This window comes from Flavobacterium rakeshii, from assembly GCF_009741375.1.
In the GTDB taxonomy this organism is placed as follows: Bacteria; Bacteroidota; Bacteroidia; order Flavobacteriales; family Flavobacteriaceae; genus Flavobacterium; species Flavobacterium rakeshii.
The window spans coordinates 1-114130 of sequence record NZ_WOWP01000016.1 but is presented as its reverse complement, the minus strand read 5'-3'; the positions used below and the strand labels follow the sequence as shown (position 1 = coordinate 114130).

Genomic DNA, 114130 nt, shown 5'->3' with positions numbered 1-114130 from the left:
CGACTCGGTTAACCAAGCGGTAAATACTGTACTTGGTGAATTCAAAACTATAGATATTCTTATAAACAATGCAGGTATAGGCAAATTTGGTAAATTCCTTGACCTGGCTCCTCAGGATTTTGAGAATATCATTAAAGTAAATCTTTTCGGTATTTATTATGCTACAAGAGCAGTACTACCGGGCATGATTGAACAACAGGGCGGAGACATTATTAACATCTCCTCTACCGCAGGGCTTAAAGGTGCTGCAATAACAAGTGCCTATAGCGCTTCTAAGTTTGCTGTAATGGGATTAACCGAATCCCTTATGCAGGAAGTACGCAAACACAACATTAGAGTAACTGCACTTACACCAAGTACAGTTGCTACTGACATGGCAATTAACCTGAACCTTACAGACGGTAATCCTGAAAAAGTAATGCAGGCTGAAGATATAGCCGAGGTTATTGTTGCTCAGCTTAAACTAAACCGCAGGGTATTTATCAAGGAAAGCGGAATTTGGTCTACTAATCCTTAACAATATATGGAAAGCCTTTACTGCCCGTTATGCAACGGTACATCTAAAAGCTTTTATACACATGGGCAAAGGGAGTTTTTACAATGCTCCCTTTGCCTTTCTGTTTTTCTGCACCCAAAGAACTATTTAACTACAGAGCAGGAAGAAGCACACTATAAACACCACAATAACAACCCGGAAGATACAGGTTACCAAAACTTTGTTAGCCCTGCTACCAATGCTGTACTAAGGGATTTTACTCCCCAACACAGCGGACTCGATTTTGGATCGGGTACCGGGTCGCCCATAGTTAAGGTTTTACAGGATAACAAATATAGCATTGAACAATACGACCTGTTTTTCCACAACAACCCTGCACTACTCCAAAAACAATATGACTATATAACCTGTACCGAAGTAGCCGAGCATTTTAAAAAACCGCTCAAAGAGTTTGAACTCCTTAATAGCCTCCTACTCCCTAACGGAAAACTCTACCTTATGACCGACCTGTTTGATGAGGCAAGGGATTTTGGCAACTGGTATTATAAAAACGATCATACTCATGTTTTTATATACCATCGCAATGCCTTAGAATGGATTAGAGAAAAACTGCAGTTCAAAAAGTTAACCATAGAAAAAAGACTCATAACACTGGAGTTATAACTAATTGTTACTTTTGCAGTAAATAACACATAGACACTTATGAAATTTGATAAAATAATTGTTTCCGAAAGCGCTTTTAACAGCGAGGACACTAACGCCATATTAAACTCTAACATTGCCGTAATCAACCTGCTTCGTGAAGAAGGTGTTTCTGACGAGGATATACACCCTGATTCCCTTATAAGCTATTATCTGGATTACTATACTTCAAACGTAAACACTGATGGTTTTGCTAAGTTTGTTTACCACTCGCAGTGGACAGATGATCTTAACGAAGTACTGGAAGAAGGCTTTGAGAAAGTAGGTTCGCAGGCACACCTGGATTACTTCAGGATGCAAACCGAAAAAATAGACTCCCTTACCCGTAAGGAGTTTGACGGTTTTATGAATCAGGAGTTTGGTAAAAGCCCTGTGAAACAAAAAATAGACGACGATACTTATTTTGAAATACCCGAAGCCCTTGTAGCACTTAATGCGCAATGGTTAAGAAACCACCCCGACCTGAAAGTACTTTCTATAGAAGATATGTATGCAGAACTGGAGAAGTTTATCGGTAGAAAAATAGAGCGATAATATAAAAAGCCCTGCTCGTAAGCAGGGCTTTTTATTTATATAGATATTGAATTTTATAATTCTCCTGAAATGGAAATACTTTCCACAGGCTGGTTTACAAACTCCATTCTTACAATTCCGTCCTCATCAATTTTGGTAAGGTTTATTTCGTGTAGTGTATTAACCAGTTCTGGATTCCAAGGTGTTTTAACCTTTACATAGTTCTCGGTAAATCCGTGAATATACCCTTCCTTGTTCTCCCCTTCAAAAAGCACGGTTCTGGTGGTACCAATCTGGCTTTCATAAAACGCACGACGCTTTTTAACCGAAAGCCCCCTTAGCATTTTGCTTCGTTTACTTCTCACATTCATTGGCACTACCCCATCCATTTCGGCTGCAGGAGTATTATCCCTTTCAGAATACGTGAATACGTGCAGATATGAAATATCCAGCTCGTTAAGAAAGTTATAGGTTTCAAGGAAATGTTCATCGGTCTCACCGGGGAAACCTACAATAACATCTACCCCAATACAGGCATGAGGCATTACTTCCCTAATTTTAGCAACACGCTCTGTATACACATGGCGCAGGTAACGCCTTCTCATCAGTTTAAGAATATCATCACTACCCGACTGTAAAGGTATATGGAAGTGCGGCACAAACGTACGGCTTTGTGATACAAACTCAATCGTTTCGTTTTTAAGCAGGTTAGGCTCAATAGACGAAATTCGTAAACGTTCAATTCCCTCTACATTATCTAAAGCCTTTACTAGTTCGTAAAAAGTATGTTCGTGTTTTTTATTACCAAATTCCCCTTTACCATAGTCACCTATATTTACACCGGTAAGTACGATTTCCTTAATATTCTGTTGGGATATTTCTTTAGCATTTTTAAGTACGTTTTCAAGAGTGTCACTACGTGAAATCCCCCTTGCTAACGGAATGGTACAGTAAGTACACTTATAATCACAACCATCCTGTACCTTTAAAAAAGCACGGGTACGATCGCCTATAGAATAACTACCCACATAAAAATCGGCTTCTGATATTTCGCAGGAGTGTACCTCACCCATATCATTTTTAGAAAGGTCGTTTATATAGTCGGTAATTTTAAACTTCTCTGTTGCTCCAAGTACAAGGTCAACTCCGTCTACCGAAGCAAGCTCTTCAGGTTTAAGTTGTGCATAACAGCCTACAGCTGCCACAAAAGCCTTCTCATTCTTCTTTATCGCCTTCTTTACTATCTGTTTGAACTGCTTATCGGCATTTTCGGTAACCGAGCAGGTATTGATAACATATATATCTGCCACATCCTCAAACTCAACACGATCAAATCCTTCATCCTGAAAGTTACGGGCAATAGTAGATGTTTCTGAAAAATTCAGCTTACATCCTAAAGTATAAAAAGCGACTTTTTTCCTGTTTTCCATTGTATAAGCTCCTTGTAAAGCAGTAACTTTAATTATATTTACCTCTACAAAAAAGAGGTTGCAAATTTACATACAAAAATCGACTTGATGAAATCAATAATAACCTATATATCAATTTGTTGCTTATTTCTCCTTTTTACATCCTGCTCCGGCGACAAAAGCCAAAACCGTGACCATCTTGTTTTTAGGTATAACGAAAATGCTGCCGTAAACTCGCTCGATCCGGCTTTTTCACGCATAAGGCCATCCATTTGGGTTTGTAACCAGATGTTTACCGGACTGGTACAGCTTGACGACAGCCTGAACATTAAACCGGACATTGCTAAAAAATGGGAAATATCACCAGACGGAAAGAACTATACCTTTACCCTGCGAAATGATGTATACTTTCATAAAAGTGGTTTGTTTGGCAGTGACAGTACCCGTACTGTAACAGCAGCCGACTTTACCTACAGCCTTAACCGATTGTTAGACGAAAATGTAGCCGCACCAGGCAGATGGATACTGCAAAATGTAGAAACATTCCATGCCGTAAACGATTCGGTTTTCCAGATACAACTCAACAAAACCTTCCCTGCCTTTTTAGGATTACTAACCATGAAATACGCATCGGTAGTACCTCATGAAGCTTTTGAAAAACAAGGCTATGATTTCAGGGCAAACCCTATAGGCACAGGACCTTTTCAGTTTAAAATATGGGAAGAGAATGTAAAACTGGTACTCCGCAAAAACCCGTTATACTATGAAAAGGACGAACAGGGTAACTCCCTACCCTATCTTGAAGCAGTAGCCATTACCTTTTTACCCGATAAACAAAGTGGCTTCCTGCAATTTGCACAGGGAAAACTGGATTTTGTATCGGGGCTTGACCCATCCTATAAAGATGAGATACTTACACCAAAGGGGCAACTACAACCAAAATATACCGACAGGGTAAACATGATTACCGGCCCTTACCTTAATACCGAGTACATGGGCTTCAGGTTGGACGGACCCGATGATGCTGTAAAAGATAAAAGAATAAGACAGGCGCTTAATTATGGTTTTGACCGTGCCAAAATGATAATGTATCTTAGAAATGGTATGGGCACCCCTGCCGTAAACGGAATGATACCAACCGGGCTGGGCGGTTACGGTTGTGAAGGGTATGATTATGACCCTGTAAAAGCTAAAGAGCTCGTAGCTTCCTACAAAGCTGATACGGGCGATAACAATCCTAAAATACAAATTAGCACCAGCGCCTCATACCTTGATATAACCGAATACCTGCAACGTGAATGGCAAAAAATTGGACTAAATGTGGAAGTAGATGTGAATCCGCCATCAACCTTAACACAGGCTATTTCCACCGGAAAGACATCGTTTTTTAAAGCCAGTTGGATTGCCGATTATCCGGATGCCGAAAACTACCTTTCCCTGTTTTATAGTAAAAACTTCTCTCCGGGCGGACCAAACTATACCCATTTTAAAAATGAGGAATTCGACAGACTGTATGAGCAAACATTCCTGATTACCGATGATAAGGAACGTCAGGAAATTTATAAACAACTGGATGCAATTGTTATGGAAGAAGCTCCTGTAATAGCGTTGTTTTATGACAAGGCGTCCCGTTTTACAGGAAAAGATGTAAGCGGACTTGGCATTAACCCGTTAAACCTGCTTACGCTAAAAACAACCAAAAAGGCTAAAAAAAATAATTAAATATGAAAACCTTCATTATGTCTTATCACTCTAAATGTATTTAAATCAAGTTTTTCAAAACTTATTTTTTCAACTGATCTTAATAATTTATTACTTTTCTCTATTTCACCACACATATATAGTCTGTCATTAAAATTCTCGTATATATAATTTACAAAAGATAACATGGGAACATCTTTAACATTTTCCTTTATTTCTAAAATAAGCCCATCACTGATTTTACTACAGCTTAAAGGTGAAAAAACATCTTTACCGAGAGTTATAGAAGAAATTGCTTCTTTTGAGTAAAATATTTTTCTATTTTCTTTATTAGGTAAATCAGGAGTATCAATATAAATTTTAGACATTGGGACCCCCATGTTTCGCTTATAAATTGACAATCTCCATTCCTGTTCATATTCCCATTCTATTCTCTTAACGTTAGATATATAAAGAAAAGGAACATCAGGAGTATTAAAATCATACCCAAAAACATCTATCATATCCAATTCTTTGACATATTGAATTGGACGTAAACAATAATTATTTAAATCAGCATTCTCTAGAAAAATGTTCTGAATTAGCTTCTCTCTATCTAATTGAACTAGAAAACCATTTTCAGACGAATAATGTGACCACATCAAAATATTAATAGGACTTGATGCTAAAGAGATTAAACCTGTAGTATTTGTTGCAAAAAACCAAAAATCACCTTTAATAGAACTATACCCTTGATTTTTATCTTTTTCATAATGTTCTTCTAAGTCAAAATTTGGATCACGAGTAAAACCATAATGCTCATAAAATTTATAATAAATCTCCTTTGTTATATTTGAAAAATCCCAAAGTAATGAAGAACAATCAATAGAATCATTAAACTCCCAAGGATGGCTTGCATATAAGTAACTATTCATTAAAGCATCAACACTATATGTATTTAAATAATAGTATTTATTAAAGATCTCTGGTCTAGCTATTTTAGACTCTACTACATGTTTTCCGTTTTCTAACTTATAAGTAAAGTCTTTATATACAAATTTTTGATTTCTTGTAGACATAGGTAAGGTGCTAAAGTTATATATAGCAATATAAATAAAAATTCCCAATTCTTTCCAAATTTGGAATTATGTTGGGATTCCAAATGCGTATATTTGATATACCTAATTGAATGACAGAATGAAGATTCTAATAATAGAAGACGAAGCCAATCTTAGGGACACCATAACCCAATCGCTCGAAAAAGAAAAATATATTGTAGAAACTGCCTATGACTATATTTCCGGAATGGAAAAAATAGGCGGATACGATTACGACTGCATACTGGTAGATATAATGCTCCCTAACGGAAGTGGCCTTAGCCTGGTTAAAGAACTAAAAGATATGAAACGCCGTGATGCCGTGATAATCATTTCGGCAAAAGATGCTGTTGATGATAAAGTTAAAGGCCTTGACCTTGGTGCCGACGATTATCTTGCAAAACCTTTCCACCTTGCCGAACTGCATGCCAGAATCAAATCGGCAGTGAGGCGAAAAAGTCATAACGGCAATAATGCCATTGAGTGGAGCAATATTAAAATAGAGCCCGAACACCGCGAGGTATTTATAAACGGTAATTCCATTACACTTAACCGAAAGGAATATGACGTGCTTTACTATTTTATGATAAACCCTAACCGACTTATCAATAAAACAGCATTAGCCGAATCGGTTTGGGGCGATTATACCGATCAGGCCGATAATCTTGACTTTGTGTATTCCCAAATAAAAAACCTCCGCAAAAAACTAAAGGACAACAATGCCGAAGCCGATATACAGTCGGTTTACGGGATAGGTTATAAAATGACATAAATGAAGCTCCGTTATTATACATTACGCTACCTTATTATCGCCCTACTGGCTGTTATAGCACTATGGGCCAGCCTCTACTATGTGGTTATACTGGACGAAGTGTATGACAATATTGATGACGGACTCAAAAACTCAAAAATCCTTATAGTAAGAGAATCATACGCTAACGATGACATACTAAATATAAGGGAATATGGTATTAATCAGTTTAAGGTAGAACCGTTGCCTAAAGGTCCGCTTTATGATTTTTCAGATAAGTTCTCCTCTGATTTTGAGTATATGGAGTATGACGATGACGAAGAGCCTGTCCGCCTTTTAAAAACCGTTTTTAACGACAGGCACGGCAATCCGTACAAGTTAACCATACGTGCCTCAATGGTAGAGGAAGACGAACTGCTTGAGGATTTAATGACAGCATTGATTGCGCTATACATTATGCTGGTAGTAAGTATCGCATTACTTAATCATTTTATCCTGAGAAAAGTATGGAAGTCCTTCTATGTAATGCTTGACAGGCTTAAAGGTTTCAAACTGGGATCGGGCGTTAAATTTGAAGCACCTACCTCCCCTGTTTCCGAATTTAAAGTACTGGGGCAGGAACTGGAAAAGGTACTACAACAAAACGAAACAGTATACAGTAGTCAGAAACAGTTTATAGAAAACGCCTCTCACGAACTGCAAACTCCGCTTGCCATAAGCCTAAACAAGCTCGAACTATTAGTAGAAAACAATAACCTGAATGAAGAACAGCTTATTGAAATCTCTAAAATAAACGATACCTTAAACCGACTGGTACGCCTTAACAAATCGTTACTCATGCTCTCTAAAATTGAGAACAGGCAGTTTGAGGAAGAAGAAAACATTGACTTTAACGCTTTGATAAATGAGCTTACCGAAGAGTTTAAAGACTTTGCCGATTATAAGGAAGTAACAGTGAATGCCATCAATGTTGCCCAACTTAACTTTACCATGAATAAGGGACTGGCAGTAACACTGGTAAACAACTTGCTTAAAAACGCCATTACACACACCAAAGCAAGTGGCAGTTTGGAAATCATTGTAGATAAAAACAGGCTAACCTTCCTAAATACAGGAGAAACATCACTTGATAAAAATAAAATTTTTGACCGTTTCTTCCGTAGTACATTAAATGAACAATCTACCGGGCTGGGACTTGCCATTGTGCAGTCTATCGCATCAAACTACAACCTTAAGGTGGAGTATGAATACAACCAAAAACATATTTTCAGGATTATTTTCCCTTAAAAGTTTAGTTTCCCAATTGTTTCCAGATTCGGGTTATAAACTTGTACTATAAAATAAAACATATAGTTATGGAAACACTTTTGAGACTTTCGACATTATTAATTATTCTTTTCACTGTTACTGCTTTTGGACAGGAACGAAAAATAACCCTTAACGACCTGCCACCTGCAGCAAAAACCTTTATTTCCCAAAATTTCCCTAATCAGGCTCCGTCTTATGTAATAGAAGATAAAGATATAAGGGAAACCGAATATGAAGTGGTAATGACAGGCGGTGTAGAAATGGAATTTGACGCAAAGGGCAACTGCAAGGAAATTGACGGAAATGGCTTTGCATTACCCGACACCGTTTTACCAAAAGTAATTATGGAATATATTCGCAAAAACTACAAAGGACAGGGAGTTGAAAAAGCTGAGAAAAAACGCTGGGGTTACGAAGTAGAACTTTTAAACGACTTGGAACTGGAGTTTGACAACAACGGTAAATTTTTAAGACTGGACGACTAAAAACAAATCGGGCTTGAGTACCTCGATTATTCTTGATACTTCTTTTTACAAAAAAGGCTGCCAACGGGCAGCCTTTTTTATTTCCTGTTATGGAGTTTTCTCCACTCCCACGGATCAACAGGATCCTTTTGAATCCACAACCCTTTATATTCTATACGAGCCTGATTTTCCAGCTCCTTAATTTCCTCGTTATCCGAATACTTGTATCGCCAGGCTAAGCCTTCCTTTACTAAAAGGGCATTTACATTAATGGTATCATCAACATATACATAGCCTAATATACGACCATACTGATCCTTACCTCCTATTGGATTAACAGTAACCATTTTGCCATAACACAAGTCGTTAGCAAAATCTTTTGCATCACTGCCAAAAATCTGTTTGGTCTCTGGGCAGTCAATATCCAGCAGGCGAACCTTTACTTTTTTACCGTTATACAATACCTTAAAAGTATCACCATCGCTTACACCAACAACCTTACCTGTAAATTGAGATAACGGCGCTTCCTTTTCTGTTTTAGGTTTTGACTCTAAATCAGGTAAACTACCGTTTTTTACAAATACAAAATAAAAAAAGAAAGCCAGCAGTAACAGCAGGCTTCCTATACTATATTTTGATTTTTTATTACGTTTATTCAAATCAGTACAATTATTCTTTTCTCCACTTTTTGGTCTCCTCAAAAACATGCTCCAATATTGCAGCATCTTCCGGAGTAAACTCCACATGGCGTCTTGACATTACTATACGGGCCGTTTCAAAAGCCTTTTTAGTGATGTAAGTAGTAAAACCTGATGCACCGCCCCATGAGAAACTCGGCACAAAATTACGAGGGAATCCACTACCGAAAATATTAGCACTCACCCCTACTACCGTACCGGTATTAAACATAGTATTGATTCCGCATTTGCTGTGGTCACCCATCATAAGTCCGCAAAACTGAAGCCCGGTTTTTACAAAACCTTCCTTTTCATAGCTCCACAGTTTTACTTCCTCATAATTATTTTTAAGGTTGGAGTTATTAGTATCTGCACCAATGTTACACCATTCTCCAAGAACCGAGTTCCCTAAGAAACCATCATGCCCTTTGTTAGAGTAACCAAACAGTACCGAATTACTTACCTCACCACCAATTCTGGAATGAGGTCCAACCGTTGTAGCACCATATACTTTAGTAGCCAGTTTTACCTGTGCTCCTTCGCAAAGCGCAAACGGCCCACGGATTACAGAGTTCTCCATAATCTCAGTATCCTTACCTATGTATATAGGACCTGTTGAGGCATTAAGGGTTACAAATTCCAGTTTGGCACCTTCCTCAATAAATATATTTTCAGCAGCAATAACATTAACGCTCGATGGTATAGGCTGAGAAACCCTATCGGCAGTAAGAAGCTCAAAATCTTCCCTTATGGCTGCATCATTATTTTTAAATATATCCCACGGATTTTCAACACGCAGGCAATCTTCGGTATACTCAATAGCCTCATAGCTGTCAAAGTCTACTTCTTCCTGAGTATCTTTAGTATAAAAGGCAATTATCTCATCACCATAAAATATTGCCTGGTTTTCCTCAAGGCTCTGTACCATTTCGGCAAGCACCTCATTTGGCAGGAATGACGCATTAATCATTATATTCTCCTCCATCTCTACCATAGGATATTTATCCATAAGGTATTCTTCGGTAAGCGTAGTTGTGGTATAGCCCAGATATTTTTCCCATTTTTCACGTATGGTAAGTATCCCCACACGGATATCGGCCACCGGCCTGGTAAAGGTAAAAGGTAACAGGGCGTTGCGCACCGTTCCGTCAAATAATATATAATTCATTACTGTGGTGTTTAGCATTAAAAAGCAACAGCACGAATTTACATTAAATCTTTTCAATAAAAAAGTTTCTTAACGGGCAGGCTATAGTAATTGTAATACCTACAAATAAAAAAGCCTCCCGTAAACGGAAGGCTTTTTTGTATGATAGATAAATCCAAAAATTATTTTTTGAATTTAGCGTATTTAGTTTTGAATTTATCAATACGTCCTGCAGTATCGATAAGTTTAGATTTACCAGTGTAGAAAGGGTGTGAAGTTCTAGAGATCTCCATTTTCACTACCGGATATTCAACTCCGTCCACTTCAATTGTTTCTTTTGTATCTGCTGTAGATTTAGTGATAAAAATATCGTCGTTAGACATATCTTTGAATGCTACTAATCTGTAATTCTCTGGGTGAATACCTTTTTTCATCTTTGTAAATTTTGTATTGTTCTGGCTGCAAAACTATTTCGCGGCTTCCCTTCTTTCAGGAAAGGTGTAAACGCCTCACAGCTTTTTAGTTTTTAATTCTTTTCAATTCAGAGCGCAAAATTACAATTATTTTTTAAAAAACAAATTATTACAATTATTTTTTTTGACTGTAACACTTTTTGTTTTTCGCTACTCATTATACAGTAATTAGTATATTTGTAGATTAAATAAACCAAATCAAAAAATGGAACAAAAAACCTCTCTTGCAAAATCGACACTACCATACGGAATAATATTTGGAATAATTATGATTCTTGAATATGTTGTTTCATACACTATGGGCCTAACAGCACAAAACAGCCCAAGTATGGGAACCATTATGTTTTTTGCAAACAATATCATAATGCCTTTTATCTTCATTTTATTAGCCTGTAATAATTTCAAAAAAAACCTGAACGAAGGATACATTTCTTTTGGTCAGTGTATTAAAGGTGGGGTAGCAGTATGTGTTGTTGCCGGTCTTTTATTTGCAGTTTTCAACTCTGTATTTTATTTAATAATCCCTGAAGCCAAAGATGAAATGCTTGAGCAAACAAAAATAGCTTTGGCGCAAAACCCAAATATGACTGCTGAATTAATGAAACAGAGTATTGAAATGACTAAATTATTTATGAAACCATACGTATCTATACCTTTCAGTATTTTAATGTTTTCTTTCGTTGGCTTAATAATTTCTTTGATTGTTGGCGCATTTGTTAAAAAAGATAACCCGGGAGCAATAAATTAATGAATATATCCATAGTTATACCACTCCTTAATGAAGAGGAGTCCTTACAGGAATTACACCAGTGGATTGTTAACGTAATGACGGCTAACAGTTACAGCTATGAAGTCATTTTTATTGACGATGGCAGTACCGATGGTTCCTGGAACAGCATACAACAACTGGCACAACAAAACCCTAACATAAAAGGTATACGTTTTTTGCGTAATTACGGTAAGTCTCAGGCACTGCATGCCGGGTTTGCTAAAGCGCAGGGAGACGTAATTATTACTATGGATGCCGATTTACAGGATAGCCCTGACGAAATACCGGAACTGTATAATATGATTACAGATCAGAATTATGATTTGGTTTCGGGGTGGAAAAAAAAGCGTTACGATTCGGTAATCGCAAAAAACCTGCCTTCCAAACTGTTTAACTGGGCTGCCAGAAAAACATCGGGGGTACAACTTAACGATTTCAACTGCGGACTAAAAGCTTACAAAAACGTAGTTGTAAAAAATGTAGAGGTATCAGGCGAAATGCACCGCTATATACCGGTACTGGCAAAAAATGCAGGGTTTGGTAACATAGGCGAAAAAGTAGTAATACACCAAGCCAGAAAATACGGAACATCAAAATTCGGGATCAGCCGCTTTATAAACGGTTTCCTTGATTTGATTACCATTTGGTTCCTTTCCCGTTTCGGTAAAAGACCAATGCACCTTTTTGGCGCCATGGGAGTACTTATGTTTATTATAGGTTTCCTTTCTGCCTTATATATAGGTGTAATTAAACTTTATAAACTATACAATAACGAACCAACTATACTGGTAACCAGCAATCCGTGGTTTTACATAGCATTAGCCACTATGGTTATAGGTACTCAGCTTTTCCTTGCCGGATTTTTAGGTGAAATAATACTGAGAACAAAAAACAACGAAGAACGCTACAAAATAAGCGAAGTATTATAAAAAAGACATATTACACAAATATGTCTTTTTCCAAATAATATAAAATTATGGACATCAAAAAAGAGATACTGGATAAGGTAAATGTTTGGCTATCGCCACTTTTTGACAACCAAACACAGGAAGCTGTAAAAGAAATGATGACATCGTCACCAAAGGAACTGGAAGACAGCTTTTACAAAAACCTTGAGTTTGGAACCGGAGGGATGCGCGGTATAATGGGACCGGGAACTAACCGCATCAATAAATATACACTGGGCAAAGCAACACAGGGACTAAGCAATTACCTAAAAAAGGTTTTTACAGGTAAAGAGATTAAAGTAGCTATTGCTTACGACTGCCGTAACAACAGTAACACACTTGCCAAAGTGGTTGCCGATGTTTTTTCGGCTAACGGTATTAAGGTATTTTTATTTACCGACCTGAGACCAACCCCTGAACTTTCTTTTGCCGTAAGACACCTTAGCTGCCATGCAGGTATTGTACTTACAGCATCACACAACCCACCGGAATATAACGGATACAAAGTATACTGGCAGGATGGCGGACAGCTTGTACCACCACAGGACGGTGAAATTATCAGCGTGATTGAAGCTTTAGAGTACAACCAGATAAACTTTAACGCTAACGAAAACCTGATTGAATATATTGACAACGATGTAGACAAGGCTTTCCTTGGTGCTTCATTAGGAGCTGCTACATTCAATACACCGCAGGAAGCAAAAGATGCGCTTAAAGTGGTTTTCACTCCGCTTCACGGCACATCGGTTAAGCTTATCCCTGATTTACTTGAAGATGCCGGATACAGCAACGTACACATTGTAAACGAACAGGCTGTACCGGATGGAAATTTCCCAACGGTAAAATCACCAAACCCGGAAGAGCCTGAAGCCCTTGCAATGGCTATTGAACTGGCTAACCAAACTAATGCCGATATTGTTGTGGGTACTGATCCAGACAGTGATCGTCTTGGTGTGGCTGTAAGAAATAGCGAAGGTGTTATGACACTGCTTAACGGTAACCAAACCATGATGCTGATGACAAACTTCCTTTTGGAAGAATGGAAAAAGCAGGGCAAACTTACCGGAAACCAGTTTATAGGTTCGACCATAGTATCTACGCCTATGCTTATGGAACTGGCTACTGATTATGGCGTACAGTGTAAAGTGGGTCTAACCGGCTTTAAATGGATTGCCAAAATGATTGTTGACTTCCCTGAACTACAGTTTGTAGGTGGCGGTGAAGAAAGTTTCGGTTATATGGTAGGCGACTTTGTACGCGATAAAGACGCCGTTACCTCTACCCTTTTATTATGTGAAATAGCAGCACAGGCAAAAGCCAATGCGAGTTCGCTGTATCAGGAATTACTAAAACTATACACCAAATACGGTTTCTATAAAGAGTACCTTATATCACTTACCAAAAAAGGTATGGATGGTGCTCAGGAAATAAAACAGATGATGATTGACCTGCGTGAGAGTCCGTTAAAAGAAATAAATGGCGAGCGTGTGGTTATGGTTGAAGATTATCAGGCATCTACAGCAAAAAACCTGTTTACAGGTGAAGAAGAAGCACTAACTTTGCCAAAATCTAACGTGTTGATATATTACCTTGAAGACGGCACAAAAATTTGTGCAAGACCAAGCGGAACCGAACCTAAAATTAAATTTTACTTCAGTGTAAACGATACGCTTGACAAGGTAGAAAATGCACGTGAGGTGGAAACAATTCTTGATCATAAAATCAGGAATATTATTGAAGAGATGAATTTGATATAAATGGATTACTTTAAAAAAATATTTCGCTTCGCGAAACCCTACAAAAGGTATGCTTACCTAAATATATTTTTCAATATATTATATGCTTTATTTAGCGCCCTTTCTTTCGTAGCATTTATACCTATGATTACCGTACTCTTTGACGAAGAGAAACAAGCGGTAGTTAAGCAACCTACATATGAAGGGATAACTAAATTAATCAGTTATCTTGAGGACTATATGGCATTTTACATAAAAAATGCTTCTGATGAATACGGACCACAGTACACATTATCTGTAATGATTGCGCTTATTATCGTACTGTTCCTGCTTAAAAACTTCTGTAACTACTGGGCTATGTACTTCATTACCTTTTTAAGAAATGGCGTACTTAAAGACCTGCGTAATGAAATCTATCACAAAACTGTCGCACTTCCTATTTCATTTTTCTCAGAGAAAAGAAAAGGAGATATTATGTCAAGAATCTCTTCAGACGTATTGGAAATCCAACACTCCTTCCTTTCCATACTGGAACTGATAGTACGCGAACCGTTAACCATACTTTTCACAATTATCACAATGTTTGCGATAAGCGTAAACCTTACACTATTTGTATTTGTTTTCATACCAATTTCAGGATGGTTAATTTCTATCCTTGGTAAATCATTAAAAAAACAATCAGATAAAGCACAAATAGAGCAGGGATATTTCATATCAATACTTGAAGAAACACTGGGTGGATTAAAAGTAATTAAAGGCTTTAACGCCGAAAAGCATTTTGACGATAAGTTTAGTAAATCAACAACACGCTTTTTTGAGTTATCCAACAAAATTTTGAACAGACAAAGCTTAGCATCTCCTGCCAGTGAATTTTTAGGTATTGTGGTAATCGCCATAATATTATGGTACGGGGGGCATATGGTACTTGTAGAAGAAACACTTTCCGGAGCTAAATTCCTGGCATATATAGGTCTTGCATACAACATCCTTACTCCTGCAAAAGCCATATCAAGAGCTTCTTATAACGTTAAAAAAGGTAATGCAGCTGCCGAACGTGTTATTGAAATACTGGAACAGGAAAACCCTATTGTAAGTAAACAGGGAGCTATTGAAAAAAACACTTTTGAAAAAGAAATTACTATAGAGAACATCAACTTTAGGTATGAAGATGAGAATGTACTAAAGGAGTTCTCTTTAACCGTACCAAAAGGAAAAACAGTTGCCCTTGTAGGGCAGTCTGGTAGCGGTAAAAGTACTATTGCCAACCTGCTTACCCGTTTTTATGATGTACAGGAAGGTAGTGTAAAAATAGATGGTATTGATGTAAAAGATTTCAGCCTTCATTCCCTTCGCGGATTAATGGGACTTGTTACACAAGACAGCATTCTTTTTAACGACACTATACGTAATAATATAATGTTAGGAAAACCTGATGCTACAGAAGAAGAAGTAATTGCTGCCCTTAAAATAGCCAATGCCTACGAGTTTGTAAAAGATTTACCAAAAGGTATAGACACCAACATAGGTGACAGTGGTAATAAACTTTCCGGCGGACAAAAGCAGCGTTTAAGTATTGCCCGTGCTGTACTTAAAAACCCTCCTATCATGATTCTGGATGAGGCTACTTCTGCTCTGGATACCGAAAGCGAAAGACTGGTACAGCAAGCTCTCGAAAACATGATGAAAAACCGCACATCAGTAGTTATTGCCCACAGACTTTCAACTATCCAAAAGGCAGACAACATTGTGGTTATGAAAAAAGGTCGCATTGTTGAACAGGGTACTCATGACGAACTTATGGATAAAGACGGTACTTACAAAAAACTGGTAGCAATGCAGTCGTTTGAGTAACACTAAAACGATATATGATAATAATACGTTAAGAAGAGCTGCAGGATTGCAGCTCTTCTTATTATGAGATAATTTTACATAAAAATCACCATGCCCAAAAAAGCTATAATTTACGATCTTGACAATACTTTATACCCTGTTCACGCTATAGGAGAAAAACTATTCGGTCCTCTTTTTGACCTTATTCTTGAAACAGGAAAGCACAATGAGGATATAGAAGCTATAAAAAAGGAAACCATGCGTACTCCTTTCAGGCTTGTAGCAAAAGAGTTCGGGCTAAGTGAAGAACTTACCACCCAAGCTATAAACCTACAGGAGAATTTAGGTTACGACGAACCTATAGCGCCTTTTGATGATTATCCTGAAATCAAAACCATTGATGCCGAACGCTTTTTAGTCACTACCGGTTTTCAAAAAATGCAAAGAGCCAAAATCACTCAAATGGGTGTAGAGAATGACTTTAAGGAAATCCATGTGGTTAACCCTGTACTTACAAGTAAAAAAGAGGTTTTTGCCGACATTTTAAAACGCTATAGCTATAAACCGGAAGAAGTACTTGTAGTTGGCGATGATCCAAACTCAGAAATACAGGCAGCAAAAGATCTCGGCATAGATACTGTTTTATACAACAGGTTCAACTGGCATCCGCTGGACTCGGCAACTTATGCCATATCACACTTTAAAGAACTGAAACCTATTTTCCTGAAAGGTTAAAAAACTAATAACGGTATTTTAACCGGTGTAACAGAAACATTCGTAACTTTAAGTTCAAATAACATCTCCCCTATGTATGTTTCTAACGAACAGATAACGCTACCGGAAACAGATACCATTGTATGGAAATACCTTGATCTTTCTAAGTTTCTGGATTTATTATTATGTAGACAGTTGTTTATGTCGCGATCAGATAAGTTTGAAGACCAGTATGAGGGTACGTTTAGCGAACCTACTTATGAGGAACTTAAAAAGATATCTGAAAACAATCCGGAATTTATGGATTACTACAAAAGCCACCGCAAAAATGTAGTGATAAGCAGTTGGCATATTAACGAATATGAATCGTATGCCATGTGGCAGATTTTTACCCAAAATAGTGAAGGTCTTGCTATACAATCTACCGTAAAAAGATTACAGGAAGCCCTAATCCCTGAAGGACGTTATGAACAACATATTGGCGAAGTAAAATACATCGACTACAAAAAGGAGCATATTCCTTTTGACAACAACTTTTTCCCCTTCCTCTTTAAAAGAAAGAGCTTTCAGTATGAAAAGGAGGTAAGAATAATATCAAATCTTGCAAAGCATAATCTGAATATCAATGAAGGGGTAAAAATCAATATTGACATCAATAAACTTATTGAAAAAATATACATCCACCCAAAATCAGAAAACTGGTACAAAAACCTTGTTTTCCAGTTAATGGAACAGTTAGGATTTAATTTCCAAATCGAAAAGTCTGACTTGGAAAGCGATATTCTTATTTAATTTACAGGCTCGTAAGACTCCACTACCCATTCATCTGCAATCAGATTACAAAACTGGTAGTGTACCATATCGTTTTTGTCAAAGGCTCCGTTTTTATTGATATCTTCAATAGTACGGAAGTATATCCTGTTTTGAACCTCTACAATATTCCAGTCAATAAGCTCCTGCATATCCTGTGAAAGCTTTGTAAAGTTCATTCCGCTTATATCGCTTATATATAGCGACCTGATGTCGTTTGCATCAATTTTACCATCCTGATTAGTATCACTGTCTACCAATGTATAAACCAGTAATTGTTTTTTAGTCCTTTCGGCAATGATATTAAGGTAAGTAGCGGTTTGTATCTGCACTTGTTTATCGGTAAGCGGATAAAGCGATGTAGAGTCTATATGCTGAAACTTCAGGTTTTCAAAATAGCCTGTAAGCTCAAAACGGTTATAGTTGGAAATAGCATAACTTACGTTATCATTCATCCTGCTACCATAGGTTTTATAGGCACTGTTATCGTAAATACGCATGTCTCCCACCGGATGTATAAGGTATTTTGTTCCTTCCATGTGTACAGGCAAATCGGCAACCTTAATTTGGGAAGAATCTTTCTTTTCCGGCTTTTTCACCTCTGCAGGTGCTACATATTTTACTTTTGGCTTCTCTTCTTCCTGCTTACAGCTATAAGCCGCAATAAGAGATGAAAGAGCCAATATAACAGTTACAGCTTTTTTCATTCGTCACAACATATTAGGTACCCGGTATTGAATACTCTATCAAAAATAAAGAAAATGTTTCAAAAAATTAAATTCTCGCAGTAAGCTTAAGGCTAAATACACGAGATGTTAAATAATTAGGGATTCCATACTGGTTTTTAGTATACACATCCCTTACCCATGTATTGGTAATCGCATTTTGGTTATTGAAAAGGTTAAATATTTCAAGACCTAATGACAACTCCTTAAATACAGATAGCCAGTGTCCGTCTTCAAACTTCTCACTACCATCTGTAAACACATAAGCAAAACCTGCATCGGCACGGCGGTAATCGTTAAGTCGTGACTGATACACATAAGAATCAGCATATGATGGTGAACCTCCCGGTAAACCTGTATTATAAACAAGGTTAAGATACATTTTCAGGTTCGGGATTGTAGGCACATAATCCTGGAAAAGAATACCAAACTTAAGGCGTTGGTCTGTAGGACGGGCAATATACCCCCTGTCGTTAATATTCTCTTCGGTTCTCATATATCCAAAACTTAACCACGATTCAGTTCCCGGTACGAGTTCCCCGTTAAGCCTCATATCAAGTCCGTAAGCATAAGCTACTGCATCATTATTGGCACGGTAACGAATCCTAACGTTTTCAATAGTATATGTATTTACATCGTCCAGCTTTTTATAATAAGCTTCCGAAACAAATTTAAATTTCTTTCCCTTTTTCGTTTTAAAACTATAATCATTACCCACTACAAAATGTATGGAACGCTGTGCTTTCACATCAGGATTTACCACTCCATCACTTCCCCTCAGCTCCCTGTAAAACGGTGGCTGATAATAAAAACCTCCCGAAACACGGAAAAGCATATCCATTTCCCAGTTAGGCTTTAAAGTAAACTGTGCACGCGGACTAATCACTATTTGGCTATCGCCGTCTTCGGCATCTCTTTGGGTAACCTGCCACTGATGTGCCCTTACTCCGGCATTCATCCATACTTCGCTTTCGCCTATTTTAGCTCTTCTGCTCCATTGTGCATAACCCGAAATCCTGTTAATTTGAGTAAAGTTTAGTGCCCTTACACTGTTATAAGGCACAAGTGGACCTGTGTAAGGGTTATACGGCTGATCGTTAACAGGCAGATCTATTATCGGCGGATTAAGCGAGAATCCGGCAGAATCGATAACCTCCCACTCCAATAAACGGTCACGTATGTCTTCTCGGGTATATTTAACACCCCATTCTATTTTATTCTTTTTAATATCATGATACCCTTTAACCTCAAGGTTAGCAATTAGTGCATCAAGATTATTACGGGCATGGTTTAACTGCGAACCTACAGCCCTGGCAAAACGTACATCACCAAAGGTTTCCGACCCTATATTGGTATCTACCTCACCTAGGGCATACTGTGCCAAAATATCAAAATGTTCCTGCTCCTGTGTATGGTATAGGGAACCTATAACTTTAAGCGTAAAATCTTCAGACACTTTGTAAGTTGACTTTATAGCTCCAAAATACGTTTTGTACTCGTCTTTTTCCTGTCCGTCATAAAAAATCTGAAGTGCAATAGGCTCATCAATAGTACCAAAGTTGGTTTGCCTGTATAGTGGCTGATAATGGTATTTATTTTCAGAAATATTACCAAGGAAACTTATCTCCCATTTTTCATTAGGCTTAAAGTTAACCATAGCCTGCACATCGGCAAAAGTTGGCTTATAGTTTGTTTCTGTTTGCTGACTGTTAACCAAAAGGCTGTTATCCCTGTAGCGTCCGCCTATAATACCACTCCATTTTTTATTTTTAGAAGCACTCTCCAGTGTAAGGCTACCGCCAAGGAAACTTGCTTCAAGCTGAGCACCAAATTCTTTAGGTCTTCTATAGGATATATCAAGTACTGAAGATAGTTTGTCACCATATTTCGCCTGAAAACCACCTGCCGAGAAACTCAGGTCTTCTACCATACTGGAGTTGGTAAAACTTAATCCTTCCTGTTGTCCTGAACGGATTAGGAATGGGCGGTATATCTCAATATCCTCCACATACACTAGGTTTTCGTCGTAGTTACCCCCCCTAACAGCATATTGTGTACTGAGTTCGTTATTAGAATTACCGCTTACAATTTTTATAAACTCCTCTACCCCTCCGGACGCCGAAGGTAATTTTCGTATGGTTTCCGGAGATACTTTTATAATCCCTTCAATACGGTCTTCTTCAGTATTTTTATCAATAACAACATTATCCAGCTCAGTATGACCTGTAAGCAGTATAAAATTCATTTCAGCAGTATCATTTTCTGCCATTTCAACATCAAGCGAAGATAGCTTAAAGCTGGTATGTTCAAACCAAACTACAACTTCCCTGTCAATAGGAATTGAAATTTTGTAAACACCGTTAGCGTCAGATACTGTTCTTACCGTACCTTCAATATCGGCATAATAAACATTAACTCCTTCAATAGGCTGCCTGTTTTCGTCTAAGAGAATTCCGTATAGTATCGGCTTTTGTTGGGCAAAAGCCACAGCACTGAGCATAAAAAGCATCAGTGTAAATAACTTATTTATCTTTTTCAACAGATGTTGTTTTTTGTGTTCTGAAAAAATGCGTCTCAAAGGTAGTAGAATTTCCTACATTATCTGTAACCGTAACTTTCAAATCGTTACGTCCTTCGTCTACAATTCCGTCGCTAAAATTATGAAATATTATTCGGGTCTTGTAATCATAATGCATTAATATCCACTTACCGTTTAGCCATGCATCAAATGTGGCTATACCTGCAAGGTCGTCACTTATTTTAACGCTAAAGCTATCTTTACTGCTCAACCATTTCCCTTCGGCAAAGCTTGCACTGTAAATTTTAGGAGCTGTATCGTCCTGTGCCAGCTTAAACTGCCCCAGGTATCTTACCTTAGCCGTAAGCCTGCCATTCTCCATGTAACTACTATTATACAACAGCCTTTTACCGTCTACTCCTGCTATGAATGTTTTTTGCAGCATCTCCGGAGACAAATGGCTAACGTCAAACGAAACTATTATATTGCCATGCACAGGCACCGAATCATCATGCAGGTACAATATGGAATCTTTCACATCAAAATCCATGTAAAAATCTTCGTACAGTGCATGTGCCGGTATAAATACCGAAACACCATCTTTCGTATAACTGTTATCATTTGCTGCCTTTACAAAATAAGGCGTAACTTTTTTAGACTGGGTTATAGTCGCCGGTTTGTCGCTATACTCTATACTTCCGTTTACTATACGTTTGTTTCCGTGAAAATCAGAAACCTCAATGCGGTAGTTTATTGTTTCACCTTCCTTAATATCAATTTTACCATTAGTGGTATTATCCCTAATAACCCCAAGGGTATAAGGTGTATTGATAAATAGTTTTTGGTAACGTTGCTTGGTAGCATTGTATTTTTGGTAATCAATAAAATTATTAATATACCTGCTTTCATCAAAAGCAAACTGATCGAAAACAACCTTAAACTCACGGTTTCCGTTTATAAAGGTCTCTATTTTAAACACTCCGTTATTACCAAGGCTCCCAGTACTCTTATCGGTAGCATTGATAGAGAAGCCCATCGCACCACGAGCATAAATTTTATCTGCCAGGTAAGTCCCGTCCTTTAATAATTTTAGATTCAGGGTAACCGGTTTTTCCGATTCGTTCACTACTGCCTTATCTCCTAAAGCATAAGCCATAACACCATAAACCGTAGGCTTCTGGCTGTCTTTCATTATTTTATTCAGACCGAAAAATAACGGATTAATAATCTCTTCGGTTTTGGTATCTCTGTACTCAAAATGCAGGTGAGGTCCGCCCGACCCTCCTGTGTTCCCAGAAAGAGCAACCAGTTCCCCTTTTGTAACAGGTAGCTCACCCGGTTGAGGGAACAATTCTATATCAAAACTTTTCTTTTCATACTGCTTTGCTCTAACGTATGCTTCAATTTCAGGAGCATATTTACTAAGATGCCCATAGAGCGTTGTATATCCGTTTGGGTGATCTATATACAAAGCCGTACCATACCCGTAACTGGATACTTTTATGCGTGATACATAACCATCGGCAGCGGCATACACAGGCAGTCCTTCCCTCTGTTCGGTACGGTAGTCTATACCGGCATGAAAGTGGTTACGCCTTAACTCTCCAAAAGTCCCCGAAGGGTGCAACGGTAAATCCATTGGGGAACGGAAATAATTTTCCGGATAATTTTCCTGGGCAAACAGCGCTGTAGTTGAAAGTAGTAGTAAAAAGAAAATTCTCATAAGGCTAAAATATAAAAAAAGCGTCTTAAAAAAAGCCTAACGCCCCGTGTTTGTTATAACTGTTTACATAGCAAATTATTACATACAATCTTAACACAATTCAACATTTTTTATAACAAACTATTGTTTCTAATTAAAGTAATATTAACTTTGTAGAATAATGTAATGAAAATTGACTGTAATGAACGGACTATCCGAAATAGTTGATTCTCTTGAAAATAAGCTAAATAAGCTAGTCCAAAAACAGGCAGTGCTTGAGCAGCAAAATCAGGAGTTAAGGGACAAAATAGCCCAATCGGCTTCGGTAATCCACAGTCAGGCTGAACAGATTGCCTCATTGGAAAAACACATTGAGACCTTAAAAACAGCTAATTCATTACTGGGCAGTGACGATAACAAACGAGAAACAAAACTCAAAATAAATTCATTAATCCGCGAGATTGATTATTGCATAGCTCAACTTTCTGACTAGCATGAAATGGATGATAAACTTAAAATAAAGATATCAATTGCCGACAGGGTGTACCCGTTAACAGTAACACCTTCGCAGGAAGAGGGACTGAGAAGCGCCTCTAAAAAAATTGATGCCATGATCAAGCAGTTTGAAGAGAGTTATGCCGTGAGAGATAAGCAGGATGTACTGGCAATGTGCGCCTTACAATTTGCCGCACAAATAGAACAAAAGCAAATAGACAAGTTTACCGATGTCAAAGATGCTTTTGAAAAACTCCAGTTAATGGATGAAAAATTGGGGAAATTTCTCGATGATAAATAAAATACGTTCTTAAAAATACGTCAAAAATACTGCCTACATTAGCACATATTTGATAAACTCAACACTAACAAATTAAAATGGGTGAATCATCGTTACTAAAGCATGCTGCCCCGAGCAGATCCTTGAACAGCGAGTTAGCTCAAAACTTGTCATTCACGAGTTTATACAATCTTCCTGATGTAGGCTTTTTTTATATATATATCTTACATAAAAACAAACTATGGACTCGACACTATTTATAATTATTGGCAGTTTCGCCGGTTTAGGGATCGGATTCGGGATCGCGAAGATTCTTGAGAAGAAAAACGTATCCACCCTAATCAAGAATGCGAAGAAGGAGGCGGCATCAATATTGAAGGATGCCAAGACAGATGCCGAAGCCATTAAAAAGGATAAATTACTTCAGGCTAAGGAAAAATTCCTTGAGCTTAAAGCTGAACACGAACAGGTAATACTTGGCAAAGACAAAAAAATTGCCGAGGCAGAGAAAAGAACACGTGATAAAGAATCTCAGGTTTCAAATGAGCTTGCTAAAAACAAAAAGCTTAACGACGAACTTGATAAAAAAGTTACAGATTACGACAACCGTATAGATTTCCTTGATAAGAAACAACAGGAAATAGACAAGCTACACAAAAGCCAGGTAGAGCAACTTGAGGTTATCTCAGGCCTATCTGCTGAAGAAGCTAAAAACCAACTTGTGGAAAGCCTAAAAGCTGAAGCCAAAACTACTGCTATGTCCCACATTCAGGACACTATCGAGGAAGCTAAGCTTACAGCGCATCAGGAAGCTAAAAAGATTATCATTAACACTATTCAGCGTGTAGGTACAGAAGAGGCAGTAGAAAACTGTGTATCTGTATTCAACATTGAATCTGACGATGTGAAAGGTAGAATCATTGGTCGTGAGGGTAGAAATATCCGTGCCCTTGAAGCTGCTACAGGAGTTGAAATTATTGTAGATGATACACCAGAGGCTATCATCCTTTCATGCTTTGATCCTGTTAGAAGAGAAGTTGCACGTTTAGCACTACACAAACTGGTTACAGACGGTAGGATTCACCCTGCACGTATTGAAGAGGTTGTGGCTAAAACGGCTAAACAAATTGAAGACGAAATTATTGAAGTAGGTAAACGTACTGTTATCGACCTTGGTATTCACGGGTTACACCCAGAGCTTATCAAAATTGTTGGTAGAATGAAGTACCGTTCTTCTTACGGACAAAACTTATTACAACACTCGCGTGAGGTGGCTAAACTTTGTGGTCTTATGGCTGCTGAACTTGGCCTTAACGTTAAGCTTGCAAAAAGAGCAGGTTTACTTCACGACATAGGTAAAGTGCCGGATACAGAAAGTGATCTTCCGCACGCATTACTTGGTATGCAATGGGCAGAGAAGTATGGTGAGAAAGAAGAGGTTTGCAACGCTATTGGTGCTCACCACGACGAAATCGAAATGAAATCGTTACTTTCTCCTATCGTACAGGTTTGTGATGCTATATCTGGGGCAAGACCGGGTGCAAGAAGACAGGTTCTTGACTCTTACATTCAGCGTCTTAAAGACCTTGAGGATATCGCTTACGGATTTGGTGGTGTTAAGAGTGCTTACGCTATCCAGGCAGGTAGAGAGCTTCGTGTAATTGTAGAAAGTGAAAAAGTAAGCGATGAAATGGCTGCTAACTTATCTTTTGAGATTTCACACAAAATCCAAACAGAAATGACTTACCCGGGTCAGGTAAAAATTACGGTTATCCGTGAAACAAGGGCGGTTAATATCGCTAAATAATTTACCCGAACCATATAAATAAACAACAAAAAAGCTGCCTTTCGGCAGCTTTTTCTTTTTAAATAAAACAAACAATAAACACCATCATTTCCAGCCGCCTCCCAGTGCACGGTACAAATCGGTCACGGCATTAAGCTGGTCTCTCTTCAGGGTTGCAAGATCAAGCTCACTTTGAAGCACATTACTTTGTGCGGTAATCACTTCTAAATAAGTGGCCATCCCTCTATTAAACAGTTTATCAGCATTCGTAGTTGCTTTTTGCAGACTTTCCACACGTTGTTGTGCAAAATCCTGCTCATCTTTAAGCTTTTCAATCTGTACCAGTGCGTCAGACACTTCACCAACAGCAACCAGTACACCCTGCCTAAAGGACAGAACCGCTTTTTCGCGTTCTATTTTTGCCACTTCATATTCAGTCCTCAGCTTTCTGCTGTTAAGTAATGGCTGGACTAATCCGCCCGCTACCATACCAAATAATGACGACGGCATATTAAACCAATTATCAGATTTGAAAGAGTTTAATCCGCCTGTAGCTGTTATATTAATAGCCGGATACATTTGAGCTTTAGTAACCCCTACCCTAGCATTGGCAGCTGCAAGATCGTACTCATACATTCTCACATCAGGTCTTCTGCTTACAATAGCAACAGGAAGTCCCGTACTTATATTTTCATAAACAGGCTCCAGGTCTAAAGAAGTTATCCTTGCAATCTCTCCCGGAAGCTCACCTGTAAGTATGCTTAGTGCATTTTCCTGAATAGCTATCTGTTTTTCAAGCATAGGTACAATTCTGGCGGCTGTAAGCTTTTGTGCATTGGCCTGCTCTACAGCAAGCGATGTTACCTGACCTGCATCAAACTGCATGCTAACCATACGTAACGTATTCTCACTCAACTCAAAATTCTTTTTGGCAACACTTAACTGTGCATCCAGCATTAGCAGGTTATAATAACCTTTTGCCACACCGGTAACCAGTTCGGTTTGCACTGCTTTTTTAGCTTCTTCAGTTTTCAGGTATTGAGCCAGTGCCTCTTTTTTCCTGCTGTTAATTTTCCTCCAGATGTCAGCCTCCCACGAAAGGTTTATCCTCGCGTTATAATCTTCAACATGACTGGTACCCAAAAAGTTTTTGGCACTAAGTCCGTTTAAACTGTTTTCAGACGGGATTGTTGTATTAGCATTCACATACAGGTTAGCCTGAGGTACATTACCCCATTTAGCCTGTTTTAGTAACTGATGTGAGGCTTCAATATTTTTAATGGCAATCTGTAAATCATAATTCCCAGATATAGCCTTACCTATTAAATCCTGCAATGCAGCATCCGGGAAAAACGTTTTCCATTCAACATCGGCAATCGTTAAGGTATCTGCAGTTACAACGGCGTTTCTATAAGCTTCGGGCAACTCAGGCTGCACCTCCACATCTTTAGAAACCTTACAACCTGTAAGTACCAAAAAGGCCGTGAATACTATATATATATTTAAATTTTTCATTGTTATCGATTAGAATGGCTCTCCTTTCGGAGAGCCTTAAAAATTTAATTCATCAGTTCAAGTTCAGCCGTTGCCGGATGCTCATGTTTAACCGGTTTAAGGTGTGGTTTACCTGATATTTTTTCCTGTAGGTACTGGAACACTATAAAGAGAACAGGAATGATAAACAGACCCAGTATTACTCCCGAAAGCATACCTCCGGCAGCACCTATACTAATAGAGTGGTTACCCTGCGCAGATGGCCCTACGGCAAACATCATAGGTATAAGCCCTACAATAAATGCGAATGAGGTCATGATAATAGGTCTTAACCTTAGTTTAGCCGCTTCTATCGAAGCCGACAGTAATGATTTCCCTGCTCTTCTTCGCTGCACGGCAAACTCTACAATAAGGATGGCATTTTTAGCCAAAAGACCTATAAGCATTACCAGTGCTACCTGAACATAAATGTTATTTGAAATCCCTGTAAGACCTATCGCAGCAAATACTCCGAATATACCTGTAGGGATAGATAATATAACCGCTAACGGAAGGATGTAACTTTCATACTGTGCTGCAAGCAGGAAGTAAATGAATAATAAACTCAGCATAAATATTACTGTTGATTGCCCTCCTGATATAATTTCCTCTCTTGTCATACCCGAGAATTCGTATGAATATCCCTGTGGCAGGTACTGTGCAGCTACTTCTTCCACAGCTTTAATGGCATCCCCCGAACTTACGCCAGGTGCAGGTATAGCATTTACACCAATAGAGTTGAACAGGTTGTATCTTGAAGCATTTTCAGGGCCATAAACTCTTTCCAGTTTTACAAGTGTATTAACCGGAACCATTTCGCCGTTTCTGTTTTTCACAAACACAGCATCAAGAGACTGTGCTGTGGCACGGCTATCCTTATCTGCCTGTACCATTACACGGTAGTATTTACCAAATCGGTTAAAGTCAGACACCTGTGCACTACCATAATAAGCCTGTACGGTTTGCAGTAAATCCTTAACACTTACACCAAGCTGTTCGGCCTTAACATCATCCACTTCCATTTCATATTGCGGATAATCGGCCCTAAACGGTGTAAATGCTACAGCAATTTCAGGACGCTTCATTAGCTCACCAATAAACTGGTTACCAACCTGGCTAAACTTATCCAGTTTGCCACCGCTACGATCCTGAAGTACGAAATCAAGTCCGTCAATATTACTGAATCCCGGTACGGTTGGGAAAGTAAATACAAAGAAGTTAGCTCCTTTTATAGCAGAAAGTTTCCCTCTTACCTCATTCATAATATCATTAATATCACTAATCGCTCCCCTTTCTTTTAAAGGTTTAAGGTTAAGGAACAGCACACCAAATGATGGGCTTGATGACTGCGTAAGCATATTAAAACCTGAAAGTCCGTCGATTTCCCTGTTAGCTTCCACAGTGCGAATTATGCTCTCTGCCTCTTCAAGTGTTTTAACTGTACGTTCCAGCGATGTACCTGCCGGCATTGATACCGATACCGCTATGAATCCCTGATCTTCCGACGGGATAAACCCTGAAGGAGTAGTATTTACCATCCATACGGTAGCCAGTATTACAACTCCAAGTCCGCCAAGGCTTAACCATTTATGACGCACAAGAAAACGTAAACTACCTAAGTAACGGTTGGTCACTTTCTCAAAACCATTATTAAATCCGGTAAAGAAACGTTGCTTGAAGCTGGTTTTCTCATGGCCATTTTGATTATGACTGTGATTGTCTTTTAAGAAAAGTGCCGCCAGTGCCGGGCTCAGCGTAAGTGCATTTACAGCCGATATTACAATTGCAATAGCCAATGTAAAGGCAAACTGCCTGTAGAATACCCCAGTAGATCCTTCCATAAATCCAACCGGAAGGAACACTGCCGACATTACCAATGTAATCGAAATAATAGCACCTGTAATTTCACTCATGGCAGATGTGGTAGCCCTTTTAGGGTCCATACCCTGCTCCATCTTGGAGTGCACTGCCTCGACGACCACAATGGCGTCATCCACCACAATACCAATAGCCAGAACCAACGCAAACAGTGTTAACAGGTTTATGGAGAATCCAAACAGGTTCATAAAGAAAAAGGTACCCATAATCGCTACCGGTACAGCAATTGCCGGAATTAATGTTGACCTGAAATCCTGAAGGAAAATATACACTACAATAAACACCAGTAAGAATGCCTCTATAAGGGTCGATTTTACCTGAGATATAGAAGCATCAAGCATAACCTTAGTATTATAAATACCTACCCTTTTAATACCTTTAGGAAAGCTTTTTTCGGCTTTAACCAACAGGTCGTTAATCGCTATCTGAATATCATTAGCATTAGATCCCGGTAACTGGATAACCATAATGTTAGTACCCGGTTTACCGTTAATCCTTGTAAAGTTACCATAGGTATAAGAACCGAACTCTACCTTAGCCACATCTTTTAATCGAAGTATGGATCCGTCAGGATTTGTACGGATTATTATATCCTGATAATCTTCCGGTTTGTTAAGCTTTCCTTTATACTTAATTACATATTCGAACGATTCGGCACTGTTTTCACCAAATTTACCCGGAGCCGCCTCAAGGTTTTTATCCTGAATAGCAGCCATTACCTCCTGTGGAGTAATGTTATAAGATGTCATTTGGGACGGATTAAGCCATACCCTCATCGAATAATCTTTATTACCACCAAAAATCGCTGCCTGACCTACACCCGGTATCCTTTTTATCTCAGGGATAATATTGATTTGGGCATAGTTAGTAAGGAATGTCTGGTCGTATGTTTTTTCGTCTTCAGAATATAGTGCAGCCACCATAATAAGGCTGTTTTGCTGCTTGGCTGTAGTAACCCCTGCCTGTATAACCTCGGCAGGCAACTGGCTGGTAGCCTGAGCCACCCTGTTTTGTACGTTTACAGCAGCCTGATCGGGATCTGTACCCAGTTTAAAGTATACTGTAATTACAAGTGAACCATCGTTACTGGCTGTAGAGCTCATATAAATCATGTTCTCCACACCATTAATAGACTCTTCCAGTGACGGGGCTACCGAACGAAGTACCGTTTCGGCATTTGCCCCTGGGTACAGCGCCGTAACCTGAACCGCCGGTGGCGCAATATCAGGAAACTGCTGTAATGGTAATTTAAAGAGTCCCAATACCCCTACAATTACCAATAGGATGGATATGACCGTAGCCAGAACCGGCCGGTCTATAAATTTTTTAAACATTATGTTCTAAAATTAAATTGTTGGTTATAAATTATTTAGAAGCAACTTCGGTTTCTGCTTTTTGCGGAGTCACAACTGCACCCTCCTGAAGGTTTTCAAAGCCTTTATACACAATTCTGTCGCCCGACTGAAGTCCTTCACTTACCAAGTAATCGGTACCGCTTTTACCTAATATCGTAATAGGTTTTTTAGCCACTTTATTGTCTTTGTCTACAGTGAATACAAATATCCTGTCCTGTACCTCAACAGTAGTAGCCTGTGGTATAAGTATAACATCACTATGATCTATACCTAAACGTACCCTACCTGTGTTACCCGAACGAAGTAAACCTTTAGCATTAGCAAAACTGGCTCTTAACGTGATAGCACCTGTTGTGTTATCAAACTGCCCGTCTACCATATCGATTTTACCCTGTGTTTCATAAACCGTATTATTAGCTAAAACCAATGATACCGGAGGAAGATTTTTAATTTTTTCATTAAGGGTGTTTCCTTCATACCTGTTTCTAAAGCTTAAGAACTCTGATTCTCCAAGCGAGAAATAAGCATGAACCACAGCAATGTCTGACAGGGTTGTTAATGGTTGTGGGTCGGCTGCCGAAACAAGACTTCCCTGTTTTTTAGGTAATCTGGTAATATAACCGTCTACCGGAGCAGTGATAAGCGTATAACCTAAGTTTATTTGTGCAGATGCCACTGCTGCTTCAGCTTGTTTTTTATTAGCTTCTGCCATTTTAAGCGAAGCTTTGGCTGTTTTTAACTGATAGTCTGAAACTACCTTTTCATTTACAAGAGGTGTTAACTTCTCTACCTCAAGCTGTGCATTTAAAAGTGCAGCATCGGCAGCATTTAAGTTACCTACAGCACTATTAAGCTGTTCCCTGTAACGATGGTCGTCTATTTTAAAAATAGGTTGTCCTGCCTTAACAAAAGCGCCTTCATCTACATAAAGTTTCTCCAGATATCCGTCTACCTGCGGGCGTATCTCGACATTTACGCGCCCTTCAACTTTTACCGGATATTCCTGATATGTAGTGGCTTGCCCTTTGCTTACAGCTAAAACAGGTACCGCAATCTCCTGTGCTGCAGGAGCTGTGGCTGTGTTGCCGGAGCAGCCGTATAAAAATAAAGCTGCTGCAAGAACTAAGAGTAATGAAATTCTTTTCATAATAGCATTAAATTATTTAATGATGTTAAATTGTTAGATAAAAAAATTGATGATTGAACGAATGATTACTGTTTGTCTACATTAGTTAAATTATTTAATGGTGTTAAGTAAATGATTAAAAAAAGTGTAAGGCTTATTATTTTTACGGTTTTAAACTATTTAACAGCGTTAAGTAAGTGATCAAAAAAAAGGATTACTCCTCTTCTATATAACGGATGATACCTGTAATAGCATCTTTTAAAATTTGCTTATTGATGTCATCAGAAAGACCGTTACCTACTATATTAATGGATATTAACCCATGAATAACCGAGAAAAAGGTAAAATACTTTTGCTTTATAACATGAGGATCGGGTTTTTCAACCTTCATCAGTTTTGCAATACAACCACTTATTAACTGGTAAGGCGTATCTGATTCGGTAGTTCGCTGTGCACAACAGGTCATCTCTACCCCATACATAAGCTGATACATTTCTTTGTTCTTAAGAGCAAAGTTCCAGTAGGCCAGCCACATGCCTTCTAACTGAATTGCCGGATCATCTGAATCTGCTTTGGCAGCCTCTAAATCCTTAATCAATATGGTAAAACCTTTACAGGTTAACTCCTGCAGTATAGCTTCTTTATTTGCAAAGTACTCATAAATAATGGGCGCAGTATACTCAATTTTGTCAGCAATTTTTCGCATACTCAGCCCCTGCCACCCTTCATCTTTCACAATCTCTCTGGCAGCTGTAAGTATGTTAGCACGGGTCTCCTCCTTCTGTCTCAATATGCGTTCTTTGCTCCCCATTTTTAAAGCTTTTAAATTACTTAACAGTGTTAGGCAAAAGTATGACGATTATAAATTATAGCAATACTTTTGATTATTGTTTTTTCTTATAGTTGTAATAAACAAAATTGATTTATAGCTTAAATAAAGATTTTATCTAAGTCTTCCTTACAAATTGGTTTTAAAAAATAATCTTTTACGACCCCTGTAAATTCTCTTGCCTTATTAATATCGACCTCATTATTGGATGAGCTTATCATATAAATAGCCTTTGGGAGTTTATCAAAGTTATCTTTAACCTTAATATATTCTTCCAAAAACTGCCATCCGTTCATAATTGGCATATTAACGTCCAGCAATATTAAATCAGGTAAATCGTCAACATCGGTACGGGAGCTCATAAAATCTATGGCATCCTGTCCGTTTTGAAAAAAAGAAGACTTAACATCAATCTTATTCTGCTTAAGAAGGTTCTTGAGCAAAAAATGATAAATTTTATCGTCATCTATAACATATAAACTCCTAATCTTCATCTTTAAAATAAATTTTAAACGTAGTTCCTTTATTCACTTCACTGTAAACCTCTACGCTTCCGCCCATGGCTTCTATCTGGTTTTTTGTAATAAACAGTCCAATACCCCTGGAGTTTTGGTTTTTATGAAATGTTTTATACATACCAAATAAAGAATTTTTGTGTTTTTTAAGATCAATACCCAAACCGTTATCAGTTATGGAAAGTATTTTTTTACCGTCTTTTATTTCAAAGTCATACATAATAATAGGAGACCTTTCCGGACTCGAATACTTTATGGCATTTGTAGTAAAATTAAGCAATATACTTTCAAGATACGCCGGATTATAAGTAACCATTACATCTAGTGGGATATTAACCTCAACATTTACACCATGTTTTTTTATTTCGTTATGCAATATGTTCAATATATTCTTTAGGTAATGACGCAGGTTTAACCTTTCCTTTACGTTTTTTACCTCAAATTGTATTTCTACAAGTTCTTTTAAGTGCCCTATGGTAACATAAAGTCCGTTTGAAATAGCCTCAAGGTGTTCAAGCATTTCTTCCCTTTCTTCCTGATCGGCATTCTTAAACACATCTATAAGCATTTTAAGATTACCGGCATGCGACCTAAGGTTATGTGACACTATATGTGCAAAGTTAACAAGTCTGTTGTTTTGTTCACCAACAATATCAATAGTATTTCCAAGCTCTATCTCCTTTTCTTTTAGTTGGGTGATATCTTTATGAGTACCTATAGACCGTATTGGTGTTCCTTCATTATCAAACTGTACTATCCTACCACGGCTCAATACCCATTTGTATTTACCTTCATCAGTTTTTATACGGTAAATATTTTCAAACGATGGTGTTTCACCTACAAGATGTCTCTCTTTTGCAAGGGCATGCTCTCTTATGTCTTCAACATGCATACGTTCCTGCCAGTCTCTTAAAGGTATTATAGCTTCTTTTTCTTCTTTCCCGATAATTTTCATAGACTGTGCAGAAAAATACACCATATTGGTTTGCATATCCCAATCCCAAATCCCTTCAGATGCTGCCTTAAGTGCAAACTTATAACGTTCTTCTGAAACCTGTAACTGATGTTCCTGCTCTTTCTGTTCAGTAATATCACCTACTCTTCCGTAAAAGTGAATACTACCGTCTTCCTGTTTCTCTGGTTTTGCATTAAGCCTCATCCAACGCAAACCACGTTTTGGTAACTGAATCCGAAAGTCTAGGTTCCAGTTTATCATATTTATGCGGGAATAATCCAGACCTTCTACAAATACATCCCTGTCCTGTTCCAATATTCTGTCATCATAAAACATTCGGGGATTTGCCATCAGTTCGTCAACAGTGTATTCAAAAACATCGTTAACCGCCTCACTTAAAAAAAGTACCGTATAACCATTCACCTCATCCCATGAGATGTAGAAAATCATATCAGGTAGTTGATTCAGGAGTTTTTTATAAAGGCCGTCTATTTTTTGGCTATGTTGGGAAACAGTCATATATCTTTTCTGAAAATTGCACATTGCGCTACGAAAGCAAGCACAATTAATCCGAATGAAACTTAGTAAAATTTTAAGAATTATGCAATTTTTTATTTTCTTGGGTGGTAAGTATTTAAAATCTTGTTCAGGAATTTCCTGTCTAAATGCATATAGACTTCGGTTGTAGTAATAGATTCATGCCCCATCATGAGTTGTATAGAACGCAAATCTGCGCCATTTTCCAAAAGGTGTGTAGCAAACGAATGCCTAAACGTATGGGGGCTTATGCTTTTATTTAGCCCAATAGCCTCTGCCAGTCTTTTTATAATGGTAAACACCATGGCACGGGTTAATCCGCTCCCTCTCCTGTTAAGAAAAAGAGTATCCTCATGTCCTTTTTTAACCTCCAATTTATTTCTCATACTATCCCTGTACAGGCTAATATATTTTTGAGTACTGTTACCAATAGGTACAAAACGCTGCTTATTACCTTTACCTGTAATTTTTATAAACCCTTCATCAAAAAACAAATCTGAAATTTTAAGACCTACTAATTCTGAAACCCTTAAACCACAACTGTAAAGCGTTTCAAGCATTGCCCTGTTACGCTCTCCTTCATTACTACTTAAATCTATAGCTCTAATTAAGTCATCAATTTCTTCAGTAGAAAGTGTATCGGGCAACTTTCTTCCTACTTTAGGCACTTCAATAAGCTCCATAGGGCTATCTTTCCTGTAGTCTTCAAAAACAAGATAGTTAAAAAAGCTTTTGAGTCCGGAAATAAGCCTGGCTCTTGATCTCGGGTTAAGTTCTTCAGCCATTTTATAGATAAAATCCTGTATAGTTTCTTCGGTAATTTTTAATGGTGAAATATCCTGCCCCGTACCCTCTAAATACCTCACTAACCTGTTGATATCTAAGGAATAATTCTCAACCGAATTTACAGATAAACCACGCTCTATTTTGAGATATGATTTATAGTCTGTTATAAATTTAGTCCAACTTTTCATACAGGTTAAAGTTATGTGAATTAAGAAATCCTTGATAATTAGCCCAAGATTAATAATATAATTTTGAGATGCAAAACAAAAATTATGAAAAAGATGAAAAGACTAATTAAATTATTTTCGGCAGGGATTTTAATGATTGGAACGATTACAACGGCAAATGCACAAAGCAGCGATGCACTTACACCTAGTTTTGGTATAAAGGGTGGTGTTAACTTTGCCAGTATTACCGGAGATGATTTTAACAGTCCCGACTCAAGAACCAGTTTTCACGTAGGTTTACTGGCAGAATTCCCTTTAACCGAAATGTTCTCTTTACAAGCCGAGGCACTTTATTCCGGACAGGGATTTGAGAGCGATATGGATGGCGAAATTTTTGGTGGTGAAGGCAAGGTTGAATACCAACTTGACTACATTAATGTACCGGTACTGGCTAAAGTGTATATTTTAGACGGACTGAGTATTGAAGCAGGACCTCAGTTTGGTTTTAAAGTAAATGAAGAAATTGATGCCAATGCTAATGCAGATGACGGAGACTTAAACCTTGATGAAGCAGAAGATTTTGATTTTGGTGTAGCCGCCGGTGTAACTTTTGAAACCCCTATGGGCCTATTTGCAACAGGCAGATACACACAGGGTTTTACTGACATTGTGAACAACAGAGATATTAAAAACTCTGTATTCCAAATTGGTGTAGGATATAAATTCTAAACCTTACTCCCACAATATAAAAACAAAAACGCCACCTGTAGCTACAGGTGGCGTTTTTTATTACATAACTAAAACAATTAGAATTTGTAAACAATACCAAAGTTGATGTTATCTAAATTAACACCAAAATCAAAATTGTCTGTAGATTCTGCGTTATCATAATCAGGTTTTGTTGTTGAGTAACTAAGGATACCAAAAGTAGCCTCAAGTGCAAAATGCTTAGATACAAAGTAGTTGATACCAGGTGCTACACCTACATTAAAACCATCTACTTTCACTTCAGTAGGACCTTGTTCATATTTACCGTTTTGATAACCAACACCTAACTGACCAAATAAAGAGAATTTGTTAGCCGGAGTAAAATAATATCTACCAAAAGCACCTATTTCAAATTCATTGTATTTTACATCTTCAGCGTTAGGAGCCTCATCTTTAGTAGATGTATAACCTAATGAAAGCCCTACAGCAATGTTTTCACTAACAAAATAACCTGCGCTCGGAGCAATGTTAAATCCGTTTGTTTTAACATCACCTGTAGACTCAGAAGAAAAACCTACAGCACCCGAAAGGAAAAGATCTCCTTTAGCAAAACCATTATTTTCTGTTTCCTGAGCATTAGCTAAACCAAAAGCAAAAACTGCTGCTAATGATAATAATACTTTTTTCATCGTTTTTTGAATTTAATTGTTACGAGGCCAAAAGTAAAGAAAGAACAACAATAAAATGTAAGATTTTTTAGATAAAAAACAACACTGACAATCAAACAATTAATAAAAAATAACTATTTAATAACTTAGAAACCCTGCTTTAATTAAAAAATAAAACCTCCCTAAAAGGGAGGTGATTAAGATTTGGTATGTGTATTCTAAACTTAATTTAAAATTTGTACCCTACAGAGAAAGAGATTACATTGTTGTTGATTTTTGGAGCATCAGCTCCTTCAAAACCTTCAACATCGTTAATATCTGCTAAACCGGCACTGTATCTAGCCTGAAAGAAAACTCCTGAAGGAAGCTCATAACCTACACCTCCGTTAAGAGCAAAATCAATACTTTTAAATGAATCTTTTGCATCGTCATCATCAACTTTAGCACTCATAAGGAAACCTACCTGAGGACCTGCCTGTATACTAAACCCTTCAAAAAGGTAATATTTAGCCATAATAGGCACATTAAGATAGTCAAGTTTCATATCTTGTTCAACTATAGAAGCAAAACCATCTAAAGTTTCAAACTTGGCACCCTGCATAGAATAAACTATCTCTGGCTGGATAGAAAACTGTTCTGTAAGTTTAAATTCGGCTACTACACCTACATGGAAACCTGTTCTTGAACCGGAAGTTTCAGCATCACCTCCAAAATCGGCAATGTTTAAACCTGCTTTAGCTCCAAATTTAATATCCTGAGCCTGAGAAGCAAAACCGAAAGCCAATAAGGCTGTAGCTGATAATAAAATTTTTTTCATTGGTTTGTTAGTTTTAATTGTTACCTGTCAAATATATAGTTTTTTTAATAAGAAAATTACCCATACTTGAATATTATTTCATCATTTTTCGCGATTTATTTAAAAAATAAATAATTTAAACGTTAATTATAAGTTAAAAACAAAGAATTAAATAATTTACCTTTAAGAAACTTTTAACCTAAATCTGTCATAAATGTTAGCTTTAGTACTATTTTTCTCAAAAGTTATTATATAAATTTGTTTGAAAACAAGCCACAACAATGTGGAGTAACCAACTTAAATATAGTACTATGAAAAAATTCCTTTTTTTAATTGCTGCACTTGCCGGAAGTTTTACCATGAACGCACAGGGTATTGATCTGGGTGTAAAAGCCGGAGCTAACTTCTCTAACTTTCAAGGCGATATTAATAGTGACGGTATAACAAGTTTCCATGCCGGTTTAGCTTTAGAACTTAACCTTGTACCTATGTTCTCTGTACAGGCAGAAGGGCTTTTCTCTTCTCAGGGAGCCAAATACGATAATGCATTTGGAGCTGCCGAAGACATTAACTTAGATTATATCTCGGTACCGGTACTTGCCAAATTTTATGTTGTACCGGGCAAATTAAGCCTTATGGCAGGCCCACAGTTCTCATTCCTTGTAAACGATGCTAAAGATGCTTTTGAAACTAAAAGTTTTGATCTTGCCGCATCTGGAGGTGTGGAACTAAAAATTATTATGGGACTATTTGCACAGGCACGTTACAACATTGGCTTAAACAATGTAAACGACAGTGGTGACGCTGATATTAAAAACGGCGTGTTCCAATTATCAGTAGGATATTATTTCTAAAATCAGGTAATTATAATTCGGGGCCGGATGCATTTTTGTATCCGGCTTTTTTTATGGCTTTAAATGTTAAATTTTTTCTTACGCATTATGCATTCTTACTGGCTATTTTCTACTTTTACAAAAAGACAGAAATGAAAGTTATAATAATAAACGGACCTAACCTTAACCTGCTTGGAAAGCGCGAACCTGATGTATATGGCAGCAGGAGTTTTGACGATTATTTTGAAACACTAAAGCATCGTTTCCCTCAACTGGAATTAAGCTATTACCAAAGTAATATTGAAGGGGAAATTATCACTAAAATACAGGAAACCGGATTTGATTATGACGGTATTGTTATTAATGCCGGAGCCTACACCCATACTTCCATAGGCATAGGCGATGCTATTAAAGCGGTTACCACACCTGTTATAGAGGTACATATTTCAAATACATTTTCGAGGGAAACTTTCAGGCATCAATCCTACATATCTCCGGTATCAGCCGGTGTGATTGTAGGTTTTGGGTTAAAAAGCTACGATTTGGCTTTACAGTCCTTACTACCTTAATGTATGAAAAAATGCCTGCTACTGATATTATTTTTATATAGCTCCCTTACCATTGCACAAATAAGGGGCAGGCTAACTTCATCACAGTCGGGCGAAGCAATTCCCTACGCCTCTATAACGGTTATAAACAGCCCGTATGGCACCTCATCAAACGAGAATGGTGAGTTTTACTTACCAATTACCGAAAAAGGCTCTTACACATTTATATTCCGTTCCCTTGGTTATCAAACTAAAGAGACAACAATTACTATAAATGAGGTCCCGTTTGACCTCAATACAAGCCTTAACCCTACAGAATACTTATTAAAAGAGGTAGTAATTGAAAGCCGCGAAGATCAGGCTAATGCTATCATAAAAAATGCTATTGAACACAAAAAAATCAATACGCAGAAAACTGCTTTTTATGAAGCCGACTTCTATTCCCGAGGAATAATAAGAATAAATGACGTACCTGAAGAAATACTGGGACAGGAAGTAGGAAACTTTAGCGGCACGCTGGACTCTACCCGTAGTGGCGTATTATACCTTTCGGAAACTGTTTCCAGAATACGTTATAAACGTCCATATAAAATAAATGAAGTTATTACGGCTTCTAAAGTAAGCGGAGACGATAACGGCATGAGTTATAACAACGCCTATGCTGCCGAGTTTGATTTTTATGAAAACTACCTGCCGTTTGAAACCAGTGTTATCTCTCCTCTCGCAGGTAATGCTTTTAACTATTACAGCTACAAACTGGAAAACACCTTTAACGACAAGAGTGGTCATTTAATTAATAAAATTAAGGTAACACCAAAAAGAGATAGTGAGCCCACCATGTATGGCTACATCTATATTGTAAATAATAGTTGGGAACTATATGCTGTGAACCTTAGCATAAAAGGATTACTTATAGATCAACCACTGGTTGACATACTTACCATAAATCAAAATTTTGGTTACAACAGCCAAAAAGAGGCATGGGTTAAAAACGTACAGATTATTGATTTTAATGCCGAAATTTTTGATGTAGGTCTATCGGGTAGGTTTAGTGCCGTGTACAGCAATATTAATTTTGATGTTGATTTCAAAAGTAATCCGTTAACCAATAAAGTACTGGACTTTGAACAAAATGCAAACAGCAAGTCCAATAGCTACTGGAACAAAACCAGACCAATCCCGTTAACACAAGAAGAAAAAGAAGACTACATTAAAAAAGACAGCCTTGAAAAACTGAAAGAAAGTCCGGAATATATTGAACTACAAGACCGTAAAAAAAACAAGTTCTTACTATTTTCACTACCTATAGGCTATACGTATTACAATACCGATGAGAACTGGAAAATTACATTTTCAGGACTTGCCAGAAAGTTAGGATTCAATACCGTACAGGCTTACCACTTAGCCCCTACTTTTACCTTTACAAAAACAAACCCTGAGACCAAAGCCTATACTACTTATGGAACCAACCTAAACTATGGTTTTGCCGAAAAACGCTTCAGGGCAAATGCATTCATCAGTCATAAGTTTAATAATATTAGCAACCCTATAGTAACCCTAAGCGGAGGAAGCAGCATAGAACAGTTTAACCCCGAAAATCCTATTAACAGGATGGTAAATAGTGTGAGTACTTTATTTTTTAGGGATAATTACATGAAACTGTATGATGTAAACTTCATTAAGTTTAGTTATGAGGAAGAACTGGTAAATGGTATTGAGTTTTTCGGGTCGGTAGAATACAACCGTAAGCGTTCGTTATTCAACAACACTAATTTCTCCACCATTAAAAATGCCAAAAAACCATATACATCAAATAATCCGCTTGATCCCGAAGCTTATGACACCCCTGCTTTCGAGAAGCACAACATGATAAAAACATCTGTTTCTGCCAGGTTTACCTTTGGACAGAAATACATGCTTAGACCTCACGAAAAAATAAACCTGGGCACTAAATACCCAAGAATACTTTTAAAATATGAAAAGGGTTTTGCTTCCAGTATAGACAACTACAATTTCGATCACCTATCGGCAAAAATAACCTATGATGCTACCATAGGTAATGTTGGCGATTTAGGAATAAGCATACGTACAGGTCAGTTTTTTAATAGTGACAGCATAGCCTTTACCGATTACAGGCATTTTAACGGCAACCAAACCCATGTAGGCAAATCAGAACGTTACCTAAATGTATTTAACTTCCTGCCATATTATACACACAGTACTAACGATAAGTATCTTGAAGCCCATGCCGAATATAACTTTAAGGGCTATCTGGCCAATAAGGTTCCGCTATTTAATAAACTAAACTATTATCTGGTTACAGGCTACCATGTGCTTGGCGTACCTAATCAAAAACCATATATGGAATTTACCGTAGGGCTTGATAATCTGGGATGGGATCGTTTCCGTTTTTTAAGGATAGATTATATCCGTTCCTATGATGGTAAACAAATGAGTGATGGGGTTATTTTCGGGCTAACCTTCCTCGATATTTTGGAATAGTTACTTTTTATTCCTGAAAACACTGGTTCTAAAATCTTCAAGAGGTTCTTTTTGCCTAAAGCGTTCAATATCTTCCAGCGTAGAACACTTTATATTGAACTTCACTCCGTCAATCGATATAGGTAGCGTAACGGTTTCTACTCCGGTCAAATCTTCATCAAGATAGTCTTCCATATCGTGCACCACATAAAACCATTCTTTATCAAACTGAATTTTATTAACCGAACTGTCTTTGCGCAGCTCTGCTTCTTTAATCTTTTTCATGGCACAGGGAGTAAAAATAAAGCTCAAAGATACACAATGTACCTCAATAATCATCCGTTATAAAGCACGCTCAAAGTGTAACAAAATATACTTCTTCAAGTCTTAATCATAAAAAAAAGAATTTTCATACAACCATTTTTAGTTTTAAAACGTCTACTAATAAAACCAATAATCTATTATTATACCTTAACCTTTAAACAATGCATAAAGTAACTACTTATTTACTACTACTGTTTGCAACAGCTTCCTTTGCCCAAATAAGAGGAAAAATAACATCTGCCAATGGCGAACCTGTCCCTTTTGCCAGCATAGGTATCGAAAACACTTATAATAATACCTCGGCAAACGAAAACGGATTATACGAACTAAGCATTAAAAAAACCGGAAACTATACACTGGTATTCCAGTCAATAGGATTTAAAACCAGAAAAGAAACAGTAAACGTTACGTCACTTCCCTATACGTTAAACATAACCCTACAGGACGAAACTTATACCCTTAATGAAGTGGTTATAAGTAATACCGATAATCCTGCCAACAGAATTATAAGGGAAGCTATAGCCCACAAAAAAGAAAACTCAGAAAAAGCAGGGCGTTTTGAAGCCGACTTTTACTCTAAAGGTATTTTCCGTATAAAAGATGTTCCGGACAAGATTATGGGAATAAAAGTAAAAGAGGAAGTGGAAGGAGAAATGTTAGACTCTACCGGAGCGGGAGTATTATACCTTTCGGAAACCGTATCTAAAATTACTTTCGAACAACCTAACAACCTAAAGGAAAGAATTATCGCCTCAAAAATAAGCGGAGACGATAACGGCTTTAGCTACAATACTGCACTGGGAACCTACTATAACTTTTACAACAACTATGTGGAGTTCGACCTGAAAATGATTTCTCCTTTAGCAAACAATGCTTTTAACTACTATAAGTTTAAACTGGAAGGTAGCTTTTTTGACGAAAATAATAACCTGATAAACAAAATACAGGTAACTCCAAAACGAGACAAAGAACCTGTTTTTGAGGGCTACATTTACATTGTAAACGAGACCTGGGCCATATATGCCGTAGACTTCGACATTAAAGGTTACAGAATGCAACAGCCAATACTGGAAAACCTGAATTTAAAACAAAACTTCAGTTTTAATACCAGTAGCAGGATTTGGGCAAAAAACTCCCAGATATTTGATTTCAAAGCCGGATTATTAGGAATGACGTTCTCCGGTACATTTACCCATGTTTACAGCAACTATGTTTTCCACGATCATTTTGATAAAAAAACCTTCGGAAAAGAAATTGTGTACATAGAAGAAGACTCTAACAAGAAAGACTCACTATACTGGCAAACTGCAAGACCTATCCCTTTAACCGAAGAGGAGGTAAAAGATTATTTTAAAAAAGACAGTATCAATACTGTTACAAACTCTCCCGAATATCTTGATTCATTAGACAGGAAGTACAATAAATTCCGTCCTTTTGACATTATTAGCGGTTACAGTTACAGGAACTCTAAAAAACACAACCGCTATTCGTACGATGGTATTTTAAAAGTACCTATATTCAATACCGTGCAGGGATGGACTTTTAATACAGGGCTTTCCTTTAGGCATTATGATGCTGATGAAAAAAAATACACCTCTTTTGGCGCTAAATTTAATTATGGTGTAGCCGAAGATCGTTTACGAGTAAACGGATGGTTTACACATCGTTTTGGTAAAGCCGGTACTTTCTACCTTACAGGGGGTAGTATTGTAGAACAGTTTAATGCAAGCGAACCTATATCTCCGGCTATGAACATGATAAGCTCTTTACTGTTTAAAGACAATTACATGAAGCTTTATGACAAAACCTTCGCCAAACTAAGCTATGGCAGGGAGATATTTACCGGACTTAATATGGGGGCAAATATTCAGTATGTAAGGCGTAAGCAATTATTTAATAATACGGATTATGTACTTATTAAAAACGACCACGATTATACATCAAACAATCCGCAGAATCCAAACGATTATACCACCCCTGCGTTTGATACTCATAACTTAATGAAAGCCGACATAGGTGCTACTATCCGTTTTGGTCAAAAATACATTACAAGACCTGATGGTAAACTTAATGTGAGTACTGCTAACTACCCTACTGTTTCCCTACAATACACCAAGGCTTTTGCAGCGAGTGACAGTAAATATGAATACGACTTCATTGCTGCAAGAACATATTACAATACCACACTAGGCAACAAAGGGGATTTTGGTATCAACCTTAAAGCAGGTAAATTCTTCAATGCAGATAACATTGCGTTTATGGATTACAAACACTTTAACGGCAATCAAACACACGTAAATTCGGGTAACAGTAATACCAATGCATTTAATATATTACCATACTACTCTCACAGCACAAACGATTCGTATTTTGAAAGTCATATTGAGCACAACTTTAAAGGCTACCTTATGAATAAAGTTCCTTTACTGAACAAGCTACAGTGGAATCTTGTTGTAGGCTATCACGGTATTGCTACACCAAACTACACTCCTTACCATGAGTTTACTGCCGGGTTTGATAACGTAGGTATTGGTAAATTCAGAATGTTTAGAATAGACTATGTTAGATCATACCAAGGTAGTGGCTATGTAACTGACGGAGTAATGTTCGGTTTAAAATTCCTTGATATTATTCAATAAACATAAACCCCAAAATGGGTTCAGTCATCAATCCAACCAACCGGTTTTATACCAAAAAAAATCCCTCTCAATTCAGGAGGGATTTTTTGATTCTATTTGGTTTAATGCGGTAAAGAGCTCTTCTTCCTTATTTGTACCCAGCATAAGTTTTTTTCCGTCTTTAAAATATATTAAAACTCCGGTATTGCCCGATACATTATAAGCTCCTATTCTTATCCCCCATCCGCCATAGTCCATAATGGGATTGTATTTTTTTATTTCGCAGTAGTCAATATTTTTCCAATCGTAAAATTTAAAATCCCTGTGAAAGCCTTCAAATTTTACAGAGATTCCTTTTTCATCAATTTTTGTGACCAATGCTAAACGCCATAGCCAAAAAGTAACCAGCAACAAAATTGTTTCTCCTGCCATTGCCGGCATCCTTACAGTAGCTATATTTACAATAAGCGGATACACCATCACAACATTTATTACAGCAAGCAGTAGCCAAAGCCACCATTGCCTAAATTGTTGTTTTTCGTAAAATAATAACTTACTGTTCATTTTAAGTTGTTTTGGTAAGGCGCTAAATAAGAAATCAGGCTTTCTATTTCCTCTTTAGTGAATTCGTTTTTGTGTTTGTAATCGTTTTCTCCATACTTTTCATGAAGTTGCTTTACAACACTATTATTAGCCTTAATGAGAGAATCCTCATTATTGATGTAATCAATTAAAAACGCTTCATTGTAGTTTTTATCAATTCCTCTAAGTGTTCCGTTGCCCAAATCAATATCTGCTTTATGACAGGCTGCACAATTGGAATTCATAATTTCCCTTCCTTTAGCCGACTTCTGTGACGGATTTGGTGTTCCGCAAAACAATATGGGTTCTTTTTCAACCACAGCCTCTTGTGGGGCATCGGGTAAAACTATAAAAGCACATAAAAATATCACTCCGGTAATAATAAGCACAGAGCCAAAAATTACACCATATGTGATACGTTTAATCATTGATAAAAAGGTTGTTACCAAATTTAACAAAAAAAGGCTGAATAACTTCAGCCTTTTAAATGATATTATAGTAAAAATTAATCCTCTCTGGTAATTTTAGCCCCAAGAGCACGTAATCTTTCGTCTATTCTTTCATAACCACGGTCTATCTGATCAATGTTCTGTATAGTACTTGTGCCTTTTGCAGACAGTGCCGCAATAAGCAACGAGATACCCGCCCTGATATCAGGAGATGACATCATGATACCTTTAAGCTGTGATTTAAAGTCGTGCCCAATAACCGTAGCCCTGTGCGGGTCACAAAGAATGATTTTAGCCCCCATATCTATCAGTCTGTCTACAAAGAACAGGCGGCTTTCAAACATTTTCTGATGAATTAAAACACTACCTCTTGCCTGTGTAGCTACTACAAGTACAATACTCAACAAATCGGGTGTGAAACCAGGCCACGGAGCATCTGCAATGGTAAGTATAGATCCGTCAATATAGTTTTGAATTTCGTAACCATCTTCATGAGCAGGAATGTAAATATCATCGCCTCTACGCTCAAGAGTAATACCCAGTTTCCTGAAGGTATTAGGAATTACACCAAGGTTATCCCAGCTTACATTCTTAATAGTGATTTCGCTTCGGGTCATGGCAGCAAGACCAATCCAGCTACCTATCTCAATCATATCAGGTAAGATTCTGTGCTCACATCCGCCCAGTTTTTCTACGCCTTCTATTTCGATAAGGTTAGATCCTACTCCTGTAATTTTAGCCCCCATACTGTTTAGCATTTTACAAAGCTGTTGCAGGTATGGTTCGCAGGCTGCGTTATATATTGTAGTTTTACCTTCAGCAAGTACAGCAGCCATAATAATGTTTGCCGTACCGGTAACCGATGCCTCATCAAGAAGCATATAAGTACCTTTAAGCCTGTCGGCCTCTACACCATAAAAATAATCTTCTCTGTTGTAACGAAACTTAGCACCAAGATTGATAAATCCTTCAAAGTGAGTATCAAGTCTTCTGCGTCCTATTTTATCCCCCCCGGGCTTTGGAATATATCCCTTACCGAAACGGGCTAATAACGGACCAACAATCATTATAGATCCTCTTAATGATTTACCTTCTTCTTTAAAACCTTCTGATTCAAGGTAAGCTAAGTTAACCTCATCTGCCTGAAAAGTATAAGCACCATGTGCCAGCTTTTCTATTTTAACACCTAAATTCCCTAACAGCTTAATTAGCTTGTTAACGTCAATAATATCGGGAATATTGGTTATCGTAACTTTTTCGGGGGTTAAAAGCACTGCACATAATATTTGTAATGCTTCGTTTTTGGCTCCCTGAGGGGTTATTTCACCTTTTAATTGTATTCCACCTTCAATTTTAAATGTTCCCATGCGGCGTTTTAGAGGTTTTTGAGGTTATTTTCTGTTCTTATTATTTTGGTTCTTACTATTATTGCTTCGGTGCCCTTTTTGCTTACTGTTGCTGGCATATTGGGTTTTATTGCTGTTCTTTTTATTCACCCTCATAAGGTCGGTGGAATTAGACAATTCTTCATCTGTTTTAAGAAGGTTTATTTTCCCTCCCGACAGTTCCAGCAGGTGTTCAAAAATCACTTCATCCTTTACGGTATCTTTATTCCAGCTCAGGTATGATTTTTTCATGTGGTTTGCAATCACCATAATAAGGGCTGTTTTAAGCTCACCCTCCTCCCATTTATTAGCCACCGCAATCATATTGGTAATATTGTTACCGTAAAAACGGTATTTAGGGAAGTTTTGCGGATAACCCAGTCTTTCCGGCTTTTGCTCCAGCAAATCTTTAGATGGTATTGGGTATGGCGAATCAACATCAAGTTTAAAATCAGACATTATAAAAATCTGATCCCAAAGTTTGTGCTGAAAATCGGGCACATCACGAAGGTGTGGATTAAGGCTTCCCATTACCGAAATAATATATTTTGCAGCTTTGTTTCGCTCTTCCCTGTCTTCTAATTCCACTGCCTGTTCTATAAGCTTCTGAAGGTGTCTTCCGTATTCGGGAATAATCAGTTTAGGCCTTTCAGAATTATATTCCAAGGCATTTATGGCGTTATCAGTGTATTCCATGTTGTGTGTTTTTATAGTGAAATGATGCCTTCTATAGACGACATTTCAATGTATTTATCTATAACCGACTGGGAGTCTTTCATTCTTACATTTATAGAAACGCTGGTATATTTACCTGTTTTGGACTGGTTTGTTTCTATAACAGCTCCCATTTGGTCAAAAGCCTTTTCAATTTCCTCTATTTTTTGAGGCTGAGACGGCACTATAAACTTAAATAAATATTCTGTTGGCCATTTAGCCGTAGTATTTTCAAGTTCTTCTTTAAGTCTTTTATAAAATTCTTCGCTTTTCTTATCCATTCTTCATTAAAAAATAAACGCAAATATACATTATAGCCCTGTAACTTTATTAAAAATCAGCTACAGGATCATCGAATTACAAAGTACACAAATATTTTCTTTTCCCAAGCAACCTTTTTACATTATTTGTATCTAATAATAAAATCTTCATAAAAAGGTTAGGTTATTTTAGATTGTTTATTTGGTTAAAACCGCTGCGTTAAATGTAGCGGTTTTTTGTTACCCCTTTATCATCAGCAATGTAGTTACCGATACTCCCAGCATAAAAGTGTAACTATACAGTACTACCCTATTAAGCTTTTTGTTTTGCCTAAACATCCTTATTACTACAAACAACATAGTCCCAGTTAAAAAGTTATAAATTATCCATTTAAAAAATACCTGGTTAAGCCCTGCATCTACAGCATTTATATAGTTATACATAGCCATAGCTACCAGTATGCCTATTACTATCACCCATAAAAAATAAACAGCAACCAAAACATGGTATGCCGTGTGCTTAACATCTAATTTCCTCATTTAATATCCCTTACTTTTAAAGGCTTAGTATTTTGTGTACTAATATAACGCTTAAGCAAAAGGTTTATTGACTAAAAGTCTTATTTAACCTTATCTTAATTAACTAAAGCACCTCTATAAAAATTAAGCTTTGGATATAAAAACAGTAGTAATTCACCTAAACCATGCAACTTATTGTTTATGAAGAATAATCATCTAAATACAACCCAAACAAACACTAAAACCTAAAAAAACAAGCAACAATCACATTTTTTTAACTCATAAACAAATAATACCACATCGTCATAGCAAATTTTTACATATAAAATTTGCTTTAATTAATAAAAAATTAACAAATTTTTAATAGTTTTACCCCGAACTTTAATGTTTATAAACAAACTTTAGTCCCCCACGGCTAAGCTTAAAAATTACATAGCGCATGAAGCTAAAAGACCTTAAAGCGTGGATTAATGAGCTACCTGAGGAAGAGCTTGAAAAAGATTTGTTTTATAATTCTATGGATTACGGTATATCCGGTAAGGTTAAAGAAATTAGCCGAAATGACGCCAACCTCTATTATGTAGGCGACGAACCCGTTTTACTGCACACCCATGAAGAACTAAAACAAAGAGGCTTCACCGATAAGCAAATCTCAAAATTTGATGTTGAGATTCCACAAGACTGTTACTACATAGAGCTAAGTAACGAGTACAGCATCTTAGAACGTTTTCTAAGATAACCCTTCCCACACACCTTCCATTTTTTTTATTATTACAAATTACTGCAATCACTTGCATTAAATAATCATTTTGGTAATTTAGCCCTTATCTAAAATAATAAGCTATACCTTAATGAAAGTACTTACTATTACCCTAAACCCTACTGTAGATAAAAGCAGTGAGGTGCAAAATATTAAACCCGAAAAAAAGCTACGTTGTGCCCCTCCAAAATACGAACCGGGAGGCGGAGGTATAAACGTGTCACGCGGGCTGGTACGCCTTGATATCAACTCAACTGCATTATTTACCTCTGGCGGACGTACAGGTGAACTACTTGAAAAACTGCTTACGAAAGAGCACGTAGACATACTACCAATAAAAACAAAAGGAGAAACCCGTGAAAACTTTACGGTTGTAGACACCAATAGCAATGAACAGTACCGTTTCGGGATGCCTGGAGAGCCGCTAACTCAGCAAGAAATAAATGATACTCTTGAAACCATAGCCAACTACAGTCCGTTTCCGGAAATAGTTGTAATAAGCGGAAGTTTACCTCCTGAGACCAATCCTGATATACTAAGAAAAATAACCGCTATTGCCAAAGAGAACAATGCTAAGGTAGTTGCAGATACATCGGGTGATGCTTTGACTGAAATACTTAAAGAAGGCGTATACCTGCTAAAACCAAACCTGGGTGAACTAAGCCGTCTTACAGGTATAGAGAACCTTGATAATGAAAGCGCCGATGACGCTGCCAAAAAACTTATAGAGGAAGGAAAAGCCGAAATGATAGTAGTTTCAATGGGACCACAGGGAGCTTATATGGTTACTAAAGACGAATGTTTACACGTACCAGCCCCTTCGGTTAGAAAACTGAGTACAGTGGGAGCCGGAGACAGTATGGTTGCCGGCATGGTTTCTATAATTGCACAAAACGGAACTGCTGCACAAATGGCATGTATGGGAGTTGCCTGTGGTACTGCCGCTACCATGAACCCGGGAACAGGGCTATTTAAAACAGAAGATGCCAAACGACTTTATAACTGGCTAACAGATAAAGCTGTCCCTGTAAAATAACTTTACACCTATTTTAAAACCCACAACACACCTACAAATGAAAAAAGCTTTTTTAACTTTATTTACTATTACAATAGCATTATTCACCACTACCAATGTATTTGCTCAAGCCAATCCATATGCCGGGACATGGGAGCATCAAAATGGAAATCAAAAATTCATTTTATCTATTTGGGTAGACTCAAACAATATAATGTTAGGTCATTACAAAATGATAACAGTTGACCGTAACGGACAGCAAACAGAAACAGTATATAATTCTAAAAAAGAAGTTGGCAATAGCGGTATTGACTGGCCTTATACTGTCTACTTTGGCGATATGAGTAACGGTTACTCACAATCATTTGGAGGTCCAATAATTGACAATACAGTAAATAACCAAAGAGGGTTCATTGAAGAGCAATTTATTTTTACACCTAACTCCCCATTAGGATCAACAGCTCAATGGGAGGTTAAAAAAATGCAAGGAGTGAGAGAGCCTAATGAACCTGACTTTAATATTCCAAACAATATTTTGTTGACTAAAGTTTCAAACTCCATTGATTTAAATTAAAACATATTTTTTTATTCCACTTCTATATCATCAATAAATTCAAATTAGAAAAAACATCATAATGAAAAAAATATTTTTAGTCTTATTCGCAATAATGGCTACATCTTTCACAAACGGTGTAACAGCACAAACACTCCCAAATCCATATACCGGTACATGGGAACACCAAAATGGAAATCAAAAATTCATTTTATCTATTTGGGTAGACTCAAACAATATAATGTTAGGTCATTACAAAATGATAACAGTTGACAACAAAGGACAACAAACAGGAATAATATATAACTCTAAAAAAGAAGTTCACAATAGCGGTATTGACTGGCCACATGCTGTCTACTTTGGAGATATGAGCAATGGTTATCCACAAACACTTGGAGGACCAATAACTGATAATACAGTAAATAACCAAAGAGGGTTCATTAAAGGACTATTTGTTTTCACACCTAACTACCCATTAGGATCAACAGCTCAATGGGAGGTTAAAAAAGCTCAGGGAGTTAGAGAGCCTAATGAACCTGACTTTAATATTCCAAACAATATTTTGTTGACTAAAGTTTCAAACTCCATTAATTTAGATTAAAACATATTTACAATAAAAAGGCACTCATAGAGTGCCTTTTTTATTCCTTTTCTATATTATCATTAAATTCAAAAGGGTATTTATCAAGATATTTTTCCAAGAGCCTACCCTGCTTAAAACTTAGTTTCCACAGTACTTTATTAGAAAAAATATCACACCATAGTTCAACAAAAAAATTATCTATGGCATAAAGCAACTTTTTTACTTTTCCCTGCATACAGGCATCTATCAAAACACCTTTATCCCAAAGTATATTATACTGCTTCTCTTCACTTAGTTGTTTGTATTCGCTCAGCTTCATATCCTTACCTAAAATTACAAATTTCTTCACTACATCTTTTGGTAGCACGTATACATTAATACAAACGTAACAGATTTTACATTATTACCACTACACATTACATATAAATTTATCGTATTGTTAACTAACCTATTACAACTAAAAATTTAAGTATTAATTAGTAAATGGTTAGCGAAAATTATGATTTATAAAAGCGAAATTGCAATATACAAATCATAAAAACTATATGTTATGAAATTGATATTGCTAATACCTACAGCTGTACTAATGGCAATTTCAGGATATAACCTTTCCTTAGAATTTGCCAAGTCAGGAGAACCAAATTACCTAATATTTAAAATGCTTCACCTCACAGTATTTTTAATAAGCCTAATTAGTGCCGTTGCCATAATACGCTCTATGTTTAAAATTAAATACACAGAAACAATAAAAAACGAAAATATAGAGCAACACACTTACAATACTGAACTAAAAGTTATACGTTAGATACCGCAAAAGCCCTGTATGCAATTTTAACCAATTAGTATTATGGGGCTTTACAAAACAAAAAGGGCGCTTAATAAGCGCCCTTTTTTATATCAGTTTTAACAAATATTATTTTCTGATAATCTTAGTAGTGTAAGAAGCTCCAGTATCTCCTGTTACCTGCAGCACATAAGTACCTTGTGGTAATGAAGAAACATTAAGCTCTGCATTTGTTCCGTTTACATTAGCTTCCATAACTTTTTGACCTAAAAGGTTAGTCACAGTTAATTGAGAAATTGTAACGTTACCGGTAACCGTTAAAATACTTTCTACCGGGTTAGGGAATACTTTAAGTCCGGCAGACTCAAAAGTAGCAACACCAAGAATTTCTGCAGCCTCTATAGCAAGTGGCTCACTCTCACAACCTTCAACAGTTTGAGTTACATAGTAAACCGTATCATCCATTAATTCAGTACCAGCTTCTACTTCCACAAGCTCTTCAGATCCGTTCATTACATAGTAAGTCACAGTTGCATTTTCAGCCACTGTAAAGTCAAGAGACTCAAGTGTAGCACCTGTTTCAAACTCCTGATAATCATCTCCTGTAGGAGCATCCGGCACTGCGTTAACAAATACATGAGTATCGTTTGCAGCACTTACACATCCGGCGCCAACAACCTGTCTTGCAAAATAAGTTCCAGGCTCAAGCGTTGTACCGGCAGCGATTGGCTCAGTAGCCTCCTCTGTCTCAAACCATTGTACTGTAGCTCCTGCCATACCCTCTGCAAAAAGCTCATCAACAGTTACACTACCACAAAAATACTGATTAGTCTCTGTAGCCGGAGCCGCTATTTCGTTAAAGTCAACAACAACCTCAACCCTTTCACTTTCTCCACATCCATCAAGAACAAGAGAAACAAAGTAAGAACCTGCCTCAACAACCGTTTCATCTGCTAACGGAGTTGGAGCATCTGCAGTAGCATACCAGTTAAAGGTAGCACCCTCTACACCTGTTGCCACTAAATCACCAACTGTAGAACCTTCACAAAGTGACTGGCTCACAGGAGCTGTAGGAACAGGAATTTCAGTAAATGATACAGTTATTTCTACCCTGTCACTTTCTCCACAATCTTCTGGAGTTTGAGAAACAAAGTAAGAACCTTCTGCTAAAACAGCAGTTTGACCTAACGGAAACTCTGCATCAGCAGTAGCATACCAATGTAGCTCAGCACCTTCAAGAGCATCTGCATATAAATCTGCAACTGTAGAACCTTCACATACTTCTTGGTCTTCAGCAACCGGAAGCGGCACATCAGAGAAAGAAACAACAACCTCTACTCTAGGACTACGACAACCTGAAATTTGTTGTGTTACCCAATAAGAAGCTCCCTCTTCAAGTTCTGTATTAGTCCCTACAGGAGCCGGAGCATCCTGAGACGTAAACCATAATAATACTCCACCCTCATCTGCCTGTGCAGATAAAGAAGAAATTAATGAACCTGGGCAAACTTCCTGCTCTGCATCTGCAGTTGGCGAAGGAACCGTGTTAACTGTAACTTCAAAAGCTGTTCTGTCACTCTCACAGTCTCCTATATATTGTGAAACATAATAAGTACCTGATTCTTCAACAAGTGTCTCTGGATCTAAAGGCTCCGGAGCATCGATAGTATCATAGAAATAAAACTCAACATTACCTGATCCCTGAACTACTAAATCAGAAACTGTAAAACCTATACCTCCACAAGCGATTTGATCATCAGCTTCAGGAGCTGTAAGTTCACAAACAAAAGGTTCGTAAGTAATTGTAATAACAAATGTCCCATCATCAACCGTAGTATAATAAACACCACAATCTTCATTCGGCCCCCATGTTCTCCATGCTCTCAATTCAAACTCTACATCTCCTGTAGCACCATCTGCAATATTAAGACCTGTACGGTTGTATGTTGCCGTACCCATATTCCCTGATGGCCCGGGAGTTACTGCACTCTCTCCCATATTTGTCGTGTTACAGAAAAGTAGCGAACGCTGCTCAGACATATAGGCACTATTTTGTGAAGTCATCTGATAAGCTACATCAACAGAAGCAATCTGGAAACCTTCAGGAACAGATACTGTTAAAACAGTAGGACATGGTGAAGTAGAAGTAGCACTTGTATTGGTGTTTAACGAAGTACTTCCGTCTCCACCTGTATAAGTTGTAGACATTTGTCCGGTAGTGAAAGTAGTCATTTCCCAATCACCTTCTTCAGTACCACAGTTAGACCTGATCCAGAAATAGTATGTAGTACCTATTTCAAGTTCACTGAAAGAAACTTCATTCACAGTATTAGCTACATTAGTAACATCAGTCTCAGCTGTTGGAGCATCAGACGATGCAGACATATAATAATCATATCCGCCAGTTGGAAGAACCGGAGCAGCAGACCATGATACTGTACCACTATTTTCTGTAGTAGTTGATGTTAAACCTGTTGGAGAAGGACATGAAGGTAATTGATTTGCAGTAAACCCCATAACATTAACAACACCTGCAACAGTAGAGGTTTTAGTTACCTCAATACTCTCAATTAGCTTACCTTGATTAGCTTCATCAATATTTACTGTTAATTGGTATAACCTTGGGTTACCAAATGGTGTATCAATACCATCTGTATTACGGTTTACACGACCAAAACCAGAAGCAGCAGTAGGTTGTGATGTACCATTATACCAATCTGGTATAGCAACACCGGTTGCCGTTTGTGAAGTATCGTCTGTAAAGTTTACAGTTATAGTGACTTGAGCACTACCACTACCTGAAGTAGCCAAAAGAAAAACCTGGCTAGCCATTACCTGATTTGAAAACACTGCGGTTAAACTCGTAGAAGTAGTTGGTATACGCATAGTATTATTCTCATCAAACGGAGCCATTTGATAACTTAAGCCTGCAGTAGCAGCCGAATTGATTAAACCTGTAGCCGGTAGCGCACTCGCATATGAGTTACCTCCCGGTGAGAGGAAATCAGTACTTAAAAAAGCATAACTATCGTTATCCACCTCGATAGTCGTAGATGCCATAGAAGTGGCAGAACCATTTGCCACAACATCATGATTATACCCAGATGTCACATCCAGGTGTACGTATTCCTGAGCAGCCACACCAAGCGACATTAAAGGAACCAACGTAAATAGAAAACGTGGTAATTTTAACTTCATAGAAACAAAATTTAGTTGATTAAATTAATTAGCGTAATTTCAATATACTTCCTAAAATAAATAAGGATGTTAACAAATATAACCAGTTTAATCTGTTAAATCTTCTAAGATTTTTTTATTTGTTAACTCGCTAACAAACTTAGCTATCAGTGTTATTTTTTTATATTATTTTTAAGAAATAAAACTAAAATAGCTATAAATAATCACTCATATAATTTACATAACAACTAAATAATCTTAAATAAATAGAAATATTCACATTTTAAATACTAAAAAAACAACACCTAACTAGCTTTAAAATGAAAAACATATATTTTTCAAACCAAACACAATCACTAATTAGATAATTATTTAATAAAGAGATAAATTGAAGTAAACAAATAAAGAAGTGAATTACAAAACCTCATTTTACAGTTAGTAAAAGAAAAAAAACATCGATAAAATCAACTATTTTTCTATACTGAAAAAAGACAAAAAACAAAAAAGGCTGCAAGTGAAACACTTACAGCCTATTGCTACTTTTAGTAGCGAAGACGGGAGTTGAACCCGTGACCTCAGGGTTATGAATTTTAATTCTCCCGAAAACGCAATAAAAACAAGCGGTTTTACTAGCTTTGTTATATATAAATTTTATTAATCGTATTCTAATTTGTATTCAGCTGTTCTTTATAAATCTACTCTTACAAAAGTAGTTACAGCTAAATGTGGTTGCTCTACTGAACCATCATTATAGGTTAACTTCAAAGTATTATCATTAGGAAATTCAACTTCATAGTTTACCGTTCCTTCAGATTCAGTGTAAACAGTGTAAACTGATTCACTCAATTTTTCCCAATCTCCATCCTCTGTAAAAAGGGTACATTCACCTTCAAAATTTTCTTCATAGATATTACTCCAAAAGTTATTTTGAGAAGCATTAAAATTATAAACTGTTTGCAGCTGACAGTTGCTCAAATTCTGATTTACACCTTCAACAACTAAGCTTGTTTTTTGCCATGAGCCAATAATTTTGTCTTGTGCTGGCTGGTTGTTATCATCACTACTACATGAAAATAATGTAATGGTAAGTAATCCTGTAACTAATAGGTTTTTCATTCGTATTTATTAATAATTGGTAAGTATAATTTTTATATTGGTGTTTGCTCTTGATAGGGTTTAATATCACTGATTTCGAAAACAATACCTTTATTAAGATATTGATGATGTCTAAAAATCAGCTTATTTTCATGAATCCCTTGAATATCAAGAACAAAAACCTGACCGGTCGATATAAATTCAATTAATAACGATCCTTCGGACTCAATGATTTTAAAATCTACCCTCAAAGTTTCTTGTCCATCTACCCTTATACCTGAATGAACCTTATTAATTTCTGTAATTGGAGGTAAAATTAAAGTCATGATATTCGACTTTAACATTTTGTAGGTAATAGCTAATTCACTATTCAGTAATCTTTCTGTAAGCTTCATAATCTATGGTTAGTTTTCTATATAAGTAATAAAAGTTTTCTTGTTCAAAAAAATTGAATTCCTTAATTCTTAAACACCTTCCATTCGATAATTATGACGCTTTCGTCTGAGTATTGTCAAGCCGACTGCGCAAAGTTGCTATCAGTTCTCTTTGGGTATCGATAGTTTCTCTCAGCGCAGCTATTAAAGCATCTTTTTCGTGGTTGTAAGGTGTGTTCTGTTCGTTTGCAACACTAACGTGTTGCTTTTGGGCGGGTACTTCTTTTTGAGTGTATTGTGCGGCGTTTAGGTCTTTATTTATAAAATCATCTATCATTAATTCAAAATGAACACAAATACGTTGCATAGTTTCAACGTTCGGATTACTCCGACCTCCTACATAGCTGGCAACTGTTGACTGTTTAATATCAAACAGGTCTCCAAACTCTTTTTGCGATAAATAATTCTTATCACATAAGTACTTAATATTCAAACCTATAAAGTTATTCATATTATTTTTTGTAATATTAATTACTACAAATTGTAATTATTATTGTTATTTGTGCTATATTTGTCTTTATAAATATAGACATTAAATAATTAAGGCAATATGGCAACGACCAAAGAAAGAGTAAACGAAAGGAAATTGAGCCGCAATAAAAAAATATTGAGTAGATATGAAGACCTTAAAGTAATAATGACCTGTAGAGAAACCTATCCAATTTTAATGGATGAGTTTAACCTCGGTAAATCAACTATAATGAACATCCTATTTGTAAAATCTTATTCTAACTCTCCCCTTGCATAACCGTTGCAATGGTGTAGAATAAAAACCATGCCACTTTAACATTTTTAGTAAGAAAACAAGTTATAAACCAATTGAAAGCCGAAACTGCATACAACGTTATTCAGGCTCTCCCGGAAGAGGAGAAAAACAGGCTATTCTTAATGTTGGGTATGACCAAAAAGGAAAAAACTAAGAAGGTTAACGAGAATATGGATAACCTAATACAAGAATATAAAGAAATGGCTTTGAAGATATTAACCGACAGGAAAGCAAAAAAATTTGCTAATTCATTAACCCCTGTATAAAAAAAATCAGGCGAGGTACCACCCTCGCCTGCCCTGAAACCAAATTAGCCGGTTGCAACGGCTAATTATGGAATTAAGACAAAACTAATAAAAATTTTATTACTCAAAAAGAAATAACACACTAATAATACCACCGTTGCAACGAACCGTTGCAAAAGACCCTGAAAACCACTTTTTAATTATGGAAAATAGTCACTTTAACCAAGTATTGGGAAGTTTCCCTGTACTGGAAAAGATTCCTACTCTATTACAAAAACCTGTACTACTTCTTACAGGTTTATCCTGTGTGGCCGGCGTAATAACCGGCCATATGCAGGAAGATAAAACAACCACGCTGCACATTATGTTTTCGGACAGCGAAAACACGAACTACAAAAAAGCACTTGACTGCTTTAAAAGCGATGATATAAAGCCGGTTTTCATCAATGTAAATCCCGAAAACCGATTTATCAAAATCAAGCTTACAGAGACATCATCAAACATTAAGAAATAACAGCACTGGGAGCAAAATACGCTCAATTCCCTTGATGCTCGCGGGTGCTATATGTACCCGCAGCGGACAGGTTAAAAAAAAGAGTAATGAGAAGTAAGGAAACTTTAAAGTTTGGAGAATTAGCAATTAACCTTTTTGGTGCTGGTACTCCCCAACAAAAAGAAGAAAAACAAAGCATAAAGGAAGTAGCGAGAAATATTGCAGCTGATAACTGCATCAAAGCTGTTTACCCTGCTTTTACTGACGAAGCATTTTCTAAAACGATGGATAACTACCGGACTTTTATTGCAGAATATAATACCCGTACACACGAGGAAAATAAAGCTATAAAAACCCACAATGATAAGGTTAAAGAACTGTTGCAACTCAAAGAATACGAGAAACTAACAGAAGATAAGGCTGTATTTATACAATTCTTTCCTAAACGATATAAAAACCTATCAGATAGGGAATATAACAAAGAGATTGAAAAACAACCGGCCGAACTGCAAAAGCTACTTTTAAAAAGGCGTATACAGACTGTAAAATACTCTACAGAGCAGATTTTTCAAAATATGCTACACGTGTACAATTCACAATTAATGAAGCGCAACAGGGAATATATGGGCTTAGGCGTTCGCACCCTTCGCCCTATTCAGGATTTAGATGTTAATGCCTACTTCCTTACCAACCTGAAGCGAAATAACGTTCATAGCTTAGCTATTTGCTCTAAAACGGTACGTAACCATAGAAGGAGACTAGAAGAGGCAGGAGTGTTCGTTAATTCGCGTTTTGAAGGTCATACAAAAGGTGTAAAAGTGGTTTTAAATCCTGAAATCATAGCAATTTTCGACCTTCAAACTAACAAACACGCCTCTACTGAAAATCAACCTGTTACCCCCCAAGAAGGGAAAAAGTTTCCTGATACCAATGAAACTACAGGAGCATATAAAGATGAATATAAGAAAAGTAAGGATGCTACGCACTCCTTTGGTGATAAGGAGTTCCCTCCGGTCACAGGCTCTTTTCACTACAAGACCGTTTTTTACAAGAACACTGGGAGCAATGTAGAAAATTCACCGGTGGGCGGCGCGGCGCAAGATGTTAAAAAAGAAAAAACTTTAAGTGATAAACTACGAGAGCGCATTATCCACCGCCATGAACTGGCGTTAGGCTTGTCGGATGGTGACTATAACAACTATATCCCTATTGACATAAGGATTCTACAGAAAGAAGCTTTTTCCGGGACACTTACCAACGAAGAATATATTGAACTGTTTATTCAGGATTTGTTTAAAACTGCTATAAAGCTGTACAGGGATGCTACTATATATCCCGGATGCTGGAAAAATGCCTTAAACCATTGGATGCAAAATAAATTCCGCACATACAATGGGCTACCATTCAACAAAGCCAGTGTATTCGATTCAATTCAGGAAATAAGATGGAGACTTGAACACGCCCGAAAATGGTTCATGCGTACAGGTGTAACACCTCTTTACCCCTCAAATTACTTTGATATAACCCGCAAAACGAATAAGGAAATAGGATTTGAGTACACTAAAAAAGCATGGCAAAACCATTTAAAATACATGGAAAGCGCACCGGTTAAAAAAAGACAGATGGAACGTAAAGCAGCTTTAAGGCTGAAGGATATTAACCACGCTAAAAAATACGAAAATCAGATCAAGAGATTCCTAAAAAACAAAATAGCTCTCCCAGACTTGATAGACTATGTACAGAATAATCTACCAGCACAGTTTTACGCAAAATTGCCGGAGACCCTTAAAAACCTTGAATTAACATTTAAACCATAACCTATGCCAATTTTCGACAAAAACACCGCCCGTATAAAGCTTGTAATACTTACTAAGCCGGGAGAAAAAAACATCACTTGGTACAGCCTTGAAAAAGAGAAAAACAAACCTGAAAAAACAATTATCGACGGAATGTTAAGGCGGCTACAAAACAGCACTTACGCAAGAATTGCCCAAGTACTGCAATTCTACGACAACAAAACCAAACAACTAATAGCAGAGTACAAAGGATGAAAAATATTAATCTAACTAAAGTAAAACAGGACGAAATAAAAGTAATGCAGGAACAGGTATTACTTTATTCAGATGCTTTAACATCTACCGTTAAAGGCCTTGAAATAGAAGATTTCTTGAATGTAATCACCTCAATAGATATAAGCTTCAGGTTATGGTTAACATTCAGAAAAAAGGTTGAAGGGGTTCAGGAAAAATTTACAGTAAACCTGAAGGTATGTGAAGCTGCTACACTACTGAAGTGCTTCATGTGGTCAGGACAGAACCGCTCCCCTTACGAAAATCATGTAGCAGAAAAATACAAAACTATAATTGATAACCAACTAAAGAACATTTAATCACACCTAAACCGGTTAACCGATATGAACACACAAGAAATTGAACTACAACAATTACCATTCTCTGTAAATAAAAAGAAGTTGACAGCCCTTTACGTTGCAAGTGGTATGACTGAAAGGCAAATACGTGATGGGATTAACACCATAATTGCCGATAATCGAAAATTACCTTCAGATAAGCCCGTAAACGTCCAAAATATTTGGAATTGCGAGTTTATGGAGTTTGTAGATACATACGGTTTGCCTAAAGGTTATAAAAAATAAAATCTATGATAACGCTAATAAAAACAATAATAAAAGCGAAAGCCTTTGTAATTGCAAAGGCCATTGCAACGGTTTTCGCTCTTGGAATAGTAATTACAGCCTCATACATAGCAGGTGGTTATTTAATGGTTATTGCATCATTGATGTGTATCATTATTGGTGCTGCACTGTGTGTAATGTGGAAATTAAAGATATAAACTGAAAAATCTACATTTCAAGAACATGATTAAAAAAAGTACCTACATAAGGAGTTTCACACCGGCTCAACGTAGACAGCTTGAAAAAATAGCTGCTGAAGAAAATATTAAAACTGTAACCGGTATTCTTTTCTTCACACTTGAACAGTATGGAGAGCAAAAAAGTGAGATTGAAAGACTTAAACGGATAATCAGTTACAAACAAAAAAAAATCGAAAAGTTACAACAGTAAAAACTAAAACAATGCCGGCAGTAAAATCCAATAACCCGGAACGTGCTTTTATAAACAAACATTTTGTAATACGAATTACAGATGTTGCAACAAATACCACAAGACTTGTCGGTGCAGGTAAATATAGTGGTGTAGTTGGTGAAAAACTGAAAATAAAGCACTTTCAGAAGGTTTCAGAAGGCAAAGCACACTCTTATATGTTTTTAATAAGAAACCGTCTCAAAATTAAATTTCACTCAAAATAACAAATGCTTATGAGTAATGTAATATTCGTCACCCGGGAACTCTTAGATAAGCTTTGCAACGCAAATGCTTGCGAACAAATAACACAGGACAAGGTAAGAACTATCATAAGACATAACAGCAAAGATTATGTAATAACAGGTAGCATGAGTAGTGGCAAAAAAGGTAACATTGCAGCTTACGCCCATGAATGCATAATTCGTACTAAATACACAGGTGAGTTAAAACCCCTTTGCAGTGTTGACCACTATCTCGAAGTACAGGCAGGGTTTAGAGAAAGAGGGTACGATGGGCGTTTAGTTTACCATAAAGGAAAACAGTACGTTTTATTCGGTGAGCAAACCACCTTCAAACCGATTAAAGAACACTCAAACAAAATTCAAAAACAGCCATCACTATTCGGGTAGTATTATTAAATAAAAAATCCTGCTACTCAGCAGGATTTTTATTTGGATCAAACTTATCAACGTCTGTAGATTTATATCCCCTATCTTGTAAGATTTTGTTTCTAATCAAAATTCCAAAAAGCAAATTATAAACATCCAGATTATATCCTGCCAAAAAAGCATGATTTTTTATTTTATTAATTTCTTCTTCATTTAAATATTCTTGATATTTATCACCAATCTTGAAACTTGCTACTTGTATGTCGTATGGATTACAATCATCTTTCAATTGCTTAGTAACTGACCTATTAAAATCTTCCCAATGATTAACAATCATTGTATTTACATTCAGCTCTTCTGCAACTTTTTTTCCAGTCTCAGTAAGTGAAACTGGGCTTTGTCTCTGTGCCAACGGATTGTTTGACTCTCTAAAAATTTGTATAAATGCTTTAATACTATGAATGTCCTGTTTAATTGTATCTATATTACCCTCAAGCTTTTCTACAGAACTAAATTTTGTTGTGAAATGGGACAATTTCCAAACCAATACAAAAGCAAGTATTAAAAGAGCAAAAACAAATGCAAAACTTCCAGCTGGAGAGCCCAGTGCATCTTTTATTAAATCTATCATATCTATAAGGTGTTTTTTAGAAATTTAGTCTCAAATTTGGGACAAAAGTAAACTTTTTCTTCAAAGTTACAACGTGAAAACTTTACATACACATTAATTAATAATATTTTATACTATAATCATACCAATTATATATATCAGACATTTTGTCTCTAGTTAAAGTATCTTCTTACTCTTAATTACCTCCTTCTAATATAAATATTTTTGTAACTGGTACAACATTGTAATGAAATACTACAAACCGTTGCAAAGGTTAACAAAGATTACCAAAGGTTATCAATTTCAGTGTAAACAATGCAAAATGAAGCACTTAAAAAACCATGCTTCGCATCTTTGCAATGTGATTCAGCAACCAATGAACGATTTTGATTACTTACTACACAGAGAGGTTAAACCCGGTTACGAGTTTGATAAGCTAATACCGAAAACCAACTGCAAAGCCACTTTTCTTGGTAAAGGTACAACTGATTTTTCAGTAGATGAAATGGCAGTTATGGTTAATAAGTATTACGGTCAAATGTCAAAGGTTGCTGAACACTTCAGCAATAAACCGTTGCAACGAACCTGCAACGAAATACATAAATGGTGCTATGACCATTTTCAGTACAAAGCAGATAAAGCTATCCAATATCTCCGAAGCCCTTCATGTTCATGGCTTAGCCGATTTGACGGGATAGACTGTAAAAGTTATTCAATCGTTGCAAGCTGCATTCTTACTAACCTCGGTATTAAGCACTATATAAGGCGAATAAAACAACCCGGTTTCTTACCTGACTTATGGACGCACGTGTATATAGTTGTGCCTAAAAACCAAAAAAACAGCAAGCTAAAAGAAGGTTACTATGTAATTGACGGAACAGTTGCAACGCTTCAGGAATCAGCATATATACAAAACAGTGATTTATTTATGGATATGGAACATTACGGCTTAAACGGCGCGCACCCGGGCATGAAAGGTGTTATGGATAAACCACTCGTTGCGGGTGTATCTCTCAACGATATTAAAGGGCTTTTTTCCGGCTCATGGAATTTTTCATGTATTGGAGGTTCTCTAAACATGAACCACTTTAACCAAACGCTTGCTAATGTTGCAATGGCTTTTGATGATATGTTTTATAAAGCGAATATGTCTGTAAGATACGGCGACGATGCTCTTTTGGATAATGTAAATGCTCTTTTCAGAATTTCCCTTCAGATAAAAAGCCATTCGGAACTAAAAGCGGCCGGTGGTTGGAAATCAAGTTGCTCACGTGCAGCTGTAAACGCTTATAAGGATTTAGGTATCTACTACCATAATATTGTTTACAATGGTTTCCAGCAATGGTTAAGGTACTACTTTGATATTTCAACAACTACAGACAGTGTGCCTAACAACACCTTTGATATTCCTATCTCTTTTGATGTTCTTAGTGATATAACCCAGGTTCAACCTTTAAAGGTAATAAAGCTAACCCCGAAGGCTAACACTACAGAAGTAAAGCAGTTTGTTGTTACAGAATATATCTCGGCTAACCACTCACAGGAAAGTTTTGATTTAGGGCAATTCCTTCAGGGAATAACATCAGTTGTAGCCTCTTTTACAAACAACAATCCCGGCAACAACAACGATAACTCGGGAAATAATGTTGACCCATCAACGGGAGTTCCATACAATCAGGGTAACAATGTGATGAAAGCCGGTGTAGGCAGTGGTATTGCTGGCTTTCTGATATTCAGTGCCGGCGCAGCTATACTGTTTTCTGAAATGAAAGATAAGCCCGCTAAAGCCAAAGAAAAAACAGACGACGAACCCGAACCATTAACAGCAAAAACTTCTAAAAGCAAAAAGTAATGAATTTAGTAAAGCAGGGCTTTTACAGCCCGGAACAAATACCGGGTTTAGGCCTTCGTATTTTCGGAAAAAAAATCAGAGTAGGTAAATGGCTCGGTGGGGTTATTAGAAAGGTAGGTGATAAGATGTACCATAAATTAAAAGGAAGTTTCCTTTTAGCTTGGTTGGCCGATGATGTGCAAGCGGGCTTTAATTGGGTTGCAGACCAAATCGACACTTCTCTTGTAGATTCCGGACTTAACGGAAGTATAGTATTACCAACGGTCGATATTACCACTTCTGAACAGCAAATATTAAACAAATGGGTTTTAATATTTGACCCTTTTGTTGAAAAATTATTGGACGAAGTGGATGCAGCTCTACAGTTAAAAGACCTTAAATCTGTACTCGTAGGTATAAACGCTGTTTTAAATAAGATAGATGCTATACAAGACCACTACAACGCAACTACAACGGTTGGACTATCAGCAAACGCAATGGAGCAGCGAAACGCCTATATCTATACTGTTTTAGAGGTTGTACATAATGCGGCTGTAAAGGGATTAGAAAAGGTAAAAGGTTCGACTACACTTGCAATTAAAGAGGTCAATTTTGCTATTAACAATTATAATTTCCAGCCTCTTTTTAGCCAGACACCAATCACAACGGTTATAAGCCAAAATTATGTTATAAGCCCTTCTAAGCTACCAACTAACCCGGGCAGTGTTATTACGTTACCAACCTTTCCGGGTGGAGTAATCACCATACCTAAAGTGCCAATTAACACGGGTGGTATTCCGACTAAAGAAGGAACAAACGATACTACTGGAGAAGATGATGAAGTATTAGACGTAGAGATTATAACAGATGTTCCTGAAAACACCCCTAACAACTCTAAAAATTCAAGAACAACAAAAATAGTAGTTGGCGGCTTAATACTTCTTGCCCTTGCTGCGGCTGCTACAAAAGCGGCTTCCAAAAAGAAGGAAAAAAAGAAACCGATTGCAAAGAAGGCTACTAAAAACAAGTAAAAATTTAAAACAATCATAATTACATGGAACTAAAAAAACCATCAGGAAACAAAGTGAAAGACACCATAGTATTAACTGGTGGTGTCCTTGCCGGTGGTGCTGCTTCCCGTGGGATTTTCGGGTTAATTCACGAAAACAAAGCGACTGAAGATGCCGCCGCAGCCAAAAAACAGGAAAACACAGCTTTAATTAAGCGCGGAGCAATGTCCGCCGCTGCTGGTACTGCTGCTGTATTCATTGACGGAAAAGACATTGCCGCAACACTTGTAAAAGGTTTATGTATCGGTATCACAGTAGTACAGGGATTAGAAGTAGTCAAAACATTAGCCTCTCGCGCTGGTGTTACACCTGAAGTTGCAGCCACAACTAAATCCCAAAAAGTAGTGGCTCAAATTGCCGGCTTGGGTTGTCCTTGCAACGAAACTAAAGGGCTTATGTATAACGCGCCTTCCTTCTCCCCTCGCTATGTAAAAACAGATATAGCTTTAGAGAATGAAAGAGTTAATAACGGTATTGGTTTGGCCGGTGGTGAAATTTGGAACTCACAAGATATTTGGGCTACCCCTGTAAGTGTCTAACTCATAAATCAAACGATCAAAATTTTAAAAAAATCAAGTAAAAATTCTAAAAACAATACAATGAAACATTTATCATTTCCAGAAATAATCGGCCTATTACCAAGTATTGAAAAAGGTAACGGCGTTGCTTTGAGCCCAACAGGTAAAAAGGTTAAAAGAAAGACCTATTTTACCGCTGCCATTACCGGAACAAACGACATCACCTCTGACGGTAGGTTAATCGAATCAGGAACAAAAAAAGCTATTGGCCGTACGAACTTTGATAACGGTAATATGCTTAATGAAGGGCGTAGTTTCTTGGTGACCGGTGTACGTTTACAATTCGACACTACAGATGCCGTAACCCTGTTAAGTGCAACTTATAAAAATGAAGCCCCAGCACCATTTAAAAACGGTGAGATTAAAATCACACAGGAAGGCTCGGGAGACCTTTTCAACAATCCTATAAGTGCATATACAAAGAATGACTATTCTTTATCTGAAGATGTTGAGTTTATGCCTGTAATTCCTTTCCTTATCCGTCCGGGTGTACCTTTTGACATTCAGGTTTTAACAGCTGGTGCTGCTGCTGCTGGTATGGCTGTTAAAGTTGAGCTGGATGGATTTGATTTCTCCGATGCCACAAAATCATAACCATAGTTTGGGTTAGTTTAATGTTTGTTAATTAAAAAGCCAAAAGCTGCGGCTTTTGGCTTTTGTTATTCAAAAAATCATGTTAAAAAAACAAGAAGAAATCGTAAACCTGACCATTGAAGGCGGTAGCCAATTTGGCTCTATAAGCTTTCAACCAATGGCAGGACTAGTAATAGGCTGCGTGATTTACACTAATAATGCAGCAAACCCCGGTTTTGTAACTGCAAAAATCACTGACCAAAACGGTGAGGCAGTATCTGCACCTTGTGATATAAGAAATTACAGAAGCAGAGAGGCCGGATATAAGGAAGGATGCAAACCGCTATACTTTGAAACAGGTAAAAAAATGTATGATTTTGAGGTAAACAGCGACCAGCCCTTTGAATCAGATTTTAAATGTCAGTTAGTATTAATTTACGAAAACGACTTAACTCAAAAATGCTAAAATGGAAAAAACAGGCCTTATCTCACGAAATATAGGAAGAGATTATAAAACGGAATTAAAGGACATCACAAGCTTAACAATATCCAACTATGGTTCTGACCCTATAACAGTTGTTGTTAATGATGTACCTCGTCCTGTACCGGCTTTTAACCCGGAAATAGGTGTTCCAATGTCTTACAACCTTCCCGGTGATGGTACAGCCTGCAACCTTACCATTGAAATCAAATTCAATGGTAATAGCAAATATGCCATTTTAGATTACAGAGTTTATAACCCGCAAGCATGTTAAGAGATGAAGCAACTCGAAACCATAATTCAAAAACTAAAAAACGACCAATATTTTGCCGTTACTATTACTGATAGGGAAACATACAAAACTGTATGTACAAACAGAATGGCATCACAAATGGTTGAAGAAGCCGGGAGCGTAGAAAAATACTTCAATAAAATAGTCGATGAAGGCCATACTGAAATCGCTATCAATCCACGAAGAAAAAACGGTACATCATTTAAAGATGATGGCCAACCAGTTAAATTATCGCTTCGCCCCAAAGGTGAACACTCCTATGAAGCTACTCCTGTAGTTTCAAACTCTCCTGCCCTGAACCAGCCATCATCCGGCCAAAATCCCATATTCGGACTTATGGCCGGGCTAAATGGTCTTGATATGGCTTATCGCTATCAGGATTACCCAAAGGTAACGACTGAAAACGATAGGCTAAAATTAGAAAACGAAAACTTAAAAAAAGAGGTTGCAAGTCTTGAAAAAGAAATAATGCAGCGTGATTTTTCCGAGAACAAAGCTAACGGGAATAAAGAACTTGTTTCTGAACTTCTTGGTGCACTCCCAACTGTAATGGGCATGTTGTCACAGTCGAAAAACGTACAGGGCGGCCTTAACGGTTCTTCTGACACTGAAACAACCGAAATCCTGTCAGATGCAAAAAAGCACCTGATAGAAGCCTTAAAAAACCAAAGTGACGGTATCGTGTACTACTTAGAAGCCGTACTCACAGGTATGACTAAAAACGAACCCTTTTCAATTGAACTATTAAAACTATTACAAACAAACAATCTAATACAAACCTAAAATGTCAAATACTAATAATACCGAAAATATGAGTGGAGAAGTGAATCTAAACTTTGAAGTAAAAGCCGGAAATGTCTTTGATCTTCAGAAAAAAAAGAAAATCCTTCAGGATTTCTCCCGCCTTGATATGGAAGACCAAGAACGAATCGAACAAATAATGATTAACCCAAAAGCAAGGGAAGCACTTAAAAAAAACTGGAAGTTGCTTAAATCAATGTTCTAAAACCTAAAATCAATTAATGGCAGTTAAAGAAAACATACAACAAAAAGGCTTATCAAACCCGGCGGCTCTTGCACTTGCTTCGTCTCCCGCCGGGCAACAAGCCATAGGCGGTGCTATAGATACAACATTAAAGGTCGCAAAAATAACAGCTATAGTGGCGGTTGTAAGTATTGGTGGTTATATAGCTTACAGGATGTATAAAAACCGATTTGTGAGCATGGCCACAAACTCAAAATATCCAAAATCTAATATTACTAAAGACCAAGCCAAAGCCAAAGCTGAAGCACTTTATCAAGCTATGCACGGTTGGGGTGCAAATCTTGATACTGTATTAGAAACATTAGCAGGGCTTAATTACAATGGTTATGTAGAGGTGTTTAATGCCTTCGGAAAACGTTCGCCGGCAATTGGTAGTGATATGACATTAACGGAGTGGCTTAACAACCAATTTACAAGCTCTTACGATAGGACACAGATAAACTTCATCTTACCCGGAATACTTTAACCTATGGATGCAAAAACAAAAAAAATAATCATAGCCACAACCGGCGTAATAGCAGCCGGCACGATACTATATTTTGTATTAAGGAAAAAAACTGATAATTCAGGTGGAGAATGTGACCCCACTGGCAACGGTCAGAACTGTATTCAGGTAAACCCTTCAGTGGTAGCAGATAGTTTATACAATGCTATGAAAGAAAGCGGTACTGATGAAGAGGCCATATTACTCGCATTAAAAAATGTAAATGCAATCATGTTCGACCAAGTAATTAAAGAGTTTGGAAAACAAAGCTATAACAAGTATTTAGGCAATCAAATCAATTTAACGCCGTGGGATCCTCTTCCTTTAGAACCATTACCGGTATGGCTTAAAAGCGAACTAACCACGAGCGAATACAATAAGCTTAAACTGAAATACCCGCAATTAACCTAAAAACGAAAGTGATGCCTTATAAAATTACGGGTAAAGTTGTCGGTGATGATGGCTACCCAATTTACCAACAAGCAATAATAGCCGAGATAAACAGTGAAGGCCAGCAAATAGCAAACATACTTAGTGCTGAAGATACCGGAAGCTTTGTTTTTTTCGCTGATAATGAAAACTCCAAAATTAAAATAACAAGCCCAGGTTACAAGGAACAGTTTTTTTTAGCTAAAAATATACCTACAGCAATTCCTTTATATCCAATGGATGAATCGGTAATAACAGTAACACGGCCAAAGTCAAATAAGACAGTCTTATATTTTACAGTAGGAACGTTAGCAGTAGCAGCTATAGCCGCTATAGTTATCGGTAATAAAGACAAAAAGAAACAAACCGTTAAGCGCAAAACCGTTGCAACGGTTAAACCGAAGCCTAAAGCATTACCAAAACCCAAAGCAAAAATAGTAACTGTATAATGGCAAAAAGCTTTTTAAATAATAAAGATTATCCCCGAGGTATAAGAAACAATAACCCGGGTAATATCATCCTGACAAATGAGAACTGGCAGGGCAAAATATCCAATTCACAAAATACCGACGGCAAATTTGAGCAATTTACTGAGATACGTTACGGTATCAGGGCTATGATGCGAAACATTATAAGCAAGGTAAACAAAGGCAATAATACCGTTACCGGGCTAATTAGTGTACTATCACCGGCTTTTGAAAATGATACTGCCGGTTACATTGCAACGGTCGCAAACACGCTGGGTATTTCTCCAACAATTGCAATCGAACTAAGTCAGGAAAGCCTTATTGCACTATGCAAAATCATTGCAGCGGTGGAAAACGGCAACGAGTATGCAGCCTTAATAACTGAATCAGATTATCAGGATGCTATCGCAATTCTTGGAATATCTCTTAAAAAAAAAACAACAACAAAAGGTTAATCATTTTTTTAACCTTAATCATGGTCGTTATTATCGGCTATAAAATCTATATAAGAAATGGGCGGACAAATAGGAACAGGGGTTGACGCATTTTTACTTAATAAAGGAAACAACGAAGGCACTGGCGGTAAGTTTGGAATTGAAGATAACGCCTCAACTGTTAACAGGGCTGTTGATATGGGCGGTAAATCACTATCATTAAGCAACCTTTCAGAATTTAATCTTAATGGAGTTGCAGCTATCACCTTTATTCTATACGATGATAACAATATGGATTTATATCCCGAAGTACCGTTTCCCGGATATGAGGATAGGTCTATGGTACAAATATTTGATGATGAGTTAAACGCTACAGGCCTCGACACTAAAATATATCTTGATATAGAAGGCCAACCCACCGAACTTACTGCCGAATATTTTCTTTTTAACGATTCAATCCCTGTTTATTTCCTACCTAAAATCAATACTGAAGATTATGACCTTTCAGGTTATGAAAGTGTCAGGAGAAGCCTTGACGTTTCTTTAAATGTACCCGCTGTTAACCCAGATGATGAAATACAGCCGAAAGATGTACTATTAGTTACTTCTGATAAGAAATTAAGAGTTGGCCAACTTCCTGATATGGGAACACCATCATGGATGGATACACTACAGGAAAACGGTGCATTAACAGCCAATGCTTACTCTTTTATGAGTCCTGGTGTTATTTTCAATATGTATGGTACTAATCAAAATTCACCCGTATTTTATGTTAGTAATAATTCAAATCCAATCCTTGCAAAACTGCAAGTCGGTGTAGGACAGGGTGGCTATTTAGATGCAGGTATAAGCTTCTATAATGACCATACCGAGATAAGAAGGTTCTTTCAGTATCAGCTTGACAATAACGAATGGATGGTACAGTTTGATAGAACAATACCCGATGCCGGTTTTGTTCGCGGTCAATGGGGCTATGTCAAAAAGTTATATAATGGTGCAAGCGGTGTAGGTTCTAAAGACTATTACATTGAACTATTCCCGGACGATAGCCACAATTTACAGTTAAGCGGAGCGGCCTCGTTTAAAGGCAAAGTTTTTATTATTAAAGTTTCAGGAAATGGCAATGTTACCTTATCAGTAACAAATAATGGAACTATAAACGGAAAGGATTCCATAATACTTGTTCCGGGAACTACTATTGAAGTTATCCATGACGGAACGGAGTACCGAATTATATCCCTAACAGCTAAAATCCAAAATAACAACATTGTTAAGCTTCAAACGGCTGAAGAATTAGATACACTTTACCCTAATGCTTTTGAGGGTTTTGAAGTGTTTTGCCCTAATGTATCTACTCCCATACTCTACCGTAAAACAGCGTTTGACGGAATATGGATTGGAATAGAACCACAATACTACTTAACACCAACACAACCATAATGGATATTTCTCACTTATTAAACTTATTTTTTGGCAGTACTACACTTGTAAGTATTTATGTAGCATGGTCATCACGTAAAGCACAAGTACAAATAACAGAAAGCACGGCAATACAGGAATTGCAAAAGGCATACGCAACATTTGTACAGGACACAAACCAAAGGCATACTGAAATGAAAACCGAAATATCATCCTTACGCCTTGAATTACAGGGATGGAAAAATAAGTGCCAACATTGTAAAGCAGCATAACATGAAAACAAAAAAACACACTTGGCCAGTAAGCTTTTTAATTATTCTTTTTTTACTTTTTTCGGCTTCAGGATGCCGTAATCAAAAGCTTCTAAAACAAAACACATCTACCGTTAACATTGACAGTCTTAAACAGGTTTTTAAGAAGCTTACAGAGATTAACGGAGAAATAAAAGACAGAACCTCTTTCTATCTTCCTGATGTAAAAACCGGTAGTTCTGACTGTGATAGTATTTGCAATTCCCGAATAAGGGAAATGCTTAACAGTATTAACAGAGAAATTGAATCCGGAAACAATAGGTATCAACTTCTTTACAACGAGCATAACAAAACGTTAGAAGTCTTAGCCCAAATAGCGGCTACTAAAAGCGAAAATATCGAACAGCACCAACAGGAGTTCAAACAGGAAACAAAAGAAGTAGTAACGGAAGTACCTGTTTACATAATTCCTGTTTTCTACAAGTATAGTGCTTATTTCGGATGGGTTTCTGCATTGTTTCTAATTAACTATTTACTAACTAAACTAAAATCATGGCTGCCAAAAAAATTATTTACATAGGCGTTGCAGCTACTTTAATACTTATTCTCATGTCAAACACTAACAAGGCTTTAGCTGCAATTACGAAAAAACAAAAAATAAGGGGATGCGATCCGCTGGGGTGTGGCTCTTTTGGCGCACGAAGGGGAACACATACACATCAAGGCATTGACATTATAGCTACTCCGGGTGAGGATATATATTCACCTATAACTGGAAAGGTAACACGAATAGCTTACCCGTACGCAAGTGATTTAAGTTATACCGGGGTTGAAATTGTGAACGAAAAATATAAGGTTAAAATGTTTTATATGTCTCCTACAGTTGCAATCCCTTCAGTAGTTACTGCCGGTAATAAAATAGGGGTAGCACAAAATATCAGTGCAAAACATGGGGCTGCAATGACTAATCATGTTCATATCGAAGTAAGGAACAGTTTAAATCAATTAATTGACCCAACCGACTTATTTTAAGTAATGAAAAAAACTATTGTTATTGCCGGTCTCATTATTGGTGGTATTGCTTATGCCGGTTACAGGAAAGTTCAAAAGCTGAAGGAGATATTTAATCAAATGAAAATCCACCCTTCAGGCCTAAGAAATGTAAAGATTGGGGTAGACTACTTTACTTTTAACCTTGACCTAACTATTGAAAACCCAACTACTGAAGCATTTTCTTTAAATGCCGGAAATACTGCCAGTTTTAAAAGGGTTTTAGCTTACCGTAACGGTCATTTTTTAGGAATGGCCACACTAAACCTAAACATGGTAAACATACCGGCTTTCAACTCATTTGAATTGAAAAACGTTCCCTTTCAGATTTCATCAAACATTGTAATTCAAAATGCATTAAGTATTGAAAGCTTTTCAGTGGAACAACTAACATTTGTTGTCGTAGTTGACATATTAGGAAAAGAATATTACATAGAGGGCTAATTATGGGAGTAGTAAAAAAATTCAATGGCCTCATAGGGAGGCGTAAAGATATTAAAAGGGAAGAAATAAAAACCCTTATTAATGCAGCTGTAGAACAGGAGCAATTTAAGTTGGCTGCAAGATTAACAAATGTACTTGAAAGTAACCCGGATGATGATGTTTTCAGATTTAGAAAAAATACTATTCCGGCTATAGATACAGTACCGAAAAGCTTTTTAAAGTGTTTAGACTGTGAACAGGATTCGGATAATGAAAGTATTGGTTTAGGTAAAGCTGTTTCACCTGATGAAATTTATCAGATGATTACAGATAGAATGATAGAAAAAATACGGGAAGCAAATACCCCAAGGTATGTACAAAAATGGGATGGTAAAGTATACGGTAAAGGCTACCTATTACCTTTTAATTTCGTTTCAAAAAAAATATACAGAGGTATTAACCGTTATCTTCTTACTGATTTCGAACCATTAAAAAACCCGTTTTACCTAACATTTAAACAAATTGAAGAATTAGGAGGTAAACTTAAAAAAGGAAGTATAGGGATTCCTGTTGTGTATTTTACAGAACTGTATAAGTACTACAACCCTACAACGAAAGTAGATATAGGGAGTTACAACCTAAAAAAATTCATTGCTTTACTTGAAGAAAACAGAAGTAATATTCCTGAATTTAAAGCAGGGCTCTCTCCCCAGCAGATTGCAAATAATAATAAACTACCAATCCTAAAATATTATAAGGTTTTCAACGGGAAAGACGTTGAAGGCATCGACTTTGACCTTGACAACTTTAAACACGGATATATTGAAAATGAGTTACCGGCAACCGAAGAGCATAAAATGCCAATAGCTGAAGCCATTATCAAAGCTTATCCCTCACCACAACCAAAATTAGGTTTTGGCGGTAACAGGGCATACTACTCACCTACCTCCGACCGTATTCAAATGCCACATATTGTGGATTTTGAAACCTCACAGGATTATTACCGAACGCTATTTCATGAATATGGCCATAGTACGGGATATAGTAAAAGACTTGACAGGGATTTAACCGGACGTAAAGGGTCAAAGAAATATGCTTTTGAAGAATTGATTGCCGAATTTACAGCAACCTTTTTGAGTGCCGAGGCTGGTATATTATGGCATACTAATAAAAATCATCCGGCTTACCTTAAATCATGGAATACAGCACTTACTCACCTTCAAGACGATAACCGTTTTTTAATGCGTGCTGCAACGAAGGCACAGGCCGCAGCTGATTACGTGTTAGAGTACAATAAATCCGGAGAGCCTAAATACTTCAATGATTTGAAAAAGATAGCCAAAGAAAAAGAGGCTAAAGAGAAAAAAGAAAAAGCAGCAAAAGCCAAATCAAAAAAAGTTCTGAAGCCTACCCCGGCCACTACTCGCAAAAAACAACCTTCTAAATCGGAACAGTTAAACCTTTTTGGTTTAAACGGTAATAAAAAACGTTCTGTTCTTAATGGTGTAGCGGCAGAACCGCAACAACTTATAACAATTCCGGAAGTAATACAGCCGCCCGTTATAGAACCATCAACTAAAAACCCAAGAGTTTTAAATATAGGTGCAGCGGCCAATGAAGTTCCGGCAGAATTTTATACTGTCGCCGGTGAAGTAGGTAAGTTCCTTCAAGCTGTAGAGCGTAAGCCCGAACATAGTGTAGTTATTACAATGGATGGAGAACAGGGAGCAGGTAAAACCACGACACTATACAAGTTTATGAACGCTTTTGCTACTCCTGGCAATCGTTGTTTGTTTATTTCGGGTGAAGAGCATCCGGCCAGTTCCTTAGCAAAGGAAAAAGTAAATAAGTATCTAACTCCCGCAGCACAATCAAATATTGATACTGTTGCCGATGTAAAGGACACACAAGACTTGTACAGCCTTGTTAAAGATTACGAGGTAATATTTATTGACAGTTGGCAAAAGCTTGTAAGAATGGTAGGTACTATTCACCTTGATGAAGATTTACGAAAGAAGTTTAACGGTAAAGTTTTCGTAATAATTTTTCAGCAAACTACCACCGGTAGAACCAAAGGAGGGGCTGAAGTTGTATTTGATGGTGACATAATTATAAAGATGGTAAAAGAACCTCGATTTGCTGATAATTATGCCTATTTCGATAAAAACAGGTACACTAAAGTACCTATCGAAACTATCAGGTACAATATAGCCAGTGGTACAATTTACAACCCCATTGAGCCTGAAACTGAAAGCGAGGCCGAACCCGTTGCAACGGATATAGAGGAATTAAATTTTGAAGTTATATAATTAAAAAACTAAGTTATGAATAAAAAAATGATACTTGGCGTAACACTTTTAACCGGTGCAGCCTTGCTAACCTTTAAAGACAAGATTTTTGGCGATTCAAGTACTCAAAACACATCCGGAAATATAAGTACCGGTGGTAATACAAACACCGTAGGTAATACCAGTAGTACTGGAAATACTAATGGCAATAATAATGCTATTGCAGCTAAATACGAAGGTGGTGTAGTGAGAACCCCGAACGATGCCGGTTGGTACAGGGTGATTAATGGTAAGAGAGTGGTATATCAAAGTATAGAGGGGTACTACGCTGATGGTTCAAGACAAACTTATGACCTACCTCAAAGCGAATTTAACCAAATCCCAAGTAATACCCTGGAATACATAAACAGTTCAGGGAAGTTAGTAAGGTGGTAAATAAAAAGCCTCGATAAAGTGTAAAAGAACTCCCTAAAAAAAACTCCATTAAAGAAAATTGTCTAAAAAAATCTTATTTAATGGAGTTTTTTTGTAAAGGAGGTATTTAAAAGTTATTTCAATCGATTTGAAAGTTCGTCAATTACCGCATTAACTAGATCACTAAGAAAAGTTACACCAATAGTTGCTATATCTAAACAATTATCTAATTCTATTGATGCACTCATAGTAACTTTTGCCGCTACTACACCATCAATTACAATATTACCTGTTACAGTTGCACTTAACGTGCAAGGAAAACTATCATGATACTGAACATCAATGATTTGAACATTTTTAATCTCACCTTGAAACCTTTCGTTATTAAATTCATAAATATTAATTTGTGATGTAATTAATTCAATAATTTCTGCATCACTTAAATTATTACGCAAATCATTTTCTCCTGTTTTAGAGAAACCCATTGCACTTATAATAAGTGCGAATATTAAAATAAGTTTTTTCATAATATAAGTTAACAACTATATAAGTCCTTCAGGTTGATTAAAAATCTTTTTTAACTTGTTTTTTCTTCTTCTCTCTACACAAATCGTGTGTTTCATAACTAGATACAGTTGTAATACTAGTTATTCTAGCTCCCTCCACCTTCTTTTCACTCACGTTATTAATTATAGTCTTAGATAAAGCTATTGATGCTTCATCAAGCTTATCTAAATAGTCACTAAAACTAACAATCTCATTAATTTTATTTAAATTATTCTTTTTATTTTTTATATCTTTAGAATTATTCTTTACATGTTGAACTCGTATCGCTGTAAATTCCAAATACTGATCGGTCGCCTTTGCTTCTAAAATTGCTCCTGGGAGTCCATTAAGATGCCAAGGTCCAATATTTAAGGGAATATTTTTTGTAAACCAAACAACATATTCTCTACATTTGTATTCACCTATAGCTTTTTGACACTTAAAATTTAATATTACTTTTGTTTCATTAGTAATTTTCCATTTAATGTTAGGTAAACTATCTTGGATAATTATTTTTCCCTTTTCATACAATTTCGGTGCTGTGAAAGTGAAATATTCTTTTGTTTTATTGAAACAAACAATAGGTTCGAAACTTAAAGGTAAAGATGTTTTAACCTTACTCGACATTTCATCAACAGCATCAGTTATTACAAAGTCATTATCAGCATTTCCCTTAGTAGCTTCGCCCCATGTAGTATCTTTCTTTATATACACAGATTCAATCTCATTAGCATATAACTTTCCTAGATAATATGAGTCCGCTTCATTTTTTTCAATATATTCAATATTATACATATTTTGAGAAAAAATAAAACAAGGGAATAACAATAGAAAATATTTCATAGTAATTTTTCTGTTTAGGTGTTATAAACAATAGAGATTATTATTAATAACAATCTCTATTGTAAAATTTTTAATACATTAATTAGTTGCCTAATTGTTTCTGAAGTGAAGCAATTGCTTCTTCAATTAAACCTCTAATAAGAGTAGAAGCCATACCACCTATATCGTTACAATCTTCAAGTTCTAGTTGACCCGAAACTTTTACACTTGCAGCAACAGAACCCTCTATTATAACTTTCGCCTCGACAAGTACTGTTAATTTGCATGGCTTAACGTCATCAAACTCGACCTCGGCAATTTCAAATTGATACATTGAAGTACTAAACTCCTGAATGTTCAATTGAGACTTAATTAATTCTACGACTTGTGAGTCATTGAAATTTTTAGGTAATTCATTTTCTCCTGTTTTAGAGAAACCGATTGCGCTTACCATAAGCGCAAACATTAAAATAAGTTTTTTCATTCTTAAAAAAATTGATTGGTTAAATATTTTCTTAAAAATAAATATTTATTTTTTTTTATCAAAAAGAATTATTTTTTTATGTTTTTTTTTAACACTCTCTCTTTTATTATGAAAATTATTGAATTTCCATAATAAACTTATCATAGCATATCTTCTTAAAGTCATATTTTCTCCCTCACTTTCGTAGGTAGGAGTTACATTACGGAAAACATTTATGTTTTGATTTAACACATCATACACTTTTAACTTTATCAAAAATTCTTTTCTGCTAAATGCATAGCTAAATCCTGTATTCCAAGAAATAACACCTTTTCTAAAATCACCTGTGTTTTTAGTGTTATAAGTACTCCCAACATCATTACCCCAACCAAAATTGCCCCAATATTTTGTTGTCTGCATTGCGAAATTATGTATTAAAAATTCTCCAGAATTAATCATATTATTATACGATAGCGTATATGATGGTGATACCATCAAGACATCCTTATAATTCCAATTAAGATAAACTCTAGGTGAGGCTTCCAAGATTTTAGAGTTATAAAGTACTCCATTTGTATATCCTTTATTAACACTGTATCCCGCTCTCGTTCTTATTCCAAATTTTAAATTGTGTTCACCAATTTTTTTTAACTTATTCCAATTAAAGTCTATACCAAGATTATAATTACCCCTTACGTTTTCATAGGTTGACATTCTCTTTCTATTTTCATCAAAAGTTGATGAGGATACTATGCCACTATCTTCATATATTCCATTTAAATTAATATCCCACCCAGAGCGAGTTTGGGAATTATAACCACTAACTCCTAATCTCAAACTATGATACTTTTTCTGATCTAGACGACTATTGCCTATAATAGTATTTAAGGGGTCTTGTAATCTTTCATATTCTAGAACTTGGGTTGCCGATGGATTATTAAACAGATAGTTATAATTTAAGTAGAAATATTTAGAGTTTATCGAGCTATACCTCATATTTAAATTCACATATGGATTTAAGAAACTTCTACTATATGAATAGGTATTACTTACATAGAAAGCATCGGCCTTATAGTTCGTTAAATTGACTCCACCCCCAAATTTCAAATAGAATCTCTTAAATTGAAGAATTAAGTTTGAAAAAGGTTTATATATAAATTGTTTAGAAGAAGTTTCATTAGAAAGTTCATCATTTAAAGTATTGAAATCATCTAAATCTTCATCATAATCAAATGTATGAAGTTTACTTGTATTAAGTTCATAAGTTAAAGAGTTACCTACATCAATAAAGGTTTTTTCATTAATATAATGAGAATAACTTGCCTCTATTAAGTAGTTTTCTCTCATTCCATTGTTGCTTTCCTTTTGATTTCTAATATCATCTTCCTGTTCGTTCTGATAAAAAATGGTTTGCGAATACTTTCTCCTTAAAGTCTCATTTTTATTGTTTGCATTCTTTAATACTAAACTAAAATTTGAACCTTCTTGATCTGTCTTTTGATAAAACTGTATTGTATTTGTAAAATTCATGCTCTCATAAGTATTTGAATTTACTGTACTGCTTTCGTTAAAAAGAAGTGCATTTTCTCCTAGTGAACGAGATTTATTTTCTGACTGTGAATCTGTTTTCCCTGAATAAAAACTAGAATTAATGGCTAGTTTGGTATTCGGCGTTATTTCAATATCAAATTCTGTATTTGCAGAGTTTGTTAAACTTTTATTATATGACCTTGATTCAGATTCAGTTATAAAATCTTCATCTGGTAAAATATTTACAACCCTACTCCTACTATTTTCCTTTGTTTCATTATTGTTAATCGAATAGCTTACATTAGTCTCTACTTTATCAAAGAGCCTATCTGAATAATTACCTCCACCCATGCTTGTTTTTGTAATACCACTTTCAGTCGATCCAAAAAACCTATTATAATTACTTGCTCCAACAATATTGTCTAAGGAATTACTCAGTGAAAAATTTTTTTCGTTTATATTATTAAACGCTCCCAATATACTTAATCGCTGTTTGCCTTTGAAATAATTAAGAAGCTCTGCACTTTCATAATGCTCACCAGTTCCATACCCCCCAATTATCTGACCAAACATACCCTTATTCTTATCCTCATCTATAGATAGATTGATACTTAAAGTCTCCCCACTAGCTTTCTTTCCAGAAAACTCTTCAATCTTTGTCTTAAAGTCTGTAATTTGAATTTTATTTATTAAATCAGCAGGCAGGTTTTCCATCGCTATACTTCCATCTCTATTAAAAAAAGGTTTATTATTTACCAAAAGTTGCTCTACTTTTTTTCCGTTGAACGTAATTCTTCTTTCGGAGTCTATTTCCAGACCAGGAAGTTCTTTTAGAAGAGCTTCAACGTTAGCATCTTCCCTAACTTTAAAAGAAGATGCATTAAATTCTATAGTATCATTCTTCAAACGAATTGGCACATCTTTACTGATGACCATTTCAGGTAAAATATAGCTTTCTTCTTTAAAAATTACTTTGTTAAGTTCAATATTTTCTCTTATTCCAGGGTAACTAATAGTTTTATCCTCATACCCCAATAAAGAAAATGTTAAATTTACAGAATCTTTAATTACATTTGTTTTTAAGTAAATCTTGCCATTTTTATCTGTTATTCCATAAGTAATTAAGGTAGAATCTTTTTTCTTGACTAAAAAAAAAGTAGCACCTTCCACTGGATAATTTAATGAATCTATTAAATTTCCACTAATATTGATTTGCGCAAAAGAGGATACGGTGCAAATTAACAGTAATAGAATAAATAATTTACCTCTAACCATTAATTAAAACTGTTTTTTTATGGTCAATTATAATACAAACACATATTAAGTGCTTTAAAATTTTTATCTGCATAATGTAAGGTGCTTAAATTAGAATATCAAATAGTTAAAAGTAAAATAATTCTTTTTAAATTAAAAACTACATAAAGTCCACTAATTTTTAAACCGCTACCACTTACACTATACAACTAATAAACAAATACTTAACGCAGTATTAAAATTTTCTTAATCTTTACACAGCTTATTTTAGCTAATGATATTCTTAGGAATTTATTAAGCCTTACTTGTTTTTGCTCTATTTAAATTACCCTTCTTAAACCTTAAAGTTATTTGTGTCTATTTAATAGATATGAATAATCTTCAGGTAATTCAGCATCAATATCACGCAAGTATTTTTCCAGTGCATCCATTGTAGTATGCCCGGTAATAAGCATTAACCGGCTTTTAGTTTCAAATGGCGTAAGCTGCTTTCTTAATTCACGATAAATCCTTGTAACATAAGTATGCCTGAAGCTATAAAGACCGTATTCCTCCCCTAACCCTAATTCATCTTTAATAGTCTTAAATCGCTTTCCGAAGTAGTTACGTCTGTTAACCTCTTTAGCATCCCACTCACCCACACCATTGGGGGTAAATATAAAATCAGTGTTTTTATAAGGTGTTAAATCAGGAATATCCTGTAAAAGAATATCGGGGATTATTTTTGTTTTAACTGGCTGGTTCTTTGCCCGGACTTTCAAAACTTTATCGGCTATATGAACATCTTTTTTTTGCAGCCTACACACTTCAACCGGCCGCAGCATATTAATAGATATGAATTTCACAAACAACAATAAATGTTTGTCTTTTTCAGCCATCAATTTTAAAATATCTTCTTCCTGCTGTTTAGTATAGGTTTTGTTTTTTTTGGGGCTGCTTTTTAGCACGTCTATACCTTCGATAATATTCTCCTTAACAATCTGATTATTTTTAAGGATCTTATACAACGATGATAATGCCGCCCGTGTATTATTACGATTCCTAGGACTTGTGCGTTGCAATATATCATTGAGAAAGCCTATAGCATCTATACTTTTAACCTCATTCATTTTTGTATCGACCGGCTTGTTATTTGTAAGCCAATCCCTAAACCTTGAAATACGGCTTTTAAAATCATTGTAAGAGCTTTCGGAATGCAATTTCTTTGCATACTCTAGCGCAAAATCAATAGCTTCAGTAACTTTCTTTGCTGAATTAATATTAACTGGCTCTCTATCTGAATGACCAGATAAAATGCTGTTATCGGGTTCAGGAGTATAAGGGTTAAAACCTTCCTCTAATATTAACTTTACAGACTTGCACAAAGCCCGGGCGCGTAAGAGTCTTTCCTTAACAGTATTGTAGTTGTCTAAATCTGCATATACAGGCGGTTGACGCTCTAACTTTCCCGTTTCAGGATTTCTAAAAGAATAATAAACGTACCACCTTCTATTAAGGTCGCCGCCTCCGTCGTAAATAGTTGGTCCTCCGTATTGTTTTTGTTTCTTCAAATCGTATTCAAAAACGTATTCAAAATCGTATTCATTGCGTAATATCCTGTTGATTGAAGGCATAAAAAAAGCGGTTTTAAATTGCTTTAAAACCGCTTGGCTGCATATTGCGTTTCTGTAGCGAAGACGGGAGTTGAACCCGTGACCTCAGGGTTATGAATCCTGCGCTCTAACCAACTGAGCTACCTCGCCAAATATTCTCGGTCATTACGTCCTTGAATGCGGGTGCAAATATAAAACTAAATTTAAAGGTTGCAAATATATTTTCAAGAAAAAAAATTATTTTTCAAAACGCTTTCATTTCAAAACTAAAAATTATATATTTCAAAAAAAATAACAAAGCATGGACGTTAAAGTAAAATACGAACTAGAGTTCCCTATAACATCTTCCCCACAGTTGTTATATCAATATATATCAACACCTTCAGGCTTATCAGAATGGTTTGCCGACAATGTTAATTCAAGAGGAGAAATCTTCAGCTTCCTTTGGGACGGCTCTGAAGAGAAAGCTAGGCTTGCCTCAAAAAAAAGCGGCGAGAAAGTAAAATTCCGTTGGCTTGATGAAGACAATAAAGACACTGATTATTATTTTGAGATTCGTATTATAGTTGACGAGATTACAAAAGATGTTTCTTTAGTAGTTGTTGACTTTGCAGATGAAGACGATATAGAAGAGTCAAAACAACTTTGGGACAACCAAATTTCCGACCTTAAACATGTAATAGGTTCTGTTTAGGAATTCTTTCATATAAGACTTATATTTGCCCTGAATTTTCAGGGCTTTTTTTATGATTAATTACAACGGCAATCTTACAGAAAACACAAATATTTCAGTAGAACAAAACAGAGGATTTTTATACGGCGATGCCGTTTTTGAAACCTTAAAAGTTGTAGACGGAAAAATATTGTTTGCAGAAGATCATTACTTCAGGCTAATGGCTTCTATGCGAATTGTAAGAATGGAAATCCCTATGCATTTCACTATGGAATACATGGAGGAACAGGTTAAAAGCCTGGCTAATGCTTTGAACATAAGCGCTTCCTGCCGTGCCCGACTTACTTTTTTCAGAAAATCAGGCGGGTTTTACCTGCCAACCACAAATGATTCTGAATTCATCATTACAGCCGAAGCTTTACAGGAAACCTTATACAGTTTTACCGAAAACTCAACTTATGAGGTAGACCTGTTTAAAGACTTTTATGTAACAAAACAGCTTCTATCAACCATTAAGTCAACCAACAAAATGGTACAGATAACCGGAAGCATTTTTGCATACGAAAACGGCCTTGATAACTGCCTGCTTATCAATGACGAGAAAAATGTTATCGAAGCGCTTCAGGGCAACATATTTATACTTAAAGGCAAAAAACTGATTACCCCTCCTATTACAGACGGATGCCTTAACGGGATAATGAGAAAGCAGATTCTTGCTATTGCCCGCAAAACTGAAGGTCTTGAAGTTAGCGAAGAGAGCGTTTCACCTTTTGAACTACAAAAAGCAGATGAAATTTTCATCACTAATGTAATTAAGGGAATACAACCAATAACAAAATACCGCAAAAAGGAATACGGCAGCACACTGGCTTCCGAACTAATAAAAAAACTGAACGTACTTATCCGACTAGGCTAGTTTAGCGATGGGTTTTCGGGAGAGTTTGACCAGATAAGATAATCACCTCCAAGCTCCATTATTTTTTCTTTCCAGAAAGAGGTGCTTGATTTACCTATTATCTTATTTTCATAACGGTTCTCAGATACTATCCAGGAGTTATCCTCAAGTTCGTCTTCAAGTTGATGAGCAGCCCAACCCGTGTATCCTAAAAAGAAACGGATATTACCCTTTTTAATCTTACCCTGATTGATAAGGTGTTTTGTAGACTCAAAATCACCTCCCCAGTAAATACCATTAGAAATTTCAATACTATCAGGTATTAAATCGGGGATATTATGAATAAAGTAAAGATTGTCCTGTTCTACAGGCCCACCGTTATAAATTTTGAAGTTTCCTTCCACCTCAGGAAGCAAATCTTTTATAGAATATCCTAAAGGTTTATTGAGTATAAAACCTATAGAACCTTCATCATTATGATCAGCTAGTAAAACTACAGATCTGCTAAATGACAGATCTCCAATGGATGAGGGCTCTGCTACCAGCAAATACCCTTTTTTGGGTTTTAGTGTAATCATGGGCTTACCTTTTTATTAAAATAAATTTAAAGAAAAAATACCTAGTTCCAAAATAATTACCTAAAGATTTAATTAAAAAAGCCTCCAAACAGGAGGCTTTTTAACTTATATTTTCAAGATATAATATTAGTTTACAGAACCGTCAAGCTCAGCACCCGGCTTAAATTTAACTACATTTTTAGCAGCGATTTTGATTGTAGCACCAGTTTGAGGGTTTCTACCTTCTCTTGCAGCTCTTTTAGAAACTGACCAAGAACCAAAACCAACTAAAGATACTCTTCCTCCTTTTTTTAATGTATCACCTACATTACCAACAAAAGATTCTAAAGCTTTTTTTGCTGCACCTTTAGATATTCCTGCATCTGCAGCCATTGCGTCGATTAATTCTGATTTGTTCATAATAAATGTTATTAATTGTTTGGTTAAAATTATTGTTTTTCTAATCCTGTACTACAAATTTAATAGGAAAATCAAATTACGCAAGTAAATATAGGTTAATTCCGTTTTTTTGTTGATAACTTCAAGCTAAATGTTAATAAACTTGTTTGTTTTATTAAAATTTTCTTAAAATATCAGTATTCACAAGGGTTACAGCGCCTTAGCAGTATCAGAAAACTGCATTCCGTTAAGCAATTCATGAGCCGCCATTTTTTTCTTACCCGGAAACTGTAAACTCTTAACATTTAAGTAACCGTCTTTAACCGCAATTTTTATCTCTTTCTTGGTGCTTACTATAGCACCTACCGCTTCATTTGGTGTAACCGAATCAAAAGCTGTTTCATACACTTTTACATTCCATTCCTGCCCGTTATCTGTAAAATATGTCCATGCGGCAGGATAAGGACTTAACCCTCTTACTAAGTTATGAATTTCAGCTCCGGTTTTAGACCAGTCTATCTTGCAGTTATCCTTATTCAACTTATAAGCTGTTTTTATATCGGCAGTATCCTGTTGTATAGTAGTATCGGCCTTACCTTCTTCAATGAGATTAAGAGTTTTTATAACTGCACCCTTACCAAGTTCCATAAGTCTGTCATGTAGCTCTCCGGCTGTCTCATTCTCCCCAATACTAACCTCCTCTTTAAGTATCATAGCACCGGTATCAATTTTCTCATCAATAAAAAACGTAGTAACACCAGTTGTAGACTCACCGTTTATAACGGCCCAGTTTATTGGAGCAGCCCCTCTGTATTGAGGTAGCAACGATGCATGAAGATTAAAAGTACCCAACTCAGGCATTTTCCATACAGCTTCAGGCAACATCCTGAAAGCCACTACCACATGTAAGTTAGCATTAAGTGCTTTTAATTCGGCTAAAAAAGATTCATCTTTAAGATTAGTAGGCTGTAATACCTGTAAACCTTTTTCCAGCGCATATTCCTTAACTGCCGAATACTTTACCTTTTGCCCCCTTCCGGCAGGCTTATCGGGCGCTGTAATAACAGCAGCAATATCATAGTTATTATTATATATAGTATCGAGTATTCCAACGGCAAATTCCGGCGTACCCATAAACACGATTCTCAGCTTATTCATTATTTTAATATATATTGATTATTGGTATTAATCTTAATCTTATCGTTTTCTAAAAGTATTTGTATTACAAAGATAACCTCATCGGGCGTAAGCTCAAGCTTTTCTTCAATATCTCTTGAAGATAAAGCCTCACTACTTATCAGCTCTAAAACCTGTAAAGCCATCTGCGAAGGATCTTTTACTTTTTTGTTTTTTGTTATGCAGTAAGAGCATATTCCGCAATCTTGAGTAGCCTCCTCATCAAAATAGGTAAGTATGAGTCTGCTTTTACAGGTTTGCGTATTTTCAATATAACTAATAACAGCATCAAACTGCTGTGTTTTAATATTATTTTGCTTTTCCAGGAATTTAGCTACCCTGTTAATAGTTAGCTCATCCTCCCTCACCTCATTAAAAGTTAGCTTACTGTCGTTACCCAAACTCCTAAAGGATATTACTTGCTTTTCATGAAGCCTTTTAAGTACCTGCATTAATTCCTCTTCGCTTATCTTAGCTTTCCTAACAATTAAATCGGTATTTAGACTTGTCTCCATATCAAACACACCCGGATAACTCCTTAAAATGATCAATATAGCCTCTTCATCATTCCTATTAAGACTAATGTAACGCATCACCTCCTTACTCGGAATCAAAAACTGTATGGTTACTTTCTCAGAAAATTCTTTAGACAAAGTAACTATCCCCTGCCTATCCAAAAACTGTAGCGCATTATACGTTTTAACCACAGGCAAATCATACTGCCTGCAAAATATATTGAGATTAAAAGCAAAACTTTTGTTTATCCCCTCTCCATAAGCTATCTGGAGATAATTATTAAGCCTAACATACACCTGTTTTAAAAACTTTTTATCAGGCAATACTTCTAAAAACTGATTTTTTCCTATCTGGGTATCAGCCTTATTTACCAACAGTACCGCAAAAGCTTTCTCACTATTACGTCCTGCTCTACCGGCTTCCTGATAATAACTTTCCATATTATCGGGCAACTGTATATGAATCACAGTTCGAACATTAGGCTTATCTATCCCCATACCAAAAGCATTTGTCGCTACCATAACTTGAGCCTGCTCGCTCATCCAGAGCTGCATATTTTTTTGCTTTTCTGAAGAAGTTAAACCTCCATGGTAAAAAGTAGCCCTGAAACCTAACGACTCCAACTGACGGGAAACATCGTAACACGCCTTTCTGTTTCTTACGTATATGATGGAAGGTTGCGGATTTTTAACCAACATCTGTTGTATGCGGTGTAGCTTATCTTCGGTCTCAAAAACCATGTAAGCCAGATTCTTCCTTGCAAACGATTTGATAAAAACAGCCGGATCATGTAACTCCAAATGTTTTATCATATCTTCCCTTACCCTTTTGGTAGCCGATGCCGTAAGCGCCATAAAAGGCACATTAGGCAGGTATTTTTTTAAAACCGAAACTTTAAGGTATGCCGGCCTGAAATCATGCCCCCATTGTGACACACAGTGTGCCTCATCTATAGCTACTAAATTTATGGGAAGCTCTTTAATTCTCTCCAGTATCCAGTCGGCCTGAAGCCTCTCTGGAGAGAGGTATAAAAACTTATAATTACCGTAACGGCAGTTATCCAGTAAATCACTAATCTCATCGGTAGAAATACCTCCTGTAAGTGCAATTGCCCTTATCCCGATGCGCGACAGATTCTCTACCTGATCTTTCATTAACGCTACAAGCGGAGACACCACAAGGCACAGTCCCGGAAGCATCATTCCCGGAACCTGAAAACAAACCGATTTACCCCCGCCGGTAGGCATTACCGCGAGCGTATCTTTTCCGTTTAAAACAGATTGTATGATTTGTTCCTGAGGATCCCTGAAGCTTTCGTACTTCCAGTACTTACTAAGAATATCAAGGGGTTGTTGCATAGTTATATTACGAAAGATGCTCTAAGATAAAAAGAATTCTGTTATCCAGCGTTTCTTTTGGCACTTCTATTAAGTTGTAGCCGTAGTTTGTATAGGTTTCAGCCAAATGATCGGCAATCAGTTTAGCCTGTTCAAAATTCTCATAACGCTCTTCATCAGGAGTATATATTTCTTCCCAGGGCGGTAAAAAGAATATTTTAGTATAGCGGTGATTTTTACACGCTTCATCAAAAAAAGCCGGATAAGCATCTCCAATATAGTGCATATAAGCCAACACATCCGGTATGCCTCTATCCAAAAAAACTACCGGAACCGTTTCCTGTTGTGCCTGTGAGTGCTGTTTTTTACGACCTTCCAGCAAAAGCTCACTAAACAGCAAAGGCTTCTCTAAGAATAACTGCTCTATACCCTGCCTACGGGCTTCCAGTGTTACCTGACGTGAAATTTCAGGGTAACAGATGTACCCCCTTTTAGCAAGTTCGTTAATCAAAGATGTTTTTCCCGAACCCGGTCCTCCTATTATTACTACTATCTCCTTTTCCAAAACAATGTATTAAAGCACAAAATTAATCAAACTTACAAAATAGCTAAACATGGCACGTTATTTGAATATTTTAAACCAAAACATTATATTTAACGCAATGTTAAATGTTTTTTACTAAAAAAACGCGTTATATATATTTAATGACGTAATAAAGAATAAATGCTATGAAGGACACAGGAAACACATTAACGCGAAAAAAGAAGTATGCACACTATTTCTCTTTTAAAAGAAAGGATGCAATTATACGATATATTGAAATTGCCGTGATTACCATTATGGCGATAATGGTAATTGGTGGTCTATACGGAATTTTTAACTAGATTTTGCCAATTCGTTTTAAATGAAAAACTCCCCTTTAACAGGGGAGTTTTTTTATACAATAAGGCAAGATGCAGAAATTGGCACTGGTTAAATTAAGGCATAGGTGCATTGCCGGCCTCCATATAATTTTTAAAACCTTCAATATCTTTAGTTATCATTTTCTCAAACACTGGGTTAAGTAGTTTAGCAGCCGCTTCACCTGCCGCTCCCATTGGAGCTTTATAGGAGATAGTCACCTCTACATCTGTACTGCTACCGTTGTCTTTAAATCTTACTTTTCCCGAATTATGAATAGCAGCTCCTGCAAGCGAATGCCAGCTTAGCAATTCATTTGGTCTGTCGTCCAGTATTTCGGCATTCCATGAAATAGTACCAAGTCCTCCCGGAACTTTTGCTTTCCATTCAGACACACTATCAGTTACCTGCCTAACACTGTCAAGATGCTCCATAAATAGCGGCAACGACTCTAGGTGTCTCCAGGCATGATATACCTCAGCAATATGTTTATTAACCGTAAAAGCAGATGAGATAGTCACACTACCGCCTTTTAGTAATTTTGAATTACTCAAAGCATCATATGCCGGGCAGTACCCACTAATACCTCTAAACAGCATTGTACCTGCCGTAATACCCTCAAGTACTTTTCTTTCATCTTTTTTACTAAGTGCCCTGTATAATAAATAAGCACCGCCTGCTATCATCAAAGCTCTTTCTGCTTTCCCTACATTAACATGCAGTCCGGGTACTATACTCTTTTTCCCATGCAGGTATTCATCTGCCTCCTCATGATTAGTAACCGAAGCATATCGGTTGGGATCAGTACCGGAGGGGTCGTATTTAGAAAAATTTCTTTTTAAGTTCCCTGTTTCTTTTCGCTGTATCACTTTTGTTTCCATGACTTCACTTTTTTGAGATTGTTTTGATTAATTGCCTCATATAAAGTTATTTAATATTCAAAACAGCAACAGCCAACTATATGATAAAGTATTCTTAAGGATGTGATAAAAAACTAAAAACCACCCTATTGGGTGGTTTTCTATCTAAAATATTTTATGTTATATGTATTTAACCGAAATGTACCTCTAGTATGTCTATTTCGTCTTCTTTCACCTCATTATTGTTATCGGCAATGATATTGATTCCCGAAACGCGTAATGATTTCACTTTGTTTTTTCCTGCTTTTACCAGTCTTTCAAAGTTAGACGGGTGAAGCATTAGCATTACATTTCCTTTAAGGGCATTTGTTAGAATAAATCTCTTAATGGTAGCAAGGTCGATGTTTTTTCTCATGGTAACGTGGTGTTGGTTAATGTTACAAAGATGAGATTTAAACCTTTAAAATTTTGGTAAGAAAAAGCCAATAAATGTTTAAATTTTCCTAAAAATTTATTTTATCGATCAAACACTTGATTTTATCTTTTAACTACCATAATAATCAATAAAATACAGTAAAAAGACAATTTTTAACACTTTAGAACCTCATCCAAAAAGCTTAATTTTTAAGTCTTTTTTAACAATTGAGTTAATTACACCTTAAAAATCAGTCTTCATAACCACACAAAGTACGTCCCTTATCTTTAGCCTCTTTAAGTGTAACTTCTTTAATATCGGCTTTACAGTTTGAAAGTCCCCTACAGTTTTTATTGTAGTGATATCGTTTTGAACTTTTACCCGTACATATATACACATCACTTTCCCCGCTTCCGTTAAAAGCAGTAAGAGGAACAAGCAACAACAGCAGTAAAAGTTTTTTCATAATTATTACTCTTTCTTTTGCTTGGCGGCGTTAAGTCCTTTTTCCCAAGCCGAACGATCTATAATATAAAACTCATTTTTAAAACAGTCCCAAACCGACACTTTAGTTTTAGATAACACATAATGCTTTTCCCAGTTTGTATATGGGCTATAAAGCATCAGTACACAAACATCGGTAGCTGTTATAATATCATCTTCGGTATGAGCATGCAATGAATTAGTTTCTGAAGAATTACCACTATAATTTACCGGAGTCATACTACTATGCAGTTTTTCAACATTATCAACCGTATTATCATCATTAAAGGTAATAAGATAATCGTTTCCAAAAATAACTACATTGCCTTTTTTAGGCCCCGTAAAAAAGTAAACCATTTTTTTCTCTTTATAAATAAGAGGTACAGGGTTAAAAGAAGTATAGTTATAAAACTCAAAAACAGGATTTCTGTTAAGTTCTGCCATTGCTTCCTTTCTTATACTGTACAGGTCTTTTTCATAATCACTAAACTCCCTTGCAACCGTATCAATTTGAGCTCTTACAGATAAATAAGTATCATCAAAAGAAAACACTGCTACAGTTTTAGGCACAGTATCCCTATCATAAAAAACACAAATGTTCCTGTCATTCTCTGTATAAGAAAAATATCCTCCTGCAAGTTTACTTTTTTCAGGAAAGCGATCTAAAAACATCTCTGTTCCCTGCCATGATGCCTTTTCTGATTTATAAAGAAGTTTGCCCTGCTCCATAATTTCTTTCTCATTATGTTGTGAAAACAAGCTTGTTGGACAAAAAATTGTAAGTAGTAATAAAGTAGTTAGTTTGGAAATAAACCTCATTTGGTATGCTATTTAAAGAAAAAGCAATTTTAATTAATTTTCACATGGCAAACATGAATTTTATTTAAAAATTGGTTGTTAAAAATGTTTTTTAACAAAAAATATAGTAATATAACAGATTGTCAGCTTTTTAACTTCTGTTAAAAACTCAAAATTTATTAACATTTCTCTAACAATATTTTACCTACATCGTTTTTTTAAGTGTTAAAATTTAAAGTTTTAACAATTTTAACTAAACTTAATTCAGTAGAATATCTATTTTTATCGAAACATAAATAAATAACCAAACGCTTATGGAGAAAATTACTTTTAACGCTATGCGTGAATTTATTATTGAGAATGAATTAACAGACAGCGTGTCTATCACGTTGCATCCGGACAATTTCGACGAACTTGTTTTGGACTATCTGGACTTTAATGACAATCAAATTGAACGTCCGTTTGAAATTCTTGGAATTGAAATCCTGCAGGATAACTCAGGTGACATTCCTAAAAGCAAAATCCATATAATGGAAACTGCTCAATAATTTTCACTTTACGACCAAAAAACAATCTAAACCCCGCTTAAAGCGGGGTTTTATTGTATACATAATATTGTAATATTTAAAACATAAAACCATAAGCCAACCAACAACATTATGCATAATGGTAAAATAAATTTTGCAGGAATACGAGATTATATTCTGGAAAATGAATTGACAGATAGCGTGGCAATTGTATTGCATCCTGATAGTTTTGACTCCCTGGCTATGGACTACATATCACAACACGGCTTTATGGAACGCCCTTTTGAGATATTAGGAATAACTATACTGGAAGATACAACAGGCAGCATATCCCGAAACAAAATCGAAACAGTTGAAATATAAAAAGCCTCCCGAAAGGGAGGCTTCTTTATTATTGAATTTTATTTTTTAACTCTTCTAAGCTTACCTGCTCCTGTTCTCCGGTAGCAAGGTTTTTTAGGGTAAAGGTATTATTGTTTATCTCTTCGTCACCTGTTAGTACCGCAAATGGTATTCCGCGCTTATCAGCGTGCTGGAACTGTTTACCAACCTTAGCCGAATCAGGATAAAGCTCCGATTTAATACCTGCACCTCTTAACTGTTTTACAGCTTTCATGGCATATAATGATTCTTTATCTCCAAAGTTGATAAATAGCACTTTAGTCGATTCTGTAACGGTATCAGGGAACAGGTTAAGCTCCTCAATCACGTCATATATACGATCAAGACCAAAAGATATACCTACACCACTCATATTCTTTAACCCGAATATACCAGTAAGGTCATCATATCTTCCGCCACCGCCTATAGAGCCTATTTTAACTCCGGCAGGTGCCGAAACTTCAAATATAGCACCTGTATAATAGTTAAGTCCGCGTGCCAGTGTTACATCAAGATCAAGGGTTGATTCTCCTAAACCAATAGCAGCAACATTATCACATATAAAACGAAGTTCCTCAACCCCTTTCAGTCCTTCTTCTGATGTAGCCAGTAGCTCGTTTAACTTATCCAGCTTTTCATTTATACTTCCGGTAAAGTTAAATAACGGCTGTACTTTTTGTATTGCATCTTCACCAATACCCTTTTCAAGCATCTCTTTTTTAACCCCGTCTTCACCTATTTTGTCAAGCTTATCAAGAGCAACAGTAAAGTCAATCAGTTTATCTTTAGCCCCAATAACCTCAGCAATACCTGAAAGTATTTTACGGTTATTGATTTTAATAGTAACTCCGTTTAGTCCAAGCGACGTAAACACACCATCATAAAGCTGTACAAACTCTACTTCCTGCCATAATGATTTAGAACCTACAACATCGGCGTCACACTGGTAAAATTCCCTGTAACGGCTTTTTTGAGGCTTGTCTGCTCTCCATACCGGTTGGATTTGGTAACGCTTAAACGGAAATACAATATCATTTTGATGCTGTACCACATAACGTGCAAACGGTACGGTTAAGTCATAACGAAGTGCTTTTTCAGATATCTGGGAAGCATAATATGAGGAAAAATCAATACATCCTTTATTCGTTAACAGCATCATTTTTAAGCGATTAAAATCTGATTCCCAGTTAAGATTCAGGCTGATTTTTTTAATAATACTTAAGGCTGATTTAAAAATTTCATTCTTATTATCAATAATTAGATTTTTTAAGCTGTTTTTTTTAAAAGTCTGTTCTTCTAGACTTTCTAGTTTATTTTTCAAATCTAAAATATTGCCTTCTATCCAATTATCTATACTATTAATTTCAGATTCTGAAAATTTATCATGAATAGTTTTTATACTGACACTTGATTTAAAAGTTAAATCATTATACAGTCTAACAAAAAAACCATCTAAAACACTATCTAACAAAATCTTATCCTGCAAAAGAACTTCATTATTCTTTAGATAATCTCCACTATTTAAAATCTTAAAAATAAGCCTATCCCCTTCTTCCCCATATTTCCCCATAAGGGTAGATGAGTTTTCGAAGGTAGGAGTCTCAATTGGCTGAAATCCGAAAGTCTCAAAATGATGCTTTATCGCCGATATGATGTATTGACGCTTAGCCACCTCAGCAGGTGAAAAATCTCTTGTTCCTTTTGGAATTCCCGGTTTTTGTGCCATAGTAAATCTTATTTTTAATTTAAGTGCAAATATAATACAGTTTACCCTTTTTGGCTTACAGTTTATGTTTCTATTATAAGGTTTTGTAACGCTTTAAGTATACTTGGTAATTTTTACACTAAATAGCTAAAACAATTTATGTATTTTAGTGGCTAAATTGCAAAACCTATGTTTAGCCTGTTAAGGGAAAATACCAAAATTGCCTTTAGTTCTATCAAAACGCAACTGCTGCGCACCATACTTACCGTAATTATTATTGGTGTAGGTATATGGGCACTGGTAGGCATACTTGCTACCGTTAAGGTGCTTGAAAATACTATTACCGGTAACTTTTCGGCAATGGGAACCAATACGTTCTCTATTAGCCGTTATGACTTTTCCCAACAGATAAGACAAAACGACAGGACTGCAAAAGTAAACCCGAATATTACTTACCCGCAGGCAAAATCATTTCAGGACAAATACCATTTCCCAGCTTCGGCAGTATCGTTATCTTTTACCGCAGCGAGTGATATAGAGGTAAAATACGGTTCGGAAAAAACAGATCCTGAAATCAGCGTGCTGGGTGTAGACCATAATTTTATGGGTAACTCCGGACTGGAAACAACATCGGGCAGAAACTTCACCACTTTTGACATTCAAAACAACAACTACGTTTGTATTGTAGGTTCTGACTTTGAAAAAGGGCTTTTAAAAGATGTTAACCCAATAGGAAAAACAATATCTATAAGAGGCGCAAGGTTTAAAGTAATAGGTGTATTGAAAGAACAGGGATCTACCTTTGGCAACAGGCAGGATTTAAGGGTTTTATTACCTATACAGGTAGCAAGATCACTATTTACAGCTCCAAATATTAATTATGACATAAAGGTTAAAACCCAAAATAAAGATATGCTGGACGGCTCTATAGATGAGGCTACTATTACTATGAGAAGAGTAAGAAAGCTAAACCCTGTAGAAGAAAACAATTTTGGTATTGCCAGAAGTGACGAATTGCTACAACGCCTTATGTCACAAATCAATATTTTAAATTATGCTGCATGGTGCATTGGTATTATTACCGTTTTTGGCTCTACCATTGCCCTTATGAATATCATGTTGGTATCGGTAACCGAAAGAACCCGCGAAATTGGAGTACGCAAATCACTTGGTGCTAAAAAAAACACAATAGCCGGACAGTTTCTTACAGAAACACTTATAATAAGCTTTTTAGGTGGATTACTGGGAATCGTATTAGGTTTACTCACAGGTTATGGTGCATCACTATTAATGAAAACCGCCTTCCCTATGCCATGGGGAGCTACAATGGCCGCCTTAACAACAATTATAGTTGTTACTATAATATCAGGAGCTTATCCTGCTGTTAAAGCTGCTTCATTAGACCCGGTAGAATCTTTACGATACGAATAAATAAACTCTTTAAATATCGCACGATACCATACGGTCGTTACCATAAATATCCTTTTTAAGGATAACGTTTTTGTACCCTTCTTCCTGAAGCATTACAACCGTTTGTGGTCCTAAATACTGGTTTATCTCAAAGTAGATTTTCCCGTTACCGGTAAGCGAACTATCTCCCAGCTTAGCTATCTTTCTGTAAAAAAGTAATGGGTCGTTATCATCTACAAAAAGTGCCAGGTGAGGTTCATACTGCAGTACATTATTCTTTATTTCCTGCTTTTCCAAATTACGCACATAAGGCGGATTTGAAACTATAACATCAAAAGATTCCGGCAATGAGTCTGCCACAAGAATATCTTTCTCTATAAAAGTTACATCAGCCTCATTACGCACAGCATTACCTCTGGCTTTAGCCAACGCATCTTTAGAAACATCTATAGCGTAGACCTTAGCCTGTGGCAGATTTTTAGCAAGGGTTATAGCAATACAGCCACTACCGGTACCTATGTCCAGTATTTTAATATCTTTCTTCCCTTTATTTTCATCGATAATCCACTCTACAAGCTCCTCCGTTTCAGGTCGTGGTATCAGGGTATTTTCATCAACAAAAAACTCAAGTCCATAGAAATGAGCATTACCAAAAATATACTGTATAGGCCTCTCCTGCTCCAGTTGAGTTAATACCTCATTCCATTTAACAAGTTCTACCCTATCCAGTTCGGCATTGCTGTTCATTGCCAAGTCTACTTTTTTCCAGCCTTTAAGTTCTTCAAGGCATATGTAAAAAAGACTCTCCGCTTCGGCAGCATCATAGGCTTTGCTTAGCGTATCTAAAAAAAAGGCGCGATATTCTCTAATGTTCATTTGTGTTCAGTTCTTTTATCATCCACACAGGGCACGAATTGTGTCCGGTATTACCCATTGGAGCATCCAGATATACAAAACCTGATTTTTTATACAGTTTTTGTGCATCTTCCATATAAGGCATAGTTTCAAGATAACATTTTTTGAAACCAAAACCCGAAGCGCTTTCAAGACATTTTTTCATCATGAGGCTTCCTAAACCCAGTCCGCGTGCTTCAGCAAGAAAATACATCTTTTGCAGCTCACATACATCACTCGGTCCGTTCTCCAATGGTGCTATACCAGCACCTCCAATAATTTTGCCATTTTTCTCAATAACTAAGTAAACACTGTTATTTTGCGTATAAGTCTCAAACATACTGTCAAGTGACACATCGGCATAGGCAGTACCCACCTTAGGCACATTGTGTTCTATAAGCACATTGCGTATTACTTTTGCCACCGTTTTATTGTCGGCAAGTGCTATTGGTCTAATGATAACTGAATCCATAGTACAAAACTAACCAATAATGGATTTACGGCTGCACAAAACTTTGTAACTTTGATTTCTTACTACTTCATCGCCCATGAATCACGAAATATACATGCAGCGCTGCCTGGATTTGGCAGCAAACGGATTAAGAGAAGCAATACCTAACCCATCGGTAGGTGCAGTTTTGGTATACAATGATACTATTATAGGAGAAGGACACACCTCTCCCTATGGCGGACCTCATGGCGAAGTAAACTGTGTAAATTCGGTAAAACCCGAAAACCAACACTTAATACCGCTTTCCACACTTTATGTGAGCCTGGAGCCCTGCAGTCATTATGGAAAAACTCCGCCGTGTTGTGATTTGATTATACGGGAACAGATAAAAACCATAGTAATAGGCACTACAGATCCACATGAAAAAGTAGCAGGCAACGGTATACGCAAACTTAAAGAAGCCGGCAGGGAAGTGATTGTTGGCGTACTTGAAAAGGAATGCCGTGAATTTAACCGTCGCTTTTTTACCTATCATGAAAAAAAGCGTCCCTATATCATTTTAAAATGGGCCGAAACAGCCGATGGCTTTTTGAGTCCGTTACCGGAAACAAGAAGTAAAGAGGATAAAAAACCCGTATGGATTACCAATACCTACTCCCGCCAGCTGGTTCACAAATGGCGTAGTGAAGAGATGGCTATACTGGCAGGAACCACCACTGTATTAGACGACAACCCTAAACTGGACGTAAGAGACTGGACAGGCAACAATCCAACACGTATAATTTTAGACAGAAAAAACCGAATATCTGATAATTATTTTGTTAAAAAACAAAAAATAAACACAATTATTTTGACAGAAAAAGAGAATTTACCTAATTTAGGGAATTTCCTTTTTGAAAAAATAAATTTTGATAGTAATCTCCCACAAACGATTGCTAATGTACTTTATAATCACAACTTACAGTCGGTTATAATTGAAGGTGGCAGGCAAACCCTGCAAACGTTTATTGATGCAAACCTGTGGGACGAAGCAAGGGTTTTTAAAGGTAAAACCCTTTTTCATGAAGGAATAAAAGCGCCGGCATTACAAGCCACAGCAAAAGAAAAGTACTTTGTACTCAATGACGAACTTTTAATTTTCAGAAATCATGATTAACACTATCGTATTTGATTTTGGCGACGTTTTTATCAATAAGGATAATGAAGCCCGCGACAATGCGCTGAAAAAACTTGGACTAAAAGAATGGACCGAAGAACTAAACCAGCTGGAAAAAAAATTTGAAACCGGAAGAGTTAAGGAAGATGCTTTTATAAGAGGAATTAAAGCCTATATCCCAAATGCCGATCCAATTGCAATTAGAGAGGCATGGAATGCCGGTATTGGTGACTTCCCCTTACACAGACTGGAGTTTTTACAAAAACTATCGGCCAACTATCGTTTATTTCTTCTAAGTAATACCGACCCTATACATATAGAAAAATTTGAGCATGATGCCGGGGCATCATTCTACATGGATTTTTATCAGTGTTTCGAACGTGTATATTTCTCTCATGAAATTGGTGTTAGAAAACCGGAATCTGAAGCGTACACTTACATTATAAACAATCACGATATTCAGCCAAAGCGCACCCTGCTTATAGACGACAAAAAGTTTAATACTGATGCCGCCGAACTATTAGGTTTTAAAGTATGGACCATAAACCCGGAAATGGAGGATGTAACAGAGCTTTTCAATAAAAAAATCATTTCCCTCGAAGAGGTATAAAAAAACAGCACACATTGCTGTGTGCTGCCTTTAAATAATTTTATATCTTATTATTACTCTGCACTTTCTTCTTCTGCAGAAGTATCGGTTTTAATACCTATCAGGATTTTATCATAAGAATCTGTGTAAAACAACAGGTTTCTTGTTTCAGGCAATCTGCCATCAAAATCATGCTGCATCAAATAGCAACTTACTTTATCAATCACTTCCTCATCATCTGGCACAATTACATAAAGGCTTATTTTTTGATTATCTCTTTCTATAAAACCTAAATTGATGTCGTATTTATTATCAAAAAGCCCTTTTAGGGTTTCAATAATATCTGCAGCTAATTTTTTATCGTCGTCAGAAAAGGTATAACCACCATTACCTACTTTTTTAAGTTCCATAGCCTGAAATGCCGACATTTCAACACCACAGTGTACTTTATTGGTTTTATCTTTTCCGCAACTTGTAAGGAATATTGCTGCACTAAGGACAAAAATTGATTTAATAATATTTTTCTTCATAATAAAACAGTATTTGATGCGTTATAAAGATAAATAAAAAAACCCACCCCTATTGGCATAAGGATGGGAAAAATTGCTATGAAAAAGAAAAATCCACTAGTTACCTAGTGAATTTCAAATATATAAATTTATCTTAAATTACGAAAACATATCTTTAACTTTTTCAAAAAAAGATTTATCTGATTTTTCAGGACTAGGAGTAAAGTTTTCGTCGGTTAATGAATTTTCAAAAAACTGCTTTTGTTCTTTAGTCAGTTTTTTTGGTGTCCATACATTAACATGCACCAGTAAATCCCCGCTTCCGTAGCTGTTTATACTAGGTACACCTTTACCTTTAAGTCTCAATATTTTACCAGACTGAATACCTTCTTCAAGCTTAATTCTAACCTTTCCGTTTACAGTATCGATATCTTTATTAGTACCTAAAGCTGCCTCTGCAAAACTAATATAAAGATCCAAATGCAGGTTTTCACCTTCACGTTTTAATGTTTCGTGCTCTATTTCTTCAATAGCAACAATTAAATCACCCGGTATACTATTGTTACCCGGTGCATCGTTACCCTTGCCCGAAACTTTAAGCTGCATACCATCTGCAACACCAGCAGGTATTTTGATTGATACTGTATCGTCTTCCATTATCATACCCTGAGCATCGGCATGATTTGGCTTAGATTCAATAATCTGACCGGTACCACCACATGAATGACAGCTTGAAGCTGTTTGCATTCTACCAAGAATGGTATTAGTAACTTTCATTACCTGACCGGTACCATTACAGGTAGGACAGGTTTTAAAGCTTACTCCCTGTGCCTGTACTTTACGCTTAACCTTGATTTTCTTTTCTACACCGTTAGCAATCTCTTCAAGGGTAAGTTTTACTTTTATACGAAGGTTACTTCCTTTCATTCTGCGCTGGCCTCCGCCACCACCGAAACCACCAAAGCCGCTAAAGCCTCCGCCGAAAGCACTCCCGAAGATATCGCCAAATTGACTGAATATGTCATCCATATTCATACCTCCGCCACCGCCAAAGCCGCCATTTTCAAAAGCAGCATGACCGTATTGATCGTAACGGGCTTTTTTATTAGGATCACTAAGAATCTCATAAGCCTCGGCAGCGAGTTTAAAGTTTTCCTCAGCCTCTTTGTTACCCGGGTTTTTGTCAGGGTGATACTCTATGGCCTTCTTTCGGTAAGCCTTTTTTATCTGCTCTGTAGTAGCAGACCTTTCAATACTAAGTATTTCGTAATAATCTTTTTTCATCCTTGTGTTTGCTTTTTTTCTGTTCCTTAAAATTAGTTACCTATAACCACTTTAGGGAAACGGATAATTTTTTCTCCAAGCTTGTAACCTTTTTCCACTACATCAACCACTTTCCCTTTAAGCTCTTCACTTGGGGCAGGTATTTGAGTAATAGCCTCTGCATAATCTGCATTAAAATCGTCACCAATTTTAATATCAACCAGTTCAAGACCTTTAGATACTAACGTATCTTTAAGCTTATTATGTATAAGCTCTACTCCTTTTAGCATTACCTCATCCTCAGTTTTTGAAATTTGAGCCATCGCCCTGTCAAAATCGTCAAGCACTGGCAGCATAGCCTGTAGTACTTCCTGATTGGCAGTTTTAAAAAGATCTATTCTTTCTTTAGATGTTCTTTTTTTATAGTTTTCAAATTCTGCAAACAGTCTTAAAAACTTATCTTTTTCTTTAGCCAGCTCTTCCTTAAGTTTCTCTTCCTGAGTTAACTCTTCGGCAGATGCAATACCTTCATTTACTGTTTCTTCACTCTCATTAATCACATTTTCCTGTGTTAAATCTTTTTCAGCATTTTCTGAATTTTCCTGGCTCATATTTTTGAATATTTTCTTAAACATTATTATATAGTTCAAAACCGAGTGCAAATGTATTGCCAAATAGATATAAATGTCAAATTGTCACATTTATTTTTTACGGAATTTGTTTAGATTTGTTCTATTATTCATCTAAATAAAATAATATGAAAAACAAGTTTACCCTACTTATGTTGTGTGCTTCACTTGCTTTAACTGTATCTTGTAAAAAAGACAATACAGATAACGCAGAAACAACAGAAGCAGTTGAAGCTAAAGAAGCTACTGCAGAAGCCGTAAAATACAATGTTAACACTGAAGAGTCTGTAATTGACTGGACCGGTTCTAAACCAACAGGAAAACACACAGGTACTATTAAAATCAGCGAAGGTGAGTTTGCCGTAAAAAATGATTCTGTTGAGTCTGGTAAATTTACTTTAGACATGAACTCTATCACTGTAACCGACCTTGAGGCTGGTAACGGTAAAGAGGATCTTGAAGGACACCTTAAAGGTTTAGGGAAAGAAGAAACTGCAGACCACTTCTTTAACGTAAACAAATACCCTACAGGTACTTTTGAAATTACAGGTATCACTCAGGAAGAAGGTAAAACAATGGTAGAAGGCAACCTTACACTTAAGGAAACTACTAAAAACATTAAGTTCCCTGCAACTATTACTGTTACTCCGGAAGCTGTTACTCTTGTAAGCGAAAGCTTTAAAATTGACAGAACTTTATGGAAAGTAAATTACTCATCTAAAAGTATATTTGACAACCTTGGTGACAAATATGTAGATGATGAAATTGAAATTAAAGTAAATGTAAAAGCTGCTAAATAATAGCTTTTATCATTAAAAATAAAAACCTCCTGCAAAACAGGAGGTTTTTTTATTTCACTAACTCGTTAGCTATTGCTTTTTCAAGCGATAGGAATTTAAACTGATACCCTGTCGCTATTATTTTTTTTGCGCTGACATTCTGACTTGTAAACATTAGCATACTCATATCCCCCAGCATCATTTTCATTACAAACTTAGGCACGTTAGGCATAAAGTATGGTTTCTTTAAAACCTTTGCCACACATTTCACCAAATCATTCTGGCTAACAGGATAAGGTGCCACGGCATTAAATACACCTTCCATTTCATTGTTCAATACATAGAAAAATATCTCTACTAAATCCTCTATATGAATCCAGGATTGTATTTGCTTACCCGAACCAAATGCTGAGCCTACACCATAACTAACAGGTTTTGCCAGTTCTGCAAGCATACCGCCTTTAGCTGAAAGCACAAGACCTATTCTTATTTTGGCTACTCTTATTTTTAATTCTTTGATTTTGTCTACTACTTCTTCCCATTTCTCAACTACCTTTCCAACAAAAGAATTGTCCACACCTGTATTATCTTCAGAGTAAACCTCATCCATACTGTCTGGGTATATCCCTATTGCCGATGCACTTATAAACTGGTGTACATTATTCTCCTTGCTCTTAAGTAGATTATAGAGCATATTTGTAGTTGTAGTCCTACTGTTTAATATTTCTTTTTTATAACTTTCCGTCCAGCGTTTAGCGATAGGAGCACCTGCCAGGTGAATTATAACATCAACTCCATTAATACAATCCTCATCTATAACTCCTTTTTCAGGATTCCAATAAAACCCTGCATAAGAATCTTCTTTTCTTATTTTGCTTTTTGATGTGGTAAGATAGTTTATTTGAATACCTCTGTTAAGCAGTAAAGAAACCAGTTCGTTCCCTACTAGCCCGGTAGCACCGGTTATCAAAACTCTCATAGTTGCTTTTTTAACAAAGTTAAAACCTGAATATTTAAATAAAAGTTAAACAAAAAAGCTTTAACTGAATTTTGTGATTTTATCCTTACAAATTATTTAACCTTAATACTCCATTCGAACTCCATTTCAGAAACCTGATCTCCTGCCTCATCTGTCCCTATTGACTTCATCCAGAAGGTTTGCCCCTCTCCTGTTTCAATAGCTTTATGGATCATCTCTTCAATAAGGTTACCATCATTACTGGTAAAAGTTATGAGCCCTTTAGCTTTTTTGGTAAAATTTCCTTTATTGTTTGCTACAAGCATTGATATTTTTTTACCGCTGTTTTGTATATGATACATAACCAAAGCGCCCGTAGTTAATTCGGCAGCCATAGCCTGAACGGCAAAATACATGGAGTTAAACGGATTTTGGTTCATCCAGCGATGCCTTACTTTTACAATGCACTGCTCTTTTGTAATGTGCTTTACCCTCACTCCGCATAAATAGGCCGAAGGTAATTTCACCATTAAAAAGGTATTGAGTTTAGATGGTGTAAAGTTCATAGTAGTTGGTTTACATGCGAATATAACAATTAAATAGTGAATATTCTATCTTTTTCAATTTGTTAAAATTATGTTAATTTTAAGTACTTTGCATTGCATAATACCTTTTTTTAAACATATATTTGCATAGAATATTAATAGATATACCCATATACTATGGAAACCACAGCAAACCGAAACACAGCCATTTTAATGCAACTTAGCGTATATACACAGTATTTTATACCACTTGGAAACTTTATATTCCCTACGTTAATATGGAGTCTTAAAAAACATGATTCAAAATTTGTAGATTATAATGGTAAACAAATAATAAACTTTCAGCTTAGCCTTTTTCTATACTCTTTACTGCTCATTATTATAGCCATACCAGTTATACTATATACTACACTAAATGATTTAAGCTTTAATGCTGTAAATGAATTTCATTTTATAAACGAACAGTTTAGTGTAGAAAAAATAACGGGCATTGTAACCATAGCCATACTGGCCATACTTATCCTTTTAGCAATGAAAGCTTTAGAATTCTTTTTAATAATATATGCATCAGTAAAAAACAGTAACGGGGAAAATTACAATTACCCTTTAACAATAAAATTTATAAAATAAACAAATCAGCCAACCCTATTTCAATCATCAATCATCATCAATCATCAATCAAAAAATGAACAGTTCAATTAAAACACAGGAGTCTTATGAACATTGAAAACACAAAGGCGCAAATGCGTAAAGGGGTATTGGAATTTTGCATCCTTTCTATTTTAAAAGAGAAAGATGCCTATACATCAGAAATTCTTGATACCTTAAAAAACGCAAAAATGCTGGTGGTAGAGGGCACAGTTTACCCTTTGCTTACCAGGCTTAAAAACGACGGACTTCTAAGCTATCGCTGGGAAGAATCAACATCGGGACCACCAAGAAAATATTACGGTTTAACCGATGAAGGCAAAGAATTTTTAAAAGAACTAAGTATCACCTGGACAGAATTGTCCGACGCAGTAAACGTAATAACAAGTCAAAACTCACAGTCATGAACAGAACAGTAAGTATAAATTTAGGAGGCTTTTTCTTTCATATCGACGAAGACGCTTATCAAAAACTAAATCGCTATTTTGATGCTATCAAACGATCTCTGTCTCCAGACGGGAAGGAAGAGATTATGAATGATATTGAAGCCAGAATTGCGGAGCTTTTGTCTGACAAAATCAAAAACGACAAACAGGTTGTAGGCGTTAGAGAAATAGACGAAGTTATTGCCATTATGGGACAACCGGAAGATTATAAAATTGACGAAGACACTACAGGAAGCTCATCATCATATTCGGGCAGTACCTACTACAACCCGGAACACAAAACAAGGAAGTTTTACCGTGACGGAGAATCAAGCATAATTGCAGGTGTATGTGCCGGTATTGCACATTACTTTAGGATAGATCCGCTATGGGTAAGGATAATATTTATTATTTCACCATTTATTTCATTCGGTACCAGCTTACTGGTTTATATCCTATTTTGGATAATTATACCAAAAGCCATTACCACTACCGAAAAACTTGAAATGAAAGGCGAACAGATAAACATCTCCAATATCGAAAAAAAGGTTCGTGAGGAAATAGATAATATTTCCTCAAAATTTCAAAATGTTGACTATAACAAACTGGGAAACAACGCAAAAACAGGTGCCGAAAGAATAGGTAACGGTATAGGCAATGTATTTATGGCTATTTTTAAAGCTATCTCTAAAGTAATTGGTGCTATAATACTTATATTTTCAGCTTTAACACTTGGAGGACTTATAATATTCTTCTTCACAGTTTTGTTTACATCAGCTATACCGGGTGGACCATGGCATGATATTATGAATTTTGCTAATTATACCGAAGTCCCTTTATGGATTTTAGCTTTAATTGGATTACTAACTATAGGTATACCGTTTTTCTTCCTGTTCCTTTTAGGCCTTAAAATACTGGTAGAAAACCCTAAACCTATAGGCAATGTTACCAAATATACCTTATTAGGAATATGGCTTATTTCTATTGCTTTCTCAATCTATTTAGGTATTAGGCAGGCTACCGAAGTAGCTTATGATGGTAAAGTCATGAAAAAAGAACAAATACTGATTAGCCCTACAGATACATTAAACATCAAATTTAGGTTCAATGAGTTTTATGCTAAAAACGTATACCGTAATACTAATTTCAGGATTACACAGGATACAACAGGCAACAACCTGATATTTTCAAATAATGTAGAACTGTTTTTTGTAAAAACCGATGCAGAAAACCCATATGTACAAATCGAGAAAGTATCTGAAGGCGGATCAATGAGTGACGCAAGAGACAGAGCCGAAAAAATTAAGTATAATTTTGATTTAGAAGGAAATAAATTAACTTTAGACAATTATTTGGTTACCGATTTAAAAAATAAATTAAGGAATCAGAGAGTTAAGGTATACATATATCTACCGGAAGGCACAATTATAAATGCTGACAGAAGTATTAGGCACTATCATTACAATATAGGCGATCACTCTCTATACATCCCTTATAATGATGAGAATCATTTATATCAGTTAAATGGTGATGACCTTAACTGTCTTGACTGTCCCGAAGAAGAAGTCGATTATGACGAAACTGAAGAAGATAACAACATTGAAGCTCATGGTCATTTAAAAATATCTAATGGAAATACCGATATAAGTATTGAGATAAAAGACAAACCAAAAGACACTATCAATTAAAAAAACAATAAGTTAAACCAGCTAAAACCAAAATCATGACAAAAATTATAACCCATATCACAAAAGCCGTTATAGCAATAGTGACCGCTTTATTATTCTCATCCTGCGGATTTGGGATAAACGGTGATGGAAATGTAGTAACCACTGAAAGAAATGCTGATGGTAATTTCACATCGGTATCGGGTAACCGCGGACTTGAAGTTGTTATTGAACAGGGAAAACAAAAAAAAATAACTGTTGAAGCAGATGAGAACTTACAAGAACACATATCTACTAAAATTGAAGGTGGCGAACTTGTTATCACAACCGATGTAGGTATACAAAAAGCAACTTCAAAAAAGGTTATAGTTAGCATGCCGGTTATAGAAAGAATAGCTTCATCATCGGGTGCTAATATAATTAGCAAAAACACTATAAAAACTGAAAACCTGGGTTTATCTTCCAGTAGCGGTAGCCAGCTTGAGGTAAGCACAGAAGCTGTAAGTGTTAGAGCCGAATCAAGTAGCGGAAGCTCCCTTAAAGTAAAAGGAAAAGCTCAAAAACTGGAAGCAGATGCTTCAAGCGGAAGTAATCTTAATGCTAAAGACCTGGCAGTAAATGCTGCCAACGCCGAAGCTTCAAGCGGTAGCTCTGTTTTGGTTAACACAAGTAACAGCCTTGATGCCGAAGCATCAAGCGGAGGATCGGTATTATTTGCAGGAAACCCTTCAACAGTAAATAAAAACACTTCTTCGGGGGGCACTGTAAAACAGGATTAACCTCCCGGCCATTTCTAAAAAACACTGCTGACCACAGTGTTTTTTTATTTCATCATCAATCATCAATCAAAAAACTATCAGTCATGAAAAAATTAATCATCCTTATTGCTGCATTAACAACAGGAATTGTTACTGCTCAGGACAAATTCCCCGAAACACAAAAAGAACTCGAAGCTAAAATAATTACCTTAGACAGCCTGGCGTTTGAAGCCTATAACACCTGCGACCTTGAAAAATCCAGAACTTTTTTTACAGATGATGTAGAATTTTACCACGACAAGGGAGGCATTAGTAAAGGTTGTGACAAACTAATGGAAAGTATGCGAAAGCACATTTGTAACGGTTCTCAAAAAATATTGCGCAAGCCCGTACTAAGCACTTTTGAAGTTTACCCTATGATTGGATATGGAGCCATACTTACCGGTGACCACGAATTCTATATTGTAGAAAACGGAGTGGAAAGAAAAACCGGAACGGCAAAATTTACTCACTTGTGGCTTTTGGAAAACGGAAAATGGAAAATGTCACGCATACTTAGCTATGAGCACAAACCAGCAGAATAATTTATACTTTACTACGTTATAACACCGGTCATCGCCGGTGTTTTTTTATATATTTGCGACAAACCGTTTCTAAATAATAATATGAAAAAGTTTATAATAATTGTATTCTCAGTGTTGCTTACTACAGCAGCTTTTGCTCAGCGCAAAGACAAAATAAAAGGAACCAAAAATGTTACCGTTTCGCAAAGGGGAGTAACAGCTTTTGAAAATATTGAAGTGGAAGATAACGTTGAAATCTTTCTTGTTAAAGGTGCAGGAGAAGGCATAGAGATTGAAGCAGACGACAACCTGCACGAAGTTATCCAAACAGATGTAAACGGAAGTACACTAAGGATATTTACCTCTAAAGAGGTTACCCGTTTTGACAAGTTTATTGTTAGAGTAACTTATACCGAAAATCTTAAAAGTGTTACGGGCAGGCATGAAACTGTTATCAATGCCCTTGCCGATCTTGAAGTAGATACTATCACCGTTAAAAACTTTGATTACTCTAAATCTTACCTAAATGTGAAGGCCTCTAACTTTAGTTTATACCTAAACGACAAGACCAAAGCCGAAATAAACTATAAAGGAAACGACTGTGCTTTTGAGTTAAGCAAAAAAGCCAACCTTAAAGCACTGGTGGCAGCATCAAACTCCTCTAAGTTTGACTTATATCAGGAAAGTGAGGCAGTAATAGAAGGTGATGCTTTAAATGCCCTTTTAAGAGTAGACAACAGTGCTTCGTTTACGGGAGCTAAATTTACGGTTAAAAATCTTGAACTGGTTGCCGAGGGGTATTCAAACACAAACGTTATGGCAGCCGAAACAGCTGTAATCACAGCCAAAGGAAAAGCCGAAATAGGCTTTTACGGAGACGCCAAAATAGAACTTAAAACTTTTGCCGACAGTGCTGCAATTTACAAGAGACAGCTATAAAGTAAAACATCTATAAAACAGAAAAGCAGTGCTATTGCACTGCTTTTTTTATATCATTATAGTACTATTAATGATTATCAAGTGTTGCAAGGTAACGCTCTGCATCAAGAGCGGCCATACAACCTGAACCGGCCGCTGTAATAGCCTGTCGGTACTCTTTATCCTGAACATCTCCGGAAGCAAATACACCCGGTAAGTTTGTTTTGGTAGATTTACCCTGAGTGATAAGGTAACCAGTATCATCCATATCAAGCTGACCTTTAAAGATATCAGTATTTGGCTTGTGACCAATAGCAATAAATAAACCTGTTACAGGGATTTCGGTTTTCTCACCTGTTTGGTTATTTACTGTTCTTAAACCTTCAACAACCTGTTCACCAAGTACCTCATCAACTTCTGTATTATAAAGTACTGTTAGGTTAGGAGTATTTTCAACACGGTGCTGCATTGCTTTTGAAGCTCTCATGAAATCTTTTCTTACAAGCATAGTAACATTTTTACAGATGTTAGCAAGGTATGTAGCCTCCTCGGCAGCAGTATCACCCGCTCCTACGATAGCCACATCCTGACCTCTGTAAAAGAAACCGTCACAAACCGCACAGGCAGAAACTCCACCACCTCTAAGGCGTTGCTCACTTGGTAACCCAAGATATTTAGCTGTAGCCCCTGTAGAGATAATTACAGTTTGTGCATGTACTTCCTTGTTATTATCAATAGTAGCTTTATGCCATCCGCCGTGTTCTTTACTAAGTTCAATAGCGGTAACCATCCCTATACGCACTTCTGTACCAAAACGCTCAGCCTGCTGTTGCAGCTGCACCATCATGGTAGGTCCGTCAATACCTTCAGGGTATCCCGGGAAATTATCAACTTCTGTAGTTGTGGTTAACTGACCACCAGGTTCCATACCTGTATATATAACCGGATTCATATCTGCCCTTGCAGCATAAATAGCCGCAGTATAACCTGCAGGACCTGAACCGATGATAAGACATTTTATTTTTTCGATAGAATCAGACATAGTTTTAACTGTTAGTTTTAATTCAAAGAGTTGCAAATGTAAGTTTTAATTAAAAAAATAACTACACTTATATATCAGATTTGACTATGCAAAAATAAATTTTTGCTATAGGCTTTGAAAATTGATTTTTAGTAGTATATTTGCAACCTCTTAACCGAGAAACGGGGTGTAGCGTAGCCCGGTCATCGCGCCTGGTTTGGGACCAGGAGGTCGCAGGTTCGAATCCTGCCACCCCGACAAAAAGCTTCAGTGAAAACTGGAGCTTTTTTTTATTTTCACATTCTACTTTCTTAGCCCCTTTTAAATGCCTTACTGCTCAATAGCTGTTTCGCTTTGTTTTTAACACCTTTTCCGGCACCACGTTGCAATAATTCTTCTACAATTTCTTTAGAGATATCTTTATGATCTAAAATCAACTCCTGAAGTTTTTTATGGTTAGACGCCATGATGTTTGCTATAACCTCTTTTGTTAAACCATTTGCTAACAAATCCTGTCTTAAAGACTCATTAGGTTCATCCACAACACCCGGTTTTAATAAAATACGAGTATCAATATATGGTTTTAAAGTAAAAAGTAAATCATTCAGCTTTTCTACTAACTCCTGTCGGTTTTGGGTTGTAAACTCCAGTTCGGGAGCTTCCCAAATACCCTCATACTCCATTGTATTTGTTATGCTGTTAAATTTTGGCAATAGTAAAATAACCTGTAATTGGTATGCACCGTTAATGGCGGCTTCCGGCTGCCAGCATACATCAATAGCTTTTAATCGTGTTGATGAATTTACCAGCAGTAAACTACCTGTAAATTCATGTATAGTTTCTTCCGTTGGATCTGTTTCGGTCAACAAGTTCCACTCTACTGTCCAGCCTGATGGTATTTTTAATGGTTGAAGATTCATTTATAAATACTTTATAACAGAAGTTTACACGTCTATTTTTCGGTTTTTTGAAACAAACTATCCAGCTCCAAATATTTATCTTTCATTAAGCTCAGGGCAAATGCTGCGGCAGAAGCCGTAAAAACCGAAAAATCAAGAGCGCCTTTTATACCTATTGAAAAGGTCATTGAGAGTCCGAACATCAAAAGTAAAAACCCGCTCAGTTTAGCAAACAACTCGGTTTTAAACCCGATTATAAGGAAAACTGCAAAAATAATTTCGGCTGAAGTTGCTGTAATGCCGGCAATTGAAATTAAAGAATCAGGGAGCCATGGGTTTATTGCCTTAGTATAGTTTAAAAAACTCTCCCAATTACCCCATACAAATGCTTCTTTGCTCCAAAACACCCCTAACCTATCTACCACTGCCGATAAGAACCCGATAGCTATTGCAAATCGTAAAAACAGTTTTATTATTTTTTTATCCATATCAATCTATAAAGTTTTAAAAAGTAAATACAAACCTCATTTAAGCTGACTAACCAATGTTTTAAGGGGAACAGATAAAGTTCCAAAAACTAATTTTTCTCCTCTTTAAGTAACCTAATTTTTCATAGAGTTTAATTGCTCCTGTATTTGATTCGGCAACATGTAAATAAGGAACTTTACCTTCTTTAAATATTTTATTACTTGTAAAAGCAACTAACTGCTTAGCATAACCTTTCCCTAAATACTCAGGATGAGTTACAACCGCGCTTACTTCGGTATACTCATTCATTTTCATCCGTTCACCGGTTACTGCCACAAGTCTGTTATTATTATATATTCCGTAATAACTCCCTAAATCAGGAGTTTTATTTTTAAAATAACCCGGCTGTACCAAATTTACAAGATCAAACAACTCGTTTTTTTGATTTACTGTTTTAAGCTCATCTATTTGCTCAGAGATAGTAATATCAATAGGTTTAGAAATTGTCATTTGATTACAAACCAGTTCTTTTTTCAACCGTACATTATCTGTAAAAACAGGTAAATCACCAACTACATAAAAATTATTTGTTAATTGAGTATAAGCATCTATCCCTAATTTAGCTGAATCAGGATGTATATGCCCCCCAAAGGGACAACAATCAGGCTCATAAAATTTTATGCCATTATATTCTATTGAAAACTTATTATGTGTTTCTTTTAAAGAATACCACACAGGGTTATCTAGTTTAAATTCTTCTCTTTCCATTTTTCATTTAAAATGAGTACTAAGATAGTACACTATTCATCACTTCACAACTTACTATAAATGAAAAAACTGTCCTGCTTAATTGATATAAAATGTTCTTTTTATGTAAAACCAAGGTAAGGCAAATAAGATTTCAAATACCCGGATTATGTAAAGATAAAACCAGTGAAATATTTAATACTAAATATTTTGAAATAACACCAGAGGTTTTCAATAAACTAATAATCTAAGTTATATTGAAGCTAAAAGCCGAACAAAATGTTCGGCTTTTAGCTTCAATCCCTTTTCAAAACTTTAAATTTGTTTTCCTTTTTAAAACCAACCAAAAATGACACTTAACGAAATTATTATCAATCACCTGAAACAAGTAAGACGCCGAAGCACTATGCTTTGGGAAAGCCTCCCTAAAGAATATTACAACTGGAAACCTGATAATGATGCCATGACGGCAATAGAGCTAATACGCCATGTATTACAGGCTGATTATGGATGGAACATAATAATAAATCAGGGAGACATGACAAACTATACTACACCATGGGAAAATCTTCCTTACACAAGTGTACAGGATGAGCTGGAATTTGCATCACCTCACCGTCAAACGTTTTTAGACAGTATTAAAAAGTTTACCCAAAAAGAACTTGAAGAAATACAAATAATACATCCCGGTAACGGCGAAAAAAAGAATCTTGCCGCATACTTGCTTCGCATAGGTTATCATGAATCTGTTCATGCAGGTCAGTTTCTTTCATATTTAAGAGCAATGGGCATAGATCGTCCTTTTATATGGGATTAAACTAATCTTTACTATTTTTGCCGCCCTTTAACAAAATTCAACATGAATACTTTCCCTGTAGCAAGATCTATCCTTAATCCAAAAGAGCTTGGCGACTATATCATTTCGCAATATGATTTAGGCAACAACACTGATTGTTCTCTTTTCCGTACCGGAATGAATCACACCTATATGTTAACAGGTAAGAGCAGCAAACATGTACTTAGGTTATATTGCCATAACTGGCGTACTAAAAAGGAAATTGAAGAAGAAATAAGCCTGCTTTTATCTTTAAAAGAAAAGGGACTGAATATCTCCTACCCTGTCCCAGATGCAAACGGTAATTACATTCAGGAAATCAACGCACCCGAAGGGATTCGCTATGCAGTTGTCTTTTCATTTGCTGAGGGAGGGAAAGTTCGCTTTATAGACGAAGACACCTGTTTTTACATCGGTACGATAATGGGTAAATTTCATCAGGCAACAAAAAGTAAAACCTATAAACGAATTAATTATAATACAAAAACACTTACCGAACTACCGTACCAATATGCTAATACCTATTTTCATGATGACCTTCCTGAAATGCAGTATCTAAAAGCTTTGGGTAACGACATAAAGCAACTGTTTGAACAAATACCTTTACAGCAGGGTGTGGTACACCTTGATATGTGGTACGACAATATGGCGATTACCAATGAAAATGAAGTAACGGTATTTGATTTTGACTTCTTTGGTAACGGACCACTTATATTAGACGTAGCTTACTTTTGTAAACACCTCTTTATTATTGAACCGAACAAAGAGGTATACAGCAAAAAAGCCCAGGCTTTTATAAACGGATATCAAAGTATAAATACACTTTCACAGCAGGACTTGAATATTATTCCTCATGCAGCAGCAGCCGTTTTTATTTTTTATCTTGGAGTACAGTCACAACGTTTTGACTGGTCTAATATTTTCCTGTCGGAAAACTACCTTAAAATGTATGTAGGCAGGATTCAAAGTTGGATGAAATATCACAAAGATTAACTAATCCCATTTTTGAATTATATTTTTTTGCCAAAGTTTTGTAGCATAATCTAAAAACTCTTTAGGTCCCTTCTCAAATGCAGAATCAAAAGTATAACCTCCACCTATGTAATACTTTTTACCTTTTTCATCTGTTCCTCCAAAAACCTTATTCTCTCCACGTATAGCATATTTTTGCCCATCTTCATACATTATTATTTTCATAATGCATGGACTCACATCTCCGTGGCATGCCTTTTTATACATTAACCATACTTCGGCTATACCATCATTATCAAGGTCGGTTACAGGGAATGTATCTTTAAAAAATTCTGCTTCTATATCTACAGGACAATCACTTATATAATCGTAAACCTTCCATAGTAATTTTACAGTATCTTTTTCAACCAGATAATGGTAAGCAAAAACCTCTGCATCATAACCATCATTATCGTCGTGTGTATATTTTTCACTTACATGTATACCGGTTTCGGTGCGCACCACAATATTATCCCCTATACCGTCAGTCCACTTAACAGCATCAAGAAATTTACCTTCAAACAAAACACCTTTTGGCAATGCTTTTTCATTAATCAACTTTACATCAAAACTATTTTGGGAGTATGCCTGTACGAAAACCAAAAAAGTAAAAACAATTAAAAACCTATAAATCATATACAGCTATAAATAAATTTTAGCACTAAGTTATAAAGAATAAAATCACATCAGTTTAAACTTTAAAAATAATTTTAATCAACTTTAATTATGTAATTACATAAGAAAAACCCTATTTTTGACATCACACTTTACAAAACCAACAAAATGAAATTTTCAAACCAATTAGTATTACTATTTACTGCATTATTATTAATTAACTGTTCCAAAAAAGAAGACGTTTGCCATATACACGGTACTGTTGTTGACACTGACACTGAGTCTGTAATACTCGTAAGACCCTATGAAGACTTAACTGAGCCAGCTATAGAGATACCAGCTATTGATGGTAAATTTGAGTATACAGCACACATAGAAAACCCTGAAAGCTATCAGCTTTTTTTAGGTAAAGCAAAGGAGACAAGAACAGGTCAATTTACATTGATATTCCTTGAAAACACAGATATAAATATTACTGTACATTCAGAAGAAAATTTTGATAAAAACACAGTAGAAGGAGGGCAGTTAAATAAAGAGTATAAAACAATTAATGATGAATATAATACAAAACTGAAAAGCCTCAACCAAGAGGAAACAAAGCTTAAGGAGGAAGGAAACTACAGAACAAAAGCATTTCTGGATGCTGATAAGCTAATGTCAACCGATAAAAATACTTGGCTAAAAAAATTAGACAGTTTAAGAAGACTTAATCAAGAATACACTCCTGAAGGAAAGGCTTTTAATGAAAAAGTTTCTAAAGTTATAGAAAGTAGAATAAAATGGGCAGAAAACAATCCTTCCTCTATTGTTTCTTATTACCTGCTTTTAGAAAATGTAATAAACCAAGACATTATTGACGTTAACAAAACCTACAAGCTTTACGAAAAGTTGTCAAATAACTTTCCTAACCATCCTTATAATGAGGTAGCACTTAATCTTATAAAAGGAAAAAGCATTAAAGCAGGTAAAAAATTTATCGACTTCACAGCTCCTGATTTGAACGGTAACCCGATAACACTATCAACCCAAATTGAAGGAAAAGTAGCTTTACTTGATTTATGGGCAACATGGTGCGCCCCTTGTATTGCAAAAAGCAAAACTATGGTACCTGTATACAATGATTACAAAGACAAAGGCTTTACCGTAATTGGCGTTGCAAGAGAAAAGGATAACACAAAAAGACTTACTGAAT

Annotated in this window: 131 protein-coding genes, 2 tRNA genes and 1 other RNA gene (1 of these 134 cut by a window edge); 76 read left to right on the top strand and 58 right to left on the bottom strand. The window is 36.3% G+C overall.

Annotated elements, in window-relative coordinates:
- The 3 genes in view from GN157_RS05950 to GN157_RS05940 are tightly spaced (at most 39 nt apart) and all read left to right on the top strand, a layout consistent with a single transcriptional unit that may run on beyond the window.
- Nucleotides 1-517: the 3' portion of a 3-ketoacyl-ACP reductase gene (locus GN157_RS05950; protein ID WP_157482183.1), read on the top strand. Its footprint begins 200 nt before the window's first position; the window shows 517 of its 717 coding nt (coding positions 201-717); its start codon lies beyond the left edge, outside the window; the stop codon is at nt 515-517.
- A gap of 6 nt (nt 518-523) precedes the next feature.
- Nucleotides 524-1159, top strand: coding sequence for a class I SAM-dependent methyltransferase (locus tag GN157_RS05945; RefSeq protein ID WP_157482182.1), 636 nt, complete (start codon nt 524-526; stop codon nt 1157-1159).
- Between the two features lie 39 nt (nt 1160-1198).
- Nucleotides 1199-1732: a DMP19 family protein gene (locus tag GN157_RS05940; protein ID WP_157482181.1), complete on the top strand. Its 534-nt coding sequence runs from the start codon at nt 1199-1201 to the stop codon at nt 1730-1732.
- Between the two features lie 53 nt (nt 1733-1785).
- Here the strand turns inward: GN157_RS05940 and mtaB are convergent, their stop codons facing one another.
- Nucleotides 1786-3141, bottom strand: a complete 1356-nt coding sequence (gene mtaB / locus GN157_RS05935) for a tRNA (N(6)-L-threonylcarbamoyladenosine(37)-C(2))-methylthiotransferase MtaB (protein WP_157482180.1) — start codon at nt 3139-3141, stop codon at nt 1786-1788.
- An 87-nt stretch (nt 3142-3228) separates the two neighbouring features.
- Here mtaB and GN157_RS05930 point away from each other — a divergent pair, with 87 nt between their 5' ends.
- Nucleotides 3229-4842 carry an ABC transporter substrate-binding protein gene (locus GN157_RS05930; RefSeq protein ID WP_157482179.1) on the top strand — a complete coding sequence of 538 codons (1614 nt, stop codon included), beginning with the start codon at nt 3229-3231 and terminating at the stop codon, nt 4840-4842.
- On the opposite strand, the gene GN157_RS05925 is transcribed toward GN157_RS05930, so the two are convergent.
- A complete protein-coding gene (locus GN157_RS05925; protein ID WP_157482178.1) occupies nt 4839-5879 on the bottom strand; it encodes a DUF2971 domain-containing protein in 1041 nt (346 codons plus the stop codon). The two genes, GN157_RS05930 and GN157_RS05925, sit on opposite strands and share 4 nt — an antisense overlap.
- Nucleotides 5880-5997: 118 nt before the next feature.
- Here GN157_RS05925 and GN157_RS05920 point away from each other — a divergent pair, with 118 nt between their 5' ends.
- From GN157_RS05920 to GN157_RS05910, 3 genes are all read left to right on the top strand, one after another.
- Entirely contained in the window at nt 5998-6669 is a 672-nt protein-coding gene (locus GN157_RS05920) for a response regulator transcription factor (RefSeq protein ID WP_157482177.1), read from the top strand.
- Nucleotides 6670-7935, top strand: coding sequence for a sensor histidine kinase (locus GN157_RS05915; protein ID WP_157482176.1), 1266 nt, complete (start codon nt 6670-6672; stop codon nt 7933-7935).
- A 68-nt stretch (nt 7936-8003) separates the two neighbouring features.
- Nucleotides 8004-8441, top strand: a complete 438-nt coding sequence (locus tag GN157_RS05910) for a PepSY-like domain-containing protein (protein WP_157482175.1) — start codon at nt 8004-8006, stop codon at nt 8439-8441.
- 77 nt (nt 8442-8518) lie between these two features.
- Here GN157_RS05910 and GN157_RS05905 read toward each other — a convergent pair whose 3' ends face one another.
- The 3 genes from GN157_RS05905 to GN157_RS05895 form a co-directional block, all read right to left on the bottom strand.
- A complete protein-coding gene (locus tag GN157_RS05905) occupies nt 8519-9079 on the bottom strand; it encodes a thermonuclease family protein (RefSeq protein ID WP_197429404.1) in 561 nt (186 codons plus the stop codon).
- A 10-nt stretch (nt 9080-9089) separates the two neighbouring features.
- Nucleotides 9090-10265: a GlmU family protein gene (locus GN157_RS05900; protein WP_157482173.1), complete on the bottom strand. Its 1176-nt coding sequence runs from the start codon at nt 10263-10265 to the stop codon at nt 9090-9092.
- Nucleotides 10266-10426: 161 nt separating this feature from the next.
- Nucleotides 10427-10678, bottom strand: coding sequence for a type B 50S ribosomal protein L31 (locus tag GN157_RS05895; protein ID WP_035130459.1), 252 nt, complete (start codon nt 10676-10678; stop codon nt 10427-10429).
- Nucleotides 10679-10922: 244 nt separating this feature from the next.
- On the opposite strand from GN157_RS05895, the gene GN157_RS05890 reads away from it, so the two are divergent.
- The 6 genes from GN157_RS05890 (at nt 10923) to GN157_RS05865 (ending at nt 17505) form a co-directional block, all read left to right on the top strand.
- A complete protein-coding gene (locus GN157_RS05890; RefSeq protein WP_157482172.1) occupies nt 10923-11465 on the top strand; it encodes a DUF4199 domain-containing protein in 543 nt (180 codons plus the stop codon).
- The gene (locus tag GN157_RS05885; protein ID WP_157482171.1) at nt 11465-12415 is read left to right on the top strand and encodes a glycosyltransferase family 2 protein; all 951 of its coding nucleotides are present in this window, start codon (nt 11465-11467) and stop codon (nt 12413-12415) included. Before GN157_RS05890 ends, GN157_RS05885 begins: the two co-directional genes overlap by 1 nt.
- Before the next feature lie 47 nt (nt 12416-12462).
- Nucleotides 12463-14190, top strand: coding sequence for a phospho-sugar mutase (locus tag GN157_RS05880; protein WP_157482170.1), 1728 nt, complete (start codon nt 12463-12465; stop codon nt 14188-14190).
- Nucleotides 14191-16020 (top strand): ABC transporter ATP-binding protein, encoded by a 1830-nt coding sequence (locus GN157_RS05875; RefSeq protein WP_157482169.1) that lies wholly within the window; start codon nt 14191-14193, stop codon nt 16018-16020.
- A 90-nt stretch (nt 16021-16110) separates the two neighbouring features.
- On the top strand, nt 16111-16734 hold the full coding sequence (locus GN157_RS05870) for an HAD family hydrolase (RefSeq protein ID WP_157482168.1): 624 nt from the start codon (nt 16111-16113) through the stop codon (nt 16732-16734).
- Nucleotides 16735-16806: 72 nt separating this feature from the next.
- Complete coding sequence (locus tag GN157_RS05865; RefSeq protein ID WP_157482167.1) at nt 16807-17505, top strand: DUF2971 domain-containing protein; 699 nt, start codon at nt 16807-16809, stop codon at nt 17503-17505.
- Here the strand turns inward: GN157_RS05865 and GN157_RS05860 are convergent.
- The 3 genes from GN157_RS05860 to GN157_RS05850 all read right to left on the bottom strand — a co-directional run bounded on the left by GN157_RS05860 (nt 17502) and on the right by GN157_RS05850 (nt 22489).
- A complete protein-coding gene (locus tag GN157_RS05860; RefSeq protein ID WP_157482166.1) occupies nt 17502-18230 on the bottom strand; it encodes a hypothetical protein in 729 nt (242 codons plus the stop codon). The two genes, GN157_RS05865 and GN157_RS05860, sit on opposite strands and share 4 nt — an antisense overlap.
- A 67-nt stretch (nt 18231-18297) precedes the next feature.
- A complete protein-coding gene (locus tag GN157_RS05855; RefSeq protein ID WP_157482235.1) occupies nt 18298-20757 on the bottom strand; it encodes a TonB-dependent receptor in 2460 nt (819 codons plus the stop codon).
- A 13-nt stretch (nt 20758-20770) separates the two neighbouring features.
- A complete protein-coding gene (locus GN157_RS05850) occupies nt 20771-22489 on the bottom strand; it encodes a M23 family metallopeptidase (RefSeq protein WP_157482165.1) in 1719 nt (572 codons plus the stop codon).
- Between the two features lie 181 nt (nt 22490-22670).
- On the opposite strand from GN157_RS05850, the gene GN157_RS05845 reads away from it, so the two are divergent.
- From GN157_RS05845 to rny, 4 genes are all read left to right on the top strand, one after another.
- A complete protein-coding gene (locus tag GN157_RS05845; protein WP_035130434.1) occupies nt 22671-22961 on the top strand; it encodes a hypothetical protein in 291 nt (96 codons plus the stop codon).
- A 6-nt stretch (nt 22962-22967) separates the two neighbouring features.
- On the top strand, nt 22968-23264 hold the full coding sequence (locus GN157_RS05840) for a cell division protein ZapA (protein WP_157482164.1): 297 nt from the start codon (nt 22968-22970) through the stop codon (nt 23262-23264).
- Nucleotides 23265-23320: 56 nt separating this feature from the next.
- A non-coding RNA gene (gene ssrS / locus GN157_RS05835) (6S RNA) lies at nt 23321-23427 on the top strand.
- 57 nt (nt 23428-23484) lie between these two features.
- Nucleotides 23485-25050, top strand: coding sequence for a ribonuclease Y (gene rny / locus GN157_RS05830; protein WP_157482163.1), 1566 nt, complete (start codon nt 23485-23487; stop codon nt 25048-25050).
- 84 nt (nt 25051-25134) lie between these two features.
- Here the strand turns inward: rny and GN157_RS05825 are convergent, their stop codons facing one another.
- The 7 genes from GN157_RS05825 to xerD all read right to left on the bottom strand — a co-directional run bounded on the left by GN157_RS05825 (nt 25135) and on the right by xerD (nt 34731).
- Complete coding sequence (locus GN157_RS05825) at nt 25135-26544, bottom strand: TolC family protein (RefSeq protein ID WP_157482162.1); 1410 nt, start codon at nt 26542-26544, stop codon at nt 25135-25137.
- A 44-nt stretch (nt 26545-26588) separates the two neighbouring features.
- Nucleotides 26589-29774: an efflux RND transporter permease subunit gene (locus tag GN157_RS05820; protein WP_157482161.1), complete on the bottom strand. Its 3186-nt coding sequence runs from the start codon at nt 29772-29774 to the stop codon at nt 26589-26591.
- Between the two features lie 31 nt (nt 29775-29805).
- Nucleotides 29806-30942, bottom strand: coding sequence for an efflux RND transporter periplasmic adaptor subunit (locus tag GN157_RS05815; RefSeq protein WP_157482160.1), 1137 nt, complete (start codon nt 30940-30942; stop codon nt 29806-29808).
- Between the two features lie 193 nt (nt 30943-31135).
- Entirely contained in the window at nt 31136-31732 is a 597-nt protein-coding gene (locus GN157_RS05810) for a TetR/AcrR family transcriptional regulator (RefSeq protein ID WP_157482159.1), read from the bottom strand.
- Nucleotides 31733-31851: 119 nt separating this feature from the next.
- A complete protein-coding gene (locus tag GN157_RS05805) occupies nt 31852-32244 on the bottom strand; it encodes a response regulator (protein WP_035130409.1) in 393 nt (130 codons plus the stop codon).
- Nucleotides 32234-33670 carry a sensor histidine kinase gene (locus tag GN157_RS05800; protein ID WP_197429403.1) on the bottom strand — a complete coding sequence of 479 codons (1437 nt, stop codon included), beginning with the start codon at nt 33668-33670 and terminating at the stop codon, nt 32234-32236. The genes GN157_RS05805 and GN157_RS05800 overlap by 11 nt, the downstream gene beginning before the upstream one ends.
- 161 nt (nt 33671-33831) lie before the next feature.
- Entirely contained in the window at nt 33832-34731 is a 900-nt protein-coding gene (gene xerD, locus GN157_RS05795; RefSeq protein WP_157482157.1) for a site-specific tyrosine recombinase XerD, read from the bottom strand.
- Nucleotides 34732-34824: 93 nt separating this feature from the next.
- Between xerD and GN157_RS05790 the strand changes: the two genes are divergently transcribed.
- A complete protein-coding gene (locus GN157_RS05790) occupies nt 34825-35439 on the top strand; it encodes a porin family protein (protein WP_157482156.1) in 615 nt (204 codons plus the stop codon).
- 77 nt (nt 35440-35516) lie between these two features.
- Here GN157_RS05790 and GN157_RS05785 read toward each other — a convergent pair whose 3' ends face one another.
- Together GN157_RS05785 and GN157_RS05780 are read right to left on the bottom strand one after the other, a co-directional pair.
- The gene (locus GN157_RS05785; RefSeq protein WP_157482155.1) at nt 35517-36107 is read right to left on the bottom strand and encodes a porin family protein; all 591 of its coding nucleotides are present in this window, start codon (nt 36105-36107) and stop codon (nt 35517-35519) included.
- Nucleotides 36108-36315: 208 nt separating this feature from the next.
- Nucleotides 36316-36903, bottom strand: a complete 588-nt coding sequence (locus tag GN157_RS05780; RefSeq protein ID WP_157482154.1) for a porin family protein — start codon at nt 36901-36903, stop codon at nt 36316-36318.
- A 290-nt stretch (nt 36904-37193) separates the two neighbouring features.
- Here GN157_RS05780 and GN157_RS05775 point away from each other — a divergent pair, with 290 nt between their 5' ends.
- From GN157_RS05775 to GN157_RS05765, 3 genes are all read left to right on the top strand, one after another.
- Complete coding sequence (locus tag GN157_RS05775) at nt 37194-37736, top strand: porin family protein (RefSeq protein ID WP_157482153.1); 543 nt, start codon at nt 37194-37196, stop codon at nt 37734-37736.
- 131 nt (nt 37737-37867) lie between these two features.
- Entirely contained in the window at nt 37868-38284 is a 417-nt protein-coding gene (gene aroQ, locus GN157_RS05770; RefSeq protein WP_157482152.1) for a type II 3-dehydroquinate dehydratase, read from the top strand.
- A gap of 3 nt (nt 38285-38287) precedes the next feature.
- Nucleotides 38288-40765, top strand: coding sequence for a DUF5686 and carboxypeptidase regulatory-like domain-containing protein (locus tag GN157_RS05765; RefSeq protein ID WP_157482151.1), 2478 nt, complete (start codon nt 38288-38290; stop codon nt 40763-40765).
- Here the strand turns inward: GN157_RS05765 and GN157_RS05760 are convergent, their stop codons facing one another.
- The gene (locus GN157_RS05760; protein WP_157482150.1) at nt 40766-41029 is read right to left on the bottom strand and encodes a hypothetical protein; all 264 of its coding nucleotides are present in this window, start codon (nt 41027-41029) and stop codon (nt 40766-40768) included.
- Between the two features lie 200 nt (nt 41030-41229).
- Here GN157_RS05760 and GN157_RS05755 point away from each other — a divergent pair, with 200 nt between their 5' ends.
- Entirely contained in the window at nt 41230-43707 is a 2478-nt protein-coding gene (locus GN157_RS05755) for a DUF5686 and carboxypeptidase regulatory-like domain-containing protein (RefSeq protein ID WP_157482149.1), read from the top strand.
- A gap of 72 nt (nt 43708-43779) precedes the next feature.
- On the opposite strand, the gene GN157_RS05750 is transcribed toward GN157_RS05755, so the two are convergent.
- The 6 genes from GN157_RS05750 to GN157_RS05725 all read right to left on the bottom strand — a co-directional run bounded on the left by GN157_RS05750 (nt 43780) and on the right by GN157_RS05725 (nt 47616).
- On the bottom strand, nt 43780-44250 hold the full coding sequence (locus GN157_RS05750) for a hypothetical protein (RefSeq protein WP_157482148.1): 471 nt from the start codon (nt 44248-44250) through the stop codon (nt 43780-43782).
- Nucleotides 44247-44696 (bottom strand): c-type cytochrome, encoded by a 450-nt coding sequence (locus GN157_RS05745; protein WP_157482147.1) that lies wholly within the window; start codon nt 44694-44696, stop codon nt 44247-44249. The genes GN157_RS05750 and GN157_RS05745 overlap by 4 nt, the downstream gene beginning before the upstream one ends.
- Before the next feature lie 77 nt (nt 44697-44773).
- The gene (murA, locus tag GN157_RS05740) at nt 44774-46084 is read right to left on the bottom strand and encodes a UDP-N-acetylglucosamine 1-carboxyvinyltransferase (RefSeq protein WP_157482146.1); all 1311 of its coding nucleotides are present in this window, start codon (nt 46082-46084) and stop codon (nt 44774-44776) included.
- A gap of 24 nt (nt 46085-46108) precedes the next feature.
- Nucleotides 46109-46798, bottom strand: a complete 690-nt coding sequence (locus tag GN157_RS05735; RefSeq protein ID WP_157482145.1) for a DUF4290 domain-containing protein — start codon at nt 46796-46798, stop codon at nt 46109-46111.
- Between the two features lie 11 nt (nt 46799-46809).
- Complete coding sequence (locus GN157_RS05730) at nt 46810-47097, bottom strand: DUF493 family protein (protein ID WP_035130375.1); 288 nt, start codon at nt 47095-47097, stop codon at nt 46810-46812.
- Between the two features lie 219 nt (nt 47098-47316).
- The gene (locus GN157_RS05725) at nt 47317-47616 is read right to left on the bottom strand and encodes a hypothetical protein (protein WP_157482144.1); all 300 of its coding nucleotides are present in this window, start codon (nt 47614-47616) and stop codon (nt 47317-47319) included.
- A 418-nt stretch (nt 47617-48034) separates the two neighbouring features.
- On the opposite strand from GN157_RS05725, the gene GN157_RS05720 reads away from it, so the two are divergent.
- The 4 genes from GN157_RS05720 to GN157_RS05705 all read left to right on the top strand — a co-directional run bounded on the left by GN157_RS05720 (nt 48035) and on the right by GN157_RS05705 (nt 50524).
- The gene (locus tag GN157_RS05720; protein ID WP_157482143.1) at nt 48035-48334 is read left to right on the top strand and encodes a hypothetical protein; all 300 of its coding nucleotides are present in this window, start codon (nt 48035-48037) and stop codon (nt 48332-48334) included.
- Between the two features lie 112 nt (nt 48335-48446).
- A complete protein-coding gene (locus GN157_RS05715) occupies nt 48447-49391 on the top strand; it encodes a 1-phosphofructokinase family hexose kinase (protein ID WP_157482142.1) in 945 nt (314 codons plus the stop codon).
- A gap of 37 nt (nt 49392-49428) precedes the next feature.
- Nucleotides 49429-49944, top strand: a complete 516-nt coding sequence (locus GN157_RS05710; protein WP_157482141.1) for a hypothetical protein — start codon at nt 49429-49431, stop codon at nt 49942-49944.
- Nucleotides 49945-50005: 61 nt separating this feature from the next.
- Nucleotides 50006-50524: a hypothetical protein gene (locus GN157_RS05705; protein ID WP_157482140.1), complete on the top strand. Its 519-nt coding sequence runs from the start codon at nt 50006-50008 to the stop codon at nt 50522-50524.
- A 40-nt stretch (nt 50525-50564) separates the two neighbouring features.
- Here the strand turns inward: GN157_RS05705 and GN157_RS05700 are convergent, their stop codons facing one another.
- On the bottom strand, nt 50565-50855 hold the full coding sequence (locus tag GN157_RS05700) for a hypothetical protein (RefSeq protein WP_157482139.1): 291 nt from the start codon (nt 50853-50855) through the stop codon (nt 50565-50567).
- 201 nt (nt 50856-51056) lie between these two features.
- Here GN157_RS05700 and GN157_RS05695 point away from each other — a divergent pair, with 201 nt between their 5' ends.
- Nucleotides 51057-51311 (top strand): hypothetical protein, encoded by a 255-nt coding sequence (locus GN157_RS05695; protein WP_157482138.1) that lies wholly within the window; start codon nt 51057-51059, stop codon nt 51309-51311.
- A gap of 108 nt (nt 51312-51419) precedes the next feature.
- On the opposite strand, the gene GN157_RS05690 is transcribed toward GN157_RS05695, so the two are convergent.
- From GN157_RS05690 to GN157_RS05675, 4 genes are all read right to left on the bottom strand, one after another.
- Entirely contained in the window at nt 51420-54488 is a 3069-nt protein-coding gene (locus tag GN157_RS05690; RefSeq protein ID WP_157482137.1) for a T9SS type A sorting domain-containing protein, read from the bottom strand.
- Between the two features lie 666 nt (nt 54489-55154).
- Nucleotides 55155-55583: a lipocalin-like domain-containing protein gene (locus GN157_RS05685; RefSeq protein ID WP_157482136.1), complete on the bottom strand. Its 429-nt coding sequence runs from the start codon at nt 55581-55583 to the stop codon at nt 55155-55157.
- A 32-nt stretch (nt 55584-55615) separates the two neighbouring features.
- Nucleotides 55616-55957 carry a hypothetical protein gene (locus GN157_RS05680; RefSeq protein WP_157482135.1) on the bottom strand — a complete coding sequence of 114 codons (342 nt, stop codon included), beginning with the start codon at nt 55955-55957 and terminating at the stop codon, nt 55616-55618.
- A 91-nt stretch (nt 55958-56048) separates the two neighbouring features.
- Nucleotides 56049-56447, bottom strand: a complete 399-nt coding sequence (locus tag GN157_RS05675; protein ID WP_157482134.1) for a helix-turn-helix transcriptional regulator — start codon at nt 56445-56447, stop codon at nt 56049-56051.
- Nucleotides 56448-56546: 99 nt separating this feature from the next.
- Between GN157_RS05675 and GN157_RS05670 the strand changes: the two genes are divergently transcribed.
- From GN157_RS05670 to GN157_RS05620, 11 genes are all read left to right on the top strand, one after another.
- On the top strand, nt 56547-56744 hold the full coding sequence (locus tag GN157_RS05670; RefSeq protein ID WP_157482133.1) for a hypothetical protein: 198 nt from the start codon (nt 56547-56549) through the stop codon (nt 56742-56744).
- 71 nt (nt 56745-56815) lie between these two features.
- On the top strand, nt 56816-57028 hold the full coding sequence (locus GN157_RS05665; RefSeq protein ID WP_035130345.1) for a hypothetical protein: 213 nt from the start codon (nt 56816-56818) through the stop codon (nt 57026-57028).
- A 181-nt stretch (nt 57029-57209) separates the two neighbouring features.
- Entirely contained in the window at nt 57210-57521 is a 312-nt protein-coding gene (locus GN157_RS05660; protein WP_157482132.1) for a hypothetical protein, read from the top strand.
- 86 nt (nt 57522-57607) lie between these two features.
- Nucleotides 57608-59317 carry a hypothetical protein gene (locus tag GN157_RS05655; RefSeq protein ID WP_157482131.1) on the top strand — a complete coding sequence of 570 codons (1710 nt, stop codon included), beginning with the start codon at nt 57608-57610 and terminating at the stop codon, nt 59315-59317.
- A 3-nt stretch (nt 59318-59320) separates the two neighbouring features.
- Nucleotides 59321-59551, top strand: a complete 231-nt coding sequence (locus tag GN157_RS05650) for a hypothetical protein (protein WP_035130336.1) — start codon at nt 59321-59323, stop codon at nt 59549-59551.
- Entirely contained in the window at nt 59548-59889 is a 342-nt protein-coding gene (locus GN157_RS05645) for a hypothetical protein (protein WP_157482130.1), read from the top strand. The genes GN157_RS05650 and GN157_RS05645 overlap by 4 nt, the downstream gene beginning before the upstream one ends.
- Nucleotides 59890-59913: 24 nt before the next feature.
- Nucleotides 59914-60153, top strand: coding sequence for a hypothetical protein (locus GN157_RS05640; RefSeq protein WP_157482129.1), 240 nt, complete (start codon nt 59914-59916; stop codon nt 60151-60153).
- A gap of 5 nt (nt 60154-60158) precedes the next feature.
- On the top strand, nt 60159-60350 hold the full coding sequence (locus GN157_RS05635; protein ID WP_157482128.1) for a hypothetical protein: 192 nt from the start codon (nt 60159-60161) through the stop codon (nt 60348-60350).
- Between the two features lie 25 nt (nt 60351-60375).
- A complete protein-coding gene (locus tag GN157_RS05630; protein ID WP_157482127.1) occupies nt 60376-60582 on the top strand; it encodes a hypothetical protein in 207 nt (68 codons plus the stop codon).
- Between the two features lie 11 nt (nt 60583-60593).
- Nucleotides 60594-60827, top strand: a complete 234-nt coding sequence (locus GN157_RS05625) for a hypothetical protein (protein WP_157482126.1) — start codon at nt 60594-60596, stop codon at nt 60825-60827.
- Nucleotides 60828-60836: 9 nt separating this feature from the next.
- Entirely contained in the window at nt 60837-61232 is a 396-nt protein-coding gene (locus tag GN157_RS05620) for a hypothetical protein (protein WP_197429402.1), read from the top strand.
- A gap of 22 nt (nt 61233-61254) precedes the next feature.
- Here the strand turns inward: GN157_RS05620 and GN157_RS05615 are convergent, their stop codons facing one another.
- Nucleotides 61255-61842 (bottom strand): hypothetical protein, encoded by a 588-nt coding sequence (locus GN157_RS05615; RefSeq protein WP_157482124.1) that lies wholly within the window; start codon nt 61840-61842, stop codon nt 61255-61257.
- Nucleotides 61843-62143: 301 nt separating this feature from the next.
- On the opposite strand from GN157_RS05615, the gene GN157_RS05610 reads away from it, so the two are divergent.
- The 19 genes from GN157_RS05610 (at nt 62144) to GN157_RS05520 (ending at nt 75371) form a co-directional block, all read left to right on the top strand.
- Entirely contained in the window at nt 62144-63673 is a 1530-nt protein-coding gene (locus GN157_RS05610; RefSeq protein WP_157482123.1) for a hypothetical protein, read from the top strand.
- Nucleotides 63673-64683, top strand: coding sequence for a hypothetical protein (locus tag GN157_RS05605; protein WP_157482122.1), 1011 nt, complete (start codon nt 63673-63675; stop codon nt 64681-64683). The genes GN157_RS05610 and GN157_RS05605 overlap by 1 nt, the downstream gene beginning before the upstream one ends.
- 23 nt (nt 64684-64706) lie before the next feature.
- Complete coding sequence (locus GN157_RS05600; protein ID WP_157482121.1) at nt 64707-65261, top strand: hypothetical protein; 555 nt, start codon at nt 64707-64709, stop codon at nt 65259-65261.
- Nucleotides 65262-65321: 60 nt separating this feature from the next.
- A complete protein-coding gene (locus GN157_RS05595) occupies nt 65322-65894 on the top strand; it encodes a hypothetical protein (RefSeq protein WP_035130312.1) in 573 nt (190 codons plus the stop codon).
- A 79-nt stretch (nt 65895-65973) separates the two neighbouring features.
- The gene (locus tag GN157_RS05590; protein WP_157482120.1) at nt 65974-66339 is read left to right on the top strand and encodes a hypothetical protein; all 366 of its coding nucleotides are present in this window, start codon (nt 65974-65976) and stop codon (nt 66337-66339) included.
- Nucleotide 66340: 1 nt separating this feature from the next.
- Entirely contained in the window at nt 66341-66628 is a 288-nt protein-coding gene (locus GN157_RS05585) for a hypothetical protein (RefSeq protein WP_157482119.1), read from the top strand.
- Nucleotides 66629-66631: 3 nt separating this feature from the next.
- Nucleotides 66632-67429 (top strand): hypothetical protein, encoded by a 798-nt coding sequence (locus GN157_RS05580; protein ID WP_157482118.1) that lies wholly within the window; start codon nt 66632-66634, stop codon nt 67427-67429.
- A 1-nt stretch (nt 67430) separates the two neighbouring features.
- On the top strand, nt 67431-67652 hold the full coding sequence (locus GN157_RS05575; protein ID WP_157482117.1) for a hypothetical protein: 222 nt from the start codon (nt 67431-67433) through the stop codon (nt 67650-67652).
- 16 nt (nt 67653-67668) lie between these two features.
- Nucleotides 67669-68157, top strand: a complete 489-nt coding sequence (locus tag GN157_RS05570) for a hypothetical protein (protein WP_157482116.1) — start codon at nt 67669-67671, stop codon at nt 68155-68157.
- Between the two features lie 3 nt (nt 68158-68160).
- Nucleotides 68161-68586, top strand: a complete 426-nt coding sequence (locus GN157_RS05565; RefSeq protein ID WP_157482115.1) for a hypothetical protein — start codon at nt 68161-68163, stop codon at nt 68584-68586.
- A gap of 11 nt (nt 68587-68597) precedes the next feature.
- Complete coding sequence (locus tag GN157_RS05560) at nt 68598-69053, top strand: hypothetical protein (RefSeq protein WP_157482114.1); 456 nt, start codon at nt 68598-68600, stop codon at nt 69051-69053.
- Nucleotides 69053-69526, top strand: coding sequence for a hypothetical protein (locus tag GN157_RS05555; RefSeq protein ID WP_157482113.1), 474 nt, complete (start codon nt 69053-69055; stop codon nt 69524-69526). The genes GN157_RS05560 and GN157_RS05555 overlap by 1 nt, the downstream gene beginning before the upstream one ends.
- Nucleotides 69527-69583: 57 nt before the next feature.
- On the top strand, nt 69584-70945 hold the full coding sequence (locus GN157_RS05550) for a hypothetical protein (protein WP_157482112.1): 1362 nt from the start codon (nt 69584-69586) through the stop codon (nt 70943-70945).
- On the top strand, nt 70897-71196 hold the full coding sequence (locus GN157_RS05545) for a hypothetical protein (RefSeq protein ID WP_157482111.1): 300 nt from the start codon (nt 70897-70899) through the stop codon (nt 71194-71196). Before GN157_RS05550 ends, GN157_RS05545 begins: the two co-directional genes overlap by 49 nt.
- A 1-nt stretch (nt 71197) precedes the next feature.
- A complete protein-coding gene (locus GN157_RS05540) occupies nt 71198-71755 on the top strand; it encodes a hypothetical protein (protein ID WP_157482110.1) in 558 nt (185 codons plus the stop codon).
- Complete coding sequence (locus GN157_RS05535; protein WP_052123180.1) at nt 71728-72207, top strand: M23 family metallopeptidase; 480 nt, start codon at nt 71728-71730, stop codon at nt 72205-72207. The genes GN157_RS05540 and GN157_RS05535 overlap by 28 nt, the downstream gene beginning before the upstream one ends.
- 3 nt (nt 72208-72210) lie before the next feature.
- Complete coding sequence (locus GN157_RS05530) at nt 72211-72669, top strand: hypothetical protein (protein ID WP_157482109.1); 459 nt, start codon at nt 72211-72213, stop codon at nt 72667-72669.
- A 2-nt stretch (nt 72670-72671) separates the two neighbouring features.
- A complete protein-coding gene (locus tag GN157_RS05525; protein WP_157482108.1) occupies nt 72672-74957 on the top strand; it encodes a zincin-like metallopeptidase domain-containing protein in 2286 nt (761 codons plus the stop codon).
- A 15-nt stretch (nt 74958-74972) separates the two neighbouring features.
- Entirely contained in the window at nt 74973-75371 is a 399-nt protein-coding gene (locus GN157_RS05520) for a hypothetical protein (RefSeq protein ID WP_157482107.1), read from the top strand.
- Between the two features lie 113 nt (nt 75372-75484).
- Here the strand turns inward: GN157_RS05520 and GN157_RS05515 are convergent, their stop codons facing one another.
- From GN157_RS05515 to GN157_RS05490, 6 genes are all read right to left on the bottom strand, one after another.
- Nucleotides 75485-75877: a hypothetical protein gene (locus GN157_RS05515; RefSeq protein WP_157482106.1), complete on the bottom strand. Its 393-nt coding sequence runs from the start codon at nt 75875-75877 to the stop codon at nt 75485-75487.
- A gap of 37 nt (nt 75878-75914) precedes the next feature.
- Nucleotides 75915-76739 (bottom strand): GLPGLI family protein, encoded by an 825-nt coding sequence (locus tag GN157_RS05510; RefSeq protein WP_157482105.1) that lies wholly within the window; start codon nt 76737-76739, stop codon nt 75915-75917.
- 82 nt (nt 76740-76821) lie between these two features.
- Nucleotides 76822-77202 carry a hypothetical protein gene (locus tag GN157_RS05505; RefSeq protein ID WP_157482104.1) on the bottom strand — a complete coding sequence of 127 codons (381 nt, stop codon included), beginning with the start codon at nt 77200-77202 and terminating at the stop codon, nt 76822-76824.
- A gap of 45 nt (nt 77203-77247) precedes the next feature.
- Nucleotides 77248-79986 (bottom strand): outer membrane beta-barrel protein, encoded by a 2739-nt coding sequence (locus GN157_RS05500; RefSeq protein WP_157482103.1) that lies wholly within the window; start codon nt 79984-79986, stop codon nt 77248-77250.
- Between the two features lie 326 nt (nt 79987-80312).
- The gene (locus GN157_RS05495; protein WP_157482102.1) at nt 80313-81578 is read right to left on the bottom strand and encodes a tyrosine-type recombinase/integrase; all 1266 of its coding nucleotides are present in this window, start codon (nt 81576-81578) and stop codon (nt 80313-80315) included.
- Between the two features lie 55 nt (nt 81579-81633).
- Nucleotides 81634-81707, bottom strand: a tRNA-Met gene (locus tag GN157_RS05490).
- Between the two features lie 151 nt (nt 81708-81858).
- Here GN157_RS05490 and GN157_RS05485 point away from each other — a divergent pair.
- Nucleotides 81859-82251, top strand: a complete 393-nt coding sequence (locus GN157_RS05485) for an START-like domain-containing protein (RefSeq protein WP_157482101.1) — start codon at nt 81859-81861, stop codon at nt 82249-82251.
- Nucleotides 82252-82303: 52 nt separating this feature from the next.
- A complete protein-coding gene (locus tag GN157_RS05480) occupies nt 82304-83146 on the top strand; it encodes an aminotransferase class IV (protein WP_157482100.1) in 843 nt (280 codons plus the stop codon).
- Here the strand turns inward: GN157_RS05480 and GN157_RS05475 are convergent.
- The 5 genes from GN157_RS05475 to GN157_RS05455 form a co-directional block, all read right to left on the bottom strand.
- On the bottom strand, nt 83143-83703 hold the full coding sequence (locus GN157_RS05475; protein WP_035130261.1) for a YqgE/AlgH family protein: 561 nt from the start codon (nt 83701-83703) through the stop codon (nt 83143-83145). The two genes, GN157_RS05480 and GN157_RS05475, sit on opposite strands and share 4 nt — an antisense overlap.
- Nucleotides 83704-83829: 126 nt before the next feature.
- A complete protein-coding gene (locus GN157_RS05470; protein ID WP_035130259.1) occupies nt 83830-84102 on the bottom strand; it encodes an HU family DNA-binding protein in 273 nt (90 codons plus the stop codon).
- Nucleotides 84103-84291: 189 nt separating this feature from the next.
- The gene (gene fmt, locus GN157_RS05465; protein ID WP_157482099.1) at nt 84292-85239 is read right to left on the bottom strand and encodes a methionyl-tRNA formyltransferase; all 948 of its coding nucleotides are present in this window, start codon (nt 85237-85239) and stop codon (nt 84292-84294) included.
- On the bottom strand, nt 85239-87131 hold the full coding sequence (locus GN157_RS05460; RefSeq protein WP_157482098.1) for a RecQ family ATP-dependent DNA helicase: 1893 nt from the start codon (nt 87129-87131) through the stop codon (nt 85239-85241). The genes fmt and GN157_RS05460 overlap by 1 nt, the downstream gene beginning before the upstream one ends.
- Nucleotides 87132-87138: 7 nt before the next feature.
- A complete protein-coding gene (locus tag GN157_RS05455) occupies nt 87139-87675 on the bottom strand; it encodes an AAA family ATPase (RefSeq protein ID WP_035130252.1) in 537 nt (178 codons plus the stop codon).
- 164 nt (nt 87676-87839) lie between these two features.
- Between GN157_RS05455 and GN157_RS05450 the strand changes: the two genes are divergently transcribed.
- On the top strand, nt 87840-87995 hold the full coding sequence (locus GN157_RS05450; protein WP_157482097.1) for a hypothetical protein: 156 nt from the start codon (nt 87840-87842) through the stop codon (nt 87993-87995).
- Nucleotides 87996-88088: 93 nt separating this feature from the next.
- On the opposite strand, the gene GN157_RS05445 is transcribed toward GN157_RS05450, so the two are convergent.
- The 4 genes from GN157_RS05445 to GN157_RS05430 all read right to left on the bottom strand — a co-directional run bounded on the left by GN157_RS05445 (nt 88089) and on the right by GN157_RS05430 (nt 90588).
- On the bottom strand, nt 88089-88892 hold the full coding sequence (locus GN157_RS05445) for an SRPBCC family protein (RefSeq protein WP_157482096.1): 804 nt from the start codon (nt 88890-88892) through the stop codon (nt 88089-88091).
- 169 nt (nt 88893-89061) lie between these two features.
- Nucleotides 89062-89286 carry a hypothetical protein gene (locus GN157_RS05440; protein ID WP_035130248.1) on the bottom strand — a complete coding sequence of 75 codons (225 nt, stop codon included), beginning with the start codon at nt 89284-89286 and terminating at the stop codon, nt 89062-89064.
- A 250-nt stretch (nt 89287-89536) separates the two neighbouring features.
- Nucleotides 89537-89752, bottom strand: coding sequence for a hypothetical protein (locus tag GN157_RS05435; RefSeq protein ID WP_035130659.1), 216 nt, complete (start codon nt 89750-89752; stop codon nt 89537-89539).
- Nucleotides 89753-89757: 5 nt separating this feature from the next.
- Nucleotides 89758-90588: a hypothetical protein gene (locus tag GN157_RS05430; RefSeq protein WP_157482095.1), complete on the bottom strand. Its 831-nt coding sequence runs from the start codon at nt 90586-90588 to the stop codon at nt 89758-89760.
- 293 nt (nt 90589-90881) lie between these two features.
- On the opposite strand from GN157_RS05430, the gene GN157_RS05425 reads away from it, so the two are divergent.
- Together GN157_RS05425 and GN157_RS05420 are read left to right on the top strand one after the other, a co-directional pair.
- Complete coding sequence (locus GN157_RS05425) at nt 90882-91115, top strand: hypothetical protein (RefSeq protein WP_157482094.1); 234 nt, start codon at nt 90882-90884, stop codon at nt 91113-91115.
- Nucleotides 91116-91226: 111 nt separating this feature from the next.
- Entirely contained in the window at nt 91227-91457 is a 231-nt protein-coding gene (locus GN157_RS05420; RefSeq protein ID WP_157482093.1) for a hypothetical protein, read from the top strand.
- 28 nt (nt 91458-91485) lie between these two features.
- Here GN157_RS05420 and hisS read toward each other — a convergent pair whose 3' ends face one another.
- Nucleotides 91486-93201 carry a histidine--tRNA ligase gene (gene hisS / locus GN157_RS05415; protein ID WP_157482092.1) on the bottom strand — a complete coding sequence of 572 codons (1716 nt, stop codon included), beginning with the start codon at nt 93199-93201 and terminating at the stop codon, nt 91486-91488.
- A gap of 168 nt (nt 93202-93369) precedes the next feature.
- Between hisS and GN157_RS05410 the strand changes: the two genes are divergently transcribed.
- Nucleotides 93370-94611 (top strand): ABC transporter permease, encoded by a 1242-nt coding sequence (locus tag GN157_RS05410; RefSeq protein WP_157482091.1) that lies wholly within the window; start codon nt 93370-93372, stop codon nt 94609-94611.
- Nucleotides 94612-94620: 9 nt separating this feature from the next.
- On the opposite strand, the gene prmC is transcribed toward GN157_RS05410, so the two are convergent.
- The gene (gene prmC / locus GN157_RS05405; protein ID WP_157482090.1) at nt 94621-95466 is read right to left on the bottom strand and encodes a peptide chain release factor N(5)-glutamine methyltransferase; all 846 of its coding nucleotides are present in this window, start codon (nt 95464-95466) and stop codon (nt 94621-94623) included.
- A complete protein-coding gene (locus tag GN157_RS05400) occupies nt 95456-95956 on the bottom strand; it encodes a GNAT family N-acetyltransferase (protein ID WP_157482089.1) in 501 nt (166 codons plus the stop codon). Before GN157_RS05400 ends, prmC begins: the two co-directional genes overlap by 11 nt.
- Nucleotides 95957-96032: 76 nt before the next feature.
- On the opposite strand from GN157_RS05400, the gene ribD reads away from it, so the two are divergent.
- A complete protein-coding gene (gene ribD / locus GN157_RS05395) occupies nt 96033-97091 on the top strand; it encodes a bifunctional diaminohydroxyphosphoribosylaminopyrimidine deaminase/5-amino-6-(5-phosphoribosylamino)uracil reductase RibD (RefSeq protein ID WP_157482088.1) in 1059 nt (352 codons plus the stop codon).
- Nucleotides 97084-97701 (top strand): HAD family hydrolase, encoded by a 618-nt coding sequence (locus GN157_RS05390; protein WP_157482087.1) that lies wholly within the window; start codon nt 97084-97086, stop codon nt 97699-97701. Before ribD ends, GN157_RS05390 begins: the two co-directional genes overlap by 8 nt.
- Before the next feature lie 53 nt (nt 97702-97754).
- Here the strand turns inward: GN157_RS05390 and GN157_RS05385 are convergent, their stop codons facing one another.
- The 3 genes from GN157_RS05385 to GN157_RS05375 all read right to left on the bottom strand — a co-directional run bounded on the left by GN157_RS05385 (nt 97755) and on the right by GN157_RS05375 (nt 100063).
- Nucleotides 97755-98210, bottom strand: coding sequence for a hypothetical protein (locus GN157_RS05385; RefSeq protein ID WP_157482086.1), 456 nt, complete (start codon nt 98208-98210; stop codon nt 97755-97757).
- A 138-nt stretch (nt 98211-98348) separates the two neighbouring features.
- A complete protein-coding gene (dnaJ, locus tag GN157_RS05380) occupies nt 98349-99473 on the bottom strand; it encodes a molecular chaperone DnaJ (protein WP_157482085.1) in 1125 nt (374 codons plus the stop codon).
- Nucleotides 99474-99505: 32 nt separating this feature from the next.
- Nucleotides 99506-100063, bottom strand: a complete 558-nt coding sequence (locus GN157_RS05375) for a nucleotide exchange factor GrpE (protein WP_394350057.1) — start codon at nt 100061-100063, stop codon at nt 99506-99508.
- Between the two features lie 146 nt (nt 100064-100209).
- On the opposite strand from GN157_RS05375, the gene GN157_RS05370 reads away from it, so the two are divergent.
- On the top strand, nt 100210-100881 hold the full coding sequence (locus GN157_RS05370) for a YceI family protein (RefSeq protein WP_157482083.1): 672 nt from the start codon (nt 100210-100212) through the stop codon (nt 100879-100881).
- A 49-nt stretch (nt 100882-100930) separates the two neighbouring features.
- Here GN157_RS05370 and GN157_RS05365 read toward each other — a convergent pair whose 3' ends face one another.
- Together GN157_RS05365 and GN157_RS05360 are read right to left on the bottom strand one after the other, a co-directional pair.
- Nucleotides 100931-101839 (bottom strand): TIGR01777 family oxidoreductase, encoded by a 909-nt coding sequence (locus GN157_RS05365; RefSeq protein WP_157482082.1) that lies wholly within the window; start codon nt 101837-101839, stop codon nt 100931-100933.
- A gap of 92 nt (nt 101840-101931) precedes the next feature.
- Nucleotides 101932-102384, bottom strand: coding sequence for a DUF4442 domain-containing protein (locus GN157_RS05360; protein ID WP_157482081.1), 453 nt, complete (start codon nt 102382-102384; stop codon nt 101932-101934).
- A 156-nt stretch (nt 102385-102540) separates the two neighbouring features.
- Here GN157_RS05360 and GN157_RS05355 point away from each other — a divergent pair, with 156 nt between their 5' ends.
- The 6 genes from GN157_RS05355 (at nt 102541) to GN157_RS05330 (ending at nt 107363) form a co-directional block, all read left to right on the top strand.
- Nucleotides 102541-102993, top strand: a complete 453-nt coding sequence (locus GN157_RS05355) for a DUF4870 domain-containing protein (RefSeq protein WP_157482080.1) — start codon at nt 102541-102543, stop codon at nt 102991-102993.
- 86 nt (nt 102994-103079) lie between these two features.
- The gene (locus GN157_RS05350) at nt 103080-103418 is read left to right on the top strand and encodes a PadR family transcriptional regulator (RefSeq protein ID WP_035130213.1); all 339 of its coding nucleotides are present in this window, start codon (nt 103080-103082) and stop codon (nt 103416-103418) included.
- Nucleotides 103415-105124: a PspC domain-containing protein gene (locus GN157_RS05345; protein WP_157482079.1), complete on the top strand. Its 1710-nt coding sequence runs from the start codon at nt 103415-103417 to the stop codon at nt 105122-105124. Before GN157_RS05350 ends, GN157_RS05345 begins: the two co-directional genes overlap by 4 nt.
- Before the next feature lie 35 nt (nt 105125-105159).
- Nucleotides 105160-105882, top strand: coding sequence for a head GIN domain-containing protein (locus GN157_RS05340; protein WP_157482078.1), 723 nt, complete (start codon nt 105160-105162; stop codon nt 105880-105882).
- Between the two features lie 83 nt (nt 105883-105965).
- A complete protein-coding gene (locus GN157_RS05335) occupies nt 105966-106445 on the top strand; it encodes a nuclear transport factor 2 family protein (RefSeq protein WP_157482077.1) in 480 nt (159 codons plus the stop codon).
- A gap of 81 nt (nt 106446-106526) precedes the next feature.
- Complete coding sequence (locus GN157_RS05330) at nt 106527-107363, top strand: GIN domain-containing protein (RefSeq protein ID WP_157482076.1); 837 nt, start codon at nt 106527-106529, stop codon at nt 107361-107363.
- Between the two features lie 67 nt (nt 107364-107430).
- Here the strand turns inward: GN157_RS05330 and trxB are convergent, their stop codons facing one another.
- A complete protein-coding gene (gene trxB, locus GN157_RS05325; protein ID WP_157482075.1) occupies nt 107431-108384 on the bottom strand; it encodes a thioredoxin-disulfide reductase in 954 nt (317 codons plus the stop codon).
- A 162-nt stretch (nt 108385-108546) separates the two neighbouring features.
- On the opposite strand from trxB, the gene GN157_RS05320 reads away from it, so the two are divergent.
- Nucleotides 108547-108621, top strand: a tRNA-Pro gene (locus tag GN157_RS05320).
- Between the two features lie 53 nt (nt 108622-108674).
- On the opposite strand, the gene GN157_RS05315 is transcribed toward GN157_RS05320, so the two are convergent.
- From GN157_RS05315 to GN157_RS05305, 3 genes are all read right to left on the bottom strand, one after another.
- On the bottom strand, nt 108675-109283 hold the full coding sequence (locus tag GN157_RS05315; RefSeq protein ID WP_157482074.1) for a hypothetical protein: 609 nt from the start codon (nt 109281-109283) through the stop codon (nt 108675-108677).
- A gap of 32 nt (nt 109284-109315) precedes the next feature.
- On the bottom strand, nt 109316-109750 hold the full coding sequence (locus GN157_RS05310) for a DoxX family protein (protein ID WP_157482073.1): 435 nt from the start codon (nt 109748-109750) through the stop codon (nt 109316-109318).
- A gap of 61 nt (nt 109751-109811) precedes the next feature.
- Nucleotides 109812-110498 (bottom strand): GNAT family N-acetyltransferase, encoded by a 687-nt coding sequence (locus tag GN157_RS05305; protein ID WP_157482072.1) that lies wholly within the window; start codon nt 110496-110498, stop codon nt 109812-109814.
- Between the two features lie 328 nt (nt 110499-110826).
- Between GN157_RS05305 and GN157_RS05300 the strand changes: the two genes are divergently transcribed.
- Both GN157_RS05300 and GN157_RS05295 read left to right on the top strand, forming a co-directional pair.
- Entirely contained in the window at nt 110827-111294 is a 468-nt protein-coding gene (locus GN157_RS05300) for a DinB family protein (RefSeq protein ID WP_157482071.1), read from the top strand.
- Nucleotides 111295-111336: 42 nt separating this feature from the next.
- Nucleotides 111337-112305 carry a phosphotransferase gene (locus GN157_RS05295; protein WP_157482070.1) on the top strand — a complete coding sequence of 323 codons (969 nt, stop codon included), beginning with the start codon at nt 111337-111339 and terminating at the stop codon, nt 112303-112305.
- Here the strand turns inward: GN157_RS05295 and GN157_RS05290 are convergent, their stop codons facing one another.
- Nucleotides 112306-112881 carry a M949_RS01915 family surface polysaccharide biosynthesis protein gene (locus tag GN157_RS05290; protein ID WP_197429401.1) on the bottom strand — a complete coding sequence of 192 codons (576 nt, stop codon included), beginning with the start codon at nt 112879-112881 and terminating at the stop codon, nt 112306-112308.
- Nucleotides 112882-113106: 225 nt separating this feature from the next.
- Between GN157_RS05290 and GN157_RS05285 the strand changes: the two genes are divergently transcribed.
- Nucleotides 113107-114130, top strand: a 1024-nt coding sequence (locus GN157_RS05285; protein ID WP_157482068.1) for a TlpA disulfide reductase family protein, incomplete at its 3' end; no start/stop codon positions are given.

Coding starts and splice junctions, on each gene's coding strand:
- GN157_RS05945 (WP_157482182.1), top strand. CDS start 524: ATGGAAAGCCTTTACTGCCCGTTATGCAACGGTACATCTAAAAGCTTT.
- GN157_RS05940 (WP_157482181.1), top strand. CDS start 1,199: ATGAAATTTGATAAAATAATTGTTTCCGAAAGCGCTTTTAACAGCGAG.
- mtaB (WP_157482180.1), bottom strand. CDS start 3,141: ATGGAAAACAGGAAAAAAGTCGCTTTTTATACTTTAGGATGTAAGCTG.
- GN157_RS05930 (WP_157482179.1), top strand. CDS start 3,229: ATGAAATCAATAATAACCTATATATCAATTTGTTGCTTATTTCTCCTT.
- GN157_RS05925 (WP_157482178.1), bottom strand. CDS start 5,879: ATGTCTACAAGAAATCAAAAATTTGTATATAAAGACTTTACTTATAAG.
- GN157_RS05920 (WP_157482177.1), top strand. CDS start 5,998: ATGAAGATTCTAATAATAGAAGACGAAGCCAATCTTAGGGACACCATA.
- GN157_RS05915 (WP_157482176.1), top strand. CDS start 6,670: ATGAAGCTCCGTTATTATACATTACGCTACCTTATTATCGCCCTACTG.
- GN157_RS05910 (WP_157482175.1), top strand. CDS start 8,004: ATGGAAACACTTTTGAGACTTTCGACATTATTAATTATTCTTTTCACT.
- GN157_RS05900 (WP_157482173.1), bottom strand. CDS start 10,265: ATGAATTATATATTATTTGACGGAACGGTGCGCAACGCCCTGTTACCT.
- GN157_RS05895 (WP_035130459.1), bottom strand. CDS start 10,678: ATGAAAAAAGGTATTCACCCAGAGAATTACAGATTAGTAGCATTCAAA.
- GN157_RS05890 (WP_157482172.1), top strand. CDS start 10,923: ATGGAACAAAAAACCTCTCTTGCAAAATCGACACTACCATACGGAATA.
- GN157_RS05885 (WP_157482171.1), top strand. CDS start 11,465: ATGAATATATCCATAGTTATACCACTCCTTAATGAAGAGGAGTCCTTA.
- GN157_RS05880 (WP_157482170.1), top strand. CDS start 12,463: ATGGACATCAAAAAAGAGATACTGGATAAGGTAAATGTTTGGCTATCG.
- GN157_RS05875 (WP_157482169.1), top strand. CDS start 14,191: ATGGATTACTTTAAAAAAATATTTCGCTTCGCGAAACCCTACAAAAGG.
- GN157_RS05870 (WP_157482168.1), top strand. CDS start 16,111: ATGCCCAAAAAAGCTATAATTTACGATCTTGACAATACTTTATACCCT.
- GN157_RS05865 (WP_157482167.1), top strand. CDS start 16,807: ATGTATGTTTCTAACGAACAGATAACGCTACCGGAAACAGATACCATT.
- GN157_RS05860 (WP_157482166.1), bottom strand. CDS start 18,230: ATGAAAAAAGCTGTAACTGTTATATTGGCTCTTTCATCTCTTATTGCG.
- GN157_RS05855 (WP_157482235.1), bottom strand. CDS start 20,757: ATGCTTTTTATGCTCAGTGCTGTGGCTTTTGCCCAACAAAAGCCGATA.
- GN157_RS05850 (WP_157482165.1), bottom strand. CDS start 22,489: ATGAGAATTTTCTTTTTACTACTACTTTCAACTACAGCGCTGTTTGCC.
- GN157_RS05845 (WP_035130434.1), top strand. CDS start 22,671: ATGAACGGACTATCCGAAATAGTTGATTCTCTTGAAAATAAGCTAAAT.
- GN157_RS05840 (WP_157482164.1), top strand. CDS start 22,968: ATGGATGATAAACTTAAAATAAAGATATCAATTGCCGACAGGGTGTAC.
- rny (WP_157482163.1), top strand. CDS start 23,485: ATGGACTCGACACTATTTATAATTATTGGCAGTTTCGCCGGTTTAGGG.
- GN157_RS05825 (WP_157482162.1), bottom strand. CDS start 26,544: ATGAAAAATTTAAATATATATATAGTATTCACGGCCTTTTTGGTACTT.
- GN157_RS05820 (WP_157482161.1), bottom strand. CDS start 29,774: ATGTTTAAAAAATTTATAGACCGGCCGGTTCTGGCTACGGTCATATCC.
- GN157_RS05815 (WP_157482160.1), bottom strand. CDS start 30,942: ATGAAAAGAATTTCATTACTCTTAGTTCTTGCAGCAGCTTTATTTTTA.
- GN157_RS05810 (WP_157482159.1), bottom strand. CDS start 31,732: ATGGGGAGCAAAGAACGCATATTGAGACAGAAGGAGGAGACCCGTGCT.
- GN157_RS05805 (WP_035130409.1), bottom strand. CDS start 32,244: ATGAAGATTAGGAGTTTATATGTTATAGATGACGATAAAATTTATCAT.
- GN157_RS05800 (WP_197429403.1), bottom strand. CDS start 33,670: ATGATTTTCTACATCTCATGGGATGAGGTGAATGGTTATACGGTACTT.
- xerD (WP_157482157.1), bottom strand. CDS start 34,731: ATGAAAAGTTGGACTAAATTTATAACAGACTATAAATCATATCTCAAA.
- GN157_RS05790 (WP_157482156.1), top strand. CDS start 34,825: ATGAAAAGACTAATTAAATTATTTTCGGCAGGGATTTTAATGATTGGA.
- GN157_RS05785 (WP_157482155.1), bottom strand. CDS start 36,107: ATGAAAAAAGTATTATTATCATTAGCAGCAGTTTTTGCTTTTGGTTTA.
- GN157_RS05780 (WP_157482154.1), bottom strand. CDS start 36,903: ATGAAAAAAATTTTATTATCAGCTACAGCCTTATTGGCTTTCGGTTTT.
- GN157_RS05775 (WP_157482153.1), top strand. CDS start 37,194: ATGAAAAAATTCCTTTTTTTAATTGCTGCACTTGCCGGAAGTTTTACC.
- aroQ (WP_157482152.1), top strand. CDS start 37,868: ATGAAAGTTATAATAATAAACGGACCTAACCTTAACCTGCTTGGAAAG.
- GN157_RS05765 (WP_157482151.1), top strand. CDS start 38,288: ATGAAAAAATGCCTGCTACTGATATTATTTTTATATAGCTCCCTTACC.
- GN157_RS05760 (WP_157482150.1), bottom strand. CDS start 41,029: ATGAAAAAGATTAAAGAAGCAGAGCTGCGCAAAGACAGTTCGGTTAAT.
- GN157_RS05755 (WP_157482149.1), top strand. CDS start 41,230: ATGCATAAAGTAACTACTTATTTACTACTACTGTTTGCAACAGCTTCC.
- GN157_RS05750 (WP_157482148.1), bottom strand. CDS start 44,250: ATGAACAGTAAGTTATTATTTTACGAAAAACAACAATTTAGGCAATGG.
- GN157_RS05745 (WP_157482147.1), bottom strand. CDS start 44,696: ATGATTAAACGTATCACATATGGTGTAATTTTTGGCTCTGTGCTTATT.
- murA (WP_157482146.1), bottom strand. CDS start 46,084: ATGGGAACATTTAAAATTGAAGGTGGAATACAATTAAAAGGTGAAATA.
- GN157_RS05735 (WP_157482145.1), bottom strand. CDS start 46,798: ATGGAATACACTGATAACGCCATAAATGCCTTGGAATATAATTCTGAA.
- GN157_RS05730 (WP_035130375.1), bottom strand. CDS start 47,097: ATGGATAAGAAAAGCGAAGAATTTTATAAAAGACTTAAAGAAGAACTT.
- GN157_RS05725 (WP_157482144.1), bottom strand. CDS start 47,616: ATGAGGAAATTAGATGTTAAGCACACGGCATACCATGTTTTGGTTGCT.
- GN157_RS05720 (WP_157482143.1), top strand. CDS start 48,035: ATGAAGCTAAAAGACCTTAAAGCGTGGATTAATGAGCTACCTGAGGAA.
- GN157_RS05715 (WP_157482142.1), top strand. CDS start 48,447: ATGAAAGTACTTACTATTACCCTAAACCCTACTGTAGATAAAAGCAGT.
- GN157_RS05710 (WP_157482141.1), top strand. CDS start 49,429: ATGAAAAAAGCTTTTTTAACTTTATTTACTATTACAATAGCATTATTC.
- GN157_RS05705 (WP_157482140.1), top strand. CDS start 50,006: ATGAAAAAAATATTTTTAGTCTTATTCGCAATAATGGCTACATCTTTC.
- GN157_RS05695 (WP_157482138.1), top strand. CDS start 51,057: ATGAAATTGATATTGCTAATACCTACAGCTGTACTAATGGCAATTTCA.
- GN157_RS05690 (WP_157482137.1), bottom strand. CDS start 54,488: ATGAAGTTAAAATTACCACGTTTTCTATTTACGTTGGTTCCTTTAATG.
- GN157_RS05685 (WP_157482136.1), bottom strand. CDS start 55,583: ATGAAAAACCTATTAGTTACAGGATTACTTACCATTACATTATTTTCA.
- GN157_RS05680 (WP_157482135.1), bottom strand. CDS start 55,957: ATGAAGCTTACAGAAAGATTACTGAATAGTGAATTAGCTATTACCTAC.
- GN157_RS05675 (WP_157482134.1), bottom strand. CDS start 56,447: ATGAATAACTTTATAGGTTTGAATATTAAGTACTTATGTGATAAGAAT.
- GN157_RS05670 (WP_157482133.1), top strand. CDS start 56,547: ATGGCAACGACCAAAGAAAGAGTAAACGAAAGGAAATTGAGCCGCAAT.
- GN157_RS05660 (WP_157482132.1), top strand. CDS start 57,210: ATGGAAAATAGTCACTTTAACCAAGTATTGGGAAGTTTCCCTGTACTG.
- GN157_RS05655 (WP_157482131.1), top strand. CDS start 57,608: ATGAGAAGTAAGGAAACTTTAAAGTTTGGAGAATTAGCAATTAACCTT.
- GN157_RS05650 (WP_035130336.1), top strand. CDS start 59,321: ATGCCAATTTTCGACAAAAACACCGCCCGTATAAAGCTTGTAATACTT.
- GN157_RS05645 (WP_157482130.1), top strand. CDS start 59,548: ATGAAAAATATTAATCTAACTAAAGTAAAACAGGACGAAATAAAAGTA.
- GN157_RS05640 (WP_157482129.1), top strand. CDS start 59,914: ATGAACACACAAGAAATTGAACTACAACAATTACCATTCTCTGTAAAT.
- GN157_RS05635 (WP_157482128.1), top strand. CDS start 60,159: ATGATAACGCTAATAAAAACAATAATAAAAGCGAAAGCCTTTGTAATT.
- GN157_RS05630 (WP_157482127.1), top strand. CDS start 60,376: ATGATTAAAAAAAGTACCTACATAAGGAGTTTCACACCGGCTCAACGT.
- GN157_RS05625 (WP_157482126.1), top strand. CDS start 60,594: ATGCCGGCAGTAAAATCCAATAACCCGGAACGTGCTTTTATAAACAAA.
- GN157_RS05620 (WP_197429402.1), top strand. CDS start 60,837: ATGAGTAATGTAATATTCGTCACCCGGGAACTCTTAGATAAGCTTTGC.
- GN157_RS05615 (WP_157482124.1), bottom strand. CDS start 61,842: ATGATAGATTTAATAAAAGATGCACTGGGCTCTCCAGCTGGAAGTTTT.
- GN157_RS05610 (WP_157482123.1), top strand. CDS start 62,144: ATGAAGCACTTAAAAAACCATGCTTCGCATCTTTGCAATGTGATTCAG.
- GN157_RS05605 (WP_157482122.1), top strand. CDS start 63,673: ATGAATTTAGTAAAGCAGGGCTTTTACAGCCCGGAACAAATACCGGGT.
- GN157_RS05600 (WP_157482121.1), top strand. CDS start 64,707: ATGGAACTAAAAAAACCATCAGGAAACAAAGTGAAAGACACCATAGTA.
- GN157_RS05595 (WP_035130312.1), top strand. CDS start 65,322: ATGAAACATTTATCATTTCCAGAAATAATCGGCCTATTACCAAGTATT.
- GN157_RS05590 (WP_157482120.1), top strand. CDS start 65,974: ATGTTAAAAAAACAAGAAGAAATCGTAAACCTGACCATTGAAGGCGGT.
- GN157_RS05585 (WP_157482119.1), top strand. CDS start 66,341: ATGGAAAAAACAGGCCTTATCTCACGAAATATAGGAAGAGATTATAAA.
- GN157_RS05580 (WP_157482118.1), top strand. CDS start 66,632: ATGAAGCAACTCGAAACCATAATTCAAAAACTAAAAAACGACCAATAT.
- GN157_RS05575 (WP_157482117.1), top strand. CDS start 67,431: ATGTCAAATACTAATAATACCGAAAATATGAGTGGAGAAGTGAATCTA.
- GN157_RS05570 (WP_157482116.1), top strand. CDS start 67,669: ATGGCAGTTAAAGAAAACATACAACAAAAAGGCTTATCAAACCCGGCG.
- GN157_RS05565 (WP_157482115.1), top strand. CDS start 68,161: ATGGATGCAAAAACAAAAAAAATAATCATAGCCACAACCGGCGTAATA.
- GN157_RS05560 (WP_157482114.1), top strand. CDS start 68,598: ATGCCTTATAAAATTACGGGTAAAGTTGTCGGTGATGATGGCTACCCA.
- GN157_RS05555 (WP_157482113.1), top strand. CDS start 69,053: ATGGCAAAAAGCTTTTTAAATAATAAAGATTATCCCCGAGGTATAAGA.
- GN157_RS05550 (WP_157482112.1), top strand. CDS start 69,584: ATGGGCGGACAAATAGGAACAGGGGTTGACGCATTTTTACTTAATAAA.
- GN157_RS05545 (WP_157482111.1), top strand. CDS start 70,897: ATGGATTGGAATAGAACCACAATACTACTTAACACCAACACAACCATA.
- GN157_RS05540 (WP_157482110.1), top strand. CDS start 71,198: ATGAAAACAAAAAAACACACTTGGCCAGTAAGCTTTTTAATTATTCTT.
- GN157_RS05535 (WP_052123180.1), top strand. CDS start 71,728: ATGGCTGCCAAAAAAATTATTTACATAGGCGTTGCAGCTACTTTAATA.
- GN157_RS05530 (WP_157482109.1), top strand. CDS start 72,211: ATGAAAAAAACTATTGTTATTGCCGGTCTCATTATTGGTGGTATTGCT.
- GN157_RS05525 (WP_157482108.1), top strand. CDS start 72,672: ATGGGAGTAGTAAAAAAATTCAATGGCCTCATAGGGAGGCGTAAAGAT.
- GN157_RS05520 (WP_157482107.1), top strand. CDS start 74,973: ATGAATAAAAAAATGATACTTGGCGTAACACTTTTAACCGGTGCAGCC.
- GN157_RS05515 (WP_157482106.1), bottom strand. CDS start 75,877: ATGAAAAAACTTATTTTAATATTCGCACTTATTATAAGTGCAATGGGT.
- GN157_RS05510 (WP_157482105.1), bottom strand. CDS start 76,739: ATGAAATATTTTCTATTGTTATTCCCTTGTTTTATTTTTTCTCAAAAT.
- GN157_RS05505 (WP_157482104.1), bottom strand. CDS start 77,202: ATGAAAAAACTTATTTTAATGTTTGCGCTTATGGTAAGCGCAATCGGT.
- GN157_RS05500 (WP_157482103.1), bottom strand. CDS start 79,986: ATGGTTAGAGGTAAATTATTTATTCTATTACTGTTAATTTGCACCGTA.
- GN157_RS05495 (WP_157482102.1), bottom strand. CDS start 81,578: ATGCCTTCAATCAACAGGATATTACGCAATGAATACGATTTTGAATAC.
- GN157_RS05485 (WP_157482101.1), top strand. CDS start 81,859: ATGGACGTTAAAGTAAAATACGAACTAGAGTTCCCTATAACATCTTCC.
- GN157_RS05480 (WP_157482100.1), top strand. CDS start 82,304: ATGATTAATTACAACGGCAATCTTACAGAAAACACAAATATTTCAGTA.
- GN157_RS05475 (WP_035130261.1), bottom strand. CDS start 83,703: ATGATTACACTAAAACCCAAAAAAGGGTATTTGCTGGTAGCAGAGCCC.
- GN157_RS05470 (WP_035130259.1), bottom strand. CDS start 84,102: ATGAACAAATCAGAATTAATCGACGCAATGGCTGCAGATGCAGGAATA.
- fmt (WP_157482099.1), bottom strand. CDS start 85,239: ATGAATAAGCTGAGAATCGTGTTTATGGGTACGCCGGAATTTGCCGTT.
- GN157_RS05460 (WP_157482098.1), bottom strand. CDS start 87,131: ATGCAACAACCCCTTGATATTCTTAGTAAGTACTGGAAGTACGAAAGC.
- GN157_RS05450 (WP_157482097.1), top strand. CDS start 87,840: ATGAAGGACACAGGAAACACATTAACGCGAAAAAAGAAGTATGCACAC.
- GN157_RS05445 (WP_157482096.1), bottom strand. CDS start 88,892: ATGGAAACAAAAGTGATACAGCGAAAAGAAACAGGGAACTTAAAAAGA.
- GN157_RS05440 (WP_035130248.1), bottom strand. CDS start 89,286: ATGAGAAAAAACATCGACCTTGCTACCATTAAGAGATTTATTCTAACA.
- GN157_RS05435 (WP_035130659.1), bottom strand. CDS start 89,752: ATGAAAAAACTTTTACTGCTGTTGTTGCTTGTTCCTCTTACTGCTTTT.
- GN157_RS05430 (WP_157482095.1), bottom strand. CDS start 90,588: ATGAGGTTTATTTCCAAACTAACTACTTTATTACTACTTACAATTTTT.
- GN157_RS05425 (WP_157482094.1), top strand. CDS start 90,882: ATGGAGAAAATTACTTTTAACGCTATGCGTGAATTTATTATTGAGAAT.
- GN157_RS05420 (WP_157482093.1), top strand. CDS start 91,227: ATGCATAATGGTAAAATAAATTTTGCAGGAATACGAGATTATATTCTG.
- hisS (WP_157482092.1), bottom strand. CDS start 93,201: ATGGCACAAAAACCGGGAATTCCAAAAGGAACAAGAGATTTTTCACCT.
- GN157_RS05410 (WP_157482091.1), top strand. CDS start 93,370: ATGTTTAGCCTGTTAAGGGAAAATACCAAAATTGCCTTTAGTTCTATC.
- prmC (WP_157482090.1), bottom strand. CDS start 95,466: ATGAACATTAGAGAATATCGCGCCTTTTTTTTAGATACGCTAAGCAAA.
- GN157_RS05400 (WP_157482089.1), bottom strand. CDS start 95,956: ATGGATTCAGTTATCATTAGACCAATAGCACTTGCCGACAATAAAACG.
- ribD (WP_157482088.1), top strand. CDS start 96,033: ATGAATCACGAAATATACATGCAGCGCTGCCTGGATTTGGCAGCAAAC.
- GN157_RS05390 (WP_157482087.1), top strand. CDS start 97,084: ATGATTAACACTATCGTATTTGATTTTGGCGACGTTTTTATCAATAAG.
- GN157_RS05385 (WP_157482086.1), bottom strand. CDS start 98,210: ATGAAGAAAAATATTATTAAATCAATTTTTGTCCTTAGTGCAGCAATA.
- dnaJ (WP_157482085.1), bottom strand. CDS start 99,473: ATGAAAAAAGATTATTACGAAATACTTAGTATTGAAAGGTCTGCTACT.
- GN157_RS05375 (WP_394350057.1), bottom strand. CDS start 100,063: ATGAGCCAGGAAAATTCAGAAAATGCTGAAAAAGATTTAACACAGGAA.
- GN157_RS05370 (WP_157482083.1), top strand. CDS start 100,210: ATGAAAAACAAGTTTACCCTACTTATGTTGTGTGCTTCACTTGCTTTA.
- GN157_RS05365 (WP_157482082.1), bottom strand. CDS start 101,839: ATGAGAGTTTTGATAACCGGTGCTACCGGGCTAGTAGGGAACGAACTG.
- GN157_RS05360 (WP_157482081.1), bottom strand. CDS start 102,384: ATGAACTTTACACCATCTAAACTCAATACCTTTTTAATGGTGAAATTA.
- GN157_RS05355 (WP_157482080.1), top strand. CDS start 102,541: ATGGAAACCACAGCAAACCGAAACACAGCCATTTTAATGCAACTTAGC.
- GN157_RS05350 (WP_035130213.1), top strand. CDS start 103,080: ATGAACATTGAAAACACAAAGGCGCAAATGCGTAAAGGGGTATTGGAA.
- GN157_RS05345 (WP_157482079.1), top strand. CDS start 103,415: ATGAACAGAACAGTAAGTATAAATTTAGGAGGCTTTTTCTTTCATATC.
- GN157_RS05340 (WP_157482078.1), top strand. CDS start 105,160: ATGACAAAAATTATAACCCATATCACAAAAGCCGTTATAGCAATAGTG.
- GN157_RS05335 (WP_157482077.1), top strand. CDS start 105,966: ATGAAAAAATTAATCATCCTTATTGCTGCATTAACAACAGGAATTGTT.
- GN157_RS05330 (WP_157482076.1), top strand. CDS start 106,527: ATGAAAAAGTTTATAATAATTGTATTCTCAGTGTTGCTTACTACAGCA.
- trxB (WP_157482075.1), bottom strand. CDS start 108,384: ATGTCTGATTCTATCGAAAAAATAAAATGTCTTATCATCGGTTCAGGT.
- GN157_RS05315 (WP_157482074.1), bottom strand. CDS start 109,283: ATGAATCTTCAACCATTAAAAATACCATCAGGCTGGACAGTAGAGTGG.
- GN157_RS05310 (WP_157482073.1), bottom strand. CDS start 109,750: ATGGATAAAAAAATAATAAAACTGTTTTTACGATTTGCAATAGCTATC.
- GN157_RS05305 (WP_157482072.1), bottom strand. CDS start 110,498: ATGGAAAGAGAAGAATTTAAACTAGATAACCCTGTGTGGTATTCTTTA.
- GN157_RS05300 (WP_157482071.1), top strand. CDS start 110,827: ATGACACTTAACGAAATTATTATCAATCACCTGAAACAAGTAAGACGC.
- GN157_RS05295 (WP_157482070.1), top strand. CDS start 111,337: ATGAATACTTTCCCTGTAGCAAGATCTATCCTTAATCCAAAAGAGCTT.